Source organism: Pseudomonas sp. NFPP02, from assembly GCF_900119355.1.
GTDB lineage: Bacteria > Pseudomonadota > Gammaproteobacteria > Pseudomonadales > Pseudomonadaceae > Aquipseudomonas > Aquipseudomonas paracarnis.
This window is the reverse complement of record NZ_FPJI01000018.1, coordinates 1-103,262: the sequence shown is the minus strand read 5'-3', so window position 1 is coordinate 103,262 and position 103,262 is coordinate 1. Positions and strand designations below refer to the sequence as shown.

The 103,262-nt window shown below is 60.1% G+C and carries 76 protein-coding genes and 2 pseudogenes; 40 read left to right on the top strand and 38 right to left on the bottom strand.

The genetic code is table 11. The features are described from left to right. The coding region (locus tag BT204_RS25035; protein WP_175550987.1) for a ribonucleotide-diphosphate reductase subunit beta at positions 1-419 on the bottom strand (419 nt) is incomplete at its 3' end. Positions 420-796: 377 nt separating this feature from the next. On the opposite strand from BT204_RS25035, the gene BT204_RS25030 reads away from it, so the two are divergent. Then, complete coding sequence (locus BT204_RS25030) at positions 797-1,012, top strand: TOBE domain-containing protein (RefSeq protein ID WP_003173733.1); 216 nt, start codon at positions 797-799, stop codon at positions 1,010-1,012. Positions 1,013-1,068: 56 nt separating this feature from the next. On the opposite strand, the gene BT204_RS25025 is transcribed toward BT204_RS25030, so the two are convergent. Then, the gene (locus BT204_RS25025) at positions 1,069-2,214 is read right to left on the bottom strand and encodes a MalY/PatB family protein (protein WP_072448619.1); all 1,146 of its coding nucleotides are present in this window, start codon (positions 2,212-2,214) and stop codon (positions 1,069-1,071) included. 201 nt (positions 2,215-2,415) lie between these two features. Here BT204_RS25025 and ggt point away from each other — a divergent pair, with 201 nt between their 5' ends. Continuing rightward, positions 2,416-4,140, top strand: coding sequence for a gamma-glutamyltransferase (ggt, locus tag BT204_RS25020; protein ID WP_072448617.1), 1,725 nt, complete (start codon positions 2,416-2,418; stop codon positions 4,138-4,140). Between the two features lie 111 nt (positions 4,141-4,251). On the opposite strand, the gene BT204_RS25015 is transcribed toward ggt, so the two are convergent. From BT204_RS25015 to BT204_RS25005, 3 genes are all read right to left on the bottom strand, one after another. Beyond that, positions 4,252-4,782 (bottom strand): AAA family ATPase, encoded by a 531-nt coding sequence (locus tag BT204_RS25015; protein WP_072448615.1) that lies wholly within the window; start codon positions 4,780-4,782, stop codon positions 4,252-4,254. Beyond that, a complete protein-coding gene (gene pnuC / locus BT204_RS25010) occupies positions 4,779-5,342 on the bottom strand; it encodes a nicotinamide riboside transporter PnuC (RefSeq protein WP_054895940.1) in 564 nt (187 codons plus the stop codon). Before pnuC ends, BT204_RS25015 begins: the two co-directional genes overlap by 4 nt. A gap of 200 nt (positions 5,343-5,542) precedes the next feature. Beyond that, positions 5,543-7,177 (bottom strand): methyl-accepting chemotaxis protein, encoded by a 1,635-nt coding sequence (locus BT204_RS25005; RefSeq protein ID WP_054895939.1) that lies wholly within the window; start codon positions 7,175-7,177, stop codon positions 5,543-5,545. Positions 7,178-7,403: 226 nt separating this feature from the next. Between BT204_RS25005 and BT204_RS25000 the strand changes: the two genes are divergently transcribed. Together BT204_RS25000 and BT204_RS24995 are read left to right on the top strand one after the other, a co-directional pair. Continuing rightward, complete coding sequence (locus BT204_RS25000; RefSeq protein ID WP_044273643.1) at positions 7,404-8,234, top strand: undecaprenyl-diphosphate phosphatase; 831 nt, start codon at positions 7,404-7,406, stop codon at positions 8,232-8,234. Further along, complete coding sequence (locus BT204_RS24995; RefSeq protein WP_057977267.1) at positions 8,231-8,614, top strand: DUF1294 domain-containing protein; 384 nt, start codon at positions 8,231-8,233, stop codon at positions 8,612-8,614. Before BT204_RS25000 ends, BT204_RS24995 begins: the two co-directional genes overlap by 4 nt. On the opposite strand, the gene BT204_RS24990 is transcribed toward BT204_RS24995, so the two are convergent. Both BT204_RS24990 and BT204_RS24985 read right to left on the bottom strand, forming a co-directional pair. Continuing rightward, positions 8,603-8,959 (bottom strand): MmcQ/YjbR family DNA-binding protein, encoded by a 357-nt coding sequence (locus tag BT204_RS24990; protein WP_072448613.1) that lies wholly within the window; start codon positions 8,957-8,959, stop codon positions 8,603-8,605. The two genes, BT204_RS24995 and BT204_RS24990, sit on opposite strands and share 12 nt — an antisense overlap. After that, on the bottom strand, positions 8,956-9,864 hold the full coding sequence (locus BT204_RS24985) for a LysR substrate-binding domain-containing protein (protein WP_014718355.1): 909 nt from the start codon (positions 9,862-9,864) through the stop codon (positions 8,956-8,958). Before BT204_RS24985 ends, BT204_RS24990 begins: the two co-directional genes overlap by 4 nt. A gap of 125 nt (positions 9,865-9,989) precedes the next feature. On the opposite strand from BT204_RS24985, the gene BT204_RS24980 reads away from it, so the two are divergent. Continuing rightward, positions 9,990-10,601 carry an FMN-dependent NADH-azoreductase gene (locus tag BT204_RS24980; protein WP_072448611.1) on the top strand — a complete coding sequence of 204 codons (612 nt, stop codon included), beginning with the start codon at positions 9,990-9,992 and terminating at the stop codon, positions 10,599-10,601. 191 nt (positions 10,602-10,792) lie between these two features. Continuing rightward, positions 10,793-11,830, top strand: coding sequence for an alpha/beta hydrolase family protein (locus BT204_RS24975; protein WP_034127346.1), 1,038 nt, complete (start codon positions 10,793-10,795; stop codon positions 11,828-11,830). Here the strand turns inward: BT204_RS24975 and BT204_RS24970 are convergent. From BT204_RS24970 to BT204_RS24960, 3 genes are all read right to left on the bottom strand, one after another. Next, the gene (locus tag BT204_RS24970) at positions 11,824-12,996 is read right to left on the bottom strand and encodes an MFS transporter (protein ID WP_034127347.1); all 1,173 of its coding nucleotides are present in this window, start codon (positions 12,994-12,996) and stop codon (positions 11,824-11,826) included. The genes BT204_RS24975 and BT204_RS24970 overlap by 7 nt on opposite strands. 220 nt (positions 12,997-13,216) lie before the next feature. Next, complete coding sequence (locus BT204_RS24965; RefSeq protein WP_003191057.1) at positions 13,217-14,803, bottom strand: ABC-F family ATPase; 1,587 nt, start codon at positions 14,801-14,803, stop codon at positions 13,217-13,219. Positions 14,804-14,945: 142 nt separating this feature from the next. Beyond that, positions 14,946-16,184, bottom strand: coding sequence for an MFS transporter (locus BT204_RS24960; RefSeq protein ID WP_057977272.1), 1,239 nt, complete (start codon positions 16,182-16,184; stop codon positions 14,946-14,948). Positions 16,185-16,338: 154 nt separating this feature from the next. Here BT204_RS24960 and BT204_RS24955 point away from each other — a divergent pair, with 154 nt between their 5' ends. Continuing rightward, positions 16,339-17,151, top strand: coding sequence for a class I SAM-dependent methyltransferase (locus BT204_RS24955; RefSeq protein WP_072448609.1), 813 nt, complete (start codon positions 16,339-16,341; stop codon positions 17,149-17,151). A gap of 318 nt (positions 17,152-17,469) precedes the next feature. On the opposite strand, the gene BT204_RS24950 is transcribed toward BT204_RS24955, so the two are convergent. Continuing rightward, positions 17,470-17,856 carry a TIGR03067 domain-containing protein gene (locus tag BT204_RS24950; protein ID WP_054921930.1) on the bottom strand — a complete coding sequence of 129 codons (387 nt, stop codon included), beginning with the start codon at positions 17,854-17,856 and terminating at the stop codon, positions 17,470-17,472. 340 nt (positions 17,857-18,196) lie between these two features. Here BT204_RS24950 and BT204_RS24945 point away from each other — a divergent pair, with 340 nt between their 5' ends. Together BT204_RS24945 and lpxO are read left to right on the top strand one after the other, a co-directional pair. Beyond that, positions 18,197-19,522, top strand: coding sequence for a Wzz/FepE/Etk N-terminal domain-containing protein (locus BT204_RS24945; RefSeq protein WP_072448607.1), 1,326 nt, complete (start codon positions 18,197-18,199; stop codon positions 19,520-19,522). A 264-nt stretch (positions 19,523-19,786) separates the two neighbouring features. Beyond that, the gene (gene lpxO, locus BT204_RS24940) at positions 19,787-20,686 is read left to right on the top strand and encodes a lipid A hydroxylase LpxO (RefSeq protein ID WP_014718362.1); all 900 of its coding nucleotides are present in this window, start codon (positions 19,787-19,789) and stop codon (positions 20,684-20,686) included. 18 nt (positions 20,687-20,704) lie between these two features. Here lpxO and ligD read toward each other — a convergent pair whose 3' ends face one another. Both ligD and BT204_RS24930 read right to left on the bottom strand, forming a co-directional pair. Beyond that, on the bottom strand, positions 20,705-23,212 hold the full coding sequence (gene ligD, locus BT204_RS24935) for a DNA ligase D (RefSeq protein WP_072448605.1): 2,508 nt from the start codon (positions 23,210-23,212) through the stop codon (positions 20,705-20,707). A gap of 24 nt (positions 23,213-23,236) precedes the next feature. Further along, positions 23,237-24,076, bottom strand: coding sequence for a non-homologous end joining protein Ku (locus BT204_RS24930; RefSeq protein ID WP_034127353.1), 840 nt, complete (start codon positions 24,074-24,076; stop codon positions 23,237-23,239). 185 nt (positions 24,077-24,261) lie between these two features. On the opposite strand from BT204_RS24930, the gene BT204_RS24925 reads away from it, so the two are divergent. After that, a complete protein-coding gene (locus tag BT204_RS24925; RefSeq protein ID WP_054921925.1) occupies positions 24,262-24,570 on the top strand; it encodes a hypothetical protein in 309 nt (102 codons plus the stop codon). A 12-nt stretch (positions 24,571-24,582) separates the two neighbouring features. Next, complete coding sequence (locus BT204_RS24920) at positions 24,583-25,740, top strand: PQQ-dependent sugar dehydrogenase (RefSeq protein ID WP_057977286.1); 1,158 nt, start codon at positions 24,583-24,585, stop codon at positions 25,738-25,740. Between the two features lie 171 nt (positions 25,741-25,911). Here BT204_RS24920 and BT204_RS24915 read toward each other — a convergent pair. The 3 genes and pseudogenes from BT204_RS24915 to BT204_RS24905 all read right to left on the bottom strand — a co-directional run. Then, positions 25,912-26,076 (bottom strand): annotated as a pseudogene (locus tag BT204_RS24915) (DUF1348 family protein); the annotation flags it as partial. Positions 26,077-26,268: 192 nt separating this feature from the next. After that, positions 26,269-26,748, bottom strand: a complete 480-nt coding sequence (locus BT204_RS24910) for a nuclear transport factor 2 family protein (protein WP_072448604.1) — start codon at positions 26,746-26,748, stop codon at positions 26,269-26,271. Between the two features lie 54 nt (positions 26,749-26,802). Further along, positions 26,803-27,366: a TetR/AcrR family transcriptional regulator gene (locus BT204_RS24905; RefSeq protein ID WP_072448602.1), complete on the bottom strand. Its 564-nt coding sequence runs from the start codon at positions 27,364-27,366 to the stop codon at positions 26,803-26,805. Between the two features lie 124 nt (positions 27,367-27,490). Between BT204_RS24905 and pssA the strand changes: the two genes are divergently transcribed. Both pssA and BT204_RS24895 read left to right on the top strand, forming a co-directional pair. Next, positions 27,491-28,834 (top strand): CDP-diacylglycerol--serine O-phosphatidyltransferase, encoded by a 1,344-nt coding sequence (gene pssA / locus BT204_RS24900; protein ID WP_072448600.1) that lies wholly within the window; start codon positions 27,491-27,493, stop codon positions 28,832-28,834. Between the two features lie 120 nt (positions 28,835-28,954). Beyond that, positions 28,955-32,386, top strand: coding sequence for a hypothetical protein (locus BT204_RS24895; protein ID WP_139271547.1), 3,432 nt, complete (start codon positions 28,955-28,957; stop codon positions 32,384-32,386). Between the two features lie 56 nt (positions 32,387-32,442). On the opposite strand, the gene efeO (BT204_RS24890) is transcribed toward BT204_RS24895, so the two are convergent. Genes efeO (BT204_RS24890) through efeU form a run of 4 tightly spaced genes read right to left on the bottom strand, consistent with a single transcriptional unit; the run spans position 32,443 to position 36,661 of the window. Beyond that, on the bottom strand, positions 32,443-33,258 hold the full coding sequence (efeO, locus tag BT204_RS24890) for an iron uptake system protein EfeO (RefSeq protein WP_034127360.1): 816 nt from the start codon (positions 33,256-33,258) through the stop codon (positions 32,443-32,445). 25 nt (positions 33,259-33,283) lie between these two features. After that, positions 33,284-34,588 carry an iron uptake transporter deferrochelatase/peroxidase subunit gene (efeB, locus tag BT204_RS24885; RefSeq protein ID WP_034127406.1) on the bottom strand — a complete coding sequence of 435 codons (1,305 nt, stop codon included), beginning with the start codon at positions 34,586-34,588 and terminating at the stop codon, positions 33,284-33,286. Between the two features lie 14 nt (positions 34,589-34,602). Then, a complete protein-coding gene (gene efeO, locus BT204_RS24880; RefSeq protein ID WP_057977296.1) occupies positions 34,603-35,805 on the bottom strand; it encodes an iron uptake system protein EfeO in 1,203 nt (400 codons plus the stop codon). A gap of 10 nt (positions 35,806-35,815) precedes the next feature. Then, a complete protein-coding gene (gene efeU, locus BT204_RS24875) occupies positions 35,816-36,661 on the bottom strand; it encodes an iron uptake transporter permease EfeU (protein WP_072448596.1) in 846 nt (281 codons plus the stop codon). Positions 36,662-36,829: 168 nt separating this feature from the next. Between efeU and BT204_RS24870 the strand changes: the two genes are divergently transcribed. Both BT204_RS24870 and BT204_RS24865 read left to right on the top strand, forming a co-directional pair. Continuing rightward, a complete protein-coding gene (locus BT204_RS24870; protein ID WP_072448594.1) occupies positions 36,830-37,843 on the top strand; it encodes an AraC family transcriptional regulator in 1,014 nt (337 codons plus the stop codon). A gap of 303 nt (positions 37,844-38,146) precedes the next feature. Further along, entirely contained in the window at positions 38,147-41,548 is a 3,402-nt protein-coding gene (locus tag BT204_RS24865; protein ID WP_072448592.1) for a hypothetical protein, read from the top strand. A gap of 770 nt (positions 41,549-42,318) precedes the next feature. Here BT204_RS24865 and BT204_RS24860 read toward each other — a convergent pair. From BT204_RS24860 to BT204_RS24840, 5 genes are all read right to left on the bottom strand, one after another. Then, positions 42,319-42,843 (bottom strand): hypothetical protein, encoded by a 525-nt coding sequence (locus BT204_RS24860; protein ID WP_072448590.1) that lies wholly within the window; start codon positions 42,841-42,843, stop codon positions 42,319-42,321. A gap of 218 nt (positions 42,844-43,061) precedes the next feature. After that, a complete protein-coding gene (locus BT204_RS24855) occupies positions 43,062-44,477 on the bottom strand; it encodes an efflux transporter outer membrane subunit (protein ID WP_034127366.1) in 1,416 nt (471 codons plus the stop codon). After that, positions 44,474-47,653: an efflux RND transporter permease subunit gene (locus BT204_RS24850; RefSeq protein WP_034127367.1), complete on the bottom strand. Its 3,180-nt coding sequence runs from the start codon at positions 47,651-47,653 to the stop codon at positions 44,474-44,476. The genes BT204_RS24855 and BT204_RS24850 overlap by 4 nt, the downstream gene beginning before the upstream one ends. 15 nt (positions 47,654-47,668) lie before the next feature. Then, on the bottom strand, positions 47,669-48,910 hold the full coding sequence (gene mexE / locus BT204_RS24845) for a multidrug efflux RND transporter periplasmic adaptor subunit MexE (RefSeq protein ID WP_034127407.1): 1,242 nt from the start codon (positions 48,908-48,910) through the stop codon (positions 47,669-47,671). 217 nt (positions 48,911-49,127) lie between these two features. Next, positions 49,128-50,024: a LysR substrate-binding domain-containing protein gene (locus BT204_RS24840; RefSeq protein WP_057977305.1), complete on the bottom strand. Its 897-nt coding sequence runs from the start codon at positions 50,022-50,024 to the stop codon at positions 49,128-49,130. Between the two features lie 103 nt (positions 50,025-50,127). On the opposite strand from BT204_RS24840, the gene BT204_RS24835 reads away from it, so the two are divergent. Beyond that, positions 50,128-51,405, top strand: coding sequence for a DUF2254 domain-containing protein (locus BT204_RS24835; protein ID WP_072448588.1), 1,278 nt, complete (start codon positions 50,128-50,130; stop codon positions 51,403-51,405). A 27-nt stretch (positions 51,406-51,432) separates the two neighbouring features. Here BT204_RS24835 and BT204_RS24830 read toward each other — a convergent pair whose 3' ends face one another. From BT204_RS24830 to BT204_RS24795, 8 genes are all read right to left on the bottom strand, one after another. After that, the gene (locus BT204_RS24830) at positions 51,433-52,014 is read right to left on the bottom strand and encodes a TetR/AcrR family transcriptional regulator (RefSeq protein WP_034127369.1); all 582 of its coding nucleotides are present in this window, start codon (positions 52,012-52,014) and stop codon (positions 51,433-51,435) included. Further along, entirely contained in the window at positions 52,011-53,651 is a 1,641-nt protein-coding gene (locus BT204_RS24825; RefSeq protein WP_057977309.1) for an AMP-binding protein, read from the bottom strand. Before BT204_RS24825 ends, BT204_RS24830 begins: the two co-directional genes overlap by 4 nt. An 85-nt stretch (positions 53,652-53,736) precedes the next feature. After that, positions 53,737-54,966, bottom strand: coding sequence for a GTP-binding protein (locus tag BT204_RS24820; protein ID WP_072448586.1), 1,230 nt, complete (start codon positions 54,964-54,966; stop codon positions 53,737-53,739). Further along, positions 54,963-55,619: a nitrile hydratase subunit beta gene (gene nthB / locus BT204_RS24815; RefSeq protein WP_072448584.1), complete on the bottom strand. Its 657-nt coding sequence runs from the start codon at positions 55,617-55,619 to the stop codon at positions 54,963-54,965. The genes BT204_RS24820 and nthB overlap by 4 nt, the downstream gene beginning before the upstream one ends. A 41-nt stretch (positions 55,620-55,660) precedes the next feature. Continuing rightward, complete coding sequence (nthA, locus tag BT204_RS24810) at positions 55,661-56,254, bottom strand: nitrile hydratase subunit alpha (protein WP_054895913.1); 594 nt, start codon at positions 56,252-56,254, stop codon at positions 55,661-55,663. A 75-nt stretch (positions 56,255-56,329) separates the two neighbouring features. Further along, positions 56,330-57,844: an amidase gene (locus BT204_RS24805; protein WP_072448582.1), complete on the bottom strand. Its 1,515-nt coding sequence runs from the start codon at positions 57,842-57,844 to the stop codon at positions 56,330-56,332. Positions 57,845-58,014: 170 nt separating this feature from the next. Continuing rightward, the gene (locus tag BT204_RS24800; RefSeq protein WP_072448579.1) at positions 58,015-58,881 is read right to left on the bottom strand and encodes a transporter; all 867 of its coding nucleotides are present in this window, start codon (positions 58,879-58,881) and stop codon (positions 58,015-58,017) included. 82 nt (positions 58,882-58,963) lie between these two features. Continuing rightward, positions 58,964-60,022, bottom strand: a complete 1,059-nt coding sequence (locus BT204_RS24795) for an aliphatic aldoxime dehydratase (RefSeq protein WP_057977317.1) — start codon at positions 60,020-60,022, stop codon at positions 58,964-58,966. 586 nt (positions 60,023-60,608) lie between these two features. On the opposite strand from BT204_RS24795, the gene BT204_RS24790 reads away from it, so the two are divergent. Both BT204_RS24790 and BT204_RS24780 read left to right on the top strand, forming a co-directional pair. After that, the gene (locus tag BT204_RS24790; RefSeq protein WP_003191111.1) at positions 60,609-61,544 is read left to right on the top strand and encodes an AraC-like ligand-binding domain-containing protein; all 936 of its coding nucleotides are present in this window, start codon (positions 60,609-60,611) and stop codon (positions 61,542-61,544) included. A gap of 529 nt (positions 61,545-62,073) precedes the next feature. After that, a complete protein-coding gene (locus tag BT204_RS24780; RefSeq protein WP_057977319.1) occupies positions 62,074-62,979 on the top strand; it encodes a tetratricopeptide repeat protein in 906 nt (301 codons plus the stop codon). A gap of 186 nt (positions 62,980-63,165) precedes the next feature. Here BT204_RS24780 and BT204_RS24775 read toward each other — a convergent pair whose 3' ends face one another. Continuing rightward, the gene (locus tag BT204_RS24775; protein WP_034127379.1) at positions 63,166-64,080 is read right to left on the bottom strand and encodes a LysR family transcriptional regulator; all 915 of its coding nucleotides are present in this window, start codon (positions 64,078-64,080) and stop codon (positions 63,166-63,168) included. Between the two features lie 269 nt (positions 64,081-64,349). On the opposite strand from BT204_RS24775, the gene BT204_RS24770 reads away from it, so the two are divergent. The 4 genes from BT204_RS24770 to pgm all read left to right on the top strand — a co-directional run bounded on the left by BT204_RS24770 (position 64,350) and on the right by pgm (position 70,845). Then, positions 64,350-65,372, top strand: coding sequence for a zinc-dependent alcohol dehydrogenase family protein (locus tag BT204_RS24770; RefSeq protein ID WP_032891964.1), 1,023 nt, complete (start codon positions 64,350-64,352; stop codon positions 65,370-65,372). A 704-nt stretch (positions 65,373-66,076) separates the two neighbouring features. Further along, entirely contained in the window at positions 66,077-67,501 is a 1,425-nt protein-coding gene (locus tag BT204_RS24765) for a hypothetical protein (RefSeq protein WP_175550986.1), read from the top strand. A gap of 36 nt (positions 67,502-67,537) precedes the next feature. Continuing rightward, entirely contained in the window at positions 67,538-68,941 is a 1,404-nt protein-coding gene (locus BT204_RS24760; protein WP_072448576.1) for an aminotransferase-like domain-containing protein, read from the top strand. A 260-nt stretch (positions 68,942-69,201) separates the two neighbouring features. Then, the gene (pgm, locus tag BT204_RS24755) at positions 69,202-70,845 is read left to right on the top strand and encodes a phosphoglucomutase (alpha-D-glucose-1,6-bisphosphate-dependent) (RefSeq protein WP_034127381.1); all 1,644 of its coding nucleotides are present in this window, start codon (positions 69,202-69,204) and stop codon (positions 70,843-70,845) included. A gap of 72 nt (positions 70,846-70,917) precedes the next feature. Here the strand turns inward: pgm and BT204_RS24750 are convergent, their stop codons facing one another. Beyond that, on the bottom strand, positions 70,918-71,613 hold the full coding sequence (locus tag BT204_RS24750; protein WP_072448575.1) for a pirin family protein: 696 nt from the start codon (positions 71,611-71,613) through the stop codon (positions 70,918-70,920). Between the two features lie 217 nt (positions 71,614-71,830). On the opposite strand from BT204_RS24750, the gene BT204_RS24745 reads away from it, so the two are divergent. Next, the gene (locus BT204_RS24745) at positions 71,831-74,293 is read left to right on the top strand and encodes a UvrD-helicase domain-containing protein (RefSeq protein WP_072448573.1); all 2,463 of its coding nucleotides are present in this window, start codon (positions 71,831-71,833) and stop codon (positions 74,291-74,293) included. 445 nt (positions 74,294-74,738) lie between these two features. On the opposite strand, the gene BT204_RS24735 is transcribed toward BT204_RS24745, so the two are convergent. Beyond that, the gene (locus BT204_RS24735; protein ID WP_014718395.1) at positions 74,739-75,011 is read right to left on the bottom strand and encodes a DUF1652 domain-containing protein; all 273 of its coding nucleotides are present in this window, start codon (positions 75,009-75,011) and stop codon (positions 74,739-74,741) included. A 257-nt stretch (positions 75,012-75,268) separates the two neighbouring features. Here BT204_RS24735 and BT204_RS24730 point away from each other — a divergent pair, with 257 nt between their 5' ends. From BT204_RS24730 to BT204_RS24715, 4 genes are read left to right on the top strand one after another with little or no spacing between them, the layout of a single operon-like run. After that, on the top strand, positions 75,269-76,078 hold the full coding sequence (locus tag BT204_RS24730; RefSeq protein WP_034127703.1) for a helix-turn-helix transcriptional regulator: 810 nt from the start codon (positions 75,269-75,271) through the stop codon (positions 76,076-76,078). A gap of 49 nt (positions 76,079-76,127) precedes the next feature. Next, positions 76,128-77,534, top strand: a complete 1,407-nt coding sequence (locus BT204_RS24725; RefSeq protein ID WP_072448571.1) for an NAD(P)/FAD-dependent oxidoreductase — start codon at positions 76,128-76,130, stop codon at positions 77,532-77,534. A 26-nt stretch (positions 77,535-77,560) separates the two neighbouring features. Further along, a complete protein-coding gene (locus BT204_RS24720; RefSeq protein ID WP_072448569.1) occupies positions 77,561-77,902 on the top strand; it encodes a cupin domain-containing protein in 342 nt (113 codons plus the stop codon). A gap of 60 nt (positions 77,903-77,962) precedes the next feature. Then, a complete protein-coding gene (locus BT204_RS24715) occupies positions 77,963-79,042 on the top strand; it encodes a polyamine ABC transporter substrate-binding protein (RefSeq protein WP_054922193.1) in 1,080 nt (359 codons plus the stop codon). A gap of 34 nt (positions 79,043-79,076) precedes the next feature. Here BT204_RS24715 and BT204_RS24710 read toward each other — a convergent pair whose 3' ends face one another. Next, positions 79,077-79,862, bottom strand: coding sequence for a helix-turn-helix transcriptional regulator (locus BT204_RS24710; RefSeq protein WP_054898104.1), 786 nt, complete (start codon positions 79,860-79,862; stop codon positions 79,077-79,079). Positions 79,863-80,061: 199 nt separating this feature from the next. Between BT204_RS24710 and BT204_RS24705 the strand changes: the two genes are divergently transcribed. The 10 genes from BT204_RS24705 (at position 80,062) to BT204_RS24660 (ending at position 97,295) form a co-directional block, all read left to right on the top strand. Continuing rightward, entirely contained in the window at positions 80,062-81,426 is a 1,365-nt protein-coding gene (locus BT204_RS24705) for an APC family permease (protein ID WP_034127698.1), read from the top strand. Positions 81,427-81,435: 9 nt separating this feature from the next. Then, positions 81,436-82,539, top strand: a complete 1,104-nt coding sequence (locus tag BT204_RS24700) for a DmpA family aminopeptidase (RefSeq protein WP_072448567.1) — start codon at positions 81,436-81,438, stop codon at positions 82,537-82,539. Positions 82,540-82,908: 369 nt separating this feature from the next. Next, positions 82,909-84,342, top strand: coding sequence for a serralysin family metalloprotease (locus BT204_RS24695; protein ID WP_054898106.1), 1,434 nt, complete (start codon positions 82,909-82,911; stop codon positions 84,340-84,342). A 48-nt stretch (positions 84,343-84,390) separates the two neighbouring features. After that, the gene (locus BT204_RS24690; RefSeq protein WP_057977338.1) at positions 84,391-84,759 is read left to right on the top strand and encodes an AprI/Inh family metalloprotease inhibitor; all 369 of its coding nucleotides are present in this window, start codon (positions 84,391-84,393) and stop codon (positions 84,757-84,759) included. A 100-nt stretch (positions 84,760-84,859) separates the two neighbouring features. Next, positions 84,860-86,611: a type I secretion system permease/ATPase gene (locus tag BT204_RS24685; protein WP_034127694.1), complete on the top strand. Its 1,752-nt coding sequence runs from the start codon at positions 84,860-84,862 to the stop codon at positions 86,609-86,611. Further along, positions 86,608-87,921 (top strand): HlyD family type I secretion periplasmic adaptor subunit, encoded by a 1,314-nt coding sequence (locus BT204_RS24680; protein ID WP_057977342.1) that lies wholly within the window; start codon positions 86,608-86,610, stop codon positions 87,919-87,921. Before BT204_RS24685 ends, BT204_RS24680 begins: the two co-directional genes overlap by 4 nt. 2 nt (positions 87,922-87,923) lie before the next feature. Further along, a complete protein-coding gene (locus BT204_RS24675) occupies positions 87,924-89,264 on the top strand; it encodes a TolC family outer membrane protein (protein ID WP_003191155.1) in 1,341 nt (446 codons plus the stop codon). A 143-nt stretch (positions 89,265-89,407) separates the two neighbouring features. Further along, on the top strand, positions 89,408-92,365 hold the full coding sequence (locus tag BT204_RS24670) for an autotransporter serine peptidase EprS (RefSeq protein WP_072448565.1): 2,958 nt from the start codon (positions 89,408-89,410) through the stop codon (positions 92,363-92,365). 205 nt (positions 92,366-92,570) lie between these two features. Next, positions 92,571-95,678, top strand: a complete 3,108-nt coding sequence (locus BT204_RS24665) for an autotransporter serine protease (RefSeq protein ID WP_072448563.1) — start codon at positions 92,571-92,573, stop codon at positions 95,676-95,678. Between the two features lie 192 nt (positions 95,679-95,870). Beyond that, positions 95,871-97,295: a polyurethane esterase gene (locus tag BT204_RS24660; protein WP_072448562.1), complete on the top strand. Its 1,425-nt coding sequence runs from the start codon at positions 95,871-95,873 to the stop codon at positions 97,293-97,295. Between the two features lie 121 nt (positions 97,296-97,416). Here BT204_RS24660 and BT204_RS24655 read toward each other — a convergent pair whose 3' ends face one another. Then, positions 97,417-97,641 (bottom strand): YgdI/YgdR family lipoprotein, encoded by a 225-nt coding sequence (locus tag BT204_RS24655; protein ID WP_003191162.1) that lies wholly within the window; start codon positions 97,639-97,641, stop codon positions 97,417-97,419. Between the two features lie 189 nt (positions 97,642-97,830). On the opposite strand from BT204_RS24655, the gene BT204_RS24650 reads away from it, so the two are divergent. The 3 genes and pseudogenes from BT204_RS24650 to BT204_RS24640 all read left to right on the top strand — a co-directional run. Continuing rightward, complete coding sequence (locus BT204_RS24650; protein WP_072448560.1) at positions 97,831-99,477, top strand: VRR-NUC domain-containing protein; 1,647 nt, start codon at positions 97,831-97,833, stop codon at positions 99,475-99,477. Next, positions 99,474-101,729, top strand: coding sequence for an ATP-dependent DNA helicase (locus BT204_RS24645; protein WP_072448558.1), 2,256 nt, complete (start codon positions 99,474-99,476; stop codon positions 101,727-101,729). The genes BT204_RS24650 and BT204_RS24645 overlap by 4 nt, the downstream gene beginning before the upstream one ends. 256 nt (positions 101,730-101,985) lie before the next feature. Further along, positions 101,986-103,262: pseudogene (locus BT204_RS24640) on the top strand (hypothetical protein); the annotation flags it as partial.

Here is a 103,262-nt window from a genome sequence, read left to right as displayed (position 1 = left end):
TCGGTCAGGCCTTCGGGGTTTTTCCACAGGGCGATGTCGGCGGTCATGTTGACCTCTTGCGGCATCCAGTGGTTGGCGCAGCCGTCGAGGTACTTCTGCCAGGCCCAGTCGTACTTGAATGGCACGAGTTGGTTGAGGTCGGCGCGGCAGTTGATCATGCGCTTTTCGTCAACGGCGACGCGGGCGGAGGCGCCTTCGAGTTCGGCGAGGCCTTCGGCGACGTCGAGTTTGTCCAGGGCGGCCTTGGCGCGCACGATGGCGGCGGAGTCGTTGGCGGTGACGGCACGGGCTTCCACGGCGGCAGCGGCGCCGGCACCGTCGAGGCGGTCCATGTTGGCTTCGGTGGCGTGGCCGGCGTTGGCGCCTTTGATCACCGCTGCACCGGTGTCTTCGTTATCGACTTCATCCCAACTCAGCATTGAAATACTCCCTTCTGATCCGTTCTGACGGTGTTCAACCCGTCCAAAAAATGTGCGATTTGCAGGCTACCAGGCATTGAAATACTGCGCTGAGTGTGGTCGGCAAATACCGATTCTGCACACTATGTAGTGGTCTGTTTTGTTTGTGGGCACACTATATGGTGTGTAACAAGGTTGGTCAACGCACAAGATGTGCGGTTATAAGTCGCTGCCGAACGTTGGGCGCCGGGCAGATGGGAGGCGAAGAATATTTACTCAATATGTCTTTATGGAATAGATAAATAGTTATTTATTCCTTTTAATCTTTTCTATCGAGGCGCAATTTGAGGGCCTGCGCATTCGTGCGGATTGACCCAACAGCCAAAAGGAAAGCCGACATGACCATCAAAGCGATCAACGTGCGCAACCAGTTCAAAGGCGTGATCAAGGAGATTCTATTGGGGGAAGTGGTGTCGGAAATCGACGTACAAACCGCGTCTGGCATTGTGACGTCGGTGATTACCACACGTTCGGTGCGTGATCTGGAATTGAAGGTGGGCAGTGAAGTGATTGCCTTCGTGAAATCGACTGAAGTGTCCATCGCCAAGTTGTGAATGAATAATGTGGGAGGGGATTGCCTGCCCCTCCCACGAATGCCTCGCCGGGCAGGTTAGCGCTGGCGCAAGGCACGCTCCATGCGCTGTATACCTTCCTCCAGCATCGCCCGTGGGCAACCGAAGTTCAGGCGCACGAACTGCTGGCTGTCATCGCCAAATTCGATCCCTGCACTCAGGCCGACCTTGGCCTGCTCCAGGAAAAACTGCTGCGGGTCATCCAGGCCAAGAGCGCTGCAATCGAGCCACGCCAGGAAGGTGCCCTGTGGTGCATGCATCACCACACCAGGCAAGCGGGTCTTTACTGCATCGAGCAGGTAGTCACGGTTGGCCTGCAGGTACTGCAACAGCGCAGCGAGCCAGTCGCCGCATTGGCTGTAGGCGGCTCGGGTGGCTTCCAGGCCCAGGGGGCTGACGCTGTCGACCATGCCGCAGCGTGCGTTATTGAAGCGCTCGCGCACTTCGGCGTTCTGGACCACCGCAAAGCAGGTCTTCAAGCCGGCCACGTTATAAGCCTTGCTCGCCGACATCAGCGTGATGGTGCGCTGGGCAATCTCTGGGCTGAGGCTGGCGGTGGGGATGTGGCGACGGCCGTCAAAGCACAGCTCGGCGTGGATTTCGTCGCTGATGATCAATGCGCCGGTTTCCAGGCAGGCATTGGCTACCGCCGTCAGTTCCTCCCGGGGAAATACCTTGCCGATGGGGTTGTGCGGATTACTCAGCAGCAACGCACCGGCACCGCTCAAAGCCTGGCGCATCGCAGGCATAGGCGTGACGTATTCGCCGTTGATCAACTCGAACGGCATTTCGATGCGTGGCAGATTCCAGTTGCCCGGCGCCAGGCGAATCGGCCGGTAGTTGGGGGTTTGCAGCACCACCGCCTGGCCGGGCTGGACGAATGCGTGCAGGGCCATATTGAAGCCAGGCTCGACGCCGGGCAGGAACAACAGTTCTTCGGGCTGCACGCGCCAGGCGTACTTGGCCCACAGGTCAGCGACGATGGCGTCGCGCACGTCCGGGCCGGCCACGCTGTAGCCGAGAATCTGCTGGTCCAGGCGCGCGTGCAGGGCGCGCAAAATGGCGGGCGGCGCGGCGATGTCCATGTCGGCGATCCACATCGGCAGAACATCTTGCGGGTAACGGCTCCACTTGGTACTGCCGGTATCGAAGCGTGGGTGGATCGTGTCGAAATCAAAGCTCATGGACAGGCTCGTATCAGGGCGGCGGCGAAAGAATGGCGCCGATTCTAGCGCCATTAATTTTATAGGCCAGAGCTGATTGCCGCCTTGCACAGCGGTGTGCGTTCCATGACCGACAAGTTCTGTAATAAAAACGCCATTGCGCTGGGGATTGAATCAGCGAGGGGCTATTTTGGTGCATCTCAATAATCAGAGTAGCCATGGATGAAATACCAACCCTTGAGTCACACCTTGATTGCTACCGCGCTGGTATTAACGATCAACGGGGTGCATGCAGCTTCCCAAGCCCCGGTTGCGGGTGAAAATGGCATGGTGGTCACGGCCCAGCACCTGGCAACCCATGTGGGGGTCGATGTGCTCAAGGCCGGCGGCAACGCGGTCGATGCGGCGGTGGCAGTGGGTTACGCACTGGCGGTGGTGTACCCGGCGGCGGGCAACCTGGGCGGTGGCGGTTTCATGACGGTGCAACTGGCGGACGGGCGCAAGACCTTCCTCGACTTCCGCGAAAAAGCCCCGTTGGCGGCGACGGCCGATATGTACCTCGACAAGGCCGGCAATGTGGTCGAAGGCCTCAGCGCCAAAGGCCATTTGGCGGTCGGCGTACCGGGCACGGTGTCCGGCATGGAGCTGGCCCTGAGCAAATACGGCACCCTCAAGCGCGCCCAAGTGATTGCCCCGGCGATCAAGCTGGCGGAAAACGGCTTTGAGCTGGAGCAGGGCGATATCGACCTGCTGCACACCGCCACCGGTGAGTTCGAAAAAGACCAGGATATGCGTGGCATCTTCCTGCATAACGGCGAGCCGATGCAGGTAGGCCAAAAGCTGGTGCAGAAGGACCTGGCCAAGACCCTCAAGGAAATCTCGACCAAGGGCACCGACGGTTTCTATAAAGGCTGGGTCGCCAAGGCGGTAGTGGATTCCAGCCAGGCCGGCAAAGGCATCATCACCCAGGCCGACCTCGACGCCTACAAAACCCGCGAACTGGCCCCCATCGAATGCGACTACCGTGGCTACCATGTGGTCTCGGCGCCGCCACCCAGCTCCGGCGGTGTGGTGATCTGCCAGATCATGAACATCCTCGAAGGCTACCCGATGGCCGATCTGGGCTATCACTCGGCCCAGGGCCTGCACTACCAGATCGAAGCGATGCGCCACGCCTACGTGGACCGCAACAGCTATCTCGGTGACCCGGACTTCGTGAAGAACCCCATCGAGCATCTGCTGGACAAGAACTACGCGGCCAAGCTACGTGCGGCGATCGAACCGCAAAAGGCCGGTGATTCCCAGGCAATCAAACCGGGTGTATCGCCCCATGAAGGCAATAACACCACCCACTATTCCATCGTCGACAAATGGGGCAACGCGGTCTCGGTGACCTATACCCTCAACGACTGGTTTGGTGCCGGGGTGATGGCGAGCAAGACCGGGGTGATTCTCAACGATGAAATGGACGACTTCACCGTCAAGGTCGGCGTGCCGAACATGTACGGGCTGGTACAGGGCGAAGCCAACGCCATCGCACCGGGCAAGGCGCCGCTGTCGTCGATGAGCCCGACCATCGTCACCAAGGACGGCAAGGCGGTGATGGTGGTCGGTACACCGGGGGGCAGCCGCATCATCACTGCCACCTTGCTGACCATCCTGAATGTCATCGACTACAAGATGAATATCCAGGAAGCCGTGGACGCGCCGCGCTTCCACCAGCAGTGGATGCCTGAGACCACCAACCTTGAGACGTTTGCCGTGAGCCCGGATACCCAGAAGATTCTCGAGAGCTGGGGCCATAAGTTTGCAGGTCCGCAAGATGCCAACCATTTGGCGGCGATCCTGGTCGGTGCGCCTGCTCTGGATGGCAAGCCGGTGGGTAACAACCGTTTCTATGGGGCCAATGACCCGCGACGCAATACGGGGTTGTCGTTGGGCTACTAAAGCTTCACACCGTTGGTGTAGGAGCGAGCTTGCTCGCGAAGATCGTTAACGATAACGCGGGGTGCCTGATTCACAGCGGCGCACTCCGGTTTTTCGCGAGCAAGCTCGCTCCTACAGGGGGAAGGCGAGCAACTGCTTGACGGCGGTAAATGCCGCCTGGCGGCGCTGCTCCCAACCCCCGCCAATTACCACCAGCGGCTGTCGATGCTCCTGCATCCACTCCAGGCTGGCCTGAAAAAACGCCCGGCGATCCGCCAGTTCCGGCTGGCAGCGCTGGCCGTCGGCACTCCATTCCACATCCTCGGGTGAGAGCAGCAGGTGCAGGTCGTAATGCCGCGCCAGAAGTTCGTCATCAAGCCAGCCGGGATAGTCGCCGAACAGGGTCTGGCTCCAGAGCTTGTTGGTCAGCAGGTGGGTGTCGAGGATCAGCAAGGCGGGGCGTTTGGCGCGGGCGGCATCCTCCCAGGCCAACTGGCCCTGGGCAATGGCCGGGATATCCGCCAGGGTGGTGTCGCGCTGATGCTGATCGATGAAGTACCGCACATATTCCCCCACCATCAACCCGCCGAAGCGCGCGTGCAACTGCGCCGCCAGCCAGCTCTTGCCGCTGGATTCGGGGCCCGCCAATACCACCACTTTCATGTGCGCAACGCCGGGTCGGCGCGCCACTCGCGCCAGCCTTGCACGGCAATCACGGTAAACAATGCATAGAGTGCAGCCGTGAGATAGAGGCCTTTGTAGAGGAACAGACCGACGAAGATCACATCCACCACAATCCACAACGGCCAGCACTGCACGCGTTTTTGCGCCATCCACATCTGCGCGACCAGGCTGAAGCCGGTGAGGGCGGCGTCGAGCCAGGGCTGGGCGGCGTCAGTCCAGTGGGCCATGGCGGCGCCCAGCAGCAGACTGCCGACGGCGCCCACAGCCAGGCTGGCCATGATTGCCGGCGCTTTCAGGCTGGTGACCTGGCGGCCTTGCTTGACCTCGCCAGCGCGGGTCCACTGCCACCAACCGTAAACTTGCAGCGCCGCGTAGACCACTTGCAGCAGCATGTCCGAGTAGAGCTTGACCTCGAAAAACACCCAGGTGTAGAGCAACACCATCACCAGGCCGATGGGCCAGCACCAGGGGTTTTGTTTGACCGTCAGCCAGACAGCGATCACCCCCAGGGCGGCGGCGAACAGTTCAAGCCCGGACATGGCGGATCCTTGGGAGAGTGGGAGAGGGCGGTGATTGTACCCAGAGCTAACCGATCATCAAACATAGCAATGCGTCATTGCCCTCTGCAGGAGCGAGCTTGCTCGCGAAGATCGTCAAGGTTACCGCGTATTGTCTGAATAACCGCGGTGCCTATGGGTTTTTCGCGAGCAAGCTCGCTCCTACAAAAGGCTAATCAGCGCTAGATTCGGAATTGGCGCAGCAACCCATCAAGCTGCTCACTCAAGCCACGCAACTGCGCACTCGCCACGCTCGATTGCTCCGCCGCCAGCGCCGTGCTGTGGGACAGCCCGGCCGCTTGGGTGACGTTCTGGTTGATGTCTTCCACCACATGGGCCTGCTGCAGGGTGGCGCTGGCAATCGAGGCGTTCAGGCCGTTGAGGTTGTGCAGTGCCTGGCCGATGGCGGTGAGGCTTGCACCGGCCTGGCCGGCTTGCTCGATGGTCAGTTGCGAGGCGCTGTGGCTGTCGCTGATGACCTTGACCGCCGCTTCCGAGTGGCCTTGCAGGCGCTCGATCATTACCTGGATCTCGGCGGTGGATTTCTGCGTGCGCTGGGCCAGCAGTCGCACCTCATCGGCGACCACCGCAAACCCACGGCCTTGCTCCCCGGCGCGGGCGGCTTCGATGGCGGCGTTGAGGGCGAGCAGGTTGGTCTGGTCGGCGATGGAGCGGATCACCTCCAGTACCCCGCCGATCTGCGTGCTTTCGCTGGAGAGTGTGCGGATCACCTCCACAGCCTGGCTGATGGTGGTGGAGAGCTGGTCGATCTGCTGCAAGCTGCCGTCGATGTTGACCTGGCCCTGTTGTGCCTGGGCCTGGGCATCGCGCATTTCGCTGGCGGCGTGTTCGGCATTCTTCGCTACGTCCTGCACGCCGTAGGTGACTTCATTGATGGCGGTGGCCACCAGTTCCATCTGCTGCGATTGCTGCTGGCTGCGGTCATGGGCCTGGCTGGCGTTGTGGCCCAGCTCGGTGGACGACTGGCCCAGGGCGCTCGCGCACACCTGCAACTGGCCGACAACCTGGCGCAGCTTGGCGGTGAAGCTATTGAAGTGCTGGGCCAGTGCGGTCAGTTCGTCACGACCGTGGGTGTCGAGGCTGTGGGTCAGGTCGCTTTCGCCGCTGGCGATATTACCCATGGCATTCACCGCCGCCTGCAACGGCTGCACGATGCTGCGAGCGATCAACACCACCAGCACGGCCATCATCAACGCAATGCCCAGGCCAATGGCCGAGGCTTTCCACACCTGGCCCCTGAATTCAGCCTGCACATCGTCCACGTAGACCCCGGAGCCGATAATCCAGCCCCAGGGCTCGAACAGTTGGATGTACGAGGTTTTCTCTACCGGCGCTTCGGCGCCGGGCTTCGGCCAGCGGTAGTTGACGATGCCGGCTCCCTTGGCCTTGGCCAGGCTCACGAATTCGTTGAACACGGCGAAACCGTCCGGGTCGCGAATCGCCGAGAGGTTCTGGCCGTCGAGCTTGGGGTTGGCCGCGTGCATGATCATCACGGGGGTGAGGTCGTTGATCCAGAAGTAATCATCGTGGTCATAACGCAGGCCGCGCACCGCGCTCAGGGCCTGTTGTTGCGCGGCGTCACGGGTCAGTACGCCGGTTTTCTCCAGGTTCTGGTAATAGCTGAGTACGCCACTGGCGGTCTGTACCACGTGCTGGGTCTGCTGGCGCTTGGCCTGGTAGAGGTCGCCGTGGATCTGGTTGAGCATCAACAGCCCCAAGGCCAGCAGCATCAACACGGCGACTATCAGGATCAGCCAAAGGCGGCGGCTGATCGACATGCTGCGCAAACTGTTCATCGTCCTGTCACTCCCTGCTCTTTATAATTGTGGTGCTGCTTCGAGATTTCCGGCGTGTCTGATAGGCTTTCGGCCCGGAATCGAAAAACCTGAGTACTGCCTGATTTTTCACGGAATTTTTGCAGACCGGCGTTGAGAATCAACCGCGGGCGCTTGTGTGCGCTCGTCGTCAGTGAACTTAAAAAAGACTATGAGGCATGCCACGCGCATGACCTTTGGAGACAGCATGGATTTTTGGACCGCCATACAGGCATTGATTCTCGGCATCGTCGAGGGGCTTACGGAGTTCTTGCCGATCTCCAGCACTGGCCACCAGATCATCGTCGCCGACCTGATCAATTTTGGCGGCGAGCGTTTCGAAGCCTTCAATATCATCATCCAGCTGGGCGCGATCCTGGCGGTAGTCTGGGAGTTTCGACGCAAGATCTTTGACGTGGTCATTGGCCTGCCGACCCAGCCCAAGGCCCGGCGCTTTACCGTCAACCTGATCATCGCCGTGTTGCCGGCGGTGGTATTGGGGGTGATTTTTGCCGACCTGATCAAGCACTACCTGTTTAACCCGATCACTGTAGCGACTGCCCTGGTAGTGGGTGGCGTGATCATGTTGTGGGCCGAGCGCCGCCAACATGCAGTGCGGGCTGAAACCGTCGACGACATCACCTGGAAAGACGCCCTCAAGGTCGGCCTGGCCCAGTGTCTGGCGATGATCCCGGGCACTTCGCGCTCCGGTGCAACGATCATCGGCGGCCTGTTGTTCGGCCTGTCGCGCAAGACAGCTACCGAGTTCTCGTTCTTCCTGGCGATGCCGACCATGGTCGGTGCGGCGGTGTACTCGGGCTATAAATACCGTGACCTGTTCCAGCCCGCGGACCTGCCGGTGTTCGCCATTGGCTTTGTCACCTCGTTCATCTTCGCCATGATTGCGGTCAAGGCCCTGCTCAAGTTCATCGCCAGCCACAGCTACGCGGCGTTTGCCTGGTACCGCATTGCGTTCGGCCTGGTGATCCTGGCGACCTGGCAGTTCGGCTGGATCGACTGGACTGCGGTCAAGCCATGACTATCCAGCACCCACGCCTGAAGGCGCTGATCTTTGTACTGCTGTGTGCCGCGCCGCTGCTGGGCTCTGCGTTGCTGTGGTACCGCGGCGAAACGGTAATTCCGTTGATGGCCTATGGCGTGGTCAGCGTGGTGGCGTTCTTCTTGTACTGGAGCGATAAGCGCAAGGCGCAGACCGAAGGCTGGCGCACCCCGGAAAACATCCTGCATGCGGTGGAGTTGGCGGGCGGTTGGCCGGGGGCGTTGATCGCCCAACAGGTGTTCCGGCACAAGACGCGCAAGGTGTCTTACCAGGTGTTGTTCTGGGTGATTGTGCTGTTGCACCAGGTGTTCTGGCTGGACCAGCTGTTCCTCGACGGCACCTTGCTGTCAATCCTCTAGCCGCAAGCCAATCTGTGTGCGCTTGGGCAGCTTGCTCACCACCAACTGGTGGGAGCGCTGCAACAGGCCACGCAGTTCCTCTGCGCCCAAAGGGTAGGGCGTGTTCATGATGACCCACTGCGCCCTCGCCAGGTAAGGCGCCGGGTGAATGCCCGGGCGGTCGACGTGACCCAGGAACAGTTCTTTGTCGACCTTGAAGGCCAGCGACTCACCGCGCAGGTTCTGCAAGGCGAACATCTTGTTGCCAGCAATCGAGAACACCCGCACGCCACCCCATTTATAGTCTTCCCGTGCGCCTGGCAGGCTCAGGCAAAAACGTGCGACTTGTTCTTCCGTTATGCTCATAACAGCCGGTCTCCACAGCCTTTGAAGCCTTCTTCCAGGTAGTCGATCCAGGCCCGGATGGCCGGCAGCACGCCGCGCCGGTGCGGGTAGACCGCCTGCAGCCAGCCGCCTGGCAATGACCACTGCGGTAGCAATTGCACCAGCCGGCCGCTGGCCAGTTCTTCTTCGCAGTACATCATTGGCAGCACCGTAAAGCCCACGCCCATCATTGCGCTGGCCTTGCGCACGATAAAGTCTTCGATGCCCAGGCGCGCCTCCATCACTAGCTCATGCATGTTGCCCTGGGGGTCGATGATGCGTTGGTGCACCATTCGGTCCGCCTCGAGTGCGCCAAGGATTGGCAACTGCTTGAGGTCTTCCAGGGTTTCGACCCGCCGCTCACGCATGAAAACGGGGCTGGCCACCAGCACGGTATGCGCCTGGCGCAGGCGTTTGGTGACCAGCAACGGGTCTTCGTCGCCCAGTTCGCGTACGCGCAGCGCTACATCAATGCCTTCGGCCACCAGGTCGACGCGGCGATTCACCAGGGTCATGTCCAACTGCACCAACGGGTGCGCGGCCAGAAAACCGGCTACCAGCTCCGGCAGGATCTGCTGGGCCAGGCCCACCGGGCAACTGACCCGCAAGCGCCCCCGTGGTTCGCTGGACATACTGGCCACGGCCTCGTCGGCCATTTCCGCTTCAAGCAGCATGGCCTGGCAGTGGCGCAGGTAGCGTTCGCCGACGGCGGTGAGCGTCAGTTGCCGGGTGGTGCGTTGCAGCAAGCGTGCACCCAGGCGGTCTTCCAGTTCGGCAATGCGCCGTGAAAGCCTGGATTTGGGAATGCCAAGTAGCCGGCCAGCCGCAGCAAAACCGCCGGCTTCGACGACTTTGGCGAAATAGTAGAGGTCGTTGAGGTCTTGCATGGTGGGCCTATTGTCCTGTCAGTGGGACAAACTATCGCATTTCAGCTGGCTTATCGATCATTGGTTTCATGCGTAGCATCACCACCATCTGATCACCACTGTCGATCCCACCTCGGAGATCCATCATGAAACTGTTGCACATCGATTCCAGCATCCTCGGCGACAACTCGGCCTCCCGTCAGCTCAGCGCCGGTGTGGTCATGGCATGGCAAGCCGCGCAGCCGGGTGTGGAAGTGACCTACCGCGACCTCGCCAGCGAAGGCATCAACCATTTCTCCGGCGCGACCCTGGGCGCATTGGGCACTGCTGCCGAACTGCGCGATGCGGCGCAAAAGCACGAGGCTGAATTGAGTGCATCGTCGCTGGCTGAGTTTCTCGCCGCCGATGCGGTGGTAGTCGGTGCGCCGATGTACAACTTCACCATCCCAACCCAATTGAAAGCCTGGATTGACCGCATCGCAGTGGCCGGCCAGACCTTCCGTTACTCCGAAGCCGGCCCTGAAGGCCTGTGCGGCAACAAGAAAGTCATTATTGTCTCCACCGCCGGCGGTCTGCATGCCGACCAAGCCTCGGGCGCTGCCCACGAAGGCTACTTGAAGCTGCTATTCGGCTTCCTGGGCATCACCGACATTGAGATTGTTCGCGCTGAAGGCCTGGCCTACGGTGATGAAGTGCGCAGCAAAGCCATGAGCGACGCCAACGTGCGCATCAACGAGCAACTGTTCGCCGCTGCGTAAGGCTTATGTAATTTTGCCCTGTCCTCGGTTTCATTCTGAAACCGAGCGCCTAAACTCTGTATTCTGATCGCCTGAACGCGAGCGGAGTACGGAGTTTTTTCGTTGTGGCCCAGGTTATGCACACATCCCTGCGATACCCTGGACTTCTTATTCGACAGGCCGGTTCTTGTGCAGCAAAGGTGGACGTCCCCATGATGCGTCTTTGTGCTGTTTTGGTACTTTCGCTGTTGGGCGGCCTGGTTTCAGTGCACGCCGCACCGGCACCGCACCCCCATTGGAGTGTGGGGTTTCATCGCATGAGTGTGCTCGACCCGCTGGATTCGCAGCCGATGAAGGCCATCGCGTTTTACCCTTCCACCGATACCGAACGCACCACGCCGCTGGGCGCCTATCAGGTCGCGGCCAGTGAAGATGCCAAGGTTGCTATCGGCCGTTTTCCGATGCTGATGCTGTCCCACGGCAACACCGGCACGCCCCTGGCCCTGCACGACCTGGCTACGTCACTGGTGCGTAAGGGATTCGTAGTGGTGGCGGTCCTGCATCCCGGCGACAACTATAAGGACCACAGCCGCCTGGGCACCGTGAGTAATCTGTATGGCCGGCCGATCCAGATATCCCAGGCGATCACCGCCACCCTGGCCGATCCGATGCTGTCGCCCTTTGTCGATGTCGATCAGATTGGTGTCATCGGATATTCAGCCGGTGGCGAGACGGCATTGATTCTGGCAGGCGCCAAGCCTGATTTCGAGCGCCTGCGCCGCTACTGCCAGGAACGCCCCGAAGACCGCGACGCGTGCACCACCAAGGGCGAGTTGGTGGTTGATCGCGACGACTTGCAACCCCAGGCTGACCCGCGCATCCATGCGTTGATGCTGATGGCGCCGCTGAGCTTGATGTTTGGCCGCCATACCCTGGCGGACGTGCATGTGCCAGTGCTGCTCTACAGTGGCGATGGCGACCAGTTGGTGGCGGTGGACAAAAACGCCGCCGCCCTGGCGCGCAAACTGCCAGAGCCGCCGGACTTCAAGCTGTTGGCCGGGGCAGGGCACTTTGTATTCATGGCCCCGTGCGACAGTGATCAACTGGCGACAATGCCGGGCATCTGCACCGATGCCGATGGTGTCGACCGCGAAGGGATTCACCGCGATATGGTCTCCGAGGCCGGGCGCTTTTTCAGTCGCACCCTCGGTGAGGCAACGCGTGCCGGCCTGCAGACGGCTGATCAGTAGGCGCGGCGCCTGAGCAGTACGGTCAGCGCGAGCGCGCTGACCGACAGCAACGCGGCGCAGAAGAATATCCAGCCGTAGCCAAGATTCAACGCCACGGCGCCCATCAACGGCCCGGCAATCGCCAGGGCCAGGTCGAAAAATACCGCATACGCACTCAGCCCCGCGCCGCGGCTGCTGTCCGGCACTTGCTTGATAGCTTCCACGCCGAGCGCCGGGTAAACCAGTGACAAACCAAAACCGGTCAACCCTGCGCCGATCAAGGCCACGCTGGTAGACGGTGCCAGCCACAGCAGCGTCAGGCCCAGGGTTTCGATGATCATGCAGGCGATGGCGGCGGTGAACCCGCCAAACCGGCTGATGGCGGAGATAAACACCAGGCGCGAGAGAATAAAGCACACACCAAATACCGTCAGGCAATACGCCGCACCGGCCCAGCCACGATTCAGGTAATACAGGGTGATAAAGGTCGTCAACGTGCCGTAGCCAATCGAAGCCAGGCACAGGCTGGCGCCGAACGGTGCGATACGCCCGAACACCGCCCAGAACGGCAGCCGCTCGCCACGTACCACCGGCACCGACGGTTTATTGCGGATCAGCACCAGTCCCAACGACGCCAACACCGCCAGGGCAAGACCGAGGCTGGTGTAGCCGTAATCAGCCACCATCACCACGCCAAGTGGCGCACCAATCGCAATCGCGCCGTAGGAGGCGATGCCATTCCAGGAAATCGAGCGTGCGGTGTGCTCGGCGCCCACCGCGCCCATGCACCAACTGATGGTCCCCACGCCAATCAGGCCCTGGGCCACGCCGAGTAACAGGCGACCGGCGATCAGAATACCCAGGCTCAAGCTCGGCAGACTTTCCAGCAGCGTGGCGATAAAGGTCAGTACACCGCTGATCAGAATGCCGGCCAGGCCTAGCACGATCGCGCGTTTGGTACCGACGTTATCCGACATCCGCCCGGCCATCGGACGGCTGAGCAGTGTGGCAAGGTACTGCGAACCGATGGTCACCCCGGCCACCACGGCGCTGAAACCCAGTTGCTCGTGCACATAGCCTGGAATCACCGCTATCGGCAGGCCGATGCAGATAAAGGCAATGAAGGTGTAGAAAACGATGGAAACGATCTGCAGGGTGATCGACAGGGAGGAGGGGGCGGCAGGCATGAATACTCAATCGCTGGCGGGCGGTAAAGCATCATGGCATATCCCGCATTACTGTAGGAGCGAGCTTGCTCGCGAAGAACGTCAACGATAACGCGGGTTGCCTGATTCTGCGCGGCGTCCTCAGGTTTTTCGCGAGCAAGCTCGCTCCTACAGTAGTAGAGCGTATGCAAAAAAGCCCTGTCACAGGGACAGGGCTTTTGCTTGCAGCTAAGTGCTGTTCTTAGAACACCACACCCTGGCTACGCAGGTAGTCGTCATAGGTGCCGCTGAAGTCGATCACGCCGCTTGGGCTCAACTCGATGATGCGGGTGGCCAGGGACGATACGAACTCACGGTCGTGGCTGACGAAGATCAGCGTGCCCGGGTAGTTCTCCAGCGCCAGGTTCAGCGCCTCGATGGATTCCATGTCCAAGTGGTTGGTCGGTTCGTCCATGATCAGCACGTTGGGCTTTTGCAGGATCAGCTTGCCGAACAGCATGCGACCTTGTTCACCACCGGAGATCACTTTGACCGACTTCTGGATCTCGTCGTTGGAGAACAACATACGGCCCAGGGTGCCGCGAATCATTTGCTCGCCTTGGGTCCACTGGCCCATCCAGTCGAACAGGCTCACGTCGTCTTCGAAGTCGTGGGCGTGGTCCTGGGCGTAGTAGCCCAGTTCGGCGGCGTCGGTCCACTTGATGCTGCCGGCGTCCGGGGTCAGTTCGTTGACCAGGGTGCGCAGCAGGGTGGTCTTGCCGATACCGTTGGGGCCGATGATCGCCACGCGCTCGCCCGCTTCAACCTGGAAGCTGAAGTCCTTGAACAACGGCTTGCCGTCGAAACCTTTGGCCATTTTTTCGACCATGACCGCCTGGCGGTGCAGCTTTTTGTTCTGCTCGAAACGGATGAACGGGCTCACACGGCTCGACGGCTTGACTTCGGCCAGCTGGATCTTGTCGATCGCCTTGGCACGGGAGGTCGCCTGCTTGGCTTTCGAGGCGTTGGCCGAGAAGCGGCTGACGAAGGATTGCAGTTCGGAAATCTGCGCTTTCTTCTTGGCGTTGTCCGACAGCAATTGCTCGCGGGACTGGGTCGCCACGGTCATGTACTCGTCGTAGTTGCCCGGGAACAGGCGCAGCTCGCCGTAGTCCAGGTCAGCCATGTGGGTGCACACGCTGTTCAGGAAGTGACGGTCGTGAGAGATGATGATCATCAGGCTGGAGCGCTGGGTCAGGATGTTTTCCAGCCAGCGGATAGTGTTGATGTCCAAGTGGTTGGTCGGTTCGTCGAGCAACAGCACTTCCGGGTCGGAGAACAGCGCCTGGGCCAGCAGTACGCGCAGCTTCCAGCCGGGGGACACTTCGCTCATCGGGCCGAAATGCTGTTCCAGGGGAATACCCAGGCCCAGCAGCAGCTCGCCGGCGCGGGATTCGGCGGTGTAGCCGTCCATCTCGGCGAACTCGGTTTCCAGCTCGGCCACGGCCATGCCGTCTTCTTCGCTCATTTCCGGCAGCGAGTAGATGCGGTCGCGTTCGGCCTTGACCTTCCACAGCTCCTCGTGGCCCATGATCACGGTGTCGAGCACGGTGAATTCTTCGTAGGCGAACTGGTCCTGGCGCAGTTTACCCAAGCGCACATTCGGCTCCAGCATGACCTGGCCGCCGGACGGGTCGAGGTCGCCACCGAGGATTTTCATGAAGGTCGACTTGCCGCAACCGTTGGCACCGATCAGACCATAGCGGTTGCCGGCGCCGAACTTGACCGAGACGTTCTCGAAGAGCGGCTTGGCGCCGAACTGCATGGTGATGTTAGCTGTGGAGATCAATTACTTTACCTATCAATGGGTTGCGAGCGTGACGGCAGGTGCCTTCAGGCATGCGTCAACAGCGACATCAAGGCGCGAAACCCGGTCGCTGAACACAAAATTGGGGATGTGTGTTGGAATTTGGCGCGCATTGTCGCATATGTCAGGCGACAGTTGTATGGCGAGCGAAGGATGGTTTTGCCAATGTCTCAGGCATAGCCAGCCACAACAGCATCAAGGCAGCGGCTGCAACCGCTGCCAACGTCAGGAAGGCCGCGTTGTAGCCAGCCTGCTGCACCACGAAACCGGCCAGGCTGTTACTGAGTGCCGCGCCCAGGCCGAATACGGTGGAGAGGGCGCCCAGGCTGACGTTGAAGCGGCCAGTGCCTTGGGTAAGGTCCTTGACGATTACCGGGAACAGGGCGCCGAAAATACCAGCGCCGATACCGTCGAGCATCTGCACGGCTACCAACCAATATGGGTCGCTGGATAGGGTATAGAGCACGCCACGCAACGGCAGTATCAGGAAACCGGCAAGCAGCAGTGGCTTGCGCCCCCAGATATCGGCCTTGAGCCCGACCAGCCAGGCCATCGGCACCATCACCAACTGTGCGGCGACAATGCAGGCTGAAGTCAGCGGGGTAGCCATCTGCAGATTGATCTGCGCCAGTTTCTGACTGACCAACGGCAGCATCGCGGCATTGGCCAGGTGAAACAGTGCGCAGCAGATGGCGAACAGTAGCAGCGGTTGGTTGGTGAGCAGCGCGTTAAGCCCCGAGGGCTGTTCGTGGTCGGTGTGATGGGCCGGATCAAAACCACGGGCGACCTCATGGTCAATCGCCTCGGCCGGCACGCAACTGACCGCAATGACACTGGCGACGGCCATAAACGCCATCAGGTAGAACACCACCACCGGCCCGAACAGGTAGGCCAGCCCGCCGGCCAGCAACGCGGCCACGGCATTGCCGGCATGGTTGAAAGTCTCGTTGCGCCCGGTACGCCGGGTGAAGGCACGCGGCCCGGTGATCCCCAGCGAAATGGCGGAAATTGCCGGAGCAAAGACAGAGGCAGCTACGGCGCTGGCAGCTTGGGTCAGCGCCACCCAGCCAAATGAACTGACGAAAGGCAGCATCAGGCAACTGCCCGTCACCAATAGCGCGGCAATGGCAACCACCGCGCGTTTGCTGCGAGTGCGGTCGATCAGCGCACCCGCGGGGCCTTGGGTCAGCAAGGCAGCGATGCCTGCGAGGGTCATGACCACGCCAATGCTGGCCGGCTCCCATTGATGGACGGCCAACAGATAGATCGCCAGGTACGGTCCGAGACCGTCGCGCACATCGGCAAGAAAGAAGTTCAGGCTGTCCAGGGACAAAGCGATGCGCAGGTCTGAATGACGGGCCACGGTGCGACCTTCAAGAGCGGCGTTCAGGGGCTGAGCGCGCGTTGGGATAATGACCGGTGGGCTGGGCGATAAGTTTCGCGGTGGGCCAGGGTTTCCTCCTGCGCGCATTTAATTTACTTTCCGAAGCCCACTGGAATGAATTTCTGGAGAAGCAATGGACATGCCCTCAGCGCAAGAGGCGATCGCCAGCAATAGAAATGCCTGGGACGAATCCGCCGGGTTGCATAAAGACACCGCGACCTGGGCGGCACTGCTGGATTCGGTAGCCGAGCCTGATTTTTCCTGCCTTGACCCGACCATCACCACCTTGCTGCAAGAGGTCGGCGTGGTGGGCAAGGACGTGGTGCAATTGTGCTGCAACAACGGACGCGAAAGCCTTTCGTTGTATGGCTTGGGCGCCCGTTCGGTGGTGGGGGTTGATCAATCCCGGGCGTTTCTTGAACAGGCGCGGGAGTTGGCCGAGGCCTCGCCACACAGCCCTGAGTTCATTGAGACCGATATCCACCATTTGCCCGAGCGTTTGCAGGCACGGTTCGATATTGCCCTGGTGACCATCGGCGTGCTGGGCTGGATGCCGGATGTGGCGTTGTTCATGCGCCAGGTTGCCAGTGTGCTGAAGCCCGGCGGTACGTTGGTCATGTACGAAACCCATCCCTTTCTTGAGATGTTTGACCCCTGTGGGGCCAACCCTATGCTGCCCGCCAGTTCTTACTTCCAGCGTGAACCCTTTGTGCTGCAGGAGGCAATTGTCTATGAAGGGAAGGATGAGCGGCCCGGGCCGACCTCCTATTGGTATGTACATACCCTGGGCAGTGTGGTCAGCGGGGCTATCGCAGCGCAGTTGCAGATTGCTCATTTTCAGGAATACCCGCATTCCAACCGGGAAGAGCTCTACGATCAATATGAGCATCAGGCCGCGCAACTGCCCCTGTGCTTTACCATGACAGCGATCAGGCGTGATGGCTGATCAAGGTTTGCACACGCAAAAAAAGGCCCGCGAGGAGAAGGCGGGCCAAGGGATTCACTGGAGTAGGTAGGCTTCACCCTATAGGTCGAAAAGTGAAGGCCTTGTGAAAATGCCGTGATCAAATCGGATAATCACGTCTTATGTGTCCACCTGTGGCGAGGGAGCTTGCTCCCGTAACGGCCTGCCAGCCACCGCCTATCTGCCTGACGCCCCGCGTTCCAACCTGTGGGAGCTGGCTTGCCTGCGATAGCGGTGTATCAGTGACAGATTAGTTGACTGACCCACTGCTATCGCAGGCAAGCCAGCTCCCACATTTGATCAAGACCGCCGCACAAAGGTGCGCATGGTTTGCCCCGGGCCGGTGCTGAACACGGTGGGCCTGGGCATGCCCTCATCCGCTGCGATAAACACGAAATCATCGCCGTCGAGCCGGTAACTGGCGGGGAGTTGCTTGCCTGCATCTTCGCCGATGGCGTCCGTCCAGGTGATGCTTTTGGGCGTGGTACTGGCGTCCAGTACGAACCGCCCCGCCAATAATATTTCGCCACTGACCGTGGTCACTTCGAAGCGATCCCCCGCAATTGTCGTCATTGCTCCCGGTGCGCTGTGAGCATCCACGGGGTTGAGCACGCCACTGTCTTCAAGGGCTGTTTGTTCCCATTTGCCTTGCAGTGCGTGAAAGTCCGAGGCTGAAAGCGGTGACATGCAAACTCCTTATTGCTGTTCAAAAAAATGTTCAATTGTCTTGAGGCTGCCACTGTCCCACATGAAGGCGAAATTTTTTTCTTTATAAGACAGGTATTTGACAGCTTTTTCATGTTGGATTGACTACGCTTGCAGCCAGATCAGTCTGACATGGCTGTGTGATTTGGCTTACTCACCGAAATGAAACCGAAATAATCCCTAAGTTTGTGGGATATTTCAGGGGACTGAGTGGTCACATCGCCACTGGTCTGCCGTATCCAGGGCGTTGTCCCTGATTTTTGAAGTCTTTTAGACTTCTGAGAATGATGGCCTTTTAGTATTATTTTAAGGTGTTCTTATTTTGAATCGTACTTCCCCGCTTCCGCCTTCCGCAGCGTCTGATGAAATTGATTTATTTGAATTGTTTCACGCCATCTGGCGACAAAAAAAGCTGGTGATCGGGTGTACGCTTCTGGCCGGGGTATTAGGCGCAGGTTATGCCTTCCTGGCACCCAAGACCTATGAAGTCAGCAGTGTGTTGCGGCCTGCTGCAATCAACGAGCTAGACGCCTTGAACCGTTCGGAAGTGTATAAGTTGCCGCCTGCCGATGCGCTGCTCAAAGTGGGCGCGCAGTTGGACTCTTATGATGCGCGCCTGGGGTTCTTCAAGGATCATGAGGAGTTGTTCAAGGCGTTCAAGAAACCGGGGCAAACCCTTGAACAGAGCTTTGAGGCGTTCAACCGCAATTCCGTCAATCTGATTTTGCCCGATCCGAAGAAATCCGATTCGTTGAGCAGCTATATTCGTCTGGAGCTGCAATACCCGACCGACGTCGACGGTGTTGCGATCCTCAACGGTTTTGTGGACTACGCCATTGCCGCCGAGCGTCAGCAAGTGGGTGCTGACCTCAAGGTGATCGTCAATAACCGCTTGAGCGAGCTCAAGGGCAAGATCGACGCCGCCCGCGCCAACTACGATACCGATAAAGAATCGAAAATCGCCAAGCTCCTGGAAGCGGACCGGCTCAAGCGTGCCCAACTGCAGGATGAACTCAGCGCCCTGCGCCTGCAGATGAAGATGGAACGCACCAACCGCCTCGCCGAGTTGGCCGAAGCCATCAGCATTGCCAAGTCCATGGGCATTCGTACACCAACAACGCCGTCCTCAATGGCCGACTCCACCCGCACGGGTTCGAGCCAGGTCATGCGGACCGAGGTGAACAACCAGAAGATCCCGCTGTATTTCATGGGGACCGAGGCGCTGGAAGCCGAACGCGCTGCATTGCAGCAGCGTACCAGCGACGATTTCACCAACCCGCGCATTGCCGAGATCGGCAAAGACTTGCAACTGTTGGAAAGCAACCGCGAGGTTGAGGTACTGCGCAAGCGTGGCAATGAAGATATCTTCTTGCAGGACGTCGAGCCGCTTCGCGCTGAAGTCGCCAGGTTGCGTGGTTTGAATATCGATATGAGCAACCTCAAGCTGGTGACCATTGACCGTCGAGCCCAGGAGCCTCTGTCGCCGATCAAGCCGAAAAAGCCGCTGGTTATCGCGTTGAGCCTTGTCGGAGGTCTGCTGCTGGGCCTGATGATTGCGCTGATCCGCTACTTCGTTCGCAGCCGCACTCAGGCCGTGCCCTATACGGCATTAGGGGATCGCCGCGAGGGTAAAGATTCGCCGCTTTAACCCTTCAAACGCCCTCAAACAGGCAGGCTCAAGGGCCTGCCTGCTCCTACCCCCAGCACGCTCAATAGACAGCTTTTCACAATTCTTAGTTAACCTTTGGTTACAAAGTGTGGCTAAATAACTGCCAATGGTCGCACGCAGGCGGTTATCCCGCCGGCCGTGTCACCTGTATGTGAATTGTGATTTCAGGTGCTGCTTATCCATCCTCGGCCGTTGTGGGCCCGCAGGAGCAGCCTGTTCTCTCCCTGACGTGTGACGAATCCCTTGAAACTCATCATTGTTGCTCTCTACGTTGCTTCCATTGCGTATGTACACCTGCGTGGTCGGGTGCGACACAAGCTGGGTCGCCAGCTTAGTGATCACTCGACGTTCCTGGCGCCGATCAACTGTTTCCTGTACCTGTTCTCCAAGCAGCCCAGCCGTCCCTACCTTTCGCCCAGCGACTTTCCAGACCTGAGCCCATTGCAGGAGCACTGGGAAGAGATCCGCGAAGAAGGCCAGAATCTGATGCGGGCGGGTGAGATCAAACGCTCGGAGCAATACAACGACGTAGGGTTCAACTCGTTTTTCAAGACCGGCTGGAAGCGTTTCTACCTCAAGTGGTACGGCGACAGTCACCCCTCGGCGATGAAGCTGTGCCCACGCACCACCGAGCTGGTGCAAAGCATCGGCTCGATCAAGGCCGCGATGTTCGCCGAACTGCCTCCGGGCTCCAAGCTGGTGCGTCACCGCGACCCGTATGCGGGCTCGTACCGCTATCACCTGGGGCTGGATACGCCTAACGATCCAGGCTGCTACATCAACGTGGACGGCGAAAGCTATTACTGGCGCGACGGCGAGCCGGTGATGTTCGACGAGACCTACATTCACTACGCGGAAAACACCACCCAACAGAACCGCATCATTTTGTTCTGTGATATCGAACGGCCGATGAAGTACCGCTGGGCGGCTGCGTTCAATCGTTGGTTCAGCCGCAATGTGATGGCGGCCGCAGGTTCGCCCAACGATGAGGGTGACAAGACCGGCGGCCTCAACCGTGCCTTCACCCGGCTGTACAAGATTCGCCTGCGTGGCAAGGAGCTCAAAAAGCGCAACCGCACGCGCTACTACCTGGAAAAGTGGGCGATCTTTGCCGGTCTGGCGCTGATCTTCATTCTTATCTGACCTGGCTCAGGGCGCGGATCACCCAGGGGGTTGCGCGCCCAACTTGTCCCACATTTTTTTGCTGATCTTCTGCCGATTGGCATACCCCGCCCACGGGTCGTCCTTCAAGGCCTGCAACCGTTGGTGCAGGTTCGCCACTGTCCACTGTTGGGCGCCGCGCAATCCTTTCAACTCCTCTCGACTCACCGGCACCGACACTGGCAAGCCCGGGCGTGCCCGCACTGAATACGCAGCCACGGTACTGGCGCCGCGGGCGTTACGCAGGTAATCGATAAAGATCTTGCCCACGCGGTTCTTGGGGCCACTGGTGGCGGTAAAGCGTTCGGGCAGTTGGCGGGTCATGAATTGGGCAATGGCTTTGGCGAATGCCTTGACGGTGTCCCAGTTATCGCGCCGGGCCAATGGCACGATCAAGTGCAGGCCCTTGCCGCCGCTGGTTTTGACGAAAGCCTGCAAGCCCAGCTCATCAAGTACCGACAGAGTCAGTTGGGCCGCTTCCAGGATGGCTTTCCAGGGCAAGGCCGGGTCCGGATCGAGATCGAGCACGAACAGGTCGGGCGTTTCAATCTTGTCTGCGGTAGCGCCCCAGGTGTGAAACTCGACCGTACCCATTTGCACCGCGCCGACCAGGGCTTCCACGCTGTCTATTTCCATCAGGCGCGCATGGCCTGGATCCAGCGCCGGGTCCAATTGCTTGATGTGGGGTATTGCCATGCGCTCTGAGTGTTTCTGGAAGAACTGCTCACCTTCGATCCCTTCCGGCGCGCGCAGCAGGGACACGGCACGTGCGCGCAGAAAGGGCAGGATCCATTCGCTGATATCGGTGTAGAACTGTGCCAATTGCTGTTTTTGCGTGTCGCTGTGCTTGTCGATAATGCGCTCGGGGTGAGTGATTTTCACGTTCTTCACCGTTGCCTGCGCTTTATCGGCTTTCGATGCTTGCGGTGCCTTGACCGACTTGGCCGCGCGCGGCTGTTCATGAATGATCTGCGAGGCTGGCTTGTCGGTGCGCAGGCTCACAAACGCAGCCTGGCGCACCACGCCTTCACGGGTCCATTCGGCAAATTGCACTTCGCCTACCAGACTCGGCTCAACCCAATGCACGCCGCGGGCCTGGGCACTGGTCAATGGCTTTTGCAGTGGCGAGTCCTTGCGCTCGAGCGGCGTAAGCTTGGCATAGATGGTTTTCAGCGCCGCCTGATCAAAGCCCGTGCCCACGCGCCCGGCATATACCAGGCCGGTGTCATCGTTGACCGCCAACAGCAGCGCCCCAAAGCCGCTGCGCGAACCTTGGGGGCGGGTGTAGCCGACAATCACGAACTCCTGGCGCAGGCGGCATTTGAGCTTGATCCAGTCGGCACTGCGCCGCGACACGTAGGGGCTGCCGGCGCGCTTGCCGATCACGCCTTCGAGCGACAGGTCACAGGCGCTCTCGAAAATATCGCGCTGGCTGGCGGCAAAGGCTTCGGAGAAGCGCAGCAGTTTGCTTCGGCTGGCGGACAGTGCGGATTTAAGCGCAGCCCGACGCTCTTCGACCGGGTCTTCGCGCTGGTCGCGGCCATTCAAAAAGGGTGCATCGAACAGGTAATAGACGATGTCCAGGCTGCGGCCGATATCGAATGCGTTTTGCAGCGCCTGGAAATCCGGCAGCCCGTCGCCATTGAGGCTGACCACTTCGCCATCCAGCCAACTGTCTTTGAGCTTGAGCGCTTGCAAGGCTTTGCACTGACGCGGCAGGCGCTCGGTCCAGTCGTGGCCGTTGCGGGTGAACAGGCGCACTTCACCGTCGCGAATGCGCGCCATGATGCGGTAGCCGTCGAACTTGATTTCGTAACGCCAATCACCTTCGGGGGCGCGGTCGACCAAGGTTGCCAGTTGGGGGGCAAACTCGTCAGGCAGGGCAGCGTTGCGCTTGGGCGCTTTGGCTTTTGGCGCGGTCTTGGCCTTGGCTTTTGGCTTGCCCACGACCGCATCGCTGAGCACGCTGGCGGGCTCGGCCTCGACAATATCGAACTCAGAGGCCGGGCGCGCCTGCTGATCGTTTTCCTTGATCAACAGCCATTGTTCCTTGTCACCGCTGCCCTTGAGGCGGGTACGTACCAGCGCCCAGTCACCGGAGAGTTTTTCACCCACCAGGGTGAATTTGAGTTTACCCGCCGCGTAGGCTTTGCGCGGCTCATCGTGGGGTTGCCAGATGCCTCGGTCCCACACGATTACATCCCCCGCACCGTATTGGCCGGTGGGGATACTGCCCTCGAAACTGCCATAGCTCAGTGGGTGGTCTTCAACATGCACCGCCAGGCGTTTCTGGCTCGGGTCCAGGCTTGGGCCCTTGGGCACCGCCCAGCTCAACAGCACGCCATCCAGTTCCAGGCGAAAGTCATAGTGCAGGTTGCGCGCATCATGCTTTTGAATCACAAAGCTCAGGGCCGAAGCGTTACGTTTGCTGGCGGGTGAGCTGCCGGCGGGTTCGGCGGTGATCTTGAAATCGCGCTTGCGGTTGTACTCGCTCAGGGGCTTTGCCATGTCGTTCTCCCGTCAATGGCAGGCTCAAGAGGCCTTGTTATTGGACTTTTTCGCGGCGCTCTTTTTCGCCGCAGGTTTACCCGCCAGGCTGCGTTTGAGCAGTTCCGTCAGGTCGATGACATCCGCGGATTTTCGCTCTTCGCCGCCTTCGGCCGTTTCCACATCTTCGATCTTGCCGGCCTTGGCCTTCTTCGCCACCAGCGCCCTGATCTTGTCCTGGAAGCTGTCACGGTATTCATCGGGCTGCCAATCGGCGCTCATGTCTTCCACCAGGCGCTTGGCCATGTCCAATTCACCTTTGGCCAGGGTCGGCTTTGTCACATCGCTGCCCAACTCCAACTCATCCAGGCTGCGCACTTCGGCGGGCCAGCGCAGCATGACCAGCACCAGGGCCGATTCCAGCGGCATCAACGCAGCCAGATGCTGCTTGGTGTGCAGCACCACATTGGCCAGGGCGACCTTGCCGGTTTTTTTCAGCGCTTCGCGCAGCAGTGCATAGACCTTGCCGCCGCGTTTATCCGGGGCGAGAAAGTAAGGCGTGTCGATGTTTTGCAGGGGGATCTGGTCGCTGGCGACGAAGGCGATGATTTCGATGGTCTGGGTGGACTTGGGGTGTGCCGAGCGAATTTCGTCTTCGCTGAGCACCACATAGCGTCCTTTTTCAAAGGCCACGCCCTTGACGATATTGTCCTTGGTGACTTCCTTGCCGGTGGTTTTGTTGATGCGCTTATAGCCCACCGGGTCCATGCTGCGCTTGTCCAGCCAGTCGAAGTCGACGCCTTGTGAAGAGGTCGCCGAGACCAGCGATACCGGGATGTGAACCAAGCCGAAACTGATGGCGCCTTTCCAGATTGCCCGTGGCATAGGTGTTATTCCTCAACGAAGAGCCTGTGTGCTGGTGACTCGCAGAGCACGGCAAAAGTTTCGGCGGATAGATGCTCGGACAGATCGTGTTACACCTGATGAGAAACTATTTAGTGTCACAACGCGAACCCACGGCGTAGCGTGTTATCGAAAGCACGTAGTACTTGGCATAGAGAGGTTTGGCCATGAACCGTTGTGTACGTCATCTTTCAGCATTGGCGCTGGGCCTGGCCCTTGCGCCATTGGCCCAGGCGCAAAATCTGCCAGGGCGTAGCGACTACGGCCCTATTCACCGGGCCAACCCCAATAGCATGCAGGGCACCCAGCCCAATGCACCGGCGGTTCGCAGTATCCAGCCTGTCCCGGCAAACCCGCGGCCGACGCTGGAAAACGGCGGCATCGGCAACCGCTACCCCAAGCAGGAGGCGGCCCCCAGCCGACCAGCCACCGTACCCAAAGCGCCCACCTATGATGCCAACGGCAATCGCCGCTAAGGATTTCGCCTTATGTTTGTAAGTAAAACCCTGCTAGCCGCCCTGTGCGCCAGCGCGTTACTGCCGTTGAGCGCGGCGTATGCCGCCGATAGCCAACAGTTCCCCAGCGAGCAAGGCAGCATCACCGCCACGCCGGTTGCCAAGGGCCTTGACCATCCGTGGGCACTGGCGTTTTTGCCGGACCAGCAAGGTTTCCTGGTGACCGAACTGCCTGGGAACCTGCGTTTTGTGAGCCCGGACGGCAAGCTGTCTGCGCCCTTGAAGGGCGTGCCGCAGGTATGGGCCAAAGGGCAGGGTGGGTTGCTGGATGTGGTGCTGTCGCCAGACTTCAAGCAAGACCGCCTGGTTTACCTGTCGTACGCCGAAGGCGGCGGCGAGGGTGGAAAGGCCGGCACAGCCGTAGGGCGTGGGCGTTTGGCGGCCGACTTGAGCGGCTTGGAGGACTTCAAGGTGATACTGCGCCAGGAGCCCAAGCTGTCTACTGGCAACCACTTTGGCTCGCGCTTGGCCTTCGACCGTGATGGCTACCTGTTCGTGACTCTCGGGGAGAACAACGACCGCCCCACGGCCCAGGACCTGGACAAGCTGCAAGGTAAAGTGGTGCGCATCTACCCGGATGGGCGCGTGCCGGACGACAACCCTTTCGTCGGTCAACCCGGCGTGCGTCCGGAGATCTGGTCCTACGGGCAGCGTAACCCTCAGGGGCTGGCCCTGAACCCCTGGAGCGGCACGATCTGGGAACATGAACACGGGCCCCGTGGCGGCGACGAAGTCAATATCATCGAGCGCGGCAAGAACTACGGTTGGCCGTTGGCAACCCATGGCATCAACTATTCCCTGCTGCCGATTCCGGAAGCCAAGGGCAAAACGGCAGAGGGCACAGTGGCGCCCCATCATGTCTGGGAGAAATCGCCGGGCATCAGTGGCATGGCGTTCTACGACGCCGACCGATTCAAGGCATGGCAGCACAACCTGTTTATCGGCGCGCTGGCCAGCCAAGAGCTGATTCGGTTGCAGTTCGAGGGGGACAAGGTGATCCACGAAGAACGCTTGTTGGGCGAATTGAAAGCGCGAATTCGCGATGTGCGGCAGGGGCCGGATGGCTTTCTGTATGTGCTGACCGATGAGGATGACGGCGTGTTGTATCGGGTTGGGCTGAATCAGGACTAGAAATGTGGGGGCTGTAGCAGACGCTGATCCAATTGATGCCCTGCGATCCAAGTGTGGGAGCTGGCTTGCCTGCGAAGGCGGTGTTTCAGGCGCTGAATCTGTTACTGCACCACCGCTTTCGCAGGCAAGCCAGCTCCCACATTGGATCTCATTCGGTCTGCAGAATCGGGTTTATAGCCCCAGTTCTGACAGGCCCGGATGCTCATCCGGGCGCCGCCCCAGCGGCCAATGGAACTTGCGTTCGCTCTCTTTGATCGGCATATCGTTGATGCAGGCAAAGCGGTTGGCCATCAAGCCGTCCTCGTCGAATTCCCAGCTTTCGTTGCCGTAGGTCTGGCTGAATCAGGACTAAACGTGTGGGAGGGCGCTGACAGCAGACGCTGATCCAATTGATGCCCCGCGATCCAAGTGTGGGAGCTGGCTTGCCTGCGAAGGCGGTGTGTCAGGCGCTGAATCTGTTACTGCACCACCGCTTTCGCAGGCAAGCCAGCTCCCACATTGGATCTCATTCGGTCTGCAGAATCGGGGTTATAGCCCCAGTTCTGACAGGCCCGGATGCTCATCCGGGCGCCGCCCCAGCGGCCAATGGAACTTGCGCTCGCTCTCTTTGATCGGCATATCGTTGATGCAGGCAAAGCGGTTGGCCATCAAGCCGTTCTCATCGAACTCCCAGTTCTCATTGCCGTACGAGCGAAACCAGTTACCCGAATCATCGTGCCATTCATAGGCATAGCGCACGGCGATGCGGTTATCGGTGAAGGCCCACAATTCCTTGATCAGTCGATAATCCAGCTCCTTGGCCCATTTGCGGCTCAGGAACTGCTTGGCTTCTTCGCGGTTATGGGCAAATTCGGCGCGGTTGCGCCAGTTCGTATCCAGGGTGTAGGCCATAGACACGCGTTGTGGGTCGCGGGAGTTCCAGCCGTCTTCCGCCAGGCGGACTTTTTCGATGGCCGAATCGCGGGTAAACGGCGGCAGGGGTGGACGGACGTCTTCTTGGGCTGACATGGGCGGCTCCTCAAAGTAATTAAGGTTGGGTCGAAAGTTGCCTGGTCTGTGAGTTCAAAGTTGCAGTAAGGTCCGCGCCATGCATTGCGCATTATCGGCAGCTGTTGAATCACCCATGACCAGGGCGACGGTAATGGCACCATCGATCAGGATCAGCAGTTGCGCGGCCTGCTGCTCCGGGTCGGGAGTGCCATGTGCTTGGCACAGTTCAAGTGCGTAATCGAACAGTTTGCGTTTATGGGCCTTGGCCAACAGGCGCACCGGGTCCTGGGCGTCGCCGGTTTCACCGCTGGTGTTGATAAAGGCGCAGCCGCGAAAGTCCGCCGAGCCGAACCAGCGCTTGAGCGCGCTGAACAGCTCCAGCAGGCGCTGGCCGCTGTCGTCGCTGTGTTCCACTTCGCTGCGCAGCCACTGCATCCAGCGCTCGTCGCGGCGTTGAAGGGCAGCAATCACCAACTCATCCTTGTTGGCGAAGTAGCGGTAGATACTCTTTCTCGACACCCCGGCGGTTTTCACCAGTAAGTCCATGCCGGTGGCAGCAATGCCGTGGCGATAGATCAATTTTTCGGTGACGTCGAGGATGATGTCGCGGGTTTCATTCTGAGTGATATCGTTCATGTTTCGCACAGTAGAACGATCGTTCTTCATGGTCAACCGGTTTTTTGAATTGCCCACTGCGAGACCTGAGCAGCCTCATGGTGTAAGCTTTGGGCCTCTTCGGATTCGACCCATTGCGAGCCCTATGCCGTCGTTCTTCAAACGCTCCCTGTTGCCCAAGCTGCGCGGTTTCCCGTTGTCCAACGAGGCCATTGAAGTGCTGCCCAGCGCCGACGCCTACCGTCGCTGCTTGTTGGAGAAAATCGCCCAGGCCACGCGGCGTATCTACATCGTTGCCTTGTACTTGCAGCAGGATGAGGCGGGGCAGGAAATCTACGACGCGCTGCATGCCGCCAAGGCCGCACGGCCCGAACTGGACATCGTGGTGATGGTTGATTGGCTGCGTGCCCAGCGCGGGTTGATCGGCGCGGGCAAGCAACCGGGCAACAGCGCCTGGTACCAAGCGATGACTCAGCGCCACGCCACCGAAGTACCGGTGTACGGCGTGCCGGTGCAAACCCGCGAGCTGTTCGGCGTGTTGCACCTCAAGGGTTTCGTGATCGATGACAGCGTGCTGTACAGCGGCGCCAGCCTGAACAATGTGTACCTGCACAAGTTCGATAAATACCGCTTCGACCGTTACCATCTGATCCATAGCCAACCTTTGGCCGATTCGATGCAGCATCTGGTGGAACACGGCCTGGTGGCGTCCAAGGCCGTGCATCGCCTGGACCTGCCGAACCCGCCCACCACTCGCAGCCTGCGCAACGACATCGGCGACCTGCGCAGCCGTCTCAAGCATGCGGCCTACGACACCACGGCCGGCCAGTTTCCCAACGGTCATCTGTCGGTCAGCCCATTGCTGGGCGTCGGCAAGAACAACCCGTTGAGCCGGGTGATCCTCGAATTGATCGCCAGCGCCCAGCAGCAGCTGACTATTTGCACGCCGTATTTCAACCTCCCATTGCCGGTGACCCGTGAGATCAACCGCGCTCTGGCACGCGGTGTGAAGATCGACATCGTGGTGGGCGACAAGACCGCCAACGATTTCTACATTCCGCCCACCGAACCTTTCAAGGTGATTGCGGCGTTGCCGTACCTGTACGAGATCAGCCTGCGACGCTTTGCCAAGCGGCATCAGCCGATGATCAACAGCGGCCAGTTGAACCTGCACTTATGGCGCGACGGCGATAACACCTACCATCTAAAGGGCATGTGGGTGGATGAGCGCTACACCTTGCTCACCGGCAACAACCTCAACCCTCGGGCGTTTCGCCTCGATTTGGAAAACGGCTTGCTGATCGACGATCCACAAGGGCAGTGGCTAGCGCCGCGGCGTACCGAGTTGGCCCAGATCTTCCAGCACGTAACCCGTATCGAGGGCTACCAACAGTTGCAAACGCTGGTGGATTATCCACCCGCGGTGGGCAAGTTCCTGCGCCGGGTCAGTCGAGTGCGCATCGAGCGGTTGCTGTACCGTATTCTGTAGGACTGTTTTCACCGCCTTAGGAGTTTACCTACTCGCATAGCTTGTGTTGGTTGCTACGTTGTTTCTCGACGGTTCTTAGGGACGAGAACTCTGCCCTTGATTGGTTCAGAGGAAACAGACATGTCGAGTATCAGCCCTAGTCGCGACACCCTTGCGTTTACGCCGCCGCTACATTCTGTGAGCCCGGCGGCAAACGCCTTCCCCGACCCCGTTGTTCGCAGCAAGCGCGAAGCAGCCTCAAATCCTGCTGTAGATAGTCCCCGACGATGGACGCTGCAACCTGTGCCCTTGGCGTCGAGCGAGGGTGATCACCGCCTGCGTAACGAGCTGGCGACATCAGCCACGCGCCACGCGTGGGATTCCCTCGTCCAGATCCCCACCGACAGCACTTTCTACGCAGGCTTTGCCGCTTTGCGCAGTGCGTTCAATACTGATGAAGTCAAGGCGTGGATTATGAGCAAAGGCATGGCCCTGGATACCGTGGTGGTGAAACCGGATTCGATCACAGGGCTGGTCTTAAGCGGTCGCGTGGGAACGCGAAAGACGTTCACTCTGAACGACGATTCTGGCTGGTGGCAGGTCGGGGCCCGATTGCGCGCCGCTGCCACGGCGTTGGATAGGGCGGGTAATGGGGTGGCTTATGTGCCGGAACAGTCCGACCGGTTTTCTCGCAATGCTGTCTTGCAGTGGCATGACATCACCCCGCCAACGAATGCCGATGAGTTGGCGTTGGTGCGTGGACATCTGTTGGCGGAGGAATGGTCCGGTTGGTCAACCGAGACAAAAGGCCGGCTGCAGGGCAGCAGCCTTGCGGCAAGAAAAACCATCGACCGGCTGGACGAGCGTCAATACCTGGCAGGTTGCCTGGCTGATCTGGTTCGCAATCGACCCGACGACGAAGAGGTGTCGCTGGCCGATGCGCAGACGCCGATCGGCGCCACGTCGGTGCTTGCCAGAGACGGTGCCGACAAGGCAGCCGTGCGTGATGTACTGATTTCTCACGGCTTCCTCGTACCCAAGACCGCGAAGGAAGTGCGCAATGTCATTCGCTGGTTGCAAGCTGCGGTGGCGCCTGCCCCTGCGCTGGGTAATTACGCGCAATTGCTTGCACGACCATGGGCACCGGGCATGTTGTCTGAAAATGACAAACGTTTGATAGCTCAGTTCATGCGCGACGATGCCATCAGCCGCAGCGAACCGAGTCTATTGCGCGCCTTGGATTTTCGCGGCGTACTCGATGAGCACACACCGCAGGAGGTGCGTGCCAACGCCGACAAGATACTGGAGCGGATCCTTGACCAACCGTTAGCTCTGGACTGGGGCAAGGCCGCTGCTCGCAGTCTGTATTTTCAGGGCACGTCCGGTACTTATGACTTATCGACCCTCGAAGCCAAGCAGTGGGAACTCACGGCGGCTCTGCTGCAGATCGACCCCGAGATGCCTCGGCGCCCTGGGAACGTTGCCGGTTATGACATCTATCAGCCCGCCAACAGTGGACGGACGATGGCGTCGGTACGCGCTGAAATCGAGACCCAACTGGCTCAGAACACCTTGCTCGATCCAAAGACGGTACCGCTGGCCGCGCATCTGTTGTTGGCCAGTAGCGCGCCCGAGTTTCTGGTCCGGGATATCCCTTCCACGATGCGGATAGGCTCGGTGGAATGGGCCGACTTTCGCCTGGGGGTCACGTTTGCCGAGCGTCAAGGTGGGCCTGGTTGCTCGCGGCGCATGAGCTACACCGAAATTATGGGGCTCAGCCGGCTGAGCACCAGTACGCCGGGCGAAGCGGCGGTATTGGATAATTATGGGATCGACGTGTTACTCGATTGGGGCTTGATGCGCGGGCTTTATGAAAAGCCAGTGGATGGCCGCTACACACAGCAGCACCATCTGCAGGCCATCACGGCTTTCAATGAGGAGTGCGAGCAACTCGTTTATGCGTTGGAGCAGTTCAACCTGCCGCTGCCTATACGAGAAGACTCGGCGATCAGGAACTTGCAGACAGTATTTCCAGGCCTGAGCGCGGAACAGTTGAAAGCCATGCGGGTGTACATCGCAGACGCGGATGAACGCCGCAACATGAAGCTGTCCGAGCCGAGAACGCGTACGCTGATCGAGACGTACATGACCGGCGACCTTACAAGGGACCGGTGGATGCTGCTGGCGCCCGGGGAGCAGCCGCCACAACCAGCCCGGCGCAACTCTCCATTTGTCATTCCGCGGCTGAGCGCATCCGACCAGGCAGCCGTTGATGCCAACGTGCAAGCGTTGAACGCCAGGATCGCCCATTTACCGGATGTGCAGGCCCAGTTGCCCGGTGAAGTCGATGCCTACCTGGACAAACTCAAGCAGGGTTTGAGCATCGCCACAAGACGCATGATCGCCCAACTGCCGTTGGCTGATCGCCAAGCCTTGGAGTGGGGGGACGTGGACCTGTTTGCCTTGCGCGAGGCAACCGATAGCGTGCCTGAGATAGATGTAACACCGGAGCAGGTGGAGGAGCGCAGAGGGCGAAAGGGCACGCTGATACGCTGTAATTACAACGGGGTAATCAGCTACTTCGAGGTGTTCCCGGACAAGCTGTTGATCGTCAAGCGCGAAGACCTGCCGCGTGATTTGGCCCTCGGGGGGACCTTTCAAACGGTGCCGAAGACGTATGGGCCTTGGGCGGTGTCAGAGCTCCCCGTGCGGCTGGGCGCGGTGGAACCATTTGATTTTGCCGCTTACAGCTCCAATGCCTTGCCCAGGCCCGGTGTGACCTCGCCAGGTGTCATTATTGATAAGCTGGGCGAGACCCTGCACGCTACGCCGGTCTCTGTACAGGGCGAGGCATCCAACCAGGTGCCTAACAGTTTTTCGTCGCCCCGCACCCAGTCAATTGTCGATCGGATCATGCAGGGCAATTTTATCCATCATCGTGCCAGCGTGCTGAAGGTCGCGCATGGCATGTTGCCGCTGGAACAAAAGCGCGAAATATTGCGACGCAACGACAGTATTTTGTTGAGCATGATCCCGTTTGTCGGGGCCGTCATTGACCTGACCAAAGGCAACATCGTTGAAGGGATGCGCGGGCTGATCATCGACACCGCCGGGGCATTCGCAGGTGGGGCATTTGGAACCTTGAAACCGCTCGTCAAGTCCACAAAAGCTGTGGCTCCCTTCGGCGTCAAGGCGTTTCGCGTACTGGAAAAGGGGGTTGAGGTGGTCAGTGGCTTCTTGAACCCATTGGATGGCGCGGCAGATTTGATGGCCGCTGGAGGGAAAGGGCTCGTCGCGCTGCCTAAAGCGTTAGGCAGGGCATCGAACCCCTCAGTGCTTTTAAAGCTTGGCGTGGTGGAAGAAAAACTGCGCACTTGCCTGGGTGTATCAAACCAGTTGCAGGCGCCGCACAATGTCCAGGAGCAGGCGGTTCAGCCTGGTGCTCATAACGGACACAATCATTCGATACCGGTGTACGCGGTACAGACCGATGGACGTTGGTACGCGACCCATCCAACGACCGGGTTGCCGACCGGCACGCCGCTGGATGGGTTTGAAGCACTGCCCGCATGACGACCTGAAACACTTCAGGCAGCGCCCTCGCCGTGACGTACGGGGGGCGCTTTCGATCAGTTGAGTCCCAACTTCCCACGCAAAGTGGACAAATCTTCCGCCAGTGTATTGACCGGGCCCACTAAAGCCTTACGGTCGTTTTCCTTGACTTTGTCGTAGGTCTCGAAGCCGCCATCCGAGGTCTTGTATTTGGCCAGGATCTTGTCCACGGCGGCGAAGTTTTTATCGACCTTGGCCAAAAATGCCTTGTCTTGGTGGTCGATCTGGCCACGGAACAGGTCGACGATTTTCTTTGCACCGTCGATGTTGCCTTGGAAGTCGTACAGGTCGGTATGGCTGTAACGGTCTTCCTCACCGGAAATCTTGGTGGCGGCGACTTCCTCAAGCAGCGCTGCGGCGCCGCCGACGACTTTTTCCGGCGGGAAGGTCAGGCCGTCAACCCGGGTTTTCAGGTCCAGCACGTCCTTGTTGAGTTTATCGGCCAGGGCGGCGAGGCCCTGGGTGGTGTTCTCGGAGAACAGGCTGTACTCGATGCGGTGGAAACCGGTGAAGTCTTCGGCCTTGACGCCTTTCTCGTGATCGTCGACGCGTGAGTCGATGGACGCGTCGAGGTCGCTGAACAGCTCGGCGATCGGCTCGATGGACTCATAGTGCACGCGAGTCGGCGCGTAGAGCTTCTTGGCGGTGGCCAGGTCGCCTTTATTGATGGCGTCAGTAAACGCCTGGGTCTGGGTGACCAGCTCAGCGATTTCTTCGGTGACGTAGATTTTGTAATCCGACACCGGGCCCACCAGGTCCAACGGCGCAGTAGCGGCGAAGCTTGCCAGTGGCGAAAGGCTGAGTAACAACAACGCGATAGACGACTTCTTCATGGGATGCATTCCGCTGTGGGGTGTTTTAGGTCTTGGCAGGGGGGTGAGGGTGCGTTGCGGCGAGCAGCGTGCGTCCGATGAAATCCTTGGGCCCGGTGACACCCGGCAAGGTAAAGAAATACCCGCCACCCACTGGCTTGAGGTACTCCTCCAGCGGTTCGCCGTTGAGCCGGGTTTGCACGCTGATAAAGCCTTTCTCCAGGTCAGCCTGGTAGCAGATGAACAACAAGCCCATGTCCAGTTGACCGTTTTTGTTGACGCCGTTGGAGTAGTTGAACGGCCGCCGCAGGATCAGGTTGGCCTGGGTCTGCGGGGTGCGCGGGTTGGCCAGGCGGATGTGAGCATCAAGCTTGGTCAACTTGCCTTGCGGGTCCTTGCGGTAGTCCGGGACCTGGGTTTCGTGCTGGCCGTCCATGGGCGCGCCCGTGGGTTTGATACGGCCGATGATGCTTTCCTGTTCTTGCAGCGGGGTGCGATCCCAGCGCTCGACAAAGTTACGGATGATGCGCACGGCCTGGTAACTGCCATGGGCGGCCCAGGCCGGCTCGTCGCTGGTGGGCTGTACCCAGACGATCTGGTCCATGGCCTTGTCATCGTTGGAGTTGGGGTTGGCCGAGCCATCGCGAAAGCCCAGGAAGTTGCGCGCACTCTGTGCCGGTTCGCCGGGCTTGGCCGGTGCCTGGGGCGGCACGCTGCCTTCTTGCTTCCAGCGCACCAGCAGCAGGTCGGGCAGGTTTTTGACGATGTCGCGCAGCGCGTGGATATTGGTGTCCGGCGTGTTGGAGCTGAACTGCAGGCTCAGGTCGCCGTGACACTGCGCCGGTTCCAGTGCATCGTTGGGAAAGCCGACCATGCGACTCAGGCGCTTGGGCTTGGCGGCGGCAAGGCCGAAGCGTTCGTCGAACAACGACTCACCGACCGATACTGTAATGGTCAGGTTATCCGGTGTGACCACAGGGCCAAGGATGCCGGAATCGGTGGGCGGCAATTTCGGGTCGACCTGGGGCACGGTGCCGCCGGTCATCAGGAATGCGATGCGCTCGTTGAGGGTGCGGAACAGACGTTCCAGGTCTTGGCGGTCGCTGGCCAGTACATCGAACGCCACGACCATGCCGCAGGCCGGGCGCGGGGTGACGATGCCGCTTTGGTGCTTGCCGAAAAACGCCTGGTGGTCCTGGGTCTTGTCACTGCGCGGTGCGGTGGTGACTTGCTCAGCCGCTGCCGCCATCGCCGGGCAGGTCAGGCTGCTGCCGGCAATCGCAGCGCCGGTGGCCGCCATGCCCAACAGGACGCGGCGACGTTGGAGGTCAAACTGTTCTGTATCACTCATGTATGCGGTCGTCTTCACTGCAGGCCGGAAAGGCCAAGGGCGGGGTCGATTCCATCGAGTGCAACGGCCAGTGCCTTGGCCTTGTCGCCGATCTGCTTGCGCTGATCGGCTGTAACCTTGTCGTAGCTGGGGTAGCGGTCATTCACCTTGAGCCCGTCGAGTTCGCTGTCGAAGGCGTTGAGCGCGCTGTCGATAGCGGGCAACAGGTCGGCGGCGGACTTGACCAGCAACGGGCGCATCAGGTCGACCACCTTGCGCGCGACCTGCAGATTGGCGGCAAAGCCGTTCAAGTCGATGTGGCTGTAGCGTTCCTCTTCACCGCTCGCGGCCCGCACGTCCGCCAGGCTGTTGAGGTTGCGGACCACGATGCTCACCAGTTGCTCCGGGGGCAGGGACTGGGCCAGTAATTGCTGCTTGAGCGTGGTGACGTCGGTAACCAGGCGTTGGGCGACCGGCGCGAGGCCATCAAGGCTGTGTTGCTGGAACAGGCTGTATTCGAGGCGGTGGAAGCCGCTGAAGGCAGGGTCCTGCTCGCGCTGTTCAAAATAATCGGCGCGGGCATTGATCGCGTTATCCAATTCGGCCAGACGCTGAGACGCCGGCGCCAGGCGCTGATACGCCTCGCGCGCCGGTACATACAGCGCCTGGGCCTGGGCCAGGTCGCCGGCGGCGATGGCCTGTTGCAGGACCGTTACGGCCTTGACCAGCGCACCGCCTTGGCTGCTCAGGTACACGCGAAACTCCGACAACGGGCCGATAAAGGCCACCATCGACGGCTTGGCCTTGGCCTGGGCGTCAGACTCTGCCGTGGGCGTGACATGCAAGGTGCCGCGAGGGTTGCTCAGCAGGCCACAGGTAATGGCGTAGTCGCCGGGCAGCAGGTTGGCGTTGATCACTTGGCTCAGGCCTGGGGCGATGTTTTCCCGCTCTTCGACCACCAGCACGCCGTCGAGGATTTCCCACTCCACCGCGCGGTCGGAGCGGTTGATGATGCGAAAGCTGGCATGTCCTGCTGGTACCGTCAGGGCGTTGGGTTCGCAGGCGTGGCCGTGGATGGTCACCGCGATTTCATTGTGGTTGGTCTGGCGCTTGCCGGCGGCCAATTGCGAGGCGTAGTAGAACAGGCCTCCGGCGGCGATCATCACCACCACCGAGCCGGCCACGCCCCAGCGCAGGGCGCGGGACGGCGGGGCCGATTGAGGGGTTGGGTTGGACAAGAGACGGTCCTTACTGGCTGGAAACTGAAGAGGTATTGGCAACGGGCTGGGTAGGGGCCGCGGGCAGGAAGAACATCACCAGGGCCACCACCAGGTAAATCAGATAGGCGCCCAGGGTGCTCACGGTCGGCGCCTCCTGGTAACCGAACATACCGGCCAGTACCGAACCGAGCGGGCTGTCCATGGGCAACGCAGCGCTGAAGTCGAATAGCACGGTCTGCCAGTGATTCCACACGCCGGCTTCATGCAGGGCTTGCACCGAATTGGCGAGAATGCCGGCCGCGACCACCAGGATGAACAGGCCGGTCCAGCGGAAAAACGCACTGAGGTTCAGGCGCATGCTGCCGGAATAAATCAGCAAACCCACAACAATGGCCAGCGCCAGGCCAAGCAGGGCGCCCACCGGAGCGCCCGGACCTTCGCTTTGCTGGAACACGGCCAACAGGAAGAACACCGTCTCCAGCCCTTCGCGGGCCACGGCGAAGAACACCATGGCGATCAAGGCGAACACCTGATGCCTGGAGCCGGCCAGCGCATGATCGAGGGATTCATGCAGCGAGTGTTTAATCGAGCGCGCCACTTTGCGCATCCAGAACACCATGGAACTGAGGATGCCCACGGCCACCAGACCGACGACACCTTCAAACAATTCCTGCTGCTTTTGCGGGAATTCCGCACTGACCAACTCCAGGCCGCCGCCCACCAGCAGCGCCAGCGCTGCCGCCAGGAACACGCCGATCCACACTGCAGGCATCCACTGGCCACGCCCGGTCTGTTGCAGGTAACTGGCGATAATGCAAACGATTAATGCCGCTTCAATGCCTTCGCGCAGCATGATTAAAAAAGGAACGAGCATCGGGCACCCGGGCACAACTAGTTAGGGAGCTAAGTTGTAACATAATGATACTCATTGCTAAACAAGAAATATTGACCTTTGCTGAACGTGGGCTGAACGGTGGTGGCGAAGCGCAACCGCCTTTATGATGCAGACCACCCAGACTGCAGCCGGACAGTTCAACGCCCCATGTCGGAAAAAGACACTATCTCCATCCACCTTGTGCGCGAAGCGCTGTTGCACAGTTGCGCGCCGGGAGCGGCCACCGTTGAGGCATTGAGCAAAGTCGGGATTGACCCGGCGTTGCTTGAGCAGCCCGACGCTCGCGTGGCGGCCACGGCCTATGCACGTCTGTGGCGCTTGCTGGCGCGGCGCAGGGACGATGAGTTTTTTGGCATGGACCCACGCACACTCAAGTCCGGTAGCCTGGCGTTCCTGTGTCGCGCCTCCATGGCGCAACCCAGCCTGGCGGCCGGCCTGGAAACCGGCTTGGGGTTTCTCTCGTTGATGCTTGAGCATCTTCCGGCCCAACTGGTTCGCCAACAGAGTCTGGCGGAGATCGTCCTGCTGGAACCTGGTGAGCCAAAACGCGCTTTTACCTATTTCACCTATTGGATGATCGTCCACGGCGTCGCCTGCTGGCTGGCGGGGCGGCGCATCCCGATCCTCGCCATTGAACTGCGTTGCGCGCAGCCGGACTTCTGTGACGATTACCGGGTGATGTTTTCTGACAACCTGCGCTTTGACCGACCACGCACACGCATGATTTTTTCAGCCGATTGTCTCGACCTGCCGATCAAGCGCAGTCTGGAAGAACTCAAGCGCTTCCTTGCCCGTGCGCCGGCCAACATCCTGGTCAAATACCGCGATCCCGAAAGCCTCGCCACCCGCATCAAGCACGACCTGCGCCAGATGCCGCCCCATACCTGGCCTGAAACCGAGGGCCTTGCGGCCAGCTTGTGCATTTCCGCTTCCACACTGCGCCGCCGCCTGGCAGAGGAGGGGCAGACTTATCAGGGGCTCAAAGACGGTGTACGCAAGGAGCTGGCGATTGTGTGGCTGGCTGAACCGCAGATCAGTTTTGCCGAGATTGCGTCGCGGTTGGGGTTTGCCGATACCAGTTCGTTCTACAAGGCGTTCCGCAAGTGGTCCGGGTCCAATCCGGGGCACTTGCGCAGCCTGATTCTGCGCGACGCGAGTTGAGTCGGCGGCATTTAGCGTAGCGAAAGGTCTGGCTTGTGCCTCGTCTTTTTCCTATGGAGCCAGCGCAGACCTTCTCTCAGTCTGGAAACCCTTATTGAACGCTGGGTCATGGACGTGTTATCAAAAGTTCCTGCAGCAATACCTCTTCTCTCTTCAGCGCGTTTCGGTCCCCCACCTTTTGTTACCCCCCCTGAGGTCTCGTCATCGTGGGTTGCCGGGTCGGATCCCGCGCAACACAGATTCACTCAAGGCGAGGCGGACGCGATTGACCGGCAAGCCTGGTTGACCGTGTTGGAGCGCAGTGTGCTCGATAAGGCTGACTATGCCTTCGTCGACCTGGCGAACCTGCGGTTTAACCTGGCACCCCGTCCTGGCGCCGTCGACAAAGACACCACCGCGCTGGCGTTTCTGCAACAACGTTTTCCAGGGCTGAGTGGTGAAAACCTGCCGCGAACGGCCGCGCAGGTGCGTAACCTGATCAATTGGCAGCGTCTTGGGCTACCATCGAGTCCTGCCTTGGGCAACTACACCTGGGCATCTGCGCAGGCACCGGAGCCAGGCCACCCAAGCCTGAGCCTTGACGAACGCCAACGCTTGGTCGAGGCGTTAAGAACCTATGTCGGCGACGGCATCCTCACCAGCATGAACGTGACCACGCAAAACATGGATGATCAGATCACTCGGCATCTGAGTAGCCATGCACCGCTCAATCGCTATCGGCAGAACACATTGCTGGCTGCGATTGGGCGTGATCCTGCCGGGTTTACAAACAAGCAGCGCAACCAATTGCTGCTGACTGCCCTGATGTTGAGCATTGACCCCGAGCTGGGGCAGCGTAGAAACCATATCGCAGGTTATGATCTGTATTCACTGGCTAACGTCGGGCGTACCCTGGCAGAAGTCAAGGGCGACTTGAAGGCGCATCTGGTGCGCAATGGGCGCGTGCGGCCCGAGGCGGTGGATGCCACTGTGCATATCATGCTGGCCAGTGTCGCTCCAGAGTTTGTGCTGCCAGACACGCCGGATACGTTGCGCATCGGCTCTCCTGCCTGGGTGGTACTCAGGAAAACTGTCGCGTTGCTGGAGGAGTCAGCAGAGGGCTCCAGCCGCACCCTCACCTATGATCAGGTGCTGGAGCGCGCCATCCTCCAGGCCCTGACGCCGGAGCAAGTGGTGTTGTTTCATGCCATCGAAACAGAACCGCTGCTTGATTGGGCAACGATGCACGGGGTCATTGCTCGGCGAGCGGACGATCAGTACACCGCCCAAGACCTGCAAGTCGCGGCGACAAAATACAACGACTATATCGAGAGCTCTCATCAGGCGCTTATAACACTGAGCACCCCGATAAAAGACCGGCGAGCGCGAGCGCAGGCTGACCTCGAACGCGTGCTTCCGGGGCACGATCTGAACGAACCGATGCATACCGTGGCGTACCGGTTTCCCCAGTTGCTGTCTAATATGGTGCCCGGGTTACCCTGGTTGCAGCGCAGTCTCGGCTTTAAGGAAAGCCTGGTTGACCTGCACATGAGCGGCAATCTCAAGTACGGTGAATTTGCCTCGACCAAGCTTGTGGATATGACTGGCGCCACGTTGTTCAAAGATGAATATGACCCCAGGCTGGCTTCCCTGCGGGTGCACTTCACGAGGTTGAAACATTCCGGGCAGTCCCTTGCCGAGGCTGTCAAGGGTGATACCGAGCGTTTTCAAAAGGCCGTCTCCACGGGCCTGAAAGACATTCTCAGCAAAATGCCCTACGCGGACCGGCAGGCACTGGCCACTCAGGAACTGACCTTTTATCGAGTCGAGGCCGAGTCCATTAATGGCGCAGGTACTTCCATAACAGATGCCGATGAGCAACTCCAGGCGGTGAGGGGGCGCTATGGCTTCCTGATCGGCGTCGGGCAGGGCAAAGATGCCAAGTGTTATGAGTTTTTTCCCATGAGCGGGACCTATGTCGAACGGCACGACTTCAAGGCGATGCTGGACAAAGGCGAGGCAATCGTCCCGCGGTTGTGGGTGACCCGTATGAAGTCCCACGTGGACGGTCCACGGGCGGGGGCATCCGAGGTGCAGATCAGGGCATTGCGCGAAACACTGCCGGCGGCGACATCTTCACAAACGCTGGCACCGCTTGGTTTTTTTTCGGAGCGGGCCAATGCGATTGCTGACTACGTAGCCCAACGCAATCTGGTGCTGGATCCCGAACAACTCCTCACTACCGCAATGGGGCAAACGGCCTCGGAGCGTTACCAGGATCGGGTCAAACGGGTCAGTAAAACACTTGTAAATACATTGATTCCCTTCAAGGCTTGCTACGACGACATTGTCTCCGGGCACGTCAAAAAAGATCTGAGAGCGTTGACAGGGTGCGCCACCGACGTTGCGGTAGCCATTACTGTCGTCGCAGGAGGTGCAGCGGAGGGGGCTGCAGCGTTCGATAAGGCGCAAACCGGCTTTTCCAGGCTGGCGGCGGCTACCCGGGCGGTGGGGACAGTCACCAACGGTTTGCTCAATCCATTCGCCGGCCTCTCTGAACCTCTGCTCAAAGCCGCCAAGTGGGTAGGAAGCCGCCTGTATCGGCTTGGAGAGAAGTCCCAGAGCGTGGTGCGCGCCGCTTGGAAAGCGCAACTCGAAGAACAACGGGTCGGGCGCGTTCGGCAAATGCGCCGCGACTCGCTAAAAAGCACAGAAAAGCCGCAGGAAGAGCGCCCGGTGGAGACGCAACCGAACGAAGGCAAGGTCAAGCCAGGGCCGAGAGCCACACGCGCGGAGGTCAAGGAACTCATCGAGCGTTCGCAGCCGCTGATGGTGTCCAAGGTGGACGATGCACTTAAAGCGCTAGCAGACCCTGCGCTGACTGAAGACGTGGACTTTGTGCTCAAGAGCTTCCAGGGCATTAGACCTGATCACGCACGAAAACTGATGACCTCTCGCCTTACACGGCTCAAGACCAACGCTCAAGCGCTGACCACCAGAAACATAAAGTTCATGCGCTCCCGGGACCAACGATGGGTGGCGCAGGTCATCCCGGAAGATTTCAAGGTCGATAAGACGGGGAAATTCATGGAGGTCAACATCGATGGTGCCAAGCGCTATTACCAGCATTTCGGCTCCCACGAAGGCGCTATGAGCAACGCGTTGATTCATGAATTGGACCACCTGCCAGGCCCTGTGAGCCGAGGTACGCTTGATCTCGCCTACCTCACGCGGTTGAGAACAGATGAAGAAAATGCGGCAGGTTTGCTCAACCTGGCCAACGGGCATACCGACCCTGCAGTGTTGGTCCTGCCAGGTGAAGATGCACCAGTCCTTGTGGGCAAGACGGGCGTCAACATGTATGGCTCCCGCGCCGGCAATCTCAACGCGGAGTCCACGATGACCAGTGTTGCCCTGCTGTCTCAGCTCAAGACAGACCCCAACTTGTTCAAGCAGAACCGCGCGATAATTGAAGCCGCGCAGGCGGCTTTTGGGGAATTACCGATCACCGATCAGGTACCCATAAGAATCGTCAGCAAACGCTCTGCGCGCGCCCCCGCGCCAGGGTTGATCTACGCGATGGACCAGGGCTCCAGGAAGCTGATCGGAGTTTACCGATTAATGCAGCAGCCTCCCGGTACAGTGCTTCCCGAGCGCCCGCTCACGCATCAGCCGGCACGTGACCAGGCGTTCAAGGCCTATGTGCAAGAGCACTTGGTATTTTAAAAAAGGTTCTTTTTAGAATGGGCCGCCAGGACGGCACCTGACTTGCTTGAAAGTGGCGTTACAGGCGGGATCAGGAAATAACTGACAGCGCCCTTCGCTTGAGTATGACAGACCCTGCCTTATTGTTTTTAGGAAGTGGCTGGCATATCCGAAGCAAAAAATCGTGCACAGTTTTAATGGTGATCCTACGCGGCCGCTACAGAGGCTTTTGGATAGAGGGGTCACAGTACTTAACTGTGAGGGCGTTGCTATAGCTGAATGAGCACGTGGTGTGATGACCTTCATGCGTTAAGTTTTCAATCCATAATGTGATGGTGAACTTATGAAGCGTTTAATTGCGTTACCCTTTAGTGCGTTGATGGTGGTGTCTGTTCAGGTGTCTGCGCTTTGCTTGAATATTTCAGAGAGCTTCACCGGGATAATCGGGCCTGGAGGTGATAGTGTCGCCCATGGTCCCTTCACGATAAGTGGTGCGAACGGTTGCTCCGGCGCAAATATAAATGCCATGGTTTCCGCTGGCGGTGCAGGGAGAAGTCCTCAGATTTATATTGATCAAGAGGTCGGCAGTTCCTGGAAAGCCGTCGCCGGTAACGCGCTTTCAGCCAATACTTCCTGGGTAGGAACCTCAGGTACCTATCGAGTGAGGCTTCACAACCCGGATGGGGAATCAAAGTCCTATTCGGGTACCGTTAGATACGGCCGCTGACCCATAGATAAATAAGGTGTGCCAGAGGTTCTGGCACACTTCGATTTGGGTTTCTGCGTCGGGATCAAGCATGCTCTTCGACTGACAGATCATTTTTCGAAGAGTTCGAGAAGTACGCCAACGCATTAATAGCGCGATTAGCATCCACCATCCCTTTTATGTATTCAGGAATGCCTTGCGATCGCCCCACGCTTGGGTTGCTTTTAACAAAGTCAAGGTAATCATCCAGCTTTTCGTTGAATAGGGCGATTGCGTTGAATTTTACCTGTGTGTTTGTTTGTTTTCCGTTGGCATCAAATGCACCATCTCCAAATGTGAATACGCCGAAAGCGTTTGCATCAATGATATTGCTCTCGTACAACCGCCTTCCGACCACTTTTAGCTCGTCAGTGCTAATAGATGTCATGTCATAGCTCTTTAAAAACTGCTTCAGGTCAGCAAGATGCGTTTGCTGCCACACTCGCAGTTCATCAACGGCTTTGGACTCTTCAGTAAAAGTAAACGTGTTCGTCGTTTTCTCTGGGTTTTTGATGACAAAAGCATCTGCCTGCTTAGAAAGCGCATTGGGCATTACCACTCTCATATCCATGCTCGTCTCCTTATAGGATGAAAGGTTCACCCTGCTATCGACCCCTTGCGACAGATATTTAACCTGTTTGAATATTTGGGAAACTTCTTTCAGATAAGTATTACACGTAGGCCAAATTGATTGATCCGCTAATGCCAGGCTAAAAAAAAGCCCCGCGACCGAATGGATCGCAGGGCTAAAAATTGGCTGGATGCGACCAACCAAAGGAGCTCTTTACATCACTTGCTGCTAGCCACCACTGTATCCGGCTGCCAACCACCCCCAAGGGCCTTGTAGATTGCGACGATGCCGCGATACAGGTCGACTTCGGCCTGGGCCTGGGCGTCTTCGGCGGCCAGGCGTTCGCGCTGGGCGTCGAGCAGGACCAGGAAGTCCACGGTGCCTTCGCGGTAGCGGATCGCCGCAAGGTCGGCGGCGGCGCGGCTGGATTCGCTTTGGCGGATCAGCGAGACCAAACGTTGCTGGCGCTTGCCGTAGTCGCTGAAGGCGTTTTCAGACTCTTCCAATGCCAGCAACACTTGCTGTTCATAGGTCGCCAGTGCGCCATCGGCTTCGGCATTCGCGCCACGCAAACGCGCGCGTACGCTGCCCAGGTCAAACGCGGCCCAAGTGATGCTCGGCCCTAGAGACCAGGCATTCGCGGCGGCCGAGCCGATCTGCGAACCGCGCCCGGCGGTGAAGCCGAGGAAACCGCTGAGGCTCACCCGTGGGAACAGGTCGGCCTTGGCCACGCCGATACGTGCGGTGGCGGCGGCCAGTTTGCGTTCGGCGCTGAGGATGTCCGGGCGCCGTTGCAGCAGTTGCCCTGGGTCGCCAATCGGCAACGCCTTGGCAATCGCTGGCAAGTCTTTCGGGCTCAGGTCCACGCTCAGCTTGTCGGGGCGCTGGCCGAGGAGGGTGGCGATGCGGTTGCGCTCGCGCACTTGTTCAGCCTGCAGTTGCGGCACGCTGGCTTCCACCGCCGCCAGGCGCGCATCGGCACGTTCCACGTCGAGCTGATCACCGACGCCAGCATCACGCAGGCTGACGGTGATGGCACGCGACTCCTGCTGGTTCTTCAGGTTGTCCAGGGCAATACGTTCGCGCAGTTGCGCACCGCGCAGTTGGCCGTAGGCATCCACCAGCTCGGCAATCATGGTGACTTGCAGCTGGTACAGGTCGGCTTCGGCCACCTGTTGGTCGGCGTCACTGGCTTCCAGGTTGCGGCGGATACGTCCGAACAAATCCACTTCCCAGGCCATGTCCAGGCCCAGGTCGTAGCGCTCGCTGTTAACGCGTTTGGTGGTCTGGCCGGGAATCTGGCCCTTGCCCACATCGCTGCTGGCGCGGGAGGTGACCACCGGCATGATGTCGTTGGCCGCATCATCACGGATGGCCCGTGCCGCCCGCAGACGGGCGAAGGCCACGCGCAGGTCGCGGTTGCCGCTCAGGGACTGGGTCACCAGCTGGTTGAGGGTCGGGTCGTCGAACTGCTGCCACCAGATGCCTTCGTATTTGGCGTGGTCGTAGCTCTTGGTGTCGGCGGCGGCCGTGATATTGGCCGCCTCCAGTTGCTGGGTCTTGTAGTCCGGGCCTACGGCACAGGCGGCGAGCGCCAGCACCAACAGGCTCGGCAGGAATACTTTCACACTCATTGCTGTGTCTCCAGCTTCAAGGCCTTGGCCGCTTTGCGCGCTTCACTGCGCTCGACATAGCGACGGATCAGTACGTAGAACACTGGTGTCAGCAACAGACCGAAGAAGGTCACACCGATCATCCCGGAGAACACCGCCACGCCCATGGCATGGCGCATCTCGGCGCCGGCACCGCTGGAGAGCACCAACGGCACCACACCCATGATGAACGCGAACGAGGTCATCAGGATCGGCCGCAGACGCAGGCGGCAGGCTTCCAGTACCGCGGCGAGCGGATCGAGGCCTTCCTGCTGTTTATCCTTGGCAAATTCGACGATCAGAATCGCGTTCTTGCACGCCAGGCCCACCAGTACGATCAGGCCGATCTGGGTGAAGATGTTGTTGTCGCCGCCCGAGATGATTACCCCGGTAATGGCCGACAGCAGCGTCATCGGTACGATCAGGATCACCGCCAGCGGCAGGCTCCAGCTTTCGTATTGGGCGGCCAGTACCAGGAACGCCAGCAGCACACAGAGCGGGAACACGAACAGCGCGGTATTGCCCGAGAGGATTTGCTGATAGGTCAGGTCGGTCCACTCGTAGGTCATGCCGTTGGGCAGTTCATCTTTGAGCAGTTTTTCAATCGCGGCCTGGGCCTGGCCGGAGCTGTAGCCCGGCGCGGCGTTGCCGTTGATTTCTGCGGTGATGAAGCCGTTGTAGTGCATCACGCGGTCCGGGCCCGAGGTGTCGCTGACCTTGATAAAGGTCGCCAGCGGGATCATCTCGCCTTTGTTGTTACGCACTTTCAGTTGGCCGATCTGGTCAGAGTCCTGGCGGAACTGTTGCTCGGCCTGCACGTTGACCTGGTAGGTACGCCCGAAGCGGTTGAAGTCGTTGGCATACAACGAACCCAGGTAGACCTGCAGCGTGTCGAAGATGTCGCTGATCGCCACGCCGTGGGTCTTGGCCTTTTCGCGGTCAATGGCGGCGTCGACTTGCGGCACGTTCACTGTGTAGCTGGTGAACAGGCCGAACAGTTCAGGCACGCCGTGGCTCTTGGCGATCACGTTCTGCACTTCTTTATACAGCTCGTCGTAGCCGAGGTTGCCACGGTCTTCGATCTGCAGGCGGAACCCGCCGATGGTGCCCAGGCCTTGTACCGGCGGCGGCGGGAAGATCGCCATGTAGGCTTCTTCGATATTGGCGTATTGGCCGTTCAGTGCACCGGCAATCGCACCGGCAGACATGCTTGGGTCTTTGCGCTCATCAAAGGGCTTCAAGGTCACGAACACGATGCCGCTGTTCGGACTGTTGGTGAACCCGTTGATCGACAGGCCCGGGAAGGCAATTGCGGCTTCCACGCCGGGTTGTTTAAGGGCGATCTCCGACATGCGCTTCATCACGTTTTCGGTGCGGTCCAGGCTCGCCGCGTCGGGCAGTTGGGCGAAGGCCACCAGGTATTGCTTGTCCTGCGCCGGTACGAAACCGGTCGGCGTGTGGGCAAAGCCGAAGAACGTCAGCACCATCAAACCCGCGTAGACGAACAAGGCAATACCGCTGCCGCGAATCACACGGCGCACGGTGCCTACGTAGCCATGGCTGGCCTTTTCGAAAAAGCGGTTGAAGGGACGGAACAGCCAGCCCCCGAAGACCTTGTCGAGGAACTTGGAGAAACGGTCCTTCGGCGCGTCGTGACCGCGCAGCAGCACAGCGGCCAGGGCAGGGGACAGGGTCAGGGAGTTGAACGCCGAGATCACGGTTGAGATCGCGATGGTCAAGGCGAACTGCTTGTAGAACTGCCCGGTCAAGCCACTGATAAAGGCGGCTGGAATGAACACCGCGCACAGCACCAGCGCCGTGGCGATGATCGGGCCGGTAACCTCGCTCATGGCTTTTTCGGTCGCCGGGAACGGCTCCAGGCCCAGTTCGATATTACGCTCGACGTTCTCCACCACCACGATGGCGTCGTCCACCACGATACCGATGGCCAGCACCAGGCCGAACAATGACAGGGCGTTGAGCGAGAACCCGAACAGGTGCATCACCGCAAAGGTACCGATCAAGGATACCGGCACCGCCACCAATGGAATGATCGAGGCGCGCCAGGTCTGCAGGAACAGAATCACCACCAGCACCACGAGGATCAGTGCTTCAAACAGGGTATGCACCACCGCTTCGATGGAACCGCGCACAAAGATAGTCGGGTCATAGGCGATGCGGTAATCCATGCCCGCCGGAAAGCTCTTTTTCAGCTCGGCCATTTTGCTGCGTACATCGTTGGAGATGTCGATGGCATTGGAGCCTGGACGCTGGAAAATCGGAATCGCAACGGCGGGCTGGTTATCGATCAACGAGCGCAGCGCGTATTGGCTGGAGCCCAGTTCGACCCTGGCGATGTCCTTGAGGCGGGTGATTTCACCGTTGGCGCCGGCGCGAATCACGATGTTCTCGAACTCTTCCTCAGTGACCAGGCGGCCCTGGGTATTGACCGACAACTGGAAGCTTGTGTCACTCGGCGCAGGCTGGGCGCCCAGGGCACCGGCTGCCACCTGGCGGTTCTGCTCGCGGATCGCCGTGACCACATCAGTCGCCGTCAGGTTGCGCGAAGCGGTTTTGTTCGGGTCCAGCCACACGCGCAGGGAGTAGTCGCCCATGCCGAACAACTGCACGTCACCGACGCCGCCCAGGCGGGCCAGTTCGTCCTTGATATTGAGGATCGCGTAGTTGGACAGGTACAACATGTCATAACGCTGATCCGGGGAGGTCAAGTGCACCACCATGGTCAGGTCGGGGGAGGCCTTGTCCACGGTAATACCGATGCGCGTCACTTCCTCCGGCAGCTTGGGCTGGGTGCGCGTCACACGGTTTTGCACCTGCACCTGCGCGTTGTCCAGGTCGGTACCCAGGGCGAAGGTGATGGTCAGGGTCAGCTTGCCGTCGGCGGTGGACTGCGAGGACATGTACAGCATGTTCTCGACACCAGTGATGGCTTGCTCCAACGGCGCGGCCACGGTTTCACCGATGACTTTGGGGTTGGCACCCGGGAAGTTGGCGCGCACTACCACGGTCGGCGGCACCACCTCCGGGTATTCGCTGATCGGCAGTTGAAACAGCGAGATTGCACCTGCGATCAGGATCAACAGCGACAGCACCGCTGCGAAGATCGGCCGTGAAATGAAGAACTTGGAAAAATTCATCTTGAGTCGTATCCCTTAACCGCGTGGAGTCGCGACGCTTGCGAGCTTGGGCGCGGGTTTCTCCGGCGCCACTTGCTCCAGGTTGCTGGCTTCAAGGGCTTGTCGTTGTTGGGCCAAGGCGGCGAGGGTTTCCTTGCTGGCCATCGGGATGGTTTCGGGTGCGACCGGCGAGCCTGGGCGTACACGCTGCAGGCCCTTGACGATCACGGTGTCGTCCTTGGTCAAGCCGCTACGCACGATGCGCAAGCCTTCGATTTTCGGCCCCAGTTCCACCGCGCGATAAGCCGGCTTGTCGCCGTCCATCACCAGCACGAATTTCTTGCCCAGGTCAGTGCCGACGGCTTCGTCGTTGATCAACACCGCCGAATAGGTGCCGCTGCCGACCAGTTTCAAGCGCGCATACAGGCCAGGGGTGTATTCGCCCTTGCTGTTGTCGAACACCGCACGGCCACGGATGGTGCCGGTAGCCGGGTTGACCTGGTTGTCGACGAAGTTCATCTGGCCCAGGTGCGGGTTACCGGTTTCGTTGGACAGGCCCAGGTACACAGGGGTGGTTGCGCCGCGCCGGCCTTCACGGGCCAGTTCGGTGTACTTGAGGAACACGCGCTCATCGGCATCGAAGTAGGCATAGACCTTGTCGGTGGAGACCACGCTGGTGAGCGCAGTGGTATCGGCGGTCACCAGGTTGCCGGCGGTGATTTCGGCACGGCTGACGCGGCCACTGATGGGCGAGGTCACGCGGGTGAAGCTCAGGTTCAGCTTGGCCAGGTCCAACTGCGCCTGGATCCCGGCCATCGCGGCACGGGCTTCCTGGGCGGCGGTGGTGCGCGAGTCGGCCAGTTCGGCGGAGATCGCATTGCTCTGGCGCAGGCGTTCGCCGCGTTGCGCTTCGTTTTCGCTGCGGGTGGCGGCGGCTTTGGTCTGAGCCAGTTGGGCCTCCAGGCGGCGTACTTCGGCCTGGAACGGGCGCGGGTCGATCTGGAACAGTAGGTCGCCTTTCTTGACCAAAGCGCCTTCAGTAAAAGCGACTTGGTCAATCTGGCCGGACACCCGAGGACGAATCTGCACGGTTTCCGGCGCTTCAAGGCGCCCGGTGAACTCGTCCCACTCGTTGACCGGTTGTTCCAGCACCTTGGCCACGCTGACCTTGGCAGGAGGCATGGCGGCCGCCTGTTCCTGGGTCTTGCCGCACGCGCTCATCACCACCACGGCCAATATCGCCAGAGGGAAGCGCAAATGTTTGAGTGACTGTTCCATGAGGTGCATCCGCCAATGTATTTGAGATGGGCGGATCATGCGCGGGGAGGTGCTATGTCACGAATCGAATGAAGCAAAGGTAACTATCATTCGGAATGATATAAGCGCGGAGTCAGCCCTCTAGCATGGGGGTTTTGTTAGGGAGCTATCAATGTGATTGATGACAAAAGACTGTTGCTGAGGGTGCAAGGAACTTTCCCAGCAATCCGTGGGACCATCACCGCGCCTCAAACGCGTCGCCCAGAAAGTCGATCAAGGACCGCACCGACGGCATCAGCCCACGCCTGGAGGGGAACACGGCGGTGATCACGCCTTCAGCGGGTTGCCATTCAGGCAATACGGCAATCAAACGGCCATCGGCCAGTTCGTCTTTCACGACTACCTGCGGCAGGTTGGCGATGCCCACGCCCGCCAGTGCTGCGTTTTTCAGGGTCGACATATCATCGCTGACCAGGCGTGGCGTGTGCGCGACCTGGGCCGTCGCGCCGTCCGGCCCGGTCAGGTCCCACAGGTACGCAAGCAACGGGTTGCCCCAATGGATCGTCGCCAGCCCGGCAAGGTCAGCCGGTAGCGAGGGCAGGGGAGCGTCCTGCAAAAAAGTCGCGCTCGCCACCAGTACCTGAGGACTTTTAGCCAGTACCTTCATGACCAGCTCACTGCTTTCCAGCGGCGGGAAACACAGGTTCAAGGCCATGTCATAGCCTTCGCTGATGATGTCGACCTTGCGGTTGAAGCTTTTCACGTTCAGTTCGACGCTGGCGCATTGCGCCATGAATTGGGCGAGCATCGGCGCCACCCAGTAGTTGAGCAGCGCAGTGGTGCAACTCAAGCGGATCACGCCCCGCGGCTCTGATTTGTTGAAGGCAATCACATCTTCGGCCGACTCGGCTTCGGCAATCATCGCCACGCAATGGCGGTAATAGGCCTGGCCGATATCGGTGACCTGGAACTGGCGCGTCGAACGCTGTATCAGCCGCGCCCCCAGCCTGGCTTCAAGCTGGCTGACTCTGCGGCTCAAGGTCGATTTGGGCAGGTTCAGCGCACGGCCCGCCGCCGCAAAGCCGCCGTACTCGACCACCTTGGCGTAGAGGAAGAGTTCGTTGAGGTCGAACATGGGCAGTGTTCCATTTTTGAGATGACCAAGATTAATTCAACTTAGCCAGTATCGACAGCCATGTACACTCCGTTCAAATCGACGCAGTCACCGAGGGCACCACATGATCGACCGTTTGCGCTGGGCAACCCATCGTCTCACCAAGCGATTGTGGTTCAGAGCCTCCTTGTTCTCGCTTCTAGGGGTCGCTACGGCACTGCTTGCCGTTGTGTTCAAAGACTTCGTTCCCGAGTCCCTGCCCACGCGCATCGGTGCAGATGCGGTGGACAAGATTCTGGGCATCATTGCGTCCAGCATGCTGGCCGTCACGACCTTTTCTTTGAGCACGATGGTCACCGCGTACGGTGCCGCAAGTAGTGGTGTGACCCCGCGAGCCACCACTTTGGTGATGGAAGACACTACGACGCAAAACGCCCTCGCTACGTTTATTGGCTCATTTCTTTTCAGCCTGGTAGGCATCATTGCCCTGAGCACCGGCGCCTACGGCGCGCAGGGTCGCGTGCTGCTGTTCGCGGTGACCATCGCCGTGGTTGTACTGGTGGTCTACACCCTGCTGCGGTGGATCGACCATTTGTCCAAGCTCGGCAGGGTAGGAGAAACCATCGACCGCGTCGAAAAAGCGGCCATGGCGGCCATCAGCCAACGCGCCCAATGGCCCTGCCTCGGCGCTGCAGCCTACCCGACCGATCACGCTCTGGCCCCCGGCGCAATGACCATCGAAAGTGAGCAGACGGGCTATGTGCAGCATATCGACGTGTTGGCCTTGGGCGCTATCGCGCAGCATGACTGCACGCATATTTACCTGGAGGTGGTGCCGGGAACCTTCGTACACGAAGGCATGCCACTGTTGCACGTGGTCAGCCTGGGCACCAGGCAAGACGATGGCACACAGGCCACCAGGGAAAAGATCCTGTCTACGCTGACCATCGGTAACCGTCGCACATTCGAACACGATCCCCGTTTCGGCCTCTGCGTCCTCTCTGAAATCGCTTCGCGCGCGTTGTCACCTGCCGTCAACGATCCAGGTACCGCTATTGATGTGATTGGTCGGGGAGTGAGAACGTTGACATGCTGGGGTAAGCCCGGCGGGTCTGGCCGGCAGACAGATCAGCAGTGTGAGCAGGTATTTGTTCGAGGGCTGAACGTCGATGATCTGTTTGAGGATTTCTTCGCCCCGATCAGCAGAGACGGTGCAGGTGTGTTCGAAGTGGATGCTCGCCTGTTGAAAGCCCTTATCAGCCTTGCCGAAATAAACCCTGTTCTGTTCAAAACGGCGTGCCTTAGGCAGGCGGACCAACTCATCACACGCGCGCATGCAACACTGACACTGCAGCATGAGAAGGAGCGACTAAGCGCCTTGGCCAAGGCGATAGGCGTGTAGGAGGCTACTGGGCCTGCGCAGCGGCACTCAAGGTAGGGAATTAATGGCCTTTATGACCGCATCGGCGATGGTCTTTGTAATAAGCCGACGCTGACAGTTATCAATCGTCGGGCTCAGCCATGTGGGCAGGCTGTTCAGTACGGGCAAAATCGCCGTGAGCGCTCCCTCACGCAACGGCCCGCCGGGCTGATGGCCCTGCTGGCCGATCACCTTCATGAGTTGCGACTCATAGGCTCGCCTCAATCGCTCAACGCTCGCCTGCATCGGAGCGCCCAGGCAATTGGCGTCCATGACCGCTAACTTGAAGTGCCCGGTCATCTGTTCATGCAATTGAAGATGGCCTTCGATCAGTGTTGTCAGACGTTGTGCCGGCGTCAATCTACGGGTGTTGATCCGGTCGACGTGCGACAAGAGCGCCTGATACAGCTCTATCAGCCACTCATACAACATGGCTTCCTTGCTCTCTACATGGTGATAAATTGCTCCCGGGCTGATGCCAACATGCGCTGCCAATTCGCGCATGCTGACCTGGCTGAAACTACGCTCCTTGAACAGCTCCAGGGCTCTGCGCTGAAACTCCGAGCGGCTGAGCGCGAGAGCCGTCCTCATGTGTCGAGTGCCTGCTGCTTGGCAATTTCCTGGTTGCGCAGTATGAACCGCTGCAACTTACCACTGGGGGTCTTGGGCAGTTGCTCGACGAACTCGATTTCCCGTGGGTACGCATGCGCAGCCAGGCGCTGTCGGACATGCAGGCGCAAGACTTCTGCCAACTCGACACTGGGCAGGTACTCACGATTGAGCACGACAAACGCCTTGATCAGTTCGGTGCGTTGCGGGTCGGGCTTGCCGATCACCGCGGTTTCGACGACTGCCGGATGTTCAACGAGCGCGCTCTCCACATCGAAAGGCCCCACGCGGTAGCCGGACGTGGTGATCACATCGTCGTTACGGCCGACAAAGCTGATACTGGCGTCTTCATTGAGCTCCACGATATCGCCGCTCAAGTAGTAACGGCCCACAAACGCCTTGGTGGGCATGTGAAGGTAGCCATTGAACCAGCACAGGGGCGAGCGCTCGCGATCCACCGCCAGTACGCCCGGCTGGCCTGTCGGCAACTCCCTGTGCGCATCGTCCAGCACGACAATCCGGTACCCCGGCACCGCATAACCGGCAGAACCCTCGCGGACCCGATGGCGTAACCCATGGTGATTGCACAGCACCATGCCGATTTCGGTTTGGCCGTAATGATCGTGAATGACCACGCCTAGCTGTTCGGCGAACCAACGGATGACTTGTGGGTTGAGCGGTTCGCCGGCGCTGCTGACGACACGCAGTTGGCCACGTACGGCGTCGGCGAACTCGGCCCCGGCGTCAATCAGCAGGCGAAAGGCCGTAGGCGAGCCGGCCAGGTTGCTGATCCCGTACTTGGCGATAATCCGGCTGGTGCTTTGCGTGGTGAAAGGGCCGTCATGGAACAGCGTGGCCCGGCCGCACGCCAGTGGCCCGGTCACTGCGTAATACAAGCCATAGGCCCAGCCGGGGTCGGCGAGGTTCCAGAAACGGTCGTCTTCGCGCAGGTCGATTGAATCGCGCATATAACTTTTGAAGGCAAGGATGGCGCTCAAAGGCACCTCCAGCGGCTTGGCCGGCCCTGTGGTGCCCGAGGTGCACATCAGCAGGAACGGCGCACGGGCGTCCAGCAGCTCAGGTGTGCAGTCGGGTTGTTGATGTTCCAGCACATCCCAAAACGCGTAGTCGCTGGGACGCCGTGAGGTGGCGTCGGTCACGATGACGTGGGGGCAGTCGAAGAGCTCGTCCAGCTTGGGACGATTGTGGGCGTCGGTCACGATCCAGCGCGCGTTGGAACAGTCCAGTCGCTGTTCAATGGCCTTGGGGCCGAACGCGGTAAAGAGTGGTTGGTAGACCGCCCCGATGCGCCAGGTTCCCAAGATGGCAATCACCAGTTCAACCGTGCGTGGCATCAGGCCGGCAACCCGATCCCCCGGCTGCACGCCATGGGCTCGCAGGAAGTTGCCGAAGCGCGCCGCGTGCGCCTGCAGTTCGCTGAAGGTGTGCTGCGTGGCGTGGCCATCGCGCGTTTCACAATACAACGCCACGCCATTGCCATGGGCATGCCGGTCGCAGCATTCAATGCAGGCATTCAAGGCGCCGGGTTCGCCGTGCAAGTCCCGGGCAGCCAGCTGTAGATAATCGAAGGATGAGACTGCTGAGTCGTAATCGCGCATAACGTACCTGATTATTATTGTTGGAATATGTGCTTTGCCCACGCAGGCTGCGCGGCCACCTCTACCTCGGTCAAATGGGGTCAGCCTACAAGGACGGCGTCGGGGCCGATAAGGCCAGGGAGTCAAAGGTTGTCGCCCCCGGCAGGGCTTGCCAGGCCGAGGGGCCAGCGGCGATTTCCTGAGCGCTCAGCAGGCAATTGTCGAGTGCGCGCTGCAGTGCCTGGGTGTCCAGGCCCTGGCCGATAAAGACCAGCTCTTGCCGGCAATCGCCGACAATGCTGTCCCACTTGGCCATGATGTTCTGCAACCGATATTCATCCAGCGGCCATTGCGCCTGCTCGATGAAGTTCCACCAGTGCCCGACGTAGTCCCACTGGAATTGCCTGCCGCTTTGCACCAGCAGGCCGGTTTCCAAGTGCCTGCTGGCGAGCCAGAAGTAACCTTTGCTGCGCAACAGTCGCCCGTTTCGCCAGGGCTGCTGGAGAAAATCGAGTAATCGCTGTGGGTGAAAGGGGGCACGCTCGCGGTACACCCAGGAGGTCACGCCATAGGTGTCCGATTCAGAGGCCGGTGCGTCGTCGGCCTGCATTTTTTTCATCCAGCCGGGCGAGGCCACAAGGCTGGGCAAATCAAACAGGTGAGTACCGAGGATGGCGGATAACTCCACGTTACCCTGAGTCATCGGTATGATCCGCGCGCTCGGGTTAAGGCCGGCGAGGATCGCGTGCACGGCCTGGTAGCCGGGCTCGTCGATCAGGTCCAGTTTGTTGACGAGAATGACATTGGCGTATTCCACTTGCTCGATCAGCAGGTCGGTCAGGTGGCGCGTGGGTGCGTCGTCGCGGTCCACAATGTCCGGCGATTCGAGCAATGCCTCAAAGCGACTGCCATCGACCACCGTCACCAACGTATCGAGCCGCGCCAGTTCGCTTAGGCTGAAGCCCTGCGCGTCGAGGAAGGCGAACGTCTCGGCAACCGGCATCGGCTCGGAAATCCCCGTGGACTCGATCAACAAGTAGTCGAAACGTTGCTGGCGTGCCAGGGCGCTGATCTGCTCGAGCAAATCGGCGCGCAGCGTGCAGCAGATGCAGCCATTGCTCATCTCGATCAACTCATCGCGGCCCCGGTGCAGCGCTACGTCGCGCCGCACCTGCTCGGCATCGATGTTGACCTCGCTCATATCATTGACGATGACCGCAACGCGCAGGCCGTCGCGATTGCGCAGGATATGGTTGAGGAGGGTGGTTTTGCCGGCGCCGAGGAAGCCGGAAAGCACCGTCACCGGCAGTCGGCCTGCCAAGGCACCGTCCATCATGCGTTCACCGTGCCATCGGCGTGGTCCAGGTAGCTTTCGAACAGGTCGACCACCACGAACCCCTCATCTGCTGCATCGCCCCAGAGATCTTTCACGCGAAACTCGACGTGGTAGGTCGGCTGATGCGCCGCGCTCAGATCGCCGTGGCCGATAGCGTCAGGGAAGGGCCACTTTTGCACGGTGCGGTGCACAACCACGCCTTCTTTGCCGCGCACGTAGGCCGGCATGCGGGTATGCCCGGCCACATACTCGTTGCGCACCACCACCCGGTCGCCCACTTCAAAGGGCGGGCGGCCGCTGATCGCCGGGCGCCCGCTGGCATGCGCGGGGTTCGCCAGCTTGAAGTGCGAACCCAGGGCCTGGTCGAGTTCCGCCTGGGTGATCACACCGGTTTCGACCAACAGGGTGGCGGTCGCGATGACATAGCGTTCGTAGTATTGGGTGCCGACATGTTGGCGCACGTCGAGGCGCTCCACGGCATGGCGAACTTCGTCCACGCTGAACTTTTTCAAGTGATCGGCACCGACAAACATCAGGCTGTAGGCCAGGTGTTCCCAGTCCTGCTTGAACACGGGTTGGTAGCTCAGGCTGTTGATGGTGTGAGGGATTTTGCCAAAGCCTTGAAACCCACCGAGATCGTGAAAGCCATCCATTGTGAATACCTCTGAAAAATGCAAAAAACAAAGGGCACCGTTTACGCCACGTAAGGCAGCGCCACGCCGATAAGGACATCCTTGGTGATCAGTTTTCGCAGGGCCTCTTCATCCATGGATTCGCTGCCCTTGGGCCGTACAGGCAGCACCAGATAGCGGGTTTCGGCGCTGGTGTCCCATACCTTGACGATGACGTCGGCCGGCAGCTCGGTGCCCAGCTCCCGCAGGACGGTGCGCCCTTCGCGCACCAGTCGGGCGCGGAACTCGAAGCCCTTGTACCACTCCGGCGGCAAACCCAGGACAGGCCAGTTGGTGCAGGAGCACAGGCTGCACACAATCACGTTTTTCACGCTGGGCGTGTCTGGCAGCGCAACAATGTATTCACCCTGCGGGCCGGTATAGCCAAATTGGGCGCACGCCGCGGTGCCGTCTTTGAGCAGCAGTTCGCGAAACTGCGGGTCCACCCAGGCTCTGGCGACCACTTGAGCCCCGTTCTCCGGGCTCCATTGGTGTGCCATCAGCTGTGTCATGTGGTCGATGTAACCGTCGGGGATCAGATCCTTCTGTTTGAGCACTTGCAGTAGCGCTTGCGCGCGTTCTCCCGGTGTTGATGTGGTTGCTTCATGTGCGCTCATAAGTTGACTCCTCATCGTTGAGCTTCTGGGCAGCGCCTGGCGGCTTGTTCTTTTTGCGCTGCGCGGGATTACCGGCTAACAGTTTTTCCAGTCAACCGACGCCTCGAACGCTGCGCCAGCCTGGTAAATCGTGCCTTCGGCATAGTGCTTGCTGACCAGCATCATCCCGACAGGTAAACCGTCTACCAGACCACAGGGAATCGACATGGCCGGATGCCCGGTGATGTCCTGGGCAGAGGCATTGCCGATCATTCCCAGTGCACGGGCCACGTACTCGGTAATCGAGCAACCCGGCTGCGGGTGGGGTTGGGCGATGATCGGGACGGTGGGCATCACCAGCAGGTCATACCGCGCCAACGCGGCGTCATACCCGGCACGTGCCACGCGCCTGAGGTTTTGTGCCTTGGCGTAGAAACGTCCGTTGTAGCGTTCCAGACCGTATTGCCCGACGAACATGCACAGCTTGAGAGAGGCGGACAGGTCATTGGCCTGATCGCGCCATCCGGCTTGCTGGTCCAGCAACCCGAGGTCATACAGCCCTTGCCAGTTAAAACCGGCCCCATTGCCGTGCATCATCTGCATCATCAAGCCTTCACAGCCGATGGGGTGCCATAGCGAACCGGCAATGCTGTGCTCAGGCACCGACACCTCCTCGACCTGCGCGCCCAGCCGCGAAAACGCTGCAATGGCTTGACGTACGCAAGAGGCCACACGTGGGTCCTGGTTGGCCAGTTCAAAACCTTCGCGCAGGATGCCGATCCTCAGCCCGCTGACACCGCGTTCCAGGTAATCGCTGTAAGCGTCGACCTGCGGCGCGGCTTGTCGCGGATCGAGCCCATCGGCGCCGGCCATGACTTCCAGCATCAAGGCGTTGTCGCGCACGTTTGCGGTAATGGGGCCGGCGTGATCGATAGTCGCTTCGATGGCCATGATGCCGGTGTAGGGCACCAGTCCGTGGGTCGGCTTCATGCCGTAAGTGCCGCAGAAGGCGGAAGGGATGCGGATTGACCCGCCCTGGTCACCGCCGACTGCCAGGTCGACCTCGCCGGCGGCAACCAGTGCTGCGCTGCCGGAAGACGAGCCTCCCGAGGCAAAGCCCTGGCGAAAGGGGTTGTGCACCGGTGCAGGATCGGAGGTGTGGCTGCCGCCGGACAGGCAGTAGTGTTCGCACGTTGCCTTGCCGAGGATGGTCGCGCCGGCATCCAGCAAGCGCGTGACAACCGTGGCATCGAAGGCGGGAACGAAGCCTTCAAGCGGCTTGGCACCATTCATCATGGGGACGCCAGCCAGTGAAATATTGTCCTTGAGGGCGACCGTTTTACCCGCCAGCTTGCCTTCGCGCGCACCGTTGACTTCGGTGCGGAAGTACCAGGCGTTGAGCGGGTTGTGTGCGGCCGAGGGACGATAGCCCGAGCTGCGTTCATAACGGACCGGCGGGATGAAGTCCGGCAGCTCGTCAACCAGGTCATATGCGTCGAAGCTTGCCTGCATAAGCGCCAGGTATTCATCGGCTTGCTTTGCACTGAGTTGCATGTGCAGGCTGCTCGAAATAGCCAATAGCTGTTCAAGGGTGGGGCGAGCGATTGCCATGGTTGGGCTGTCCTTATCGTAAGTGGCCGAAAAGCACTGCGTGCTCAATATCAGCGAGCCTGGGGCTCAAGATAGTCCGCGCATCCAGCCGGCGGCTTGGTTGAGAAAGACATCGACTTGGTTGAGCCGGACACCCAGGCGCCAAGGGCGCGCGGTCGCAGTTTCTGGCGTTAAAAAATGTGCGCGTAGCGCAGGTTCATGCGGAAGTCTTCGCGGGTGCCGTTGTCCACCGAGAGGTCTTTGCCCAATTGCAGTTGCACCTGGTCGGTGGGGCTGACGAACTTGGTGGCGGTGAGACGCAAGTTGGTGGTGCCTAGTTCGTTGTCCTGATTGACATGCTCGACGTTTGTCTCGCCACCCCAGGTACGCCCCAAGCCAATACCAAAGGTGGTGGTGGCGTCCGGCATGTAACGCCCCATGATCTGCGCTGCGTAGGACACGTCCTGCTTCATGCGGTCGGCATTTGCACCGTAATCCGTATTGTCGCCATACCAGGTCGCGCCGCCGACCAGGTCCATCGCCCATTTCTCTGTGAAGTGCTTGACGTAGGCGCTCTGCAGTTCGAATTTCCAGCGGTTCTCCCCTAGGTTAAGCGCGTCGTCCTTGTCATACGTCCCCGAAGGCACATACACATAGGGGGCGATACTGAGGGTGTCGCGGGCTTCGTTGAACCGCCATTTCACCGGCGCGGTGAGGATCAAGTCGCCCACGCCTCGAGTACTGCCCAGTGCTGAGGCGTCACCTGCGCCGGAGACGTGCCCGAAAGGCAAGAGGAATTGCGGGTCGATAGTGACTGTGTCGCTGAGCGCATACACATGGAGCAGACGCAGGATGCCAACGTCGGAGGTCACCCTGAAGTCAGAGCTGACCTTGTGTCCGTTGGCGTAAGCCGAGTCCGTAGTGGCGTGCTGATAATAAATCGCACCGATAGTGGCGCCGACTGGATATTGCTCGTAATCGCCAGGCGCGACTTCACCCGCGTTGGCGTGGAGGGCGGGCAACAGGGTTGAGAGAGTCAGCAGGTGGATCTTGTTCATTGTTTATTCCTCGCACAGGGGACCGGGCCACCCGTGAAGGGTGGCAGGCGGTAGAAGCCGGGTTGTTAAACGCCGCGGGCGCTCAGGCTGTGGGCGGCAAGGCGTCGCGCAACATGCCGGTTTGCGAGTGACAGTTGATGTACTCGAAGACCTGGCTCTTGGCGTCGGACACGGACACCTCGTGGTACAGCCTCAACTTCTTCAAACCCGCGGCCACGCGAAAGAACGTCACGAAAATACGCAGGTGGGTAGGGTGGGATTCAGCCCAGCGTTCGAGTTTCTCCACCGAGCGCCAGTGACCGATGTTGTAGCTCAGGTCGAGAACGTTGCCGTCCAGGTCGATATTGCGCACGAACCTGTTGCTGTAGCAGCCCAGCGGCTGACCGTTGTCACGCAGGAAGTCCATGCCGTCCTGCAACGTCGGTAAAATTTCGTCGAGGTAGAGGGAGCGCTCCTCTGCCTGGGCATCCGCCCAGTCCTGGCCTGAACGAATCAGTGTGAGGTTGTCGTGCCCCAGCACCACGACGCGTCCGCCCTTGGCGGGGTCGCCCGCGACCACTTGCAGCTCGCTCGTGGGCTTCATCCAGTCGGTCTGGGAGATCGGGAAACGGTCGCGCATCGAGCCCCAATAGCCGTGCTCTTCGATCTCGCCACTGGTGGCATCCATGACTGCGCCGACACCGGGCAGGTTTTCCTGGAAGGCGTATAGCGTCTCGAACTGCTCGGCGCGTGGCGCGGTGATTTCGCGGAAGTAACCCAGGCCTTCACCCAGGCGATCCGGTGAACTCCACCAGTCATTCACCTGGGGTGAGCGCAACCAGCGGCAATGGGCGGCAGGGTCTTTCCAGTACCCGACCACAATCAGATTATCAAAGCCGCTGCTGTCGGTGTGCTGGGTCAAATCGTAGTTCTGCGGGCCCTCTGCCAGGCTGAAACTGCCGACGATGTGGCGCATAGCCTGCAAGGCCGCCTCGCGCTGGGCATCTCCTTGATATTGCACGCCCAGATAAGCCATCACCACTTGTTGCAGTTGCTCATCGGCGCGCGCCACCCACATCGGGAACGGCGGTTGGTACTCTTCGGGTACACGGCGGGACAGGGTGCGTGGGCATTTCAGATGTGTGTCGATTGCAGATTCCATCTTGAGCTCCTCGTTATTTTCGTTCAGGCCTACGGGTGGGCGTCATCGCGTCGGCGGCAGGGGGCGCTTGGCGACCTGCCGTCGGTGCAGTAGCTGCATGGCCCCCCATTCAATCAACCAATAAGCCGACTCCTCAGGCGCGAGGTCGCGCCGTTGCAGAAGCCAGGAGGAATCAGCCAGTCGTGGTGCAGAGTGTCGATGCATGGCGTGCCTCATCAGCGGGGTATGAGCTGCTGCGAGGTGGAAATTATGCCGGCAGAGAAGGCCGCGCTTTGTTAGGCGAGACAACCGCTTGGTTGGCAAAGACAGTCCTGCTACGGAGGTTCACCTGTGGTCTGCGCTGGTGCACACGTGCTGATGGCGTGATGTGATGTGCGCTTAAACGGGCATAGGCGCGAGACCTGTGGCGAGGGAGCTTGCTCCCGTGACGGCCTGACAGCCGCCTCCCTCTATCTGACAGCCGTCGGTGCAAATGTGGAAGCTGGCTTGCCAATGCATTTGGCGTGTTAATTGCTTCGATGGCTGACAATCGGCCGCACGTTACAACTTCTCGAGCGCCTATTGCATCGTTGTCGAGGTCAGCGTCATGAACCCGAACACTCAGTATTCGACCCTTGCCGTCCCTGCAACACGTCGGTTTGATTATTGGAAAGAAGTGGTCTGTCGTCATTGCCTGGCGGCCGATAGCAAACCCTTGTCCCAGAGCCGCTTTGATGGCTCGCTCACCCTTAATACAGTCGGCGCGCTGGACATCTGTACGCTGTCTTCGCCGCTGCATTACTGGGAGCGTTCCGAGCAGCACCTGCGCAGCGGTCCGGCCGAAGATTTATGGTTGGGTTTCGCTCGAAAGGGCCATGGGCAAATCGAACAAGGCTCAAGAAAAGCCAACCTGGCGACGGGCAACTTGTTTCTTTATGACGCAACCCAGGCGTTTCGCTTCAGCCTGGGTGGTACCGAAAACCACTTGATCCGTATTCCCAGAGCGTTGCTCACCGAACGCCTGCCGCGTATTGCCGAGTACACCGCGATGGTCCTCGACGACCGGCGCCCAGGCGTCGTGCCCTTGCGTGAAATGCTGCACCAGGCCGCGAGCACGCCTGCGTCGCTGCAGGATGAGCGCATCTCGAATCGTTACTCAAGTGCTGTGCTTGATCTGCTTGTAATCAGCCTGGAACTCCAGGACCTGAAAACCAGCCATCAGGAAATGGATCTCTACGGCCGCATCATGCAGTACATCCAACGCCACCTGACCGAGCCGGACCTGTCGATTGAAGCCATCGCCAAAGCCCACAATGTGTCCACCCGCACCGTTACTCGGGCCTTCGCACGCTACCAGAAAACCCCCGTTGCAGAGATCTGGAAAGAGCGCTTGAATGCCAGCCGAGAAGCAATCGAGCGTGGCCAGGTACGCAGTGTGTCCGAAGCGGCGCTGGACTTTGGGTTTTCTGATTTCTCGCATTTCAGCCATGCGTTTCGCAAGGCGTTTGGCGTGGCACCGAATACGCTTTTACGCCGCGATTGAATTGCAAGAAGGAGCGCTTGTGCCGGGTAGCGAGCCTCTGAAAAGTCAGGAATGAAAGAGGCTATCCGGATCCCCACAAAGCATTTTGATTGGGCTCCAGGACAATGTTTTCAGGTCGATAACGCTTTTGTTTGCCCTCATTCGCATCGAGTGTGCGATTGATCGCCAATGGCGATTTCCGAAGGACTCCAGTCTGGCAGGGGCTGGTACTCAGTGTTTTTCTCTCGCAGGGATTGTTTTTGTGGTTTGGCCGAGAGTCTTGAGCTTATCGGTCAGCATCATTCGTTCAGTGCAGCACCGAGTGCAGCCAGCGCTACGGCATTGCGATTCGATATAGCGGGACGAGGTTGCTTCGGCGTGATCGCCACCGTGAGCGCCCCTTCTACGGCAGCTGTAACCGCGTGCGCCTGAGTGCCAGTGGGTGGTTGCACGGGTGTCTTTCCTCCAGCAAAAGCCACTATTTGGGCGATATTCTCTGCTCAAAGGCTGGCATAATGCCTTGCTTTTACCGCAAGGACGCACGGACGCCATGTTAAAACCAGCCTACCTTCTTTTGTTTTTCTTCACCCTCGCCGGCTGTCAAAGCCTGCTTCGACCTGCTGATTACGATTCCCTCCACGTTGGCTTTCGCTGCATGGGCCTTGCTGGTATAGAGCCCTTCAACCGAGACAACTTGCGTTATATCGAACGCTTCGCCGGTTACGGCAACGCCACCTGCATGGCCATGCTGGGCAAGCTGTATCAGGAAGGCGGGCACGGCGTCGATCAGGATTTTCGCAAGGCCCGTGCCTTGTTCGTAGAGTCCGCCAAGATTAAACCGGCCACCAATGTGCTGCTGGGTCAGATGGCCGAACGCGGCGAGGGTGAACCCGTGGACTATGCCAAGGCGCGCCAGTTCTATCGCCTGTCTGGCAACAATGCCGTGCTGGCGCTGGGGCGTTTAATGGAGGAAGGCAAGGGTGGCCCGCAGGATTTGCCTGGCGCCTTGGCACTCTATCTGGGCGCAATCCGTTACTGTGGCGACGAAGAGTGGCAAGCCATGAATCGTCTGCGTCTGGCAGGACAACCGCTGACTGAAGACCAAATGAAACGTTATCAGCAAATCTGGCTGACGAGTTTTCTCAAGCTGCAGACTCGGCGGCTGGCTGTCCGGGAAGTGTTTGAAGCGGTCAATGCCACGGGCGAGAAGAAGAGCGTGCGGCTGTCCTATCGCTTCACGTCAGACAGCGGTACGCCGAAAGTAACGATGCTCACAGGTTCGGGCGACGCGAATGTCGACGCATGGGTCATGAAGGCCGCGTCGCAAATCACAATGGGCAACGCCGCGCCGCTGACCGACAGTTCGGGCGTGCGGGAGATCGTGGCGCCGCTGGTCTTCGTGCCTCAAGACACCCAGCGCATGATGGGGTTCTGCGGGAGAAAGCCCTGCGGTTGACGGGTTTCTCGCGATTTGTAGCGCTCATGAATATCTGCACGCTGAGAGTCCAACATGGAGAAGGCCAGGGTGCGGTCAACTGCTTCCAAGAGGTCTCGGTGCACCGCGTCGTCGAATGGAGTGGATGAGTTTCCCAGGGATGAGAAGGGGCAGAAATGATCAGCTAAACAGCCTGCCACATGGTCCCTATAAACTTTCGGGGTCCCCAAAAAACATCTGAATCCGCGACCTCAACCACCGCTCCCCCGGATCATTATCCTGCGACCCCCGCCACGCCATATGCAGCTCAAACGAGCGCACCGGCAACGGCGGGTCCTCGGCACGCAAACCACCCGCCGAGGTCAGCGCTTCCGCCGCATAATCCGGCACGGTGGCCAGAATGTCCGTACCCGCCAGCAACGTGCCCAGGCCATTGAACTGTGGCACCGCGAGCACAACGTGGCGCTTGCGGCCGAGTTTTTCCAGCTCTTCATCGATAAACCCGCTCAAGTCGCCGGCAAAGGACACAAGCGCGTGGGGCCGTGAGCAGAAGTCGTCCAGGCTCAGCGAGCCCGGTACGCTGTCGGCGCGCAGCAGTTTGGGCAGGCTGCGGCGCAGTACCTTGCGCTTGGCGTTGGCGGGCAGGTCGGCGGTGTAGCTGACGCCGATGGAGATTTCGCCGGAGGCGAGCAGGCCGGGCATCAGGATGTAGTTGACGCGGCGTACTACCAGCACGATGCCGGGGGCTTCGGAGCGCAGGCGTTTGAGCAACTGCGGGAGCAAGGCGAACTCGACGTCGTCGGACAGGCCAATGCGAAACACGGCGGTGCTGGTAGCCGGGTCGAATTCGGCGGCGCGGCTGACGGCGGTGGAGATTGAGTCCAGCGCTGGGGAGAGCAGGGCGAAGATTTCCACGGCGCGGGCCGAGGGCTCCATGCTGCGCCCGGTGCGCACGAACAGGGGATCATCGAACAGCCCGCGCAGGCGTGACAACGCCGCGCTGATGGCCGGCTGGCCGAGGAACAATTTCTCGGCGGCGCGGGTCACACTGCGCTCATGCATCAAGGTTTCGAATACGATCAAGAGGTTAAGGTCGACACGACGCAGGTCGTTACGGTTCATCTTGTGTCCTGGAAGAGTCAGCAAACTTGATGTGAGCGGTCACGTAGCAACCCCCTGAGGTTCGATTCAGAAGGATGACCGGCATGAATCTTACGGGGAAAGGCTGGTACTCTGCACCGGCTAATTGATTTTTCCTACGATAGTTGAGGTGTGTTCCTCGCTCGCGGAATCAATGACAGGCATGTCGACTATTAATGGTGACCGGTGGTCTTACCCCCAAAGCCCAGATAAAGTTCATGGCATTAGAGGTTACTTTGACGAGGTTTGCGATGTCCCGCACGATCCGTTTTCACAAGTTTGGTCCGGCCGAGGTGCTCAAATGCGAAGAGCATGCGGCCGCGCAGCCCGCACCGGGCGAAGTGCAGGTGCGTGTCGACGCGATCGGCATCAGTTGGTACGACATTCTGTGGCGCCAGAACCTGGCGTCTTCCCATGCACGCCTGCCTTCTGGCTTGGGCCATGAGATGGCCGGGGTTGTCGTTGCCCTCGGCGACGGCGTGGATGACTTGGCGGTGGGCGATAAAGTGGCCAGTTTTCCGGCCGAGAGCCCCAATGATTACCCGGTGTATGGCGAGCAGATCGTCTTGCCCCGTTCGGCCCTGACCCGGTACCCGGATGTCTTGAGCCCGATTGAAGCCAGCGTGCATTACACGCCGTTGCTCATCGCGTACTTTGCGTATATGGACCTGGCGCGGGTCAAACCCGGCCAGTTTGCCCTGGTGACCGACGCCAGCCACTGTGCCGGCCCTTCGTTTGTGCAGCTGGGCAAGGCCCTGGGTGTGCGGGTGATTGCTGCCACCAAAGACAGTGCTGAACGTGAATACCTGCTGTCCCTCGGGGCGGAAAAGGTCATCGTTACCGAAGAACAGGACCTGCTGATGCAGATCAACAAGTTCACCGACAACCGTGGCGTCGACGTGGTGTTCGATGGCCTGGGTGGCCCGCAGATGTCGCTGCTCGGTGATGTCCTGGCGCCGCGTGGCAGCCTGGTGCTGTATGGCCTGCAAGGTGGCAACCAGACGCCGTTCCCGGCCTGTGCGGCGTTCCAGAAGAACATTCAGTTCTTTGTGCACTGCATCGGCAACTTCACCGGCAAGCCGGAGCTGGGCATTATCCAGGACCAGGTGGCGCTGCAGCGTGCATTGCGCGATATCAACCAGCTGACAGCCGACCGTGTGCTTGTCCCACTGAAAACCACGGTATTTCCGTTCAGTCAGTTCGTCGAAGCGCACCGATACATGGATGAATGCCCTTGCCGCGAACGGGTGGCGTTGCAGGTTGAAGCTGTTTGAGCTGTAGGAGTATTCGCAAATGAATACTCCGGCGCCTGAGCTGATGAGGCAAATGCGCCATTTGACAGGGCTTAACCCGCACCGGGGTTGAGCCGCCGCACGGGCGCTGCGCCCCGTAAACAATACCGTTATTGCCCTACGCCGCCCTGAAATCCAGTGCGGCGCTGTTGTGTGGGCGTCATTTAAGTTGGGTTGGCAGGCCATCTGAACTGCTTTTCGACGCTGTTCTGTATCTGTTAATCATTGTTTGAGTGCCGATAATTGAGCCTTCTTTGTCATCTCAAGGATTGAGCCATGATTGAATGCCGGGCATTAACATCTCGCGCTTGCGGAACTAACGGTGGTCTGATTTTTTTCGAAAAGTACAAAGTGTGCACCCCGTCGTTTTGCAAGAAGCCAGGATGAGTGGATGATTAATATTTGTCGGATGCTTCTCTAATTTCTTAGTTAAAGCAGTGTAGGACGTTGTCGGAGCCTTCCTAAGGCTGGCGGTCTTTGGCGCTGTAAGGCGCGCAGCTACGTGGTTCACGTCCTGGGATAGTCCTCGACTGTTCTTTTGGTTGTACCTGCACTTTTGTTGCAGAGTGCTAATGTTGAATCCATGTCGTGCTGCGCAACGGATGACAAGCCTACAAGTGTAATAGGTCGAGCGCTCCTGTGTGGTAGTTGCTCGAAACTAATATTTCAACTCAGGTAGTAGAACGATGAGCACTATTCACGAACAAGCCATGAGCTATGTTTACCAGCAAGTTTTGCAACGTTTAGTGGGGCACTTTACCCGTGCTGAACGTACGGTGCTTCAATTGCTGATCCAGCGAATCGTGGTGGCCGCCGGTGGCATGGAGCAAGTGGGGAATTACAAAGTACTGATCGGGCACGGCGGCGGCGCAGTCAGCAGCTACACCTTGGCGATGCTGCGCGCTGCGCAACTGACCATTGCTGGGCGAGCACCCAAGACTTTTCATTTGCGCGTGGCCACGTTGCGGCACGCGGGTATGACTCAGGCCACGCTCGATTCGCTGCACCACGGCTACGGCGCGCTATTTTTCCACGATGACCCACGGGTGGAACTGTTGATGGTGGAAAACCACGAAGTGCTGCCCTTCAATCATCAACGGCCTGCGGCCAGTGCCGGGCGTGAAGTGAGCCGGCGCAACAAGCTGATGATCGGGCACCTGACGTCCGGCGACATTCGCGCCACCCTGTGCAACGACACTTTTTTGGCCCTCGGCGATTTCTACCAGCGGGTCGCCACCTGGAGCGGCGGTGTGCATGCTCTGGTCAGCGGCGACTCGGTGCGCAAGCAAAGCCAATATATCGCGTGGCTGAAAAAAAGCGCCTTGGCAACCGGCCTGACATTCGCACCTGGTAACCCGTCGTCGCTCAGTGCATGGTTTGCACGCATGGAGGAATGGAGTGTCGGTTGCTACCGCCACCTGTATGGCGAGCACTACGCAGGCGCTGAGAGTCCTGGCCGGGGCGGGCACCGTCATGTGGCATATATCGGCATTGCCGACCTGCTTGACGACGTGGACGTTGCCCACGCGCCACTGCTCACTCAATTCCTCGCCCACAAGCGGGACCCATTCGAGTTCCACTTCAGCCATCCTGCTTACCCCAACCCTTTACTCATGGCGCATATGCATGGGTTGCAGGCCCAGTGCCTGCGCGAACTCTCCTACGAACATGGCGTCGAGGGGTTCTTGCGTCAGGCGGCGGACTACCTGCATCGAAGACAGGTACCTGTTGCGTTGATCACCGAAGCGTGTGCTCTGCAGGGCCAACTGTTGTCTACAGCTTGTGCTCAGGCGTTCTCTGGCCTGGACGAAAGCCAATTGACCTGCCTGGTGTTCGCGCCGTTCGTCCAGCATGGCGAACGCCTGGAGGGTTACTTGCGTCAATGCCATCCCGGCATGCTGGTAGCGCTCCCCGAGCTCCACAAGGCCCTGCAGGGCAAGCCCGTCGCGGACATGCTGCACCAGTGGCTGATGGATATCAGCGGGTTGTCGCTGCCGTTGTTGCAGCACCTGTACCGCAAATGCCCGCTGCCGGGCAAACGCAGTGCGCGTGTATGTGAACCTCGTTTCAAGCGGTCCAAGGCTCGTATCACTCAAATGTCGGGACGCTAGTCGCGTGTATTCACCTATGGAAACTGGTGATCAGCGATGAACCTGAGGGGAGAGCGACAGGCAGACTTTGCCTATCAGGCGGTGTATCGCTACATGATCAACCTGATCAATGAAGTCAGCCGGGAAGCACCGGTCAAGCTACCGTCCCTGCGCCAGTTGGCGACGCGGTTGAACGTGTCAATCTCGACGATTCAGTACGCTTACTCGCTGTTGGAAAAAGAAGGGCGAGTGTACTCGGTGGCCAAGTCCGGCTACTTCGCCTGGCCCGTGGCCGCAACCATGCCCATCATGGCGGGTACGGACTTGCTCGAGCGCCTGTATACAGCCGCCCGGCGCCCGGCGATGGTTGTGCTCAGCAATGATGAACCGGCGCTGTTGGGGTCCCTCGATGGCGCGTTGCTGGCGCTGGAGCGCCAACTGGTGCGCCGGTATCCCCATCATCTGCAACCGTCGCAACCTTGTGGCGTGTGGGAGTTGCGTGCTGCATTGGCAGCCCGTTATACCGCGTCGCCCACCCATTGTTGGCAAGCTGATGAGGTGTATATCGGTGCCGACCTTCAGGGCGTTCTGGAAATCCTCGTTGATGCCCTGGACCTTAAAGGCACGGTGGTGGTAGTTGAATCGCCGTGCGATTACCTGGTCCTGCGCCTGCTACAGGCCGCTGGCGTGCGCGTCATTGAATGGCCCTGGCGTGCCGACGGCCGCCCGGACTTGACCACATTGGAGCACCTGCTGCGTCATGAACCGGTGCACCTCGTGCTGCTCTCATCCGTGGTCAGCATGCCTTCGGGTAACGCCATGACCGACCCCGAGCGGCTGCACGTAGCGCGACTGCTCGACCAGCACGGCTGCTGGTTGCTGGAGAACGATACCTTCGGTGACCTGAGCTTTGCGCCGCCCGGGCCGGCCTTGCGCAGCCTGGTCAACCCAGAGCGGCTGATCGTGTTTTCTTCGTTCGAAAAGGTGTTGGGCCCGGAAGCCCCCTTTGGTTACCTGCTGGCGCGGCAGATGAGCAGTGAATTGCAGCGTCAATTCCTGCTGCGTTCGTTTCGACTGTCCGCCATTCGTCAACGCGCCATTGCCCGGCTTTATGAAAGTGGGCGGTTTGATCAGCACCTACAGACGCTGCGTCAGCGCCTTCACGAGCAGGCCCACGCCATGAGTCACCGCTTGGATGTGCGTCTGCAAGGGTGTGTGCATTACCGCATGCCCGTAGCCGGGGCGAGTTTCTGGTTGCAGTCGACGGCGCCGGTGGATATGCGCCTGGTGTTTCAGCGCATACTCGCCCAGCAGGTGGTGATTGCCCCGGGCGAATTGTTCAGCCTCAGTGGTTTGCATCACCAGCATATGCGCTTGAGCCATACCTTCAGCGGCCATCCCAACCTGGACATCGCCCTGGATACGTTGGCGCAGACGCTCCTGCAGGCCCAGACCGAGTAGGAGCGAGCTTGCTCGCGAAAAACGTCAACGATAACGCGCGCTGCCTGAATAAACGCGGCGCCTGTGAGTTTTTTGCGAGCAAGCTCGCTCCTACAACTATCCAATGTGTGAGCCGGCTTGCCTGCGATAGCGGCCTGACAGCCGATCAGGATGTAGCGTATGAAATTTCTCTTCAGACCGTCGGATCGATACCGTCGCGCAGTAGTCCAAGTCCCAGTAAACTGTCATTTTTTCCGAATCCTTCTTTTCGAGGTTTATGCATGACTATCAGTCCTTTTGCGGGCAAGCCGGCACCAGCCCAGTTGCTGGTGGATATCCCGCGACTGGTCACGGCCTATTACACCGGCCAGCCTGATGCAGCGATCTCCACTCAGCGCGTGGCTTTTGGTACTTCCGGGCACCGCGGCAGCTCGTTTGAACTGAGTTTCAACGAGTGGCATGTGCTGGCTATCAGCCAGGCCATTTGCCTGTACCGCGAAGCGCAGGGCATCACTGGCCCTTTGTTTGTCGGCCTGGATACCCATGCATTGTCGACGCCAGCCGGTGCCAGCGCCTTGGAAGTACTGGCGGCCAACGGCGTGCACGTGATGCTGGCCGAGGGCGACGAGTACACGCCGACGCCGGCGATTTCCCACGCCATCATCTGCTACAACCGTGGCCGTACCAGCGGCCTGGCGGACGGTATTGTGATTACACCGTCCCACAACCCGCCGCAAAGTGGCGGCTACAAGTACAACCCGCCTAACGGTGGCCCGGCTGATACCCATGTCACCAAGTGGATCGAAGCCAAGGCCAACGAACTGCTTGCCAACAAGCTGGCCGGGGTCAAGCGCATCACTCACGCCCAGGCGCTCAAGGCCGACACCACCCATCGCCATGACTACCTCAACAGCTATGTGGCCGACCTGATCAATGTGATCGACATGGACGCGATCCGCAGCGCCGACCTGCGCTTGGGCGTGGACCCACTGGGCGGAGCAGGGGTGCGCTACTGGTCGGCGATTGCCGAGCACTACCGCTTGAACCTGGAGGTGGTGAATACCGAGGTCGACGCAACCTTCCGCTTCATGAGCGTCGACTGGGACGGCCAGATTCGCATGGACCCGTCTTCCAGCTATGCCATGCAAAGCCTGATCGGTCTCAAGGAGCGTTTCGACGTTGCCTTCGCCTGCGACCCGGACCACGACCGCCACGGCATCGTCACGCCTTCCGGTGGGTTGCTGGCGCCCAACAACTACCTGGCGGTGTCCATCGACTACCTGTTCCAGAACCGCCCGGACTGGCGTGTCGATGCGGCCGTGGGCAAGACCGTGGTCAGCAGCGGCCTGATCGACCGCGTCGCGGCGCGCATCGGCCGTCGCCTGTACGAAGTGCCGGTAGGCTTCAAATGGTTTGCCGATGGCTTGTTTGAAGGTTCGTTGGGGTTTGGCGGCGAAGAAAGCGCCGGTGCCTCGTTCCTGCGCAAGGACGGCAGCGTGTGGAGTACCGACAAGGACGGCCTGATTCCGGCCTTGCTGGCCGCGGAAATGACCTCGCGCAAAGGCCAGGACCCAAGCCAGATCTACCGTGGCTTGACCGATGCCCTGGGTGAGCCGTTCGCCATTCGCGTCGATGCCAAGGCCACTCCCGCGCAAAAAGCCCTGTTGGGCAAACTGTCACCGGAGCAGGTCACGTCCACGCAATTGGCCGGGGAGAGCATTCAACAGATCCTCAGCCATGCGCCGGGCAACAACCAGGCAATTGGCGGTTTGAAAGTCATGACCGAAAACGGCTGGTTTGCCGCACGGCCCTCGGGCACGGAGGACATCTACAAGATCTACGCCGAGAGCTTCATTGGCGAAGAACACCTCAAGCAACTGGTGGAAGAGGCTCAGGTGTTGGTTGATGGTGCAATCAGCCAATAACTGACACTCATGCGGTAGAAGTGTGGGAGGGAGCAGGCCCCCTCCCACATTAGATAGCAACAAGAGTGGAGATCAGGTCAGGTCCACCAGCACGATTTCGCTGTCTTCAATCGCCGTCACGCGCAATACCTGTTCATCCTCTACCGCCACACCGTCTCGCGCCTGTGCCCGCACACCATTGACGTCAATCACGCCAGTGGCTGGCACCAGGTACGCCCGGCGGCCGCTGTCCAGCCGGTACTCCGCGCTTTCTCCTGCTTTCAGGTTAGCTGCCACCAAGCGTGCATCCGCACGAATCCGCAAGCTTTCAGTGTCGCCAGCCTTGCCGCTGGCCAGCGTCACAAAGCCCTCGCGGTTGCCCTGTGGAAACGGTTTGGCGCCCCAGGACGGCGGCAAGCCAGCCTCATTGGGAATGATCCAAATCTGAAAGATCTTGGTTGGCGTAGCCTCCAGGTTATATTCGCTGTGGGCAATGCCGGTGCCCGCGCTCATTACCTGCACATCGCCGGCTTCGGTGCGGCCTTTATTGCCCAGGTTGTCGGCATGGCTGATGGCGCCTTCGCGCACATAAGTGATGATTTCCATGTCGCGGTGCGGGTGTTGGGGAAAGCCGCTGCCGGGGGCGATGATGTCGTCGTTCCACACCCGCAGGTTGCCCCAGTGCATGCGCTGGGGGTCGTGGTATTCGGCAAAGGAAAAGTGGTGATGAGCGTCAAGCCAGCCATGGTGGGCGCCGCCCAGGCTGGTGAAAGGTCGAAGTTCAAGCATGATCGTCTCCTGTTGATGAGCCCATCATCCCGCAGCGCATGATCGATAAAAAGCGTAAAAAATGCCGGTTTATGATCCGTTTTTTCGATGATTATTCCCGGTGTTCACTTTCACTTCATCGCCTAACTGCATGACAGCAAAGCAATTGGCTGGAACTGAGCGGCGTTTCCGGCGACCATGGCGCCTTGGTCAAAACAAGCTCACCGCAGGAGTCCGCGTGTCGCAACAACAGCCTGATCTGCCCCCCGAACTGCGCCCCTTGGCTGAAATGCCGCTGCTGAAACGGCTGGCCGCGCGCCTGTTCGGCCATGGCCTCACCCGTTTGCGCGCGCAGCACAGGTTTTCCTGGTTACATGGCCAGGCCGACGGTTTTCGCAGTGGGCATGAGGCGGGGGTTGAATACGGCTACCGCGAGGGCAAGGCTGATGGCATCGAGGAAGGCCGGCAAGTCCTGCTGATTCGTGACTTTCGCCCTGATGAGCACAGCGCACCAGGCATAGATGACAGCCTGTTCGACGATTGGCGATTGCCGCTCACTGCAGAGGTGAAGAAGCGCATGAAGGCCGATGTCGCGCGCCTGCTGCCAGCCCATGTGCAGCCAAGCGCGGCGCAATGGAAGATGATTTTCAGCGACACCCCCTCGACCTCGGTGATTGCGGGGGCTGGCGCCGGCAAGTCGACGTCCTTGGTGCTGCGCATCCTGCTGCTCAGCCATTACCTGGGCTTTGAACTGAGTTCGATGACGGTGGTGACGTTCACCCGCGAGTCGCGCAAGGACTTCATCAACAAACTCATGGAAATTCTCAGCCTGTGGGGCCAACCCCTTGGCAGCAAGGAAGCCCAGGCGGTGGTGCGCACCTTTCACTCGCGCATCCTGCCCATGGTGCGCAGCCTGCCGGGCTTTGAACGGCTGCAGGCTTTTGAGAACCTCAGCGGTGGTTTTGAAGACGCCGACAGCAACGCCTTCGACCTGCGTATCAGTGACGCCCAGCGGCAGCAGATGAACGCTTGTTATCACCGCTTGTATGGTCGCCATCAGCGTTTTCGCGAGTTGATTGCACCCTTGGCCCGTCACGGTCTCCAGCTCAAAGAGCTAGAACGCGATCATCCGGACGTGCAAAAGCGCATGGCCGTGACTGAATTGGCGGCCAAGCGCGATGAAGAACTCTGTGATGTGATCGAAGACCTATGGTTTCGCGCCGGTGCCTGGCCGATCAAGGGCATCGAACCCAGCCGCCAAACCTTTGAAATCAACGGCACGCAATTTCATTGCCACGGCTACATCCGGGAGCTGGATGCCTGGGTGGTGCTGGGGTTCGATGGGCGCGAAAACCCTCAGATCAGTCGGCCGAACTCGAAACTCTCGGTGCGCGCTGAATGGGCAGTGAAACGAACCCTGTTTCAAGCTTTCTGTAATAAGCCACTGATATGGCTGGATAATTACGAATCTTCAAAGCGCCTTTTGAGCAGCCTGGGCGGCGATGCCACGGCCGGGCCGGGCTTTGATTACAAGGTCAAAGGTGAACTCGCTTCAGCCCCCCTGTTGGACAGTTTTGTCATGGCGGCCGGGTTTATCGAGAACCTCGGCCTGGATGTGCCTACTGCGGTTGGCCAGATGAGCTTCGCCAAGGACGACCCGGACCGGCTGTTCTTCGAGGCCCTGAGCATTTTCTGGAAGGCCCTGGAAGATCACCTGCTGGAACAATCGCCGCCGATCATGACCTACAACCGGATGTTTTCCCTGTTTGGTGAAAACACCCCTGAGAACCTCAAGCTGCTGAGTGATCCGTTGCTGCGGCCGATGTCGCACCTGATGATCGATGAATTCCAGGACGTATCGCCGCAGATCGTGTCCTGGATCCGCGCCAGCCTGCGGGAAATTCGCAGCCGTGGGCCGGCCATGCACGTCGGGCGCGGTGCGCAACGCTCATCGTTGCTGTGCGTAGGGGACGACTGGCAATCCATCTACGGCTGGCGTGGCAGTTCGCCCAAGTACTTTATGGAGTTCAACAAGGAGTTCGTTTCGCCCAGCACCACCCGCGTGATGCTGGGGGAGAACTACCGCAGCCACCAGCACATCATCGACGCTGCCGAACATATCGTCCGTAGCGCGCCGGCCATCCCCGGCAAAAAGGCCAGGGCCAGTGGCGAGCCCAAGGCGCTTGTGCCCGTCACGGTGTTGGAACGTGACGACGCGGCACTGGCGCAGCGGTTGCTGGAGCATTATCAGCGGGGCGATTCAATCCTGATGCTTTATCGAAGAAGTAGCGATAAGTTATTGATTGGCGAGCATATTCAGTCTGTAGTTAATGTGGATTCTAGCTTGGCGCCTCAGGCGCGCAGGTTGAAACAGCTGACGTATCACAGTGCCAAGGGGCTGCAGGCGGACGCGGTATTTTTGCTGGGCGATTGTCAGCATGTCACCAGCTCGCCGTACAAGAACCAGGTGTATCGCATGGCGGGCTTGGGTAAGGATGGCGACAGCGAGCCTTATGACAATGCCCAGAGAGACGAAGTGTTGCGACTGGCCTATGTGGGGATTACTCGAGCGGTCAGCCATTGTTATTGGTATGTGGAAAAGCCGGAAGGCCAGGGTGTGAATGTGCCCAGGGCGTCTGAGCGGGTGGATGGCAGGAAGGTGTTTTTTGATGATCAGCGTGCAGTGAAGGGGGCTGGCTGACCTTCGATGAAGGCCCGACGCCGACGCGTCTCTACCTGACAACACGGGGTCGAACATGTGGGAGCTGGCTTGCCTGCGATTGCGGCCTGACAGTCAGCACAATTGGATTGTGTACATATCCATTCCTGCGGTAACGGCCACTTAGGGTTCCGCTCAACAGCGGGTCACTTTTGGAAAGGCCCAAAAGTAACCAAAAGGCCTTCGCCCCATCACTCGGCACCTCGCCTAGGCTCGGTGTGCCCTCACTCCGGCTTGAATCCGTGGGCCGCCGTCATGGGCCATCCTTGGCCCAGGACGGCTAACCCGGCGTCCTGCCGGGTTACCCACGAATTCAAGCCTGCGTTCGGCCAGCGTGGTTTAACGGGGCGCCTGAGATCAAGATCAAGAGCGGCTCGCTTCGCATCGTGGTTACCGTCAAAGTGGGCGTTATTTCGCTTATGCCGCCTCACGCCCGCAACGAAACCGGCGGCACGAAACTCTCCAATTCATCCTCCACTGCCTCGATGATGCGCTCCACATCAGCCGCGTTCATCACCGTAGCGCACGGGATCCCCGCGATGGCGATCAATGTCTCGCCGCTGGCCCGGTCGAACAGGCGGGCGATCATGCTGCCGGGGGCGTCCATGCTGCCCTCGAAGCCCATCGGGTGAAAATGCCAGCGCATCAGCTGGCAGGCGTTGGGAAATGTCACTTTGTTCATGTTGCCCACCTTGTTCATTGAGCGCTTCCTTTAGCTCGCGGCAGGGGCCAGGACCTTCACTGGTCATGACAGCTAAGGGCTTAAAAATAGCATTCGTTCGCAACTGCAAGGTGACTTTTTTCGGCCCGTTCGGCGGTTCTTTCGCCTGGTTTTGATATAGATCATGTCCTACAAAGGAATAGGCAAAAGGCCATTAGTCAGACGCTCAATCTGACCATTGAAGGCAAGGGTAAACTTCGGCATTCTCAAAAATTTTCCCCGCCGTAGAGCCCGATATGTCCGACATCGCTCCAGACGATGAGTGTCACAATTCCCACGCTACCGGCGCGCTGGTGCTGCGCCATCACCTGTGCTGGCGACATCGCGATCTGGACGGGGTGATGGCTTACTACCACCCCGAGATCCAGTACCACGATTTCTTCCAGAACCGTGTGGTGGGCTATGCCGAGTTGCGCGAGTACTTGCAGGCCAGCATGCCCCGTGAGGCAGATGAAGCGATTGAGCACACTGATCGCATCCGAGCCGATGGCGATACCGCGTTTATCCAGTACCGCATTACCTTGCGTGGCGGCCAGGGCCTGGTGTCGTTTCGTACCAGTGAGGCCATTACGGTGCGCGACGGGTTGATCTGGCGGGTGCATGAATATGCGTCCCTGGTGCACGAGCAACCGACCCAGGCGCTGCGTACCACGGTCAGCCGCCTGGGTTTGTCGCCCCAGCAGTTGGGTTATATGGCCAATGACCTGCAACAATATTTCGAGCGTCAGCAGCCGTACCTGGACCCGGACTTGGACCTGCAGCGGGTCGCCAAGGCCTGTGGCTACAGTCGCAACCAGATGTCCTACCTGCTGAACCAGGTGCTGGGGCAGAGCTTCTATCGCTACGTCAACCAGGCGCGACTCCAGCATGTACTGGCCGCGCTGGACCACGCCACCGCGCCGGTCAAAGTCGATGAGCTGGCCTTTGCCGCCGGTTTCAATTCACTCTCGGCGTTCTACAGCGCTTTTCGCCAGCACACCGGGCAATCGCCCAAGGCGTACCTCAAACAAATTTCTGTGCGTGCACGCGCGCAAGACAGCCCCTGACGCTGCACTCTAGGATCGGCCCTATCGAACCGAGGTAGGGGAACCTGGCATGTCGGCATGGCGCAGTATCAGTTTATGGATGGACCAGTTGGACGACCCGCTGGTAGCGCGTCCGTCGCTGGAGCACGACCTGGACGTCAATGTGGCGATTATCGGCGCCGGCTATACCGGCCTGTGGACCGCCTATTACCTGAAGCGCCAGGCCCCTGAGCTGAAAATTGCAATCATCGAGGCGCAAACGGCCGGTTTCGGCGCATCCGGGCGCAATGGTGGCTGGTTGATGGGCAACCTCTTGGGAGAAGACCGTCTGCTGGCTGAGCTTGCCCCCCAGCAGCGTCGCGCTTCGTTTGACCTCTTGCATGGTATTCCTGATGAAGTGGCACAGGTGCTGGTTCGCGAAGGCATTGACTGCGACTACCGCAAAGGCGGCGCCTTGTATTGCGCCGCACGCTACCCCGAGCAGGAAGGCAGCCTGCGCCGCTATCTGGACAAGCTGTACGGCCAGGGCCTCACCGAAGACGACTACCGCTGGCTCAGCCCGCAGCAATTGGCCGAGCAGGTCCGCATTGCCAAGCCTTATGGCGGCATCTATGCCCCCCACGTCGCGACGATCAACCCGGCGAAGCTGGTGCGTGGCCTGGCGCGGGCGGTTGAAAGCCTGGGCGTGACCATTTACGAAAACAGCCCCGTGACCCATTGGCAGTCCGGCAGCCTGCGCACTGCCAAGGCCTGCGTGCGCGCCGCCTGGGTGGTGCCTGCTGTCGAGGGTTACGCCAATACCTTGCCGCCGTTGGGCCGCTACCAGTTACCGGTGCAGAGCTTGATCGTCGCCACCGAACCGCTGCCGGCCAGCACCTGGGAGGGCATCGGGCTCAGCCAGGGCCAGGCTTTTGGCGAGAGCAGCCGACAAGTCACCTACGGCCAGCGCACGGCCGACAATCGCCTGGTGTTCGGCGCCCGTGGTGGCTATCAATTTGCCGGCAAGTTACGGCACAACTTCGACCTGACGGACAGCGAAGTAGAGTTGCGTCGCTACCTGTTTGGTGAACTCTTCCCACAGCTGAAAAAGGCCAGGATTACCCACTCCTGGGGCGGCAACCTGGGCATGTCGCGCCGTTTTCGTCCGCACATGCTCTGTGACCACGCCACTGGCATCGCACTGTCCGGCGGTTATGGCGGGGAGGGCGTGGGCGCCACCAACCTCGGCGGCCGTACCCTGGCCGACTTGATCCTGGGCCGCGACACCCCGTTGACCCGACAACCCTGGGTGATTCGCGAAGGCGGACTCCAGGCGCTCAAGGCCTGGGAGCCCGAGCCGTGCCGCTGGCTGGGTTACAACGCGATCATTCGCAGTTTTGTCCATGAAGACCAGGTGTTGGCCAACCCCAACACTCCGCCCTGGCGCCGCAAGCTGGCAACCGGCGTTGCCGGTTTCATGGAAGGCTTCATGCACTGACTCGTTCCACCCACAGGGGAAAACCCATGAGCATTACGCAATTCAAAGACACGCTGAACACCGCTCTGCCAGATTCATCACCGGTGACGGTGCCCCTGGGCGCGCCCATCGCCGTGGCCTCGACCCTGAGCGTGGAGCGCAATGACGGGGTCGAGACCGGCATCTGGGCCTGCACCCCGGGGCGCTGGCGTCGGCAGATCAAGTCCCAGGAGTTTTGCCATTTCATCCAAGGGCGCTGCACCTTCACGCCCGACAACGGGGAAACCCTGCACATACAAGCCGGTGACGCACTGATGTTGCCAGTCAATAGCACCGGTATCTGGGATATCCAGGAAACCGTGCGCAAGACCTACGTCCTGATTCTGTAACGCTTTGATCCTTGATCGCCTGCCATAAAAACAGCCCTAAAACCGCCAGGAAATCGAACCATGAAAGCCATTGCCCTGTTGCCCTTGATGTTGCTGGCTACTATCAGCCAGGCTGCCGAGACCGTGAAGATCTATAACTGGTCGGACTACATCGCACCGGACACCACCAGGAATTTCCAGAAAGACACCGGCATCGGTTTCACCTATGACCTGTACGACAGCAACGAAACCCTCGATGGCAAGCTGATGACCGGTAAATCGGGTTACGACGTGGTGTTTCCCTCCAACCATTTCATGGCTCGGCAGATCCAGGGCGGCGCCCTTAAAAAGCTCGACAAGAGCCAGCTGCCCAACTGGAAAAATCTCAACCCGGTGCTGCTCAAGGCCGTGGAAAACAATGACCCTGGCAATGCTCACGGCTTTCCGTACCTGTGGGGCAGCACCGGCATTGGCTACAACATCGACAAGGTCAAGGCGGTACTCGGCGACGACGCCCCGGTGGACTCCTGGGACTTGATCTTCCAGCCGGAAAACATGGCCAAGCTGCAAAAGTGCGGGGTCGCCATCCTCGACAACGGCCCCGAACTGCTGCCAGCCGCGCTCAATTACCTGGGCTTGCCGCACCACAGCAAAAAAGCCGAGGACTACAAGAAGGCCGAAGCCCTGCTGATGCAAGTGCGGCCTTACGTGGCGTATTTTCATTCCTCGAAATACACCGCCGACCTGGCCAATGGCGATATCTGTGTAGCCGTCGGTTTCTCCGGCGACATCCTGCAGGCCGAAAGCCGCGCCAAGGAAGCCAGGAACGGCGTGAATATCGGCTACAACATTCCCAAGGAAGGCGCGGCGATCTGGTTTGACATGGTCGCCATGCCCGCCGACGCGCCGGATGAGAAAGCCGGCTATGCCTTCATGAACTATCTGCTGCGCCCCGACGTGATGGCGAGTGTCACCAACTACGTGCACTACGCTAACGGCAACGCGGCGGCCGACAGCCTGGTAGACCCGGCGATCAAGGCCGACACCAAGGTGTATCCGAGCCCGGAGATGATGGGCAAGCTGTTTGCACTGCAAGCCATGCCGTTGAATATCGACCGGGTGCGTACTCGGGTATGGAATACCATACGGACGGGGCGTTGACAGGCGCCAAACACGCTTTCAGCTCGAATGAGGTTTATGGGTTCTCCAGGTCATGCCCCAATGACTGGATGAATAGTGAAAACAACTCGGGCTGCGACGAAATGTCCAGCTTGGCGTACAGATGCCTGCGGTGCACTTTTACGGTGTCCGGCGAGATCTTCAAGCGTTCGGCCATGGCCTTGGAGGAGAACCCACGCAACACCAGCCGGGCGATTTCCAGCTCGCGGTCCGACAGCACACCGCTGCCGAAATGACTCAGGGCATCGCGAATCTGGCTGTCCATGGCCGGTGCCCGCTGGGTGCTTTGCTGCCAATGCTGGTGCATGAGCGGCAACACCCACGCCGACAGCGTGGTCAACAGCCCGGTTTCTTCGAAGCTGAAGCGCCGCTGCATGCCCAGCGACAGCGACAGCGTGCCCACGCCGGGCAGTTGCAGGATCACTTGCACTTCGTCTTCCAGCACATTGTCGTGGAAGTAATTGAGGAAGTACTCACTCTGGCGAAAATGGTCCGGCGCCACTTCCTCCAGGCGGTATACGCCGCTGGCATAGTTTTCGCGGCAAGCCTGGTAAAACGGGTCGAGCAGGTACAGGCCGTTGAGGTACACCAGCATCGACGCCGGCTTGCTGCTGGGTTGGGCGTCGTACTCCTCCAGGGCCTGGGGCGGGCCATCCAGCGGGTAGAAAATCGCCAGGGCATTATCGAAGGGCAGGCACTGATGCAATAACAGTACCAGTTGCTTCCAGAACCGCTCGGTGCCGATCTGTGACAGGGTGCGGCCCAACCCCGCGTGCATACCGATTTCCCGGAACAGGCTCATCTCAACATCCCCACCCTCAAATGATCGGCCAAGGGTTAGGCTTCTGCTGGGCACCGTCAAGGGGAGTACGCCAATAGGGGAATTGGCCGGCAGCCCCACCAGCCGATAACGTCGACACTGTCCAACGGGAAGCATATCCCGAGGAACAATCATTTTTCGTTTCTGCCTCACACCAAAAACAACGACAGAGGATAACGATATGAGTGCCACCCCCGCGCCCGATGGCGTGCTCAAGCCCACCCTGAGCGTCTTTGATGTCGTGGCGATTACCGTTTCAGCGGTAACGCCGGCCAGTTCCGTCTTCGTGATCGCCCCGTTTGCCATCCAGCAGGCGGGCAGTGGCGTGTTCCTGGCGTTTGTGATGGCGGCGTTGCTCGCGTTGATGTTCGCCTTCTGTTACGCCGAACTCGGCCGCGCCCATAACAGCGCCGGCGGCGAGTATGTGTATGCCAAGCGCGTGTTTGGTGGCATGGCCGGTTACGCCACCTTCCTGACGGTGTTGGTGATGTTGCTGTTTATCCCGCCGGTATTGGCGACCGGTGCGGCGACTTACCTGAATAACGCCCTCGGCACGACATTCGATTCGCAAACCGTCGCCCTGGTGATCGTGGTGTGCAGCTACGCCCTGGGCATCCTCAACATCAAGCTCAACGCCTGGATTACCGGCACCTGCCTGCTATTGGAAGTGGCGGCGTTGCTGGTGATTGTGGTGATCGGCTTCGGTAACCCGGTGCAACCGGCCAGTGTGTTGTTGCAGCCGCAGATCGTCGAAAACGGCGTGTTGCACCTGGCGCCCTGGGCCTTGGTGATCGGCGCCGTCGGCATCGGCCTGTTCTCGTTCAACGGCTACGGCCCGGCGGTGTTGCTGGCCGAAGACATGAAGTGCGGCGGCAAGGGCGTGCACAAGGCGGTGCTATGGTCGTTGGGGTTGGTGGTGGTCATCGAGTTGGTGCCGATCACTGCACTGTTGATCGGCGCGCCGTCCCTGAGCGCAATGATCAGCAGCCCCGACCCGATCGGCTATCTGTTGACCAGTCATGGCAATGAAACCTTGTCGCGGCTGGTGAGTGCCGGGATTTTCCTGTCGGTGTTCAACGCCATCGTTGCCATCGTGATCCAGATTGGCCGCGTGGTGTTCAGCAGCGGTCGCGATGCGCTGTGGACGCCGAGTATCAACAAGCTGTTCACGCGTATTCACCCGCGCTGGGACTCGCCGTGGCTGGCGACACTGTTCCTGGCGATACCCTCGGCGCTGTTGAGCTTCAGTTCTAACCTGGCCGACCTGACCTCGTTCAGCGTGCTGCTGATTATGCTGGTGTACCTGGTGGTGGCGCTGAGCGCGCTGATGAGCCGGGTGCTGCTGCGTGATCGCGAGCATCCCTATCGCATGCCGTTATGGCCGCTGCCGGCATTGCTGGCGGTACTGGGTGCCGGTTACCTGCTGGTCACCTTGATCCTGGAGGCCTCGGTACGCGACATCATGATTATCATCGGCTTGCTGGCCCTGTCGGTGATCTTGTATTGCATCAGTGGCCGGTTGAGTCCGGCGTTCCAGAAACTGTAAGGAGTGGGTATGCGTGCACGTCAATTGGGCATTACGTTGGGGTTGGGCATGCCCGGCGAATTGAATGCCATCACCGATGTTCCCGGGGTTCGCGTCGGTCACTCGACGATCAAGGCCTGTGTTGACGGTAAGCAGGTGCGCACCGGCGTCACGCTGGTCCAGCCGCGAGCCGGGGAAGCGCGGCAGCAACCGTGTTTTGCCGGCTACCACGTGCTCAACGGTAACGGCGACGCCACGGGCCTTGAGTGGATCAGCGAGGCGGGGCTGTTGACCACGCCGATGGCCATCACCAACACCCACAGTATCGGGGTGGTGCGCGACAGCCTGATCGCCCTGGAGCGCGAGCGCCTGGCGGACCCTGCGGTGTACTGGTGCATGCCGGTGGTCATGGAAACCTACGATGGCCTGCTCAACGATATCTGGGGCCAGCACGTGCGCCCAGAGCATGTGCGCCAGGCTCTGGACCAGGCCGAAAGCGGCCCGGTGCAGGAAGGCGCGGTGGGCGGTGGTACCGGCATGATTTGCCACGAGTTCAAGGGCGGCATCGGCACGGCGTCACGGCGGTTGCCAGCAGAGCAGGGCGGCTGGACTGTCGGCGTACTGGTGCAGGCCAACCATGGCAAGCGCCAGGAGCTGCGGGTCGATGGCTACCCGGTGGGCCGTCACTTGATGGGCATTGCTTCGCCCTTTGCCGAGCGAGGCACCCCTGGCATGGGCTCCATCGTGGTGATCATCGCCACGGACGCCCCCTTGCTGCCCCACCAATGCCAGCGCCTGGCGCAGCGCGCGTCCATCGGCATTGCGCGCACCGGTGGCGGTACCGAGGATTCCAGCGGCGACCTGTTCCTGGCGTTTGCCACCGGTAACCGTGATTTGCCACCGGCCGACTATGGGCGCAAGGACCTGCCCCTCAGCACCGGGTTGCAGATGGTCAACAACGACCATATTTCGCCGCTGTTCAGCGCGGCGGCAGAGGTGGTGGAGGAGGCGATCATCAACGCCATTCTGGCAGGTGAAGACATGACCACCCAAGACGGCGTCGAGGTGCCGGGCCTGGCTGGCGAGACCCTCTTGGCAGCGCTGCAACAGTGTGGCTGGAGTATGTCCCGGTAATGGGGGACAGCGCACTTTAATAGTGCGAATAGTGGCTCTTTAATGTTGCTAATGACACCGTGACAATATATTGGATCCATTAATCAAGTGAGCCGTTCGCTTAGAGCGGCTTTACTTGTATTTAATATTTAAATAGTGGTGTGCGCCGATTCGGCCACATAAACGCAACGGCCCCCAATAAACACTGCGTGGGACTTCCGCAACTTGAACCTGCGTCACAATTGTGCGATGGAAATAGATGTAGACGAAAGATTTCAAGTTGTGTCAGTTTTCTTACGCCTTCAAAAGAGGTGAGTGATAGGACTATCCTCGCCCGCGAGGTTCCTATCGAACAAAGACTGATGCACTTGCAAACAAGGAAGTACGTTTATGTCAAAAGTAAAAGACAAGGCTATTGTATCTGCCGCGCAAGCCAGCACTGCTTACTCGCAAATCGATAGCTTCAGCCATTTGTATGACCGTGGCGGTAATCTCACGGTCAATGGCAAACCGTCCTACACCGTGGACCAGGCAGCGACCCAGCTGCTGCGGGATGGTGCTGCGTACCGGGACTTTGATGGCAACGGCAAGATCGATCTGACCTACACCTTCCTCACCTCGGCTACCCAGAGCACCATGAACAAACATGGCATCTCCGGGTTCAGCCAATTCAACACCCAGCAGAAAGCACAGGCCGCACTGGCCATGCAATCCTGGGCGGATGTTGCCAACGTGACCTTTACCGAAAAGGCTTCCGGCGGTGACGGCCACATGACCTTCGGCAACTACAGCAGCGGCCAGGACGGCGCCGCGGCCTTCGCTTACCTGCCCGGTACCGGTGCAGGCTACGACGGCACTTCGTGGTACCTGACCAACAATAGCTACACGCCGAACAAGACCCCGGACCTGAACAACTATGGCCGGCAGACCCTGACCCACGAAATCGGCCACACCCTGGGCCTGGCTCACCCTGGCGACTACAACGCCGGGAACGGCAACCCGACCTATAACGACGCAACCTATGGACAGGACACGCGTGGCTATAGCCTCATGAGTTACTGGAGCGAGAGCAACACCAACCAGAACTTCAGCAAGGGCGGCGTCGAGGCTTACGCTTCCGGCCCGCTGATCGACGATATCGCCGCGATCCAGAAGCTCTACGGTGCCAACTTCAACACCCGCGCCACGGACACCACTTACGGGTTCAACTCCAACACCGGGCGTGATTTCCTCAGCGCCACGTCCAATGCCGACAAGCTGGTGTTTTCGGTATGGGACGGTGGCGGCAACGACACCCTGGACTTCTCCGGTTTCACCCAGAACCAGAAGATCAACCTCACTGCCACCTCGTTCTCTGATGTGGGCGGCCTGGTGGGCAACGTGTCCATCGCCAAGGGCGTCACCATCGAGAACGCGTTCGGCGGTTCGGGTAACGACCTGATCATTGGTAACCAGGTTGCCAACACCATCAAGGGCGGGGCCGGCAACGACCTCATCTACGGCGGCGGCGGTGCAGACCAGCTGTGGGGCGGCGCTGGCAGCGACACTTTCGTGTACGGTGCCAGTTCCGACTCCAAGCCAGGGGCTGCGGACAAGATCTTCGACTTCACCTCCGGTTCGGACAAGATCGACCTGTCTGGTATCACCAAGGGTGCGGGCGTGACCTTCGTCAACGCATTTACCGGGCATGCCGGCGATGCTGTACTGACCTATGCCTCAGGTACCAACCTGGGCACCTTGGCGGTGGACTTCTCCGGGCACGGCGTGGCGGATTTCCTCGTCACCACCGTTGGCCAGGCGGCTGCCAGTGACATCGTAGCCTGATGTAAAGCGCGCGGCGCTTCGGCGCCGCGCTCCAGGCTGGAGTTGGATATGCCACGTTTTTCCCCTTTGATCGCCTGTGTTGTGCAGGTGTTGTTCGTGTCGGCAGGAGCCCACGCAATGGCTAGCAGTCTTGTATTACCCACTTCCGCGCAGCTTGCCGGGCAGTGGGAACTGAAGCAGCAGGATCAGGTGTGCGCGCTCAAGTTAGTGGAGCAAGCCAACGTCTTGGAAGGCGATATCGCCTGTGCCGAGCAATGGCTGGGCGACAAGCCGCTGACGTGGTCGCCCACCCCGGATGGTATCTGGCTGTTTAACGCTGATGGCTCAGGGATCACCCATTTGAATCGCCAGAAAGAGGGCGACTATCAAGCCCGCACTAAAGCTGGCGAAGTTGTAACGCTGCAACGTAAACCTTAATTAAAAGTTATAAGCATATAACTCGATTTGTTAGGCGGCCGTACCCTACTTGGTAGGGGAGACCCTTTTGCGTAATTCGCTGCAAGGAAAAACAATTAATATGGCGAAGTCCCATGGGGTGGCGCCCTTATTCAGGGCGCTGGGTGAATACAAGAGTATTTTGATCAGCGTTGGCTGTTTCACGGCATTGATTAACCTGTTAATGCTGGTGCCCTCGATTTACATGCTGCAAGTGTATGACCGTGTGCTGTCCTCCCAGAATGAAACCACCCTGGTGATGTTGACGCTGATGGTCGTGGGCTTCTTTGCGTTTATCGGCCTGCTGGAAGTGGTGCGCAGCTTCATCGTGATCCGCATTGGCAGCCAGTTGGAGCGACGTTTCAACTTGCGCGTGTACAAGGCCGCCTTCGAGCGCAACTTGCAGCGTGGCCAGGGGCATGCCGGGCAATCCTTGGGCGACCTGACCGCTTTGCGCCAATTCATCACGGGGCCTGCGCTGTTCGCATTCTTTGATGCGCCATGGTTCCCGATCTACCTGTTCGTGATTTTCCTGTTCAACGTGTGGCTCGGCGTGCTGGCCACGGCCGGCGCGGTACTGTTGATTGGCCTGGCGTGCCTTAACGAATACCTGACCAAAAAGCCATTGGGCGAGGCCAGCGGTTTTTCGCAGCAGTCGACCCAACTGGCCACCAGCCATTTGCACAACGCCGAAACCATCCAGGCCATGGGCATGCTAGGCGCACTGCGCCAACGCTGGTTTGGCGTGCATTCTCAGTTCCTGGGTTTGCAGAACAAGGCTAGCGACACCGGTTCGATCATCACCTCGTTGAGCAAATCCCTGCGCCTGTGCCTGCAATCCTTGGTGCTGGGCCTGGGCGCCTACCTGGTGATCAAGGGCGACATGACCGCCGGGATGATGATCGCAGGCTCCATCTTGATGGGCCGCGTACTCAGCCCCATCGACCAATTGATTGCAGTGTGGAAGCAATGGAGCTCGGCCAAGCTGGCCTACCAGCGCCTCGACGAACTGCTGCGCGAATTCCCGCCAGAGGTCGAGCACATGGCTTTGCCTGCGCCCCACGGCCAGGTCAGTTTCGAGCAGGTCAGCGCCGGCCCGCCGGGGCGACGCATGGCGACCCTGCATCAGGTCAGCTTCAACCTGGCTGCCGGTGAAGTGCTGGGCGTGCTGGGCGCGTCGGGCTCCGGCAAGTCCACCCTGGCTCGCGTGCTGGTGGGCGTATGGCCGACCCTGGCCGGCACCGTGCGCCTGGACGGCGCGGATATTCACCGCTGGAACCGCGACGACCTCGGCCCGCATATCGGCTATTTGCCCCAGGACATCGAGCTGTTCAGCGGCAGCATCGCCGATAACATCGCGCGCTTTCGCGAGGCCGACCCGGAGCTGGTGGTCAAGGCCGCACAACAGGCCGGTGTGCATGAATTGATCCTGCGCCTGCCCCAAGGCTACGACACCGTGCTGGGCGACAACGGCGGTGGCTTGTCCGGCGGCCAGAAACAGCGGGTCGCCCTGGCTCGCGCCCTGTACGGCGGGCCGCGGCTGATCGTGCTGGACGAACCCAACTCCAACCTCGACACCGTCGGCGAAGCCGCATTGGCCAGCGCCATCATGCAGATGAAAGCCCAGGGCAGCAGCGTGGTGCTGGTCACCCATCGCTCCTCGGCATTGGCCCAGGCCGACAAATTGCTGGTGCTCGGCGAAGGCCAACTGCAAGCGTTCGGGCCCAGCCAAGAGGTGCTGCGGGCGTTGTCCGGGCAGCAGGAAGCTCCGAAAGAAAAAACCGGTGTCAGTTTCAGTCGTCAGTACCAGGCCGGAAGGAATCCAGGCGCATGAGCAGCCTTACCGTTGAACCTCAAATCAAAGAACGCGATGCCGGCTTTTTCGTAAAAATGGGCTGGGTGATCACCATTGTTGGTGCCGGTGGGTTTTTCCTCTGGGCCAGCCTTGCACCGTTGGACCAGGGCATCCCGGTACAAGGCACCGTGGTGGTGTCGGGCAAGCGTAAGGCGGTACAAACCTTCAGCCCCGGTGTGGTCAGCCGCATCCTGGTAAAAGAGGGCGAAATGGTCAAGCAAGGCCAGCCGCTGTTCCGTCTTGACCAGACCCAGAACCAGGCCGATGTGCAATCGCTGCAAGCCCAGTACCGCATGGCCTGGGCCAGCGTGGCGCGCTGGCAGAGCGAGCGTGACAACCTGCCCGGTATTACCTTTCCTGCTGAGCTGAGCGCCAATCCCGATTCGGCCCTGATGCTGGTTCTGGAAGGTCAGCGCCAGTTGTTCAGCAGCCGCCGCGACGCGTTTGCCCGTGAACAAGCCGGGATCCGCGCCAGCATCGAAGGCGCCACGTCACAGTTGAGCGGTATGCGCCGTGCCCGCAGTGACTTGACCGCCCAGGCCCAATCCCTGCGCGCGCAACTGAGCAACCTGCAACCTTTGGCCGACAACGGCTATATCCCGCGCAACCGGCTGATGGACTATCAGCGCCAGTTGTCCCAGGTGCAGCAGGACCTGGCGCAAAACGCCGGGGAAAGCGGCCGGATAGAGCAGGGCATTGTCGAGTCGCGGCTCAAGTTGCAGCAACACGGCGAGGAGTATCAGAAGGAAGTGCGCAGCCAACTGGCCGACGCGCAACTGCGCGCCCTGACCCTTGAGCAACAACTGACCTCCGCCGGCTTCAATCTGCAGCATAGCGAAATCAACGCGCCGGCCGATGGCATTGCGGTCAACCTCAGCGTGCATACCGAAGGCGCCGTGGTGCGTGCCGGTGAAACCCTGCTGGAGATCGTGCCCCAGGGCACACGTCTGGAAGTGGAAGGGCATTTGCCCGTGCACCTGGTGGACAAGGTCGGCACACACTTGCCGGTCGACATCCTCTTCACCGCCTTCAACCAGAGCCGCACGCCACGGGTGCCGGGTGAAGTCAGCCTGATCTCCGCCGACCAGATGCTCGATGAAAAAACCGGGGCGCCGTATTACGTGCTGCGCACCAGCGTCAGCGAAGCGGCGATGGAAAAACTCAACGGCCTGGTGATCAAGCCCGGCATGCCCGCCGAGATGTTCGTGCGCACTGGCGAGCGTTCGCTGCTCAACTATCTGTTCAAGCCGCTGCTGGATCGCGCCGGCTCCGCGTTGACCGAGGAATGAGCATGAAGCCAGTGTTCATTTCGCTGTTGCTGGTGTGTGGCAGTGCCCAGGCCGCGATGGGGCCCTTCGATGTATACGAGCAGGCGCTGCGCAACGACCCGGTGTTCCTGGGCGCCATCAAGGAGCGCGACGCCGGCCTGGAAAACCGTACCATTGGCCGCGCCGGCTTGCTGCCGCGGTTGTCCTACAACTACAACAAGGGCCGCAACAACTCCGAAGCGCACCTGCCTGACGGGCGCGGCGGCAGTTACCGCGACGACCGCAACTACAACAGCTACGGCTCGACCTTCAGCCTGCAACAGCCGCTGTTCGACTACGAAGCCTATGCCAACTACCGCAAGGGCGTAGCCCAGGCGCTGTTTGCCGATGAAAGCTTTCGCGACAAGAGCCAGGCGTTGCTGGTGCGGGTGTTGAGCTATTACACCCAGGCGCTCTTTGCCCAGGACCAGATCGACATCGCCAGGGCCAAAAAGAAGGCGTTCGAACAACAATTCCAGCAGAACCGGCATCTGTTCCAGCAAGGCGAGGGCACTCGCACCGATATCCTTGAAGCCGAGTCCCGCTATGAGCTGGCCACCGCCGAAGAGATCCAGGCCCTGGATGAGCAGGACGCCTCGCTCCGGGAGCTGGGCGCGTTGATCGGCGTGCAAAGCGTCAACATCAACGACCTGGCACCGCTGAACCAGAGCTTTGCCGCGTTCACCCTGACCCCGGCCAACTACGACACCTGGCATGAGTTGGCGCTGACCAACAACCCTGTGCTGGCGTCGCAACGCCAGTCCCTGGAAGTGGCGCGCTATGAAGTGGAACGCAACCGCGCCGGGCATTTGCCGCGAATCACCGCGTATGCCACCTCGCGCAAGCAGGAGTCCGACAGCGGCAACACTTATAACCAGCGCTACGACACCAACACCATCGGCGTCGAAGTGAGCATGCCGCTGTATGCCGGTGGCGGTATCTCGGCTTCCACCCGCCAGGCCAGCCGTGCGATGGAGCAGGCCGAATACGAGCTGGAGGGCAAGACCCGCGAAACCCTGATCGAACTGCGTCGCCAGTTCAGCGCGTGCTTGTCAGGCGTGAGCAAGTTGCGCGCCTATCAGAAAGCGCTGGCATCCGCGGAGGCGCTGGTGGTGTCGACCAAGCAAAGCATTCTCGGCGGCGAGCGCGTCAACCTCGACGCACTGAACGCCGAACAGCAGTTGTACAGCACCCGCCGCGACCTGGCCCAGGCACGTTATGACTACTTGATGGCCTGGACCAAATTGCACTACTACGCGGGCAACTTGCGCGATACCGACTTGGCCAAAGTGGACGAAGCCTTCGGCCCGGATGGAAAACTGTAGGAGCGCGTGTTTTGTGGCGAGGGCGCTTGCTCCCGCTCGACAGCGAAGCTGGAGCCGGCTTTTTTTAGGGAGCGCTTCGCACTCCAGCGGGAGCAAGCTCCCTCGCCACAGGGCAGGGAATAACAATAATAGGGAGTGTGCACATGATCACCGATTCACCGCGTTTCAAACCCTTCACCGCAGGTTCCTTGCTCTTGCTGTCCGTTGCGGCACAGGCGCAATACACCGAGACCGGCCAGCCGGGTAACCCCGCCAGTTGGCGCTCGGCCGAGTACCAGAGCGACTGGGGCCTGGGCCGCATGAAAGCCGATGAAGCCTACGCCGCCGGGATCAGCGGCCAAGGCGTGAAAATCGGCGCGCTGGACTCAGGGTTCGATGCCAATCACCCCGAAGCCTCCAAAGACCGTTTCCACCCGGTCACTGCCACTGGCACCTATGTCGATGGCAGCGCCTTCACCACCACGGGCGCGCTCAACCCGAACAATGATTCCCACGGCACCCACGTCACCGGCACCATGGGCGCCGCCCGCGACGGCGTGGGCATGCATGGCGTGGCCTACAACGCGCAAGTTTTTGTGGGCAACACCAACGCCAACGACAGCTTCCTGTTCGGCCCCACCCCTGACCCCAAATACTTCAAGACCGTGTACACCGCTTTGGTGGACTCCGGCGTGCGCGCCATCAACAACAGCTGGGGCAGCCAGCCAAAGGACGTCAGCTACCAGACCCTGGACAACATGCACGCGGCGTACGCCCAGCATTACAACCGTGGCACCTGGCTGGACGCGGCAGCGGACGTGGCCAAGGCTGGCGTGATCAATGTGTTCAGCGCCGGCAACAGCGGCTATGCCAACGCGAGCGTGCGCTCGGCCTTGCCGTATTTCCAGCCGGAACTGGAAGGCCACTGGCTTGCCGTGTCCGGGTTGGATAAGGCCAATAACCAGAAATACAACAAATGCGGCGTCGCCAAGTACTGGTGTATTTCTACCCCCGGCGCGCTGATCAACAGCACCATTCCTGACGGGGGTTATGGGGTCAAGTCCGGCACCTCGATGGCAGCGCCCCATGCCACCGGCGCGTTGGCGCTGGTGATGGAACGTTATCCCTACATGACCAACGAGCAAGCCTTGCAGGTGCTGCTGACCACCGCCACGCAGCTCGACGGCTCGATCACCCAGGCGCCCAATGCGATTGTCGGCTGGGGTGTGCCTGACCTGGGCCGGGCGATGCATGGCCCTGGGCAATTGCTCGGGCCTATGGAGGTGAACCTGGCCGCCGGGCAGGGCGATGTGTGGAGCAATGGCATCTCCGACCAGGCGCTGCTTCAGCGCCAGGCCGAGGACCGCGCCGAACACACTGCCTGGCAGCAAACCCTGATCGACAAGGACTGGCAAAACGGCGTCGGCGCGACTGCCAGCCAGCAGGACCAGACCGACTACGCCATCGGCAACGCCCGCGACCAGGCCGCCGCCAACCGCGTGTACGAGGGCAGCCTGGTCAAGGCCGGTGCCGGTAGCCTGGTGCTCAGCGGCGACAGCACCTATCGCGGCGCGACCCTCGTCAACGGCGGTCTGCTGGCCGTCAATGGCTCGCTGGCTTCGGCAGTGACGGTGAATGACAGCGGCACCCTCGGCGGTTCCGGGCGTATTGCCGCGTTGTCTGTAAACAACGGCGGCCGTGTGGCCCCGGGCAATTCCGTGGGCACCTTGCAAGTGGCAGGGGACGTAAACCTCGGCGCCGGCTCTACCTATGCCGTGGAGCTGACGCCCACCAGCAGTGACCGCATTGTTGCCGGCGGCCAGGCGGTTCTGGGCGGCGGCACGGTCACGCTGGCGCTGGAAAACAGCCCGACCTTGCTCAGCCAGAGCCAGGCCCAAAGCCTGATTGGCCGGCAGTACTCGATTCTCGAGGCGGCGGGCGGTATCCAGGGCCAGTTCGGGCAAGTGCTGCCCAACTACCTGTTCCTCGGTGGCACCCTCGACTACGCCGCCAATGCCGTGCAACTGAATGTTGGGCGCAATGGCGCCAGCTTCGCCAGCGTCGGCGCCACCCGCAACCAGCGCAACGTTGCGGCGGCGGCCGAGCAATTGGGCGCTGGCAACCCAGTGTATGAAAGCCTGCTGCAGTCGCAGTCAGCCGCCACCGCCCAGCAGGGTTTGCAGCAACTGTCCGGGGAAATCTACCCCGCCGTGGGTGCGATGCTGATCAACGACAGCCTGCAACTGCGTAATGCCGTGGGCGAGCGCCTGCGCCATGTGCCAGTGACAGGTGAAAGCAACCTGTGGCTCAAGGCGCTGGGCGCCTGGGGCAAGACCGACAGCCGCACTGAAACGGCGGGTTCCACCACCTCCATCGGTGGCTTGTTGGCCGGCGTGGATGGCGCGCTGGATGAGCAGACCCGCGTGGGTGTGGTCGCCGGCTACAGCGACAGCTCGCTGAATATGGGCAGCGGTACCCATTCATCGGCGTCCATCGACAGCTACCACTTTGGCGCGTACGCCGGGCGCGAGCTGGGTGACTGGCGCCTGAGCGTCGGCGGTGCCTACAGCTGGCATCGCGGCGACGTGAAGCGCGACCTGCAATGGGGTGATGTCAGCGGCAAGCAAAAAACCAAGCTGGACGCGACCACGGCGCAAGTCTTCTCCGAAGCCGCGTACCGCATCCGCCTGCAAGCGGTGGCCCTGGAGCCGTTCGCCAACCTGGCCTATGTGCATCTGAACAGCGAGTCCTTCCACGAAAAAGGCGACGCCGCTGCCCTGGAACGCGGCAGCGACCGGCGTGATGCAGTGCTCAGCACCCTTGGCGTGCGTGCCCTGAAAACCCTGGCCCTCAATGACCACCAGCAACTGGACCTGTCCGGTTCGTTGGGCTGGCAACACAGCCTGACGGCGGTGGAGTCCGAAGAGCACCTGGCGTTTGTCGCAGGCGGGCCTTCATTTGCGGTGCGCAGTGCACCGTTGCTGCGCGATGCCGCCCTGGTGGGCGTGCAGGCCAGCCTGGCGCTGAATGCATCGACACGGGTCAACCTGGATTACAACGGCCAACTGGGTGGGCGCGCGAAAACCCAGGGCGTGGGCTTGAGCCTGAACTGGCAGTTCTGAAGACACCGCGAACCTGATCGTTCCCACGCTCCGCTGATCGTTCCCACGCTCCGCGTGGTAACGCCTCTTGTGACGCTCCGCGTCACGCTTTGGGACGCAGAGCGTCCGGGGCCGCATTCCCACGCGGAGCGTGGGAACGATCAGCGGCGGTGTTCTGGAGAAAGTGATTTACACACGTGCAATAAGAAAACTAAGGAAGGTCACCGTGAAAAAACGCAAGTCAGGGTTAACTACCGCCATCCACACAGGCCCGGGCTATCCGCTCAAGGCGCTGAGCTGCGTGCCATACGGCGCGTTGCTGTGTTGCCTGGCAAGCCTGGGGACCGCCCAGGCTGCACCCTATGTGGAAACCGGCAAACTGGGCGACGCCGCCAGCTGGCGCAGCAATGAGTTCAAGGCCGACTGGGGCCTGGGCGCCGTGCACGCCGACACCGCCTATGCGGCCGGCTATACCGGCAAGGGCGTCAAGCTGGGGATCTTCGACCAGCCGGTGTATGCGCCACATCCGGAATTCGCCAGCCCCAACAAAGTGGTGACCATTGTCACCGAGGGCATCCGCCAATACACCGACCCGTATATCCCGGTGAAGGCCGGAGATGCTTTCCGTTACGACGGCACTCCGTCCCTGGGCTCCAATGGCAAGCTGGGCAACCACGGCACGCATGTCGGCGGGATTGCTGCGGGTAACCGCGATGGCGGGCCGATGCATGGCGTGGCGTTCAATGCGCAAATCATCAGTGCCGAAAACGGTGACCCGGGCCCGGAAGACGGAATTATCCTGGGCAACGATGGCGCGGTGTACAAAGCCGGTTGGGATGCGCTGGTTGCCAGCGGCGCTCGCATCATCAACAACAGCTGGGGTATTGGCATCGGTGATCAGTACGCCAAGGGCGGGCGCGATCCGGCGTTTCCCAATTTCACCGTCAACGAAGCCCAGGCGCAATTCAATACCATTCGACCGATCCTCGGCACAATCGCAGGGGGGGCTTATCAAGGCGCCATCGATGCGGCCCGCAGCGGTGTGCTGACCATCTTCGCCGCGGGTAATGACTACAACCGTAACAACCCGGATGCCATTTCCGGACTGGCGTACTTTGTGCCGGAGATTGCCCCGAACTGGCTGTCGGTGGCCGCGTTGCAGCAAAACCCGGACACCGCAAGTGCCAACCCCTATGTGATCAGCACCTTCTCGTCGCGCTGTGGCTATGCGGCAAGCTTTTGCGTATCGGCGCCCGGCACCAAGATCTACAGCTCGATCATCAACGGCACCAACCTGGACAACCTCACCAACGACTACGCCAACTTCAACGGCACATCCATGGCCGCGCCTCACGTAGCCGGCAGCGCAGCGGTGCTGATGGAACGCTTCCAGTACATGAGCGGCGACCAGATCTCCACCGTGCTCAAGACCACCGCCACCGACCTCGGCGCGCCGGGCATCGACTCCCTCTATGGCTGGGGCATGATCAACCTGGGCAAGGCGGTCAACGGCCCAGGGATGTTTATCACCGCCGAGGATATCCCGGCCGAGTTCCGTATCGACGGCGCCTACGGCAGCGGCCAGTTCGTGGCAGACCTGCCGGGCGTCGGCGCGGTGGTGGATGCCGGCAAACCCACCCAGCGTGTGTGCGATGACCTGCACTGCGGGCGGGATGTGTGGAGCAACGACATCTCGGGCCATGGCGGCCTGACCAAGCAGGGCATCGGTACCTTGGTGCTCACCGGCGCCAACACCTACAGCGGGCCGACGCTGGTCAACCAGGGCTTGCTGGCGATCAACGGTTCGGTCACCTCCGACGTCACTGTGAGCCAGAGCGGCGTGGTCGGTGGTTCGGGGCGTATCGGTTCGCTGAGCGCGAAAAGCGGCGGTACTGTGGCACCGGGCAATTCCATTGGCACCTTGAACGTGGCGGGCAACGTCAACTTTGAACCGGGCTCGACCTATGCGGTAGAACTGTCGCCCACCAGCAGCGATCGTATCGTCGCGGGCGGCACGGCCACCCTCAACGGCGGCACCGTGACCCTGGCCCTGGAAAACAGCCCGACCTTGTTGAGCGCGCCCCAGGCCCAAAGCCTGATCGGCCGCCAATACAACATCCTGCAAGCGGCAGGTGGCGTCACCGGCAGTTTTGCTGCGGTGCTGCCTGATTACCTGTTTGTCGGCGGTACCTTGAACTACGCCGCCAACGGTGTGCAGCTGGATGTGGCACGCACCAACAGCTTCGCCAGCGTGGCGGCTACGCCGAACCAGCGCGCCGTGGCCGCCGCCGTCGAGCAATTGGGCGCAGGCAATGGCGTGTATGAAAGCTTGCTGCTGGCACCCACGGCCGCTTCGGCCCAGGGCGCGTTTCAGCAACTGAGTGGGGAAGTCTACCCGGCGCTGGAAACCGCACTGGTCAATGACAGCCGCTACGTACGCGAAGCGGTGGGCGAGCGTCTGCGCAATGGCGAGATGGGCGCTACCAGCCAAGCCATCGACAGCCGTGGCAACGTGTGGGTCAAGGCACTGGGTGCATGGGGCAAGACCGACAGCCGCAACGACACGGCGGGCTACACCACCTCTATCGGCGGCATGCTCGCCGGTGTGGACGGCGCCGTCGATGAGGCCACGCGCATTGGCCTGGTGGCCGGTTACAGCGACACGTCGTTGAACATGGGCAGCGGCACCCACAGCCGCGCCTCGGTCGACAGCTACCATTTCGGCGCCTATGCCGGGCATGAAATCGGCGCCTGGCGCCTGAGTGGCGGCGCGACCTACAGCTGGCACCGCGCCGATGTCAAACGCGACCTGCAATACGGCGATGTCAGCGGCAAGCAAAAAGCCAAGGTCGATGCCCACAGCACCCAGGTGTTCACGGAAGCGGCGTACCGCATCAACCTGCAACCACTGGCCCTGGAGCCGTTCGCCAACCTGGCCTACGTGCACCTGGCAACTGACAGCTTCAAAGAGAAGGGCGACGCCGCCGCGCTGAGAAGTGGCGACGACAGCCGTGACCTGGTGCTCAGCACCCTGGGTATGCGGGCCTTGAAGACCTTCACTATCAACGACCATCAGCAACTGGAAGTCTCCGGCACCCTGGGCTGGCAGCACAACCTGAGCAGCACCGATTCGGAACAGCACCTGGCGTTTGCCTCGGGCGGCCCTTCGTTCACGGTGGAAAGTGCGCCAATGGTGCGCGATGCGGCGTTGGTCGGCGCTCGGGTCAGCCTGGCATTGAGCAAGGATGCGCGGGTGAACTTCGATTACAACGGCCTGCTGGCCAGCAAGGAGAAGGTGCACGGCGTCGGCTTGAGCCTGGACTGGGCGTTCTAAAGGCCAGGTGCAGTTGGTTGTGGCGAGGGAGCTTGCTCCCGCTCGGGTGCGCAGCGCCCGCAAGTTTTTGGGGCCGCTGCGCAGCCCAGCGGGAGCAAGCTCCCTCGCCACACAAGCTCGCTCCTACAGGTGGTAACGGATAACAGGTGTTTTGGCTTTCTCTACAAATCCAACAACAGAGAGGCACTACCAATGGGTATCTTTGACTATAAAAACCTCGGTACCGAGGGTTCCAAGGCGTTGTTCGCCGATGCCATGGCGATCACGCTGTATTCCTACCACAATCTGGATAACGGCTTTGCCGTCGGCTACCAGAACAATGGCCTCGGTCTGGGTTTACCGGCTACCCTGGTCAGCGCGCTGATTGGCGGCAGCAATGCCCAAGGGGTCATCCCCGGCATCCCCTGGAACCCCGACTCGGAAAAAGCCGCCCTTGAGGCGGTGCAAGCAGCCGGCTGGACGCCCATCAGCGCCAGTACCCTGGGCTATAGCGGCAAGGTCGATGCACGCGGCACCTACTTTGGCGAAAAATTCGGCTACGGCACGGCTCAGGCCGAGGTGCTGGGCAAGTACGATGACGCTGGCAAGCTGCTGGAAATCGGCATCAGTTTCCGCGGCACTTCAGGGCCTCGGGAAAGTGTGATCACCGACTCCATCGGCGATGTGATCAACGACCTGCTCGCCGCCTTCGGGCCCAAGGATTATGCCAAGAACTACGCGGGGGAGGCCTTTGGCGGGTTGCTCAAGAACGTGGCGGACTACGCCACTGCCCAGGGCCTGGGCGGCAATGACGTAGTGGTCAGCGGCCACAGCCTGGGCGGCCTGGCGGTCAACAGCATGGCCGACTTGAGCGACAGTACCTGGTCGGGGTTCTATAAGGACTCCAACTACGTGGCCTACGCATCGCCGACCCAGAGCGCCGGCGACAAGGTGCTTAACGTCGGTTATGAAAACGATCCAGTATTCCGAGCCCTGGATGGCTCGTCATTCAACCTGTCGTCCCTGGGCGTGCACGACAAGGCCCACGAATCGAGCACCGACAACATTGTCAGTTTCAACGATCACTACGCCTCATCCCTGTGGAACGTGCTGCCGTTTTCCATCCTCAACCTGCCCACTTGGGTTTCGCACTTGCCCACCGGTTACGGTGACGGCATGACCCGTATCCTCGACTCGGGGTTCTACGAACAGATGACCCGCGACTCCACGGTGATCGTCGCCAACCTGTCCGACCCGGCACGGGCCACCACCTGGGTGCAAGACCTCAACCGCAATGCCGAGGCGCACAAGGGCAATACCTTCATCATCGGCAGCGACGGCGACGACTTGATCAAAGGCGGCAGGGGCGCGGACTTTATCGAAGGTGGCAAGGGCAATGACACCATCCGCGACAGCAGTGGGCACAACACGTTTTTGTTCAGCGGGCAGTTTGGCAATGACCGGGTGATCGGCTACCAGGCGACGGACAAGCTGGTGTTCAACGACGTGGCGGGCAGCAATGATTACCGCGATCACATCAAGGTGGTGGGCGGGGATACCGTCATTGGCTTTGGGACGGATTCGGTGACGCTGGTGGGTGTGAGCAGTTTGTCGGGGGAGGGGATAGTCATCAGCTAACGTATTCGGTGTGGGAGCTGGCTTGCCTGCGATGGCGGCGGTCGAGACAGCCATGCGGTGACTGACAAATCGCTATCGCAGGCAAGCCAGCTCCCACATTTGATGGGGTGTTGCTAGAAGATCACTTTTCCTTACGCACCGTGGCCACATCATCGGCCTTGATACGAATACGCTTGCCGGCAATATCGGTGAACTCGTAGAAACCGTCGGCGGTCTTGGCGTTGGGCGTGTCCTTGGTCAAATACTGCGTGCCATTCTGCAAGGTCACCACGGTTTGCGTGGAGCAACCGGCCAATACCAGAAAAGTGAGTGCAACCAGTGGCAGACCCAAATTCTTCATGTTCATAACCCTTACCTTTAACCCTGAAAAGTCCCGCAGCGTCTGCTTGCGGGGCCATAAATATTACGCGATCAACCCACTCATCAGATTGTTTTTTTGCAAAAAGTTGCAGGCGCCATTTATCTATTACTGATTGCAACAACGGCTTTGCCCCGGCAATCTGTATGCATAACCAGTATTTGATTGCATTGCACCATGGCCAACCCCCTCGAAGACCCCTTGTATTACCTGCATAACTTCCGCCAAGTGCTGGTTTGGTTGGGGCAACGCTACGCCGATTTGCTCAATGCGCACGAACAGCAATTCATTCAGCAATTTGACAGGTTGCCCCAGGCCTCCCAGGCGTTGTTGGTGCGCATGGTGATGCGCAAGGGCGTGCATTTTCGCGCCACTAAACTCCATTACCAGGAAATCGGTTGCCCCCATGCGGCGGCGGGGCCATTGCGTGAGCTGGGATGGGTGGAGGATCAAAGCCCGCTGCCGTTTGCCACCCTGTTCGCGCTGCTGCAAAAGAGTGAATTGCTCGGTGCCTTCAAGCCTTGGATCGACCAACCCAAGGGTAACAAGGCCGACTGGCTTGAACCCTTGGCCGCGCAATTTACCGAGCCGCGCAGCTTTGCCCAGTGGTGCCCCGACGTGGACGACGCGCTCTACAGCCTGACGGTAATGGAGTTGTGTGATCGCCTGCGCCTGATGTTCTTCGGCAATCTGCACCAGGACTGGTCGGAATTCGTGCTGGCAGACCTGGGCATCTACACCTATGAAAAAGTCGAGTTCTGCGCCGAGTCGCGCGGTTTGCGCAGCCGGGACGACGTGCATGGGTTCCTGTTCCTGCACCAGTGCCAGCAAGCCTTTGAAGCCGGTGACGCGCTGGATACGGTGTTGGCGCAGGTCGCCACGTTGTGTACCGACAATCCCTGGCTGGAAAAGCGCCGCGCCAAGCTGTTGTTCCAGATCGGCCAGTATTGCGAACGGTGCGCCGAGCTGGCGCTGGCCGAACAGATTTACCGCGGTTGCACGCACCCCGGTGCCCGGGCGCGGCTGATTCGCGTACTGGAGCGCCAGGAGGATTACGCCCAAGCCATGGCCCTGGCGACCGAGGCACAACAGGCCCCACACAGCGCCGCTGAACACCAACAACTGCTAAGGGTAGTGCCGCGCCTGCGGCGCAAACTTGGCGGGCCGGCGCTGCCCAGGGCCAAGCCCCAAGCGGTGGCGCGCCTGGACCTGGCACTGATGCAGGAACCGCTGCTGTCGGTGGAATCCAGTGTGCTGGCGCACCTGAGCGAACCGGATGCGCCTGTGCATTACGTCGAGAATGGCCTGATCAATTCGCTGTTCGGCTTGCTGTGCTGGGAGGCGATTTTCGCCCCGCTGCCGGGGGCGTTCTTCCACCCGTTCCAGCGCGGGCCAGCGGACCTGCACAGCGAGGACTTTTATCAACGCCGAGAAGCCTTGTTTGCCGCGTGCTTTGCACAACTGGAGGATGGCCGCTACAAGGCCAGCATCCGCCAACGCTATGTAGAGAAATGGGGCATTCAGTCGCCTTTTGTGTTCTGGAACCTGCTCAGCGAAGAACTGCTCGAGCAAGCCCTGGCCTGCCTGCCCGCCGAACACTTGCGCCATTGGTTTACGCGCCTGTTGCAGGATATCCGTGCCAACCGGGCCGGGATGCCGGACCTTATCCAGTTCTGGCCCGCACAAAATACCTATCGCATGATCGAGGTCAAAGGCCCCGGCGACCGCCTGCAAGACAACCAGTTGCGTTGGCTGCAATTCTGCGGCGAGCACCAGATGCCAGTCACCGTCTGTTACGTGCGCTGGGCGGAGCAACCCGCTTGAGTTACAGCGTGGCCGTGCGGGCGTTGTGTGAGTTCACGGCCAAGGTCGGTGACCTCGACCTGCGCTTTACGCCGTCGCCCAGCGCCCAGGAAGGCATCGTCGGCCATCGCACGGTGGCATCCCGGCGCAGCGCGCACTATCAGCACGAGGTCACCCTGGAGGGCGATTACCAGCAGCTCAAGGTGCGGGGCAGGGCGGACGGCTACGACCCGGACGCCAACCGCCTGGAAGAAGTCAAAACCTACCGTGGCGACCTCGCTGCCCAGCCCGCCAACCATCGGCAGCTGCACTGGGCCCAGGTCAAAGTGTATGGCTGGCTGATGTGCCAGAAGCTCGGGCTCAGTGAGATCGACCTGGCGCTGGTGTACTTCGATATCGTCGGCGAAGGCGAAACCTTGCTCAACCAGCGATTCGATGCGCCAGACCTTGAGCAGTTCTTCAAGCAACAATGCGCGCTGTTCCTGGACTGGGCCCGGCAGGAGATGCAGCACCGCGCGGCACGCAACGCTGGCGCGCAGAGCCTGGCATTTCCCCATGCCGACTTCCGTACCGGGCAGCGCACCTTGGCCGAGTCGGTCTACAAAGCGGTGAGTACCGGCCGGTGCCTGATGGCCCAGGCGCCCACCGGCATTGGCAAGACCATCGGCACTATCTTCCCGCAGCTCAAGGCCTTGGTGCCGCAGCAACTGGACAAACTGTTCTTCCTTACCGCCAAGACGCCCGGGCGCAAGCTGGCCCTGGATGCCGCCCAGGTGCTGTACGACAGCAGCCCCGAGCTGTCACTGCGTGTGCTTGAACTGGTGGCCCGGGACAAGGCGTGCGAACACCTGGACAAAGCCTGCCATGGCGACTCCTGCCCGTTGGCCAAGGGCTTTTACGACCGCCTGCCTGCTGCCCGCCAGGCCGCGTCCCAGGTGCGCCTGCTCGATCAACGCAGCCTGCGCAACGTGGCGCTGGCTCATCAGGTTTGCCCGTACTATTTGAGCCAGGAAATGGCGCGCTGGAGCGACCTGATCGTCGCCGACTACAACTACTACTTCGACTTTGGCGCGATGCTGTTCGGCCTCGCCCAGCTCAACCAATGGCAGGTCTCGGTGCTGGTGGATGAAGCCCACAACCTGGTCGAGCGAGCCCGCTCGATGTACAGCGCCAGCCTGGATCAATACAGCCTCAAGACCGTTCGTGACAGTGCACCCGAAGCGCTGAAAAAACCCTTGCAGCGCCTCAACCGTGAGTGGAACGCGTTGCACAAGGATCAACTGGCGCCTTATCAGGCCTACGCCGCCAAACCCGACAAACTGCTCCAGGCCCTGAGCCTGTGCACCAGCGCCATGGGCGATTACTTCAACGATCACCTCGATGCCCTCACCGGTGACCTGCAAGCCTTCTACTTCGAAGCCCTGCAATGGGCCAAGGTGGCGGAGCTGTTTAACGAGCACTTTATTTTCGATATCACTAAGCGCTCGTTCACCGCCAAGCGCAGCAGCTCGACCCTGTGCCTGCGCAACGTGGTACCGGCCGAGTTCATCCGGCCCAGGCTGACCGCTGCGCGCAGCAGCGTGTTGTTTTCCGCGACCTTGAGCCCACGGCACTATTACGCCGATTTGCTGGGCCTGCCAGCGAACACCGCCTGGGTCGACGTTGAATCACCGTTCAAGGCCGAGCAGTTGCAGGTGAGCATCGTTGAGCGGATCTCCACGCGGTTCGTGCATCGCCAGGCATCGCTGGAACCCATCGTGGCATTGATCGCCCAGCAGTTCGCCGCGCAACCGGGTAACTATCTGGCGTTTTTCTCCAGCTTCGATTACCTGCAACAGGTCGCGCAGCTACTGGCTGAGCGACACCCACAGATTGCGCTGTGGCTGCAATCCCGAGGTATGGCCGAGGCCGAGCGCCAGGCCTTTCTCGACCAGTTCACCCCGCACAGCCAGGGCATCGGCTTTGCGGTACTGGGCGGAGCGTTCGGCGAAGGCATTGACTTGCCCGGCGCGCGCTTGATCGGCGCGTTTATCGCCACCCTGGGCTTGCCCCAGCTCAACCCGGTGAACGAGCAGATGAAACAGCGCATGGGCGCGATTTTCGGCGCGGGGTACGACTACACGTATCTGTACCCGGGTATTCAAAAAGTCGTGCAGGCGGCGGGGAGGGTGATTCGCAGCCAACAGGATCGGGGGGTGGTGATGTTGATTGATGACCGGTTTGGGGAGCAGCGGGTGCGGCAGTTGTTGCCCAAATGGTGGACACTTAAATGATGGTTCACACCCTGCGCAATCACTCATTCAAGTCTACGGCGCCCGCCCGAGTGAAACTGGTCGAAATCACGTAATTACGAAGTGTGCTGTTGGCGCTATCAAACGCCTGAAATCGCGGCGTGCCTACTGTCAGAATTAACAGGTAGTGCAGGATGCCCCCTGGATCGGTACCTGTTAATTCTGACAGTAGCCAATGCCCGGATTCAGGCGTTTGATAACGGTAAGCCAACAGCGCACGACCGTGAGGATTCTCGCCATGCCCAAGATCAAAACACTTGACCCCCTCTTGCCGCCCATCGTTGTTCCGCTGATGGAACCGGCCATTGATGGTGATATCGAAGGGGCGCATGGCGGTATCGGCCTGCGGCATACCGAGGTGCCGTTGGTGGTCTACCTGATCAACCCCAAAGATGGCGTCACTCCGGGCAGTGTTGCCTCACTGTTCTGGGGCAACCGTAATATTCCCGTGGCCTCTACGCCGATTCGCGAAGGCGAGCAAAACCTTGACCTGTTCCCGATGACTGTTCCCGCGCACCATATCGTCCCGTACTTGGTCGACGGTGTACGTGGCATGCTAAGGCGCAGCAGCGGCAATGAGTCATTCACCGAAGAAATCAAGTTACGGGTCAGCCTGACTCGCCCCGGTGGCGAAGACAAAGACAGTCTGCCCGGCCACCAGGGGCTGGCGTATGAGGTCCCACCGGAGGTTTTGCTGCATGGCGTCAACCAGCAGCAGGCACTGGCGGGTGTCAAGATCATCATTCGCTACTGGCTAAACATGCGCGCTTATGACCTGATCACTCTGGCCTGGGGCTCGCAAGTGGTTCAGCACCGGGTCCAACCCGGCGAAGTGGGCCGTGACATCACCTTGACCGTCGACTACGCCACTATCAGCGCCGCGGGCAATAACCGGCTTACGCGCGTGGCTTACCAGGTGCGGGACGCGGGCGGCAATCTGCCGGAGGAGCGGGCGCGCTGGTCGGCGGTGTCGTTGATTGATGTGCACCTCAATGAGGTGCGCCCCGAAGCGCCGTGGCTGCAGTTTCCAGACACCGGTACGAAAATCGACCTCGCGGAACTGGGCAGTTGGGATGTGGAAGTGGCCCTTTGGGTCCTCTCCCAGGAGGCTAGCGCCTATTCCCACGTGACGCTGATCTGGGCCGGCTTGGACAGTGAAGGCAATTCGATCCCTTATACGCACACCGAAGAACTCAGTAGAGCAGGCCTTTATACCTTTGAGGTTCCCAACGCGCTGGTGAGCGCGATTGCCGAAGGCAGCGCGAGCGTGCATGCCCTGTATCAGAATGGCGCGGTGCAACAGCCTTCCGAAAAACTCTATCTGGACGTCGTGGGGCAAGTCGTCAGGTGGCCGGCGCCGACGATAGACGAGGACCAGGGTGGCCATATCGAGCCGGATGTCGACGCGACCGTACGCTTCCCCCTTCAAGGGAGCTGGCCGAAGGACGGTTATATCGAAGTCATCTTCCGGGTCAGCAGCGCCGATAACACCATCGAACATCGCATCGGCCGCGA

Coding starts and splice junctions, on each gene's coding strand:
- BT204_RS24995 (WP_057977267.1), top strand. CDS start 8,231: ATGACTATCCAGCACCCACGCCTGAAGGCGCTGATCTTTGTACTGCTG.
- BT204_RS24690 (WP_057977338.1), top strand. CDS start 84,391: ATGCCACGTTTTTCCCCTTTGATCGCCTGTGTTGTGCAGGTGTTGTTC.
- BT204_RS24650 (WP_072448560.1), top strand. CDS start 97,831: ATGGCCAACCCCCTCGAAGACCCCTTGTATTACCTGCATAACTTCCGC.
- BT204_RS24970 (WP_034127347.1), bottom strand. CDS start 12,996: ATGCCTGCCGCCCCCTCCTCCCTGTCGATCACCCTGCAGATCGTTTCC.
- efeB (WP_034127406.1), bottom strand. CDS start 34,588: ATGAGTGATACAGAACAGTTTGACCTCCAACGTCGCCGCGTCCTGTTG.
- BT204_RS24680 (WP_057977342.1), top strand. CDS start 86,608: ATGAGCAGCCTTACCGTTGAACCTCAAATCAAAGAACGCGATGCCGGC.
- BT204_RS25015 (WP_072448615.1), bottom strand. CDS start 4,782: ATGAAAGTGGTGGTATTGGCGGGCCCCGAATCCAGCGGCAAGAGCTGG.
- BT204_RS24790 (WP_003191111.1), top strand. CDS start 60,609: ATGAACCCGAACACTCAGTATTCGACCCTTGCCGTCCCTGCAACACGT.
- BT204_RS24700 (WP_072448567.1), top strand. CDS start 81,436: ATGCGTGCACGTCAATTGGGCATTACGTTGGGGTTGGGCATGCCCGGC.
- BT204_RS24760 (WP_072448576.1), top strand. CDS start 67,538: ATGAACCTGAGGGGAGAGCGACAGGCAGACTTTGCCTATCAGGCGGTG.
- BT204_RS24825 (WP_057977309.1), bottom strand. CDS start 53,651: ATGCGCGATTACGACTCAGCAGTCTCATCCTTCGATTATCTACAGCTG.
- BT204_RS24820 (WP_072448586.1), bottom strand. CDS start 54,966: ATGATGGACGGTGCCTTGGCAGGCCGACTGCCGGTGACGGTGCTTTCC.
- BT204_RS24800 (WP_072448579.1), bottom strand. CDS start 58,881: ATGAACAAGATCCACCTGCTGACTCTCTCAACCCTGTTGCCCGCCCTC.
- BT204_RS25025 (WP_072448619.1), bottom strand. CDS start 2,214: ATGAGCTTTGATTTCGACACGATCCACCCACGCTTCGATACCGGCAGT.
- BT204_RS24715 (WP_054922193.1), top strand. CDS start 77,963: ATGAAAGCCATTGCCCTGTTGCCCTTGATGTTGCTGGCTACTATCAGC.
- BT204_RS24770 (WP_032891964.1), top strand. CDS start 64,350: ATGTCCCGCACGATCCGTTTTCACAAGTTTGGTCCGGCCGAGGTGCTC.
- BT204_RS24655 (WP_003191162.1), bottom strand. CDS start 97,641: ATGAACATGAAGAATTTGGGTCTGCCACTGGTTGCACTCACTTTTCTG.
- efeU (WP_072448596.1), bottom strand. CDS start 36,661: ATGCTCGTTCCTTTTTTAATCATGCTGCGCGAAGGCATTGAAGCGGCA.
- ligD (WP_072448605.1), bottom strand. CDS start 23,212: ATGGCAAAGCCCCTGAGCGAGTACAACCGCAAGCGCGATTTCAAGATC.
- BT204_RS24950 (WP_054921930.1), bottom strand. CDS start 17,856: ATGTCACCGCTTTCAGCCTCGGACTTTCACGCACTGCAAGGCAAATGG.
- BT204_RS24675 (WP_003191155.1), top strand. CDS start 87,924: ATGAAGCCAGTGTTCATTTCGCTGTTGCTGGTGTGTGGCAGTGCCCAG.
- BT204_RS24805 (WP_072448582.1), bottom strand. CDS start 57,844: ATGGCAATCGCTCGCCCCACCCTTGAACAGCTATTGGCTATTTCGAGC.
- BT204_RS24775 (WP_034127379.1), bottom strand. CDS start 64,080: ATGAACCGTAACGACCTGCGTCGTGTCGACCTTAACCTCTTGATCGTA.
- BT204_RS24710 (WP_054898104.1), bottom strand. CDS start 79,862: ATGAGCCTGTTCCGGGAAATCGGTATGCACGCGGGGTTGGGCCGCACC.
- mexE (WP_034127407.1), bottom strand. CDS start 48,910: ATGGAACAGTCACTCAAACATTTGCGCTTCCCTCTGGCGATATTGGCC.
- BT204_RS24905 (WP_072448602.1), bottom strand. CDS start 27,366: ATGAACGATATCACTCAGAATGAAACCCGCGACATCATCCTCGACGTC.
- BT204_RS24985 (WP_014718355.1), bottom strand. CDS start 9,864: ATGCAAGACCTCAACGACCTCTACTATTTCGCCAAAGTCGTCGAAGCC.
- BT204_RS24685 (WP_034127694.1), top strand. CDS start 84,860: ATGGCGAAGTCCCATGGGGTGGCGCCCTTATTCAGGGCGCTGGGTGAA.
- BT204_RS24980 (WP_072448611.1), top strand. CDS start 9,990: ATGAAACTGTTGCACATCGATTCCAGCATCCTCGGCGACAACTCGGCC.
- BT204_RS24750 (WP_072448575.1), bottom strand. CDS start 71,613: ATGCTTGAACTTCGACCTTTCACCAGCCTGGGCGGCGCCCACCATGGC.
- BT204_RS24920 (WP_057977286.1), top strand. CDS start 24,583: ATGTTTGTAAGTAAAACCCTGCTAGCCGCCCTGTGCGCCAGCGCGTTA.
- BT204_RS24990 (WP_072448613.1), bottom strand. CDS start 8,959: ATGAGCATAACGGAAGAACAAGTCGCACGTTTTTGCCTGAGCCTGCCA.
- BT204_RS24860 (WP_072448590.1), bottom strand. CDS start 42,843: ATGGATATGAGAGTGGTAATGCCCAATGCGCTTTCTAAGCAGGCAGAT.
- BT204_RS24895 (WP_139271547.1), top strand. CDS start 28,955: ATGTCGAGTATCAGCCCTAGTCGCGACACCCTTGCGTTTACGCCGCCG.
- BT204_RS24795 (WP_057977317.1), bottom strand. CDS start 60,022: ATGGAATCTGCAATCGACACACATCTGAAATGCCCACGCACCCTGTCC.
- nthA (WP_054895913.1), bottom strand. CDS start 56,254: ATGAGCGCACATGAAGCAACCACATCAACACCGGGAGAACGCGCGCAA.
- BT204_RS25000 (WP_044273643.1), top strand. CDS start 7,404: ATGGATTTTTGGACCGCCATACAGGCATTGATTCTCGGCATCGTCGAG.
- BT204_RS24705 (WP_034127698.1), top strand. CDS start 80,062: ATGAGTGCCACCCCCGCGCCCGATGGCGTGCTCAAGCCCACCCTGAGC.
- BT204_RS24850 (WP_034127367.1), bottom strand. CDS start 47,653: ATGAATTTTTCCAAGTTCTTCATTTCACGGCCGATCTTCGCAGCGGTG.
- BT204_RS24670 (WP_072448565.1), top strand. CDS start 89,408: ATGATCACCGATTCACCGCGTTTCAAACCCTTCACCGCAGGTTCCTTG.
- BT204_RS24930 (WP_034127353.1), bottom strand. CDS start 24,076: ATGCCACGGGCAATCTGGAAAGGCGCCATCAGTTTCGGCTTGGTTCAC.
- pssA (WP_072448600.1), top strand. CDS start 27,491: ATGCCGTCGTTCTTCAAACGCTCCCTGTTGCCCAAGCTGCGCGGTTTC.
- BT204_RS24840 (WP_057977305.1), bottom strand. CDS start 50,024: ATGTTCGACCTCAACGAACTCTTCCTCTACGCCAAGGTGGTCGAGTAC.
- BT204_RS24975 (WP_034127346.1), top strand. CDS start 10,793: ATGATGCGTCTTTGTGCTGTTTTGGTACTTTCGCTGTTGGGCGGCCTG.
- BT204_RS24855 (WP_034127366.1), bottom strand. CDS start 44,477: ATGAGTGTGAAAGTATTCCTGCCGAGCCTGTTGGTGCTGGCGCTCGCC.
- ggt (WP_072448617.1), top strand. CDS start 2,416: ATGAAATACCAACCCTTGAGTCACACCTTGATTGCTACCGCGCTGGTA.
- BT204_RS24955 (WP_072448609.1), top strand. CDS start 16,339: ATGGACATGCCCTCAGCGCAAGAGGCGATCGCCAGCAATAGAAATGCC.
- pgm (WP_034127381.1), top strand. CDS start 69,202: ATGACTATCAGTCCTTTTGCGGGCAAGCCGGCACCAGCCCAGTTGCTG.
- BT204_RS24870 (WP_072448594.1), top strand. CDS start 36,830: ATGTCGGAAAAAGACACTATCTCCATCCACCTTGTGCGCGAAGCGCTG.
- BT204_RS25005 (WP_054895939.1), bottom strand. CDS start 7,177: ATGAACAGTTTGCGCAGCATGTCGATCAGCCGCCGCCTTTGGCTGATC.
- BT204_RS24830 (WP_034127369.1), bottom strand. CDS start 52,014: ATGAGGACGGCTCTCGCGCTCAGCCGCTCGGAGTTTCAGCGCAGAGCC.
- BT204_RS24765 (WP_175550986.1), top strand. CDS start 66,077: ATGAGCACTATTCACGAACAAGCCATGAGCTATGTTTACCAGCAAGTT.
- BT204_RS24725 (WP_072448571.1), top strand. CDS start 76,128: ATGTCGGCATGGCGCAGTATCAGTTTATGGATGGACCAGTTGGACGAC.
- BT204_RS24720 (WP_072448569.1), top strand. CDS start 77,561: ATGAGCATTACGCAATTCAAAGACACGCTGAACACCGCTCTGCCAGAT.
- BT204_RS24735 (WP_014718395.1), bottom strand. CDS start 75,011: ATGAACAAGGTGGGCAACATGAACAAAGTGACATTTCCCAACGCCTGC.
- nthB (WP_072448584.1), bottom strand. CDS start 55,619: ATGGATGGCTTTCACGATCTCGGTGGGTTTCAAGGCTTTGGCAAAATC.
- BT204_RS24730 (WP_034127703.1), top strand. CDS start 75,269: ATGTCCGACATCGCTCCAGACGATGAGTGTCACAATTCCCACGCTACC.
- BT204_RS24660 (WP_072448562.1), top strand. CDS start 95,871: ATGGGTATCTTTGACTATAAAAACCTCGGTACCGAGGGTTCCAAGGCG.
- BT204_RS24835 (WP_072448588.1), top strand. CDS start 50,128: ATGATCGACCGTTTGCGCTGGGCAACCCATCGTCTCACCAAGCGATTG.
- efeO (WP_034127360.1), bottom strand. CDS start 33,258: ATGAAGAAGTCGTCTATCGCGTTGTTGTTACTCAGCCTTTCGCCACTG.
- BT204_RS24780 (WP_057977319.1), top strand. CDS start 62,074: ATGTTAAAACCAGCCTACCTTCTTTTGTTTTTCTTCACCCTCGCCGGC.
- BT204_RS25030 (WP_003173733.1), top strand. CDS start 797: ATGACCATCAAAGCGATCAACGTGCGCAACCAGTTCAAAGGCGTGATC.
- BT204_RS24910 (WP_072448604.1), bottom strand. CDS start 26,748: ATGTCAGCCCAAGAAGACGTCCGTCCACCCCTGCCGCCGTTTACCCGC.
- BT204_RS24925 (WP_054921925.1), top strand. CDS start 24,262: ATGAACCGTTGTGTACGTCATCTTTCAGCATTGGCGCTGGGCCTGGCC.
- pnuC (WP_054895940.1), bottom strand. CDS start 5,342: ATGTCCGGGCTTGAACTGTTCGCCGCCGCCCTGGGGGTGATCGCTGTC.
- BT204_RS24695 (WP_054898106.1), top strand. CDS start 82,909: ATGTCAAAAGTAAAAGACAAGGCTATTGTATCTGCCGCGCAAGCCAGC.